Source organism: Vreelandella sp. V005 (assembly GCF_052645115.1).
Window position 1 is genome coordinate 1 of record NZ_JBQXYA010000002.1, and the last position, 110226, is coordinate 110226.

The 110226-nt window shown below is 55.3% G+C and carries 125 protein-coding genes, 3 tRNA genes and 1 rRNA gene (1 of these 129 only partly in view); 47 read left to right on the forward strand and 82 right to left on the reverse strand.

Features of this window, described 5'->3' with window-relative positions; translation table 11 throughout:
- Positions 1-71 (forward strand): 5S ribosomal RNA (gene rrf / locus ACUN8H_RS05135); the annotation flags it as partial.
- 112 nt (positions 72-183) lie between these two features.
- Here the strand turns inward: rrf and hisC are convergent.
- Positions 184-1245 carry a histidinol-phosphate transaminase gene (gene hisC, locus ACUN8H_RS05140; protein ID WP_445531086.1) on the reverse strand — a complete coding sequence of 354 codons (1062 nt, stop codon included), beginning with the start codon at positions 1243-1245 and terminating at the stop codon, positions 184-186.
- A 166-nt stretch (positions 1246-1411) separates the two neighbouring features.
- Here hisC and ACUN8H_RS05145 point away from each other — a divergent pair, with 166 nt between their 5' ends.
- From ACUN8H_RS05145 to mnmH, 4 genes are all read left to right on the forward strand, one after another.
- Positions 1412-1858, forward strand: a complete 447-nt coding sequence (locus tag ACUN8H_RS05145; protein WP_290694753.1) for a copper resistance protein NlpE N-terminal domain-containing protein — start codon at positions 1412-1414, stop codon at positions 1856-1858.
- A 157-nt stretch (positions 1859-2015) separates the two neighbouring features.
- The gene (gene radA / locus ACUN8H_RS05150) at positions 2016-3386 is read left to right on the forward strand and encodes a DNA repair protein RadA (protein WP_445531087.1); all 1371 of its coding nucleotides are present in this window, start codon (positions 2016-2018) and stop codon (positions 3384-3386) included.
- A 56-nt stretch (positions 3387-3442) separates the two neighbouring features.
- Complete coding sequence (gene selD, locus ACUN8H_RS05155) at positions 3443-4480, forward strand: selenide, water dikinase SelD (protein ID WP_445531088.1); 1038 nt, start codon at positions 3443-3445, stop codon at positions 4478-4480.
- Positions 4477-5577 (forward strand): tRNA 2-selenouridine(34) synthase MnmH, encoded by a 1101-nt coding sequence (mnmH, locus tag ACUN8H_RS05160; RefSeq protein ID WP_445531089.1) that lies wholly within the window; start codon positions 4477-4479, stop codon positions 5575-5577. The genes selD and mnmH overlap by 4 nt, the downstream gene beginning before the upstream one ends.
- Positions 5578-5593: 16 nt before the next feature.
- On the opposite strand, the gene ACUN8H_RS05165 is transcribed toward mnmH, so the two are convergent.
- Positions 5594-6283, reverse strand: a complete 690-nt coding sequence (locus tag ACUN8H_RS05165) for a type 1 glutamine amidotransferase (RefSeq protein ID WP_445531090.1) — start codon at positions 6281-6283, stop codon at positions 5594-5596.
- Positions 6284-6406: 123 nt separating this feature from the next.
- On the opposite strand from ACUN8H_RS05165, the gene ACUN8H_RS05170 reads away from it, so the two are divergent.
- Positions 6407-7009, forward strand: coding sequence for a YjaG family protein (locus tag ACUN8H_RS05170; protein WP_445531091.1), 603 nt, complete (start codon positions 6407-6409; stop codon positions 7007-7009).
- Positions 7010-7036: 27 nt separating this feature from the next.
- Here ACUN8H_RS05170 and hisF read toward each other — a convergent pair whose 3' ends face one another.
- From hisF to hisB, 4 genes are read right to left on the reverse strand one after another with little or no spacing between them, the layout of a single operon-like run.
- Positions 7037-7810 (reverse strand): imidazole glycerol phosphate synthase subunit HisF, encoded by a 774-nt coding sequence (gene hisF, locus ACUN8H_RS05175; protein ID WP_445531092.1) that lies wholly within the window; start codon positions 7808-7810, stop codon positions 7037-7039.
- A complete protein-coding gene (gene hisA, locus ACUN8H_RS05180; RefSeq protein WP_445531093.1) occupies positions 7807-8553 on the reverse strand; it encodes a 1-(5-phosphoribosyl)-5-[(5-phosphoribosylamino)methylideneamino]imidazole-4-carboxamide isomerase in 747 nt (248 codons plus the stop codon). Before hisA ends, hisF begins: the two co-directional genes overlap by 4 nt.
- An 11-nt stretch (positions 8554-8564) precedes the next feature.
- On the reverse strand, positions 8565-9206 hold the full coding sequence (hisH, locus tag ACUN8H_RS05185; RefSeq protein ID WP_445531094.1) for an imidazole glycerol phosphate synthase subunit HisH: 642 nt from the start codon (positions 9204-9206) through the stop codon (positions 8565-8567).
- 52 nt (positions 9207-9258) lie between these two features.
- Positions 9259-9852: an imidazoleglycerol-phosphate dehydratase HisB gene (gene hisB, locus ACUN8H_RS05190; RefSeq protein WP_445531095.1), complete on the reverse strand. Its 594-nt coding sequence runs from the start codon at positions 9850-9852 to the stop codon at positions 9259-9261.
- A gap of 229 nt (positions 9853-10081) precedes the next feature.
- On the opposite strand from hisB, the gene ACUN8H_RS05195 reads away from it, so the two are divergent.
- The 7 genes from ACUN8H_RS05195 (at position 10082) to ACUN8H_RS05225 (ending at position 14943) form a co-directional block, all read left to right on the forward strand.
- On the forward strand, positions 10082-10564 hold the full coding sequence (locus ACUN8H_RS05195) for a GNAT family N-acetyltransferase (RefSeq protein ID WP_445531096.1): 483 nt from the start codon (positions 10082-10084) through the stop codon (positions 10562-10564).
- Positions 10564-12903 carry an AsmA family protein gene (locus ACUN8H_RS05200; RefSeq protein WP_445531097.1) on the forward strand — a complete coding sequence of 780 codons (2340 nt, stop codon included), beginning with the start codon at positions 10564-10566 and terminating at the stop codon, positions 12901-12903. The genes ACUN8H_RS05195 and ACUN8H_RS05200 overlap by 1 nt, the downstream gene beginning before the upstream one ends.
- Before the next feature lie 104 nt (positions 12904-13007).
- Positions 13008-14102, forward strand: coding sequence for an A/G-specific adenine glycosylase (gene mutY, locus ACUN8H_RS05205; RefSeq protein ID WP_445531098.1), 1095 nt, complete (start codon positions 13008-13010; stop codon positions 14100-14102).
- Positions 14103-14150: 48 nt separating this feature from the next.
- Positions 14151-14426, forward strand: a complete 276-nt coding sequence (locus ACUN8H_RS05210) for an oxidative damage protection protein (protein ID WP_445531099.1) — start codon at positions 14151-14153, stop codon at positions 14424-14426.
- A gap of 212 nt (positions 14427-14638) precedes the next feature.
- Positions 14639-14714: transfer RNA gene (locus ACUN8H_RS05215), tRNA-Phe, on the forward strand.
- A gap of 6 nt (positions 14715-14720) precedes the next feature.
- A tRNA-Gln gene (locus ACUN8H_RS05220) sits at positions 14721-14795 on the forward strand.
- Positions 14796-14867: 72 nt separating this feature from the next.
- Positions 14868-14943: transfer RNA gene (locus ACUN8H_RS05225), tRNA-Thr, on the forward strand.
- 132 nt (positions 14944-15075) lie between these two features.
- Here the strand turns inward: ACUN8H_RS05225 and ACUN8H_RS05230 are convergent.
- The 16 genes from ACUN8H_RS05230 to ACUN8H_RS05305 form a co-directional block, all read right to left on the reverse strand.
- Positions 15076-15624 (reverse strand): hypothetical protein, encoded by a 549-nt coding sequence (locus ACUN8H_RS05230; RefSeq protein ID WP_445531100.1) that lies wholly within the window; start codon positions 15622-15624, stop codon positions 15076-15078.
- A 162-nt stretch (positions 15625-15786) separates the two neighbouring features.
- Entirely contained in the window at positions 15787-16935 is a 1149-nt protein-coding gene (locus ACUN8H_RS05235) for a site-specific integrase (protein WP_445531101.1), read from the reverse strand.
- Positions 16932-17141, reverse strand: coding sequence for a hypothetical protein (locus ACUN8H_RS05240; RefSeq protein WP_445531102.1), 210 nt, complete (start codon positions 17139-17141; stop codon positions 16932-16934). Before ACUN8H_RS05240 ends, ACUN8H_RS05235 begins: the two co-directional genes overlap by 4 nt.
- Entirely contained in the window at positions 17138-17455 is a 318-nt protein-coding gene (locus ACUN8H_RS05245; RefSeq protein ID WP_445531103.1) for a hypothetical protein, read from the reverse strand. Before ACUN8H_RS05245 ends, ACUN8H_RS05240 begins: the two co-directional genes overlap by 4 nt.
- Positions 17452-18078: a hypothetical protein gene (locus ACUN8H_RS05250; RefSeq protein WP_445531104.1), complete on the reverse strand. Its 627-nt coding sequence runs from the start codon at positions 18076-18078 to the stop codon at positions 17452-17454. Before ACUN8H_RS05250 ends, ACUN8H_RS05245 begins: the two co-directional genes overlap by 4 nt.
- Complete coding sequence (locus tag ACUN8H_RS05255) at positions 18078-18737, reverse strand: hypothetical protein (protein ID WP_445531105.1); 660 nt, start codon at positions 18735-18737, stop codon at positions 18078-18080. Before ACUN8H_RS05255 ends, ACUN8H_RS05250 begins: the two co-directional genes overlap by 1 nt.
- A gap of 178 nt (positions 18738-18915) precedes the next feature.
- Positions 18916-19038, reverse strand: coding sequence for a hypothetical protein (locus ACUN8H_RS05260; RefSeq protein ID WP_445531106.1), 123 nt, complete (start codon positions 19036-19038; stop codon positions 18916-18918).
- Positions 19031-19330 carry a hypothetical protein gene (locus tag ACUN8H_RS05265; RefSeq protein ID WP_445531107.1) on the reverse strand — a complete coding sequence of 100 codons (300 nt, stop codon included), beginning with the start codon at positions 19328-19330 and terminating at the stop codon, positions 19031-19033. Before ACUN8H_RS05265 ends, ACUN8H_RS05260 begins: the two co-directional genes overlap by 8 nt.
- Before the next feature lie 23 nt (positions 19331-19353).
- The gene (locus tag ACUN8H_RS05270) at positions 19354-21657 is read right to left on the reverse strand and encodes a replication endonuclease (RefSeq protein ID WP_445531108.1); all 2304 of its coding nucleotides are present in this window, start codon (positions 21655-21657) and stop codon (positions 19354-19356) included.
- Positions 21654-22013: a hypothetical protein gene (locus ACUN8H_RS05275; protein ID WP_445531109.1), complete on the reverse strand. Its 360-nt coding sequence runs from the start codon at positions 22011-22013 to the stop codon at positions 21654-21656. Before ACUN8H_RS05275 ends, ACUN8H_RS05270 begins: the two co-directional genes overlap by 4 nt.
- On the reverse strand, positions 22010-22420 hold the full coding sequence (locus tag ACUN8H_RS05280) for a hypothetical protein (RefSeq protein WP_445531110.1): 411 nt from the start codon (positions 22418-22420) through the stop codon (positions 22010-22012). Before ACUN8H_RS05280 ends, ACUN8H_RS05275 begins: the two co-directional genes overlap by 4 nt.
- Positions 22421-22430: 10 nt before the next feature.
- Positions 22431-22817: a hypothetical protein gene (locus tag ACUN8H_RS05285; RefSeq protein WP_445531111.1), complete on the reverse strand. Its 387-nt coding sequence runs from the start codon at positions 22815-22817 to the stop codon at positions 22431-22433.
- Between the two features lie 5 nt (positions 22818-22822).
- The gene (locus tag ACUN8H_RS05290; protein ID WP_445531112.1) at positions 22823-23146 is read right to left on the reverse strand and encodes an ogr/Delta-like zinc finger family protein; all 324 of its coding nucleotides are present in this window, start codon (positions 23144-23146) and stop codon (positions 22823-22825) included.
- Positions 23139-23330 (reverse strand): hypothetical protein, encoded by a 192-nt coding sequence (locus ACUN8H_RS05295; RefSeq protein WP_445531113.1) that lies wholly within the window; start codon positions 23328-23330, stop codon positions 23139-23141. Before ACUN8H_RS05295 ends, ACUN8H_RS05290 begins: the two co-directional genes overlap by 8 nt.
- A gap of 34 nt (positions 23331-23364) precedes the next feature.
- Complete coding sequence (locus tag ACUN8H_RS05300) at positions 23365-23562, reverse strand: hypothetical protein (RefSeq protein WP_445531114.1); 198 nt, start codon at positions 23560-23562, stop codon at positions 23365-23367.
- A gap of 36 nt (positions 23563-23598) precedes the next feature.
- Positions 23599-23808 carry a hypothetical protein gene (locus tag ACUN8H_RS05305; RefSeq protein WP_445531115.1) on the reverse strand — a complete coding sequence of 70 codons (210 nt, stop codon included), beginning with the start codon at positions 23806-23808 and terminating at the stop codon, positions 23599-23601.
- 92 nt (positions 23809-23900) lie between these two features.
- On the opposite strand from ACUN8H_RS05305, the gene ACUN8H_RS05310 reads away from it, so the two are divergent.
- Genes ACUN8H_RS05310 through ACUN8H_RS05335 form a run of 6 tightly spaced genes read left to right on the forward strand, consistent with a single transcriptional unit; the run spans position 23901 to position 26350 of the window.
- On the forward strand, positions 23901-24620 hold the full coding sequence (locus tag ACUN8H_RS05310) for an XRE family transcriptional regulator (RefSeq protein ID WP_445531116.1): 720 nt from the start codon (positions 23901-23903) through the stop codon (positions 24618-24620).
- 51 nt (positions 24621-24671) lie between these two features.
- Positions 24672-25343, forward strand: coding sequence for a DUF7424 family protein (locus ACUN8H_RS05315; protein WP_445531117.1), 672 nt, complete (start codon positions 24672-24674; stop codon positions 25341-25343).
- A 1-nt stretch (position 25344) separates the two neighbouring features.
- Positions 25345-25704, forward strand: a complete 360-nt coding sequence (locus tag ACUN8H_RS05320) for a hypothetical protein (protein ID WP_445531118.1) — start codon at positions 25345-25347, stop codon at positions 25702-25704.
- Entirely contained in the window at positions 25701-25841 is a 141-nt protein-coding gene (locus ACUN8H_RS05325; RefSeq protein ID WP_445531119.1) for a hypothetical protein, read from the forward strand. The genes ACUN8H_RS05320 and ACUN8H_RS05325 overlap by 4 nt, the downstream gene beginning before the upstream one ends.
- Complete coding sequence (locus ACUN8H_RS05330) at positions 25825-26133, forward strand: hypothetical protein (protein ID WP_445531120.1); 309 nt, start codon at positions 25825-25827, stop codon at positions 26131-26133. The genes ACUN8H_RS05325 and ACUN8H_RS05330 overlap by 17 nt, the downstream gene beginning before the upstream one ends.
- A 46-nt stretch (positions 26134-26179) precedes the next feature.
- A complete protein-coding gene (locus ACUN8H_RS05335) occupies positions 26180-26350 on the forward strand; it encodes a hypothetical protein (protein WP_445531121.1) in 171 nt (56 codons plus the stop codon).
- Positions 26351-26407: 57 nt separating this feature from the next.
- Here the strand turns inward: ACUN8H_RS05335 and ACUN8H_RS05340 are convergent, their stop codons facing one another.
- From ACUN8H_RS05340 to ACUN8H_RS05465, 26 genes are all read right to left on the reverse strand, one after another.
- Entirely contained in the window at positions 26408-27409 is a 1002-nt protein-coding gene (locus tag ACUN8H_RS05340; RefSeq protein WP_445531122.1) for a phage late control D family protein, read from the reverse strand.
- On the reverse strand, positions 27406-27849 hold the full coding sequence (locus tag ACUN8H_RS05345; protein ID WP_445531123.1) for a phage tail protein: 444 nt from the start codon (positions 27847-27849) through the stop codon (positions 27406-27408). Before ACUN8H_RS05345 ends, ACUN8H_RS05340 begins: the two co-directional genes overlap by 4 nt.
- Before the next feature lie 11 nt (positions 27850-27860).
- Positions 27861-30941: a phage tail tape measure protein gene (locus tag ACUN8H_RS05350; RefSeq protein WP_445531124.1), complete on the reverse strand. Its 3081-nt coding sequence runs from the start codon at positions 30939-30941 to the stop codon at positions 27861-27863.
- 22 nt (positions 30942-30963) lie between these two features.
- Positions 30964-31101 (reverse strand): GpE family phage tail protein, encoded by a 138-nt coding sequence (locus ACUN8H_RS05355; protein WP_445531125.1) that lies wholly within the window; start codon positions 31099-31101, stop codon positions 30964-30966.
- 26 nt (positions 31102-31127) lie between these two features.
- Complete coding sequence (locus ACUN8H_RS05360) at positions 31128-31493, reverse strand: phage tail assembly protein (RefSeq protein WP_445531126.1); 366 nt, start codon at positions 31491-31493, stop codon at positions 31128-31130.
- 61 nt (positions 31494-31554) lie between these two features.
- Positions 31555-32067, reverse strand: a complete 513-nt coding sequence (locus ACUN8H_RS05365) for a phage major tail tube protein (RefSeq protein WP_445531127.1) — start codon at positions 32065-32067, stop codon at positions 31555-31557.
- Positions 32068-32104: 37 nt separating this feature from the next.
- Complete coding sequence (locus ACUN8H_RS05370; protein ID WP_445531128.1) at positions 32105-33613, reverse strand: phage tail sheath protein; 1509 nt, start codon at positions 33611-33613, stop codon at positions 32105-32107.
- A 626-nt stretch (positions 33614-34239) separates the two neighbouring features.
- Complete coding sequence (locus ACUN8H_RS05375; RefSeq protein ID WP_445531717.1) at positions 34240-34584, reverse strand: alkaline phosphatase PhoX; 345 nt, start codon at positions 34582-34584, stop codon at positions 34240-34242.
- Positions 34585-34758: 174 nt separating this feature from the next.
- Complete coding sequence (locus ACUN8H_RS05380; protein ID WP_445531129.1) at positions 34759-35178, reverse strand: DUF4376 domain-containing protein; 420 nt, start codon at positions 35176-35178, stop codon at positions 34759-34761.
- Between the two features lie 145 nt (positions 35179-35323).
- Positions 35324-36364 carry a phage tail protein gene (locus ACUN8H_RS05385; RefSeq protein ID WP_445531130.1) on the reverse strand — a complete coding sequence of 347 codons (1041 nt, stop codon included), beginning with the start codon at positions 36362-36364 and terminating at the stop codon, positions 35324-35326.
- Positions 36357-36977, reverse strand: coding sequence for a phage tail protein I (locus tag ACUN8H_RS05390; protein WP_445531131.1), 621 nt, complete (start codon positions 36975-36977; stop codon positions 36357-36359). Before ACUN8H_RS05390 ends, ACUN8H_RS05385 begins: the two co-directional genes overlap by 8 nt.
- Positions 36970-37881: a baseplate assembly protein gene (locus tag ACUN8H_RS05395; protein ID WP_445531132.1), complete on the reverse strand. Its 912-nt coding sequence runs from the start codon at positions 37879-37881 to the stop codon at positions 36970-36972. The genes ACUN8H_RS05390 and ACUN8H_RS05395 overlap by 8 nt, the downstream gene beginning before the upstream one ends.
- The gene (locus ACUN8H_RS05400) at positions 37878-38216 is read right to left on the reverse strand and encodes a GPW/gp25 family protein (protein WP_445531133.1); all 339 of its coding nucleotides are present in this window, start codon (positions 38214-38216) and stop codon (positions 37878-37880) included. The genes ACUN8H_RS05395 and ACUN8H_RS05400 overlap by 4 nt, the downstream gene beginning before the upstream one ends.
- Positions 38216-38785 carry a phage baseplate assembly protein V gene (locus ACUN8H_RS05405; RefSeq protein WP_445531134.1) on the reverse strand — a complete coding sequence of 190 codons (570 nt, stop codon included), beginning with the start codon at positions 38783-38785 and terminating at the stop codon, positions 38216-38218. Before ACUN8H_RS05405 ends, ACUN8H_RS05400 begins: the two co-directional genes overlap by 1 nt.
- Before the next feature lie 90 nt (positions 38786-38875).
- Positions 38876-39331 carry a phage virion morphogenesis protein gene (locus ACUN8H_RS05410; protein ID WP_445531135.1) on the reverse strand — a complete coding sequence of 152 codons (456 nt, stop codon included), beginning with the start codon at positions 39329-39331 and terminating at the stop codon, positions 38876-38878.
- Positions 39328-39813 carry a phage tail protein gene (locus tag ACUN8H_RS05415; RefSeq protein ID WP_445531136.1) on the reverse strand — a complete coding sequence of 162 codons (486 nt, stop codon included), beginning with the start codon at positions 39811-39813 and terminating at the stop codon, positions 39328-39330. Before ACUN8H_RS05415 ends, ACUN8H_RS05410 begins: the two co-directional genes overlap by 4 nt.
- Positions 39810-39947: a hypothetical protein gene (locus ACUN8H_RS05420; RefSeq protein ID WP_445531137.1), complete on the reverse strand. Its 138-nt coding sequence runs from the start codon at positions 39945-39947 to the stop codon at positions 39810-39812. Before ACUN8H_RS05420 ends, ACUN8H_RS05415 begins: the two co-directional genes overlap by 4 nt.
- Positions 39931-40281 carry a hypothetical protein gene (locus ACUN8H_RS05425; protein ID WP_445531138.1) on the reverse strand — a complete coding sequence of 117 codons (351 nt, stop codon included), beginning with the start codon at positions 40279-40281 and terminating at the stop codon, positions 39931-39933. The genes ACUN8H_RS05420 and ACUN8H_RS05425 overlap by 17 nt, the downstream gene beginning before the upstream one ends.
- On the reverse strand, positions 40278-41090 hold the full coding sequence (locus ACUN8H_RS05430) for an N-acetylmuramidase domain-containing protein (RefSeq protein WP_445531139.1): 813 nt from the start codon (positions 41088-41090) through the stop codon (positions 40278-40280). Before ACUN8H_RS05430 ends, ACUN8H_RS05425 begins: the two co-directional genes overlap by 4 nt.
- A gap of 1 nt (position 41091) precedes the next feature.
- The gene (locus ACUN8H_RS05435) at positions 41092-41364 is read right to left on the reverse strand and encodes a phage holin family protein (protein ID WP_445531140.1); all 273 of its coding nucleotides are present in this window, start codon (positions 41362-41364) and stop codon (positions 41092-41094) included.
- Positions 41364-41705, reverse strand: a complete 342-nt coding sequence (locus ACUN8H_RS05440; protein ID WP_445531141.1) for a putative holin — start codon at positions 41703-41705, stop codon at positions 41364-41366. Before ACUN8H_RS05440 ends, ACUN8H_RS05435 begins: the two co-directional genes overlap by 1 nt.
- 22 nt (positions 41706-41727) lie before the next feature.
- Complete coding sequence (locus ACUN8H_RS05445; protein ID WP_445531142.1) at positions 41728-41943, reverse strand: tail protein X; 216 nt, start codon at positions 41941-41943, stop codon at positions 41728-41730.
- Entirely contained in the window at positions 41940-42401 is a 462-nt protein-coding gene (locus ACUN8H_RS05450; RefSeq protein WP_445531143.1) for a head completion/stabilization protein, read from the reverse strand. Before ACUN8H_RS05450 ends, ACUN8H_RS05445 begins: the two co-directional genes overlap by 4 nt.
- Positions 42402-42505: 104 nt before the next feature.
- The gene (gpM, locus tag ACUN8H_RS05455) at positions 42506-43186 is read right to left on the reverse strand and encodes a phage terminase small subunit (RefSeq protein ID WP_445531144.1); all 681 of its coding nucleotides are present in this window, start codon (positions 43184-43186) and stop codon (positions 42506-42508) included.
- A gap of 37 nt (positions 43187-43223) precedes the next feature.
- A complete protein-coding gene (locus tag ACUN8H_RS05460) occupies positions 43224-44237 on the reverse strand; it encodes a phage major capsid protein, P2 family (RefSeq protein ID WP_445531145.1) in 1014 nt (337 codons plus the stop codon).
- 56 nt (positions 44238-44293) lie between these two features.
- Positions 44294-45106: a GPO family capsid scaffolding protein gene (locus tag ACUN8H_RS05465; protein WP_445531146.1), complete on the reverse strand. Its 813-nt coding sequence runs from the start codon at positions 45104-45106 to the stop codon at positions 44294-44296.
- A 112-nt stretch (positions 45107-45218) separates the two neighbouring features.
- Between ACUN8H_RS05465 and ACUN8H_RS05470 the strand changes: the two genes are divergently transcribed.
- Both ACUN8H_RS05470 and ACUN8H_RS05475 read left to right on the forward strand, forming a co-directional pair.
- The gene (locus ACUN8H_RS05470) at positions 45219-47042 is read left to right on the forward strand and encodes a terminase large subunit domain-containing protein (protein ID WP_445531147.1); all 1824 of its coding nucleotides are present in this window, start codon (positions 45219-45221) and stop codon (positions 47040-47042) included.
- Positions 47039-48109, forward strand: a complete 1071-nt coding sequence (locus ACUN8H_RS05475) for a phage portal protein (RefSeq protein ID WP_445531148.1) — start codon at positions 47039-47041, stop codon at positions 48107-48109. The genes ACUN8H_RS05470 and ACUN8H_RS05475 overlap by 4 nt, the downstream gene beginning before the upstream one ends.
- Positions 48110-48483: 374 nt before the next feature.
- On the opposite strand, the gene ACUN8H_RS05480 is transcribed toward ACUN8H_RS05475, so the two are convergent.
- The 10 genes from ACUN8H_RS05480 to ACUN8H_RS05525 all read right to left on the reverse strand — a co-directional run bounded on the left by ACUN8H_RS05480 (position 48484) and on the right by ACUN8H_RS05525 (position 57447).
- The gene (locus ACUN8H_RS05480; protein ID WP_445531149.1) at positions 48484-48735 is read right to left on the reverse strand and encodes a hypothetical protein; all 252 of its coding nucleotides are present in this window, start codon (positions 48733-48735) and stop codon (positions 48484-48486) included.
- A gap of 399 nt (positions 48736-49134) precedes the next feature.
- On the reverse strand, positions 49135-49593 hold the full coding sequence (locus ACUN8H_RS05485; RefSeq protein ID WP_445531150.1) for an META domain-containing protein: 459 nt from the start codon (positions 49591-49593) through the stop codon (positions 49135-49137).
- A 34-nt stretch (positions 49594-49627) separates the two neighbouring features.
- Complete coding sequence (locus ACUN8H_RS05490; protein ID WP_445531151.1) at positions 49628-50653, reverse strand: potassium channel family protein; 1026 nt, start codon at positions 50651-50653, stop codon at positions 49628-49630.
- Positions 50654-50696: 43 nt separating this feature from the next.
- On the reverse strand, positions 50697-51731 hold the full coding sequence (locus tag ACUN8H_RS05495; RefSeq protein ID WP_445531152.1) for a sodium:calcium antiporter: 1035 nt from the start codon (positions 51729-51731) through the stop codon (positions 50697-50699).
- 51 nt (positions 51732-51782) lie between these two features.
- Positions 51783-52748, reverse strand: a complete 966-nt coding sequence (locus ACUN8H_RS05500; protein WP_445531153.1) for a cation transporter — start codon at positions 52746-52748, stop codon at positions 51783-51785.
- On the reverse strand, positions 52745-53482 hold the full coding sequence (locus ACUN8H_RS05505; protein ID WP_445531154.1) for a substrate-binding periplasmic protein: 738 nt from the start codon (positions 53480-53482) through the stop codon (positions 52745-52747). The genes ACUN8H_RS05500 and ACUN8H_RS05505 overlap by 4 nt, the downstream gene beginning before the upstream one ends.
- A gap of 139 nt (positions 53483-53621) precedes the next feature.
- Entirely contained in the window at positions 53622-53909 is a 288-nt protein-coding gene (locus tag ACUN8H_RS05510; protein WP_445531155.1) for a hypothetical protein, read from the reverse strand.
- A 70-nt stretch (positions 53910-53979) separates the two neighbouring features.
- A complete protein-coding gene (locus ACUN8H_RS05515; protein WP_445531156.1) occupies positions 53980-54285 on the reverse strand; it encodes a hypothetical protein in 306 nt (101 codons plus the stop codon).
- Positions 54286-54346: 61 nt separating this feature from the next.
- The gene (locus tag ACUN8H_RS05520; RefSeq protein ID WP_445531157.1) at positions 54347-55642 is read right to left on the reverse strand and encodes a cytochrome P450; all 1296 of its coding nucleotides are present in this window, start codon (positions 55640-55642) and stop codon (positions 54347-54349) included.
- Entirely contained in the window at positions 55642-57447 is a 1806-nt protein-coding gene (locus tag ACUN8H_RS05525) for a thiamine pyrophosphate-requiring protein (protein WP_445531158.1), read from the reverse strand. Before ACUN8H_RS05525 ends, ACUN8H_RS05520 begins: the two co-directional genes overlap by 1 nt.
- Positions 57448-57944: 497 nt before the next feature.
- Between ACUN8H_RS05525 and ACUN8H_RS05530 the strand changes: the two genes are divergently transcribed.
- The 5 genes from ACUN8H_RS05530 to ACUN8H_RS05550 all read left to right on the forward strand — a co-directional run bounded on the left by ACUN8H_RS05530 (position 57945) and on the right by ACUN8H_RS05550 (position 61485).
- Positions 57945-58412, forward strand: a complete 468-nt coding sequence (locus ACUN8H_RS05530; RefSeq protein WP_445531159.1) for a DUF2243 domain-containing protein — start codon at positions 57945-57947, stop codon at positions 58410-58412.
- Positions 58409-59161, forward strand: a complete 753-nt coding sequence (locus tag ACUN8H_RS05535) for a cytochrome c oxidase assembly protein (protein WP_445531160.1) — start codon at positions 58409-58411, stop codon at positions 59159-59161. Before ACUN8H_RS05530 ends, ACUN8H_RS05535 begins: the two co-directional genes overlap by 4 nt.
- Positions 59162-59417: 256 nt before the next feature.
- Complete coding sequence (locus tag ACUN8H_RS05540) at positions 59418-59756, forward strand: general stress protein (protein ID WP_445531161.1); 339 nt, start codon at positions 59418-59420, stop codon at positions 59754-59756.
- Positions 59757-60095: 339 nt separating this feature from the next.
- Entirely contained in the window at positions 60096-60920 is an 825-nt protein-coding gene (locus ACUN8H_RS05545) for a manganese catalase family protein (protein ID WP_335597020.1), read from the forward strand.
- Positions 60921-60981: 61 nt separating this feature from the next.
- Positions 60982-61485, forward strand: a complete 504-nt coding sequence (locus ACUN8H_RS05550) for a ferritin-like domain-containing protein (protein WP_445531162.1) — start codon at positions 60982-60984, stop codon at positions 61483-61485.
- Between the two features lie 133 nt (positions 61486-61618).
- On the opposite strand, the gene ACUN8H_RS05555 is transcribed toward ACUN8H_RS05550, so the two are convergent.
- Both ACUN8H_RS05555 and ACUN8H_RS05560 read right to left on the reverse strand, forming a co-directional pair.
- Positions 61619-62203, reverse strand: a complete 585-nt coding sequence (locus ACUN8H_RS05555; protein ID WP_445531163.1) for an SCO family protein — start codon at positions 62201-62203, stop codon at positions 61619-61621.
- A 4-nt stretch (positions 62204-62207) separates the two neighbouring features.
- Positions 62208-63047, reverse strand: coding sequence for a cytochrome c oxidase assembly protein (locus ACUN8H_RS05560; protein WP_445531164.1), 840 nt, complete (start codon positions 63045-63047; stop codon positions 62208-62210).
- 181 nt (positions 63048-63228) lie between these two features.
- Between ACUN8H_RS05560 and coxB the strand changes: the two genes are divergently transcribed.
- The 6 genes from coxB to ACUN8H_RS05590 are packed head-to-tail and all read left to right on the forward strand — an operon-like array spanning position 63229 to position 68331.
- Entirely contained in the window at positions 63229-64245 is a 1017-nt protein-coding gene (coxB, locus tag ACUN8H_RS05565; protein ID WP_445531165.1) for a cytochrome c oxidase subunit II, read from the forward strand.
- The gene (gene ctaD / locus ACUN8H_RS05570; RefSeq protein ID WP_445531166.1) at positions 64242-66158 is read left to right on the forward strand and encodes a cytochrome c oxidase subunit I; all 1917 of its coding nucleotides are present in this window, start codon (positions 64242-64244) and stop codon (positions 66156-66158) included. The genes coxB and ctaD overlap by 4 nt, the downstream gene beginning before the upstream one ends.
- Positions 66149-66757, forward strand: coding sequence for a cytochrome c oxidase subunit 3 (locus tag ACUN8H_RS05575; RefSeq protein WP_445531167.1), 609 nt, complete (start codon positions 66149-66151; stop codon positions 66755-66757). Before ctaD ends, ACUN8H_RS05575 begins: the two co-directional genes overlap by 10 nt.
- Positions 66747-67106, forward strand: a complete 360-nt coding sequence (locus ACUN8H_RS05580; RefSeq protein ID WP_445531168.1) for a hypothetical protein — start codon at positions 66747-66749, stop codon at positions 67104-67106. The genes ACUN8H_RS05575 and ACUN8H_RS05580 overlap by 11 nt, the downstream gene beginning before the upstream one ends.
- Positions 67103-67462 (forward strand): c-type cytochrome, encoded by a 360-nt coding sequence (locus ACUN8H_RS05585; RefSeq protein ID WP_445531169.1) that lies wholly within the window; start codon positions 67103-67105, stop codon positions 67460-67462. The genes ACUN8H_RS05580 and ACUN8H_RS05585 overlap by 4 nt, the downstream gene beginning before the upstream one ends.
- Positions 67463-67464: 2 nt before the next feature.
- Entirely contained in the window at positions 67465-68331 is an 867-nt protein-coding gene (locus ACUN8H_RS05590) for a c-type cytochrome (protein ID WP_445531170.1), read from the forward strand.
- A gap of 99 nt (positions 68332-68430) precedes the next feature.
- On the opposite strand, the gene ACUN8H_RS05595 is transcribed toward ACUN8H_RS05590, so the two are convergent.
- Together ACUN8H_RS05595 and ACUN8H_RS05600 are read right to left on the reverse strand one after the other, a co-directional pair.
- Positions 68431-70473, reverse strand: coding sequence for a CocE/NonD family hydrolase (locus tag ACUN8H_RS05595; protein ID WP_445531171.1), 2043 nt, complete (start codon positions 70471-70473; stop codon positions 68431-68433).
- 17 nt (positions 70474-70490) lie between these two features.
- On the reverse strand, positions 70491-71732 hold the full coding sequence (locus ACUN8H_RS05600) for an ATP-grasp domain-containing protein (RefSeq protein ID WP_445531172.1): 1242 nt from the start codon (positions 71730-71732) through the stop codon (positions 70491-70493).
- A gap of 453 nt (positions 71733-72185) precedes the next feature.
- Here ACUN8H_RS05600 and ACUN8H_RS05605 point away from each other — a divergent pair, with 453 nt between their 5' ends.
- The 3 genes from ACUN8H_RS05605 (at position 72186) to ACUN8H_RS05615 (ending at position 75624) form a co-directional block, all read left to right on the forward strand.
- Entirely contained in the window at positions 72186-72995 is an 810-nt protein-coding gene (locus ACUN8H_RS05605; protein ID WP_445531173.1) for a Crp/Fnr family transcriptional regulator, read from the forward strand.
- 861 nt (positions 72996-73856) lie between these two features.
- Entirely contained in the window at positions 73857-74840 is a 984-nt protein-coding gene (gene thpD / locus ACUN8H_RS05610; RefSeq protein WP_445531174.1) for an ectoine hydroxylase, read from the forward strand.
- A gap of 118 nt (positions 74841-74958) precedes the next feature.
- Positions 74959-75624, forward strand: a complete 666-nt coding sequence (locus tag ACUN8H_RS05615) for a fumarylacetoacetate hydrolase family protein (RefSeq protein ID WP_445531175.1) — start codon at positions 74959-74961, stop codon at positions 75622-75624.
- Between the two features lie 152 nt (positions 75625-75776).
- On the opposite strand, the gene speA is transcribed toward ACUN8H_RS05615, so the two are convergent.
- Both speA and ACUN8H_RS05625 read right to left on the reverse strand, forming a co-directional pair.
- Entirely contained in the window at positions 75777-77696 is a 1920-nt protein-coding gene (gene speA / locus ACUN8H_RS05620; RefSeq protein ID WP_445531176.1) for a biosynthetic arginine decarboxylase, read from the reverse strand.
- Positions 77693-78652 (reverse strand): homoserine kinase, encoded by a 960-nt coding sequence (locus ACUN8H_RS05625; protein WP_445531177.1) that lies wholly within the window; start codon positions 78650-78652, stop codon positions 77693-77695. Before ACUN8H_RS05625 ends, speA begins: the two co-directional genes overlap by 4 nt.
- A gap of 195 nt (positions 78653-78847) precedes the next feature.
- On the opposite strand from ACUN8H_RS05625, the gene polA reads away from it, so the two are divergent.
- Positions 78848-81637 carry a DNA polymerase I gene (gene polA, locus ACUN8H_RS05630; RefSeq protein WP_445531178.1) on the forward strand — a complete coding sequence of 930 codons (2790 nt, stop codon included), beginning with the start codon at positions 78848-78850 and terminating at the stop codon, positions 81635-81637.
- An 82-nt stretch (positions 81638-81719) separates the two neighbouring features.
- On the opposite strand, the gene ACUN8H_RS05635 is transcribed toward polA, so the two are convergent.
- Entirely contained in the window at positions 81720-82745 is a 1026-nt protein-coding gene (locus ACUN8H_RS05635) for a Fe(3+) ABC transporter substrate-binding protein (protein WP_445531179.1), read from the reverse strand.
- A 239-nt stretch (positions 82746-82984) separates the two neighbouring features.
- Between ACUN8H_RS05635 and ACUN8H_RS05640 the strand changes: the two genes are divergently transcribed.
- The gene (locus tag ACUN8H_RS05640; RefSeq protein ID WP_445531180.1) at positions 82985-84088 is read left to right on the forward strand and encodes an ABC transporter ATP-binding protein; all 1104 of its coding nucleotides are present in this window, start codon (positions 82985-82987) and stop codon (positions 84086-84088) included.
- A 7-nt stretch (positions 84089-84095) separates the two neighbouring features.
- Here the strand turns inward: ACUN8H_RS05640 and ACUN8H_RS05645 are convergent, their stop codons facing one another.
- The 3 genes from ACUN8H_RS05645 to hisD form a co-directional block, all read right to left on the reverse strand.
- Positions 84096-85703 carry an ABC transporter permease gene (locus ACUN8H_RS05645; RefSeq protein WP_445531718.1) on the reverse strand — a complete coding sequence of 536 codons (1608 nt, stop codon included), beginning with the start codon at positions 85701-85703 and terminating at the stop codon, positions 84096-84098.
- 205 nt (positions 85704-85908) lie between these two features.
- Positions 85909-86661, reverse strand: a complete 753-nt coding sequence (locus tag ACUN8H_RS05650; protein WP_445531181.1) for an SDR family NAD(P)-dependent oxidoreductase — start codon at positions 86659-86661, stop codon at positions 85909-85911.
- The gene (gene hisD / locus ACUN8H_RS05655; RefSeq protein ID WP_445531182.1) at positions 86658-87968 is read right to left on the reverse strand and encodes a histidinol dehydrogenase; all 1311 of its coding nucleotides are present in this window, start codon (positions 87966-87968) and stop codon (positions 86658-86660) included. The genes ACUN8H_RS05650 and hisD overlap by 4 nt, the downstream gene beginning before the upstream one ends.
- A 208-nt stretch (positions 87969-88176) precedes the next feature.
- On the opposite strand from hisD, the gene ACUN8H_RS05660 reads away from it, so the two are divergent.
- Together ACUN8H_RS05660 and ACUN8H_RS05665 are read left to right on the forward strand one after the other, a co-directional pair.
- Positions 88177-89109, forward strand: coding sequence for a 3-hydroxyacyl-CoA dehydrogenase (locus tag ACUN8H_RS05660; protein ID WP_445531183.1), 933 nt, complete (start codon positions 88177-88179; stop codon positions 89107-89109).
- Positions 89110-89186: 77 nt separating this feature from the next.
- On the forward strand, positions 89187-90185 hold the full coding sequence (locus ACUN8H_RS05665; protein WP_445531184.1) for a LacI family DNA-binding transcriptional regulator: 999 nt from the start codon (positions 89187-89189) through the stop codon (positions 90183-90185).
- Between the two features lie 72 nt (positions 90186-90257).
- Here the strand turns inward: ACUN8H_RS05665 and ACUN8H_RS05670 are convergent, their stop codons facing one another.
- The 3 genes from ACUN8H_RS05670 to dctP all read right to left on the reverse strand — a co-directional run bounded on the left by ACUN8H_RS05670 (position 90258) and on the right by dctP (position 93260).
- Positions 90258-91592 carry a TRAP transporter large permease gene (locus ACUN8H_RS05670; protein WP_445531185.1) on the reverse strand — a complete coding sequence of 445 codons (1335 nt, stop codon included), beginning with the start codon at positions 91590-91592 and terminating at the stop codon, positions 90258-90260.
- Entirely contained in the window at positions 91589-92092 is a 504-nt protein-coding gene (locus tag ACUN8H_RS05675) for a TRAP transporter small permease subunit (protein WP_445531186.1), read from the reverse strand. Before ACUN8H_RS05675 ends, ACUN8H_RS05670 begins: the two co-directional genes overlap by 4 nt.
- 64 nt (positions 92093-92156) lie before the next feature.
- Positions 92157-93260, reverse strand: coding sequence for a TRAP transporter substrate-binding protein DctP (gene dctP, locus ACUN8H_RS05680; protein ID WP_445531187.1), 1104 nt, complete (start codon positions 93258-93260; stop codon positions 92157-92159).
- Between the two features lie 353 nt (positions 93261-93613).
- Between dctP and ACUN8H_RS05685 the strand changes: the two genes are divergently transcribed.
- Positions 93614-95773 carry a tRNA(Met) cytidine acetyltransferase TmcA gene (locus tag ACUN8H_RS05685; RefSeq protein ID WP_445531188.1) on the forward strand — a complete coding sequence of 720 codons (2160 nt, stop codon included), beginning with the start codon at positions 93614-93616 and terminating at the stop codon, positions 95771-95773.
- A 59-nt stretch (positions 95774-95832) separates the two neighbouring features.
- The gene (locus ACUN8H_RS05690; RefSeq protein ID WP_445531189.1) at positions 95833-97299 is read left to right on the forward strand and encodes an aminoacyl-histidine dipeptidase; all 1467 of its coding nucleotides are present in this window, start codon (positions 95833-95835) and stop codon (positions 97297-97299) included.
- A 78-nt stretch (positions 97300-97377) separates the two neighbouring features.
- On the opposite strand, the gene ACUN8H_RS05695 is transcribed toward ACUN8H_RS05690, so the two are convergent.
- Together ACUN8H_RS05695 and ACUN8H_RS05700 are read right to left on the reverse strand one after the other, a co-directional pair.
- Complete coding sequence (locus ACUN8H_RS05695; protein ID WP_290696591.1) at positions 97378-97854, reverse strand: Dps family protein; 477 nt, start codon at positions 97852-97854, stop codon at positions 97378-97380.
- A gap of 181 nt (positions 97855-98035) precedes the next feature.
- On the reverse strand, positions 98036-99169 hold the full coding sequence (locus ACUN8H_RS05700; protein ID WP_445531190.1) for a glycerate kinase: 1134 nt from the start codon (positions 99167-99169) through the stop codon (positions 98036-98038).
- A gap of 165 nt (positions 99170-99334) precedes the next feature.
- Between ACUN8H_RS05700 and ACUN8H_RS05705 the strand changes: the two genes are divergently transcribed.
- The 4 genes from ACUN8H_RS05705 to ACUN8H_RS05720 all read left to right on the forward strand — a co-directional run bounded on the left by ACUN8H_RS05705 (position 99335) and on the right by ACUN8H_RS05720 (position 102011).
- Positions 99335-99892 carry a hypothetical protein gene (locus ACUN8H_RS05705; RefSeq protein ID WP_445531191.1) on the forward strand — a complete coding sequence of 186 codons (558 nt, stop codon included), beginning with the start codon at positions 99335-99337 and terminating at the stop codon, positions 99890-99892.
- On the forward strand, positions 99889-100248 hold the full coding sequence (locus ACUN8H_RS05710) for a hypothetical protein (protein WP_445531192.1): 360 nt from the start codon (positions 99889-99891) through the stop codon (positions 100246-100248). The genes ACUN8H_RS05705 and ACUN8H_RS05710 overlap by 4 nt, the downstream gene beginning before the upstream one ends.
- Positions 100245-100904, forward strand: a complete 660-nt coding sequence (locus tag ACUN8H_RS05715; protein ID WP_445531193.1) for a DUF1007 family protein — start codon at positions 100245-100247, stop codon at positions 100902-100904. Before ACUN8H_RS05710 ends, ACUN8H_RS05715 begins: the two co-directional genes overlap by 4 nt.
- A gap of 105 nt (positions 100905-101009) precedes the next feature.
- Positions 101010-102011 (forward strand): nickel/cobalt transporter, encoded by a 1002-nt coding sequence (locus ACUN8H_RS05720; protein WP_445531194.1) that lies wholly within the window; start codon positions 101010-101012, stop codon positions 102009-102011.
- Positions 102012-102019: 8 nt separating this feature from the next.
- On the opposite strand, the gene ACUN8H_RS05725 is transcribed toward ACUN8H_RS05720, so the two are convergent.
- Complete coding sequence (locus tag ACUN8H_RS05725) at positions 102020-102439, reverse strand: HIT domain-containing protein (RefSeq protein WP_445531195.1); 420 nt, start codon at positions 102437-102439, stop codon at positions 102020-102022.
- A 172-nt stretch (positions 102440-102611) separates the two neighbouring features.
- On the opposite strand from ACUN8H_RS05725, the gene ACUN8H_RS05730 reads away from it, so the two are divergent.
- Both ACUN8H_RS05730 and ACUN8H_RS05735 read left to right on the forward strand, forming a co-directional pair.
- On the forward strand, positions 102612-102743 hold the full coding sequence (locus ACUN8H_RS05730) for an entericidin A/B family lipoprotein (RefSeq protein WP_445531196.1): 132 nt from the start codon (positions 102612-102614) through the stop codon (positions 102741-102743).
- 183 nt (positions 102744-102926) lie between these two features.
- On the forward strand, positions 102927-103217 hold the full coding sequence (locus ACUN8H_RS05735; RefSeq protein WP_445531197.1) for an I78 family peptidase inhibitor: 291 nt from the start codon (positions 102927-102929) through the stop codon (positions 103215-103217).
- Positions 103218-103222: 5 nt separating this feature from the next.
- Here ACUN8H_RS05735 and ACUN8H_RS05740 read toward each other — a convergent pair whose 3' ends face one another.
- The 8 genes from ACUN8H_RS05740 to ACUN8H_RS05775 all read right to left on the reverse strand — a co-directional run.
- A complete protein-coding gene (locus ACUN8H_RS05740) occupies positions 103223-103828 on the reverse strand; it encodes a LysE family translocator (RefSeq protein ID WP_445531198.1) in 606 nt (201 codons plus the stop codon).
- Positions 103829-103903: 75 nt separating this feature from the next.
- A complete protein-coding gene (locus ACUN8H_RS05745) occupies positions 103904-104908 on the reverse strand; it encodes an ion transporter (protein ID WP_445531199.1) in 1005 nt (334 codons plus the stop codon).
- 34 nt (positions 104909-104942) lie between these two features.
- Positions 104943-105482 carry an acyl-CoA thioesterase gene (locus ACUN8H_RS05750; RefSeq protein WP_445531200.1) on the reverse strand — a complete coding sequence of 180 codons (540 nt, stop codon included), beginning with the start codon at positions 105480-105482 and terminating at the stop codon, positions 104943-104945.
- 74 nt (positions 105483-105556) lie between these two features.
- A complete protein-coding gene (locus ACUN8H_RS05755; protein ID WP_445531201.1) occupies positions 105557-106867 on the reverse strand; it encodes a short-chain fatty acid transporter in 1311 nt (436 codons plus the stop codon).
- 175 nt (positions 106868-107042) lie between these two features.
- On the reverse strand, positions 107043-108332 hold the full coding sequence (locus tag ACUN8H_RS05760) for an MATE family efflux transporter (protein ID WP_445531202.1): 1290 nt from the start codon (positions 108330-108332) through the stop codon (positions 107043-107045).
- 5 nt (positions 108333-108337) lie between these two features.
- Positions 108338-108586 (reverse strand): YfhL family 4Fe-4S dicluster ferredoxin, encoded by a 249-nt coding sequence (locus ACUN8H_RS05765; RefSeq protein ID WP_008957577.1) that lies wholly within the window; start codon positions 108584-108586, stop codon positions 108338-108340.
- A 79-nt stretch (positions 108587-108665) separates the two neighbouring features.
- The gene (gene coaD / locus ACUN8H_RS05770; protein WP_445531203.1) at positions 108666-109160 is read right to left on the reverse strand and encodes a pantetheine-phosphate adenylyltransferase; all 495 of its coding nucleotides are present in this window, start codon (positions 109158-109160) and stop codon (positions 108666-108668) included.
- Positions 109160-110226, reverse strand: the 3' portion of a protein-coding gene (locus tag ACUN8H_RS05775; protein ID WP_445531204.1) for a beta-ketoacyl synthase. 841 nt of this gene lie beyond the right edge of the window; only the last 1067 of its 1908 coding nucleotides appear in the window; the start codon falls outside the window, past its right edge — the gene reads right to left on this strand; the stop codon is at positions 109160-109162. Before ACUN8H_RS05775 ends, coaD begins: the two co-directional genes overlap by 1 nt.

Here is a 110226-nt window from a genome sequence, read left to right on the forward strand (position 1 = left end):
TCAGAAGTGAAACCGCTTAGCGCCGATGGTAGTGTGGGGTCTCCCCATGCGAGAGTAGGTCATCGTCAGGCACTTATACCGCAGAAAACCCAGCCAACCGGCTGGGTTTTTTGTTGCCGGGAAGAAATATTCGATAAAAAAGGCGGCTTGCGCCGCCCAGATGACCGTTTTTCAATGAAAAGATTAACCGCAGATTGTCTCTAACGCTTCAATCAGGCTATCCATTTCATCATCAGTGCCGATGGTAATACGGAGGAAATTGTTGAGTTCCGGCGTATTAAAATGGCGCACCAAGATACCGCGCTCACGTAGGCCAGCAAAGAGTTGCGCGCCTTCGTAATCTGCGTGTTGGGCAAGCACAAAATTCGCTTTAGAGGGCAGCACCTCAAACCCCAGCGTTTCAAGGCGCTGACGGGTACGCTCACGCGTGGTAATCACATGCTCACGACAGGCTTCAAAATGCTCGACATCTTTCAGTGCGGCGATGCCGACGATACTGGCGAGGCTATCCACCGGGTAGGAGTTAAAGGAGTCTTTGACACGCTGGAGCCCATCAATGAGTTCCTCAGAGCCTACCGCGTAGCCAAGACGCAACCCTGCCAAGCTTCGTGACTTGGAAAAGGTGCCGGTCACCAGCAGGTTGGGGTAGCGGTCAATTAACGAGACGGCGCTTTCTGCACCAAAATCCACGTACGCCTCATCCACCAATACCACGCGGTCGGTCACCCGCTTAAGTAGCGCTTCTATTGTCACCAGTGAATGCGCATGGCCGGTGGGTGCATTGGGATTGGCGAAAATAATACCGCTACGCTGACTGTTGGCCGCTAACGCATCAATATCCACTTCCCAGTGCTTATTGAGTGGATGCTTGCGCAGCGCTACCCCGTAGAGATTGGCGTACACGGGATAAAAGCTATAGGTAATAGCGGGTACGTCCAGCGGTGCCGCATGGCAAAAGAAAGCCTGAAAAGCGAACGCCAGCACTTCATCGGAGCCATTGCCGACAAACACCTGGCGACTGGCCACGTCAAAGGTCGCTGCCAGTGCTTCTCGTAGTGCCGCAGACGTTGGGTCGGGATAGAGACGTAGATGGTCGGTCGCGTAATCGCGCAGCGCCACACCGACACCTGGAGCCGGTGGGTAGGGGTTTTCATTCGTATTGAGCTTAACAAGTTGCTCGCGTGGCTGTTCACCGGGCACGTAAGGCGTTAGTTCGCGAACGGCCGGACTCCAGTATTGGCTCATGAGGGTAACCTGATTATCCTAGCAAGGTATGCCATGGTCGCTTGAAGGCTAACTCAGCGCAAGCATTCGCATCGCTAGGGGTGTGCGTCGCACCTTCTAGCGGTTATGCTGTCACAAGTGCGCGTAAATTAATGTGATGTCCAACACGAGATGAAGGAGACACTCTATGCAACTTAAGAGTTTGCTAGCCGGTTCGGCTATGTTGGCACTGCTGGCTGGCTGCGCAAGTGGTCCGATGGAACAGCAGCAAGAAGAAGCTGCGACCGCACAGGCTAACTATCAGGGCTCGTTACCCTGCCGCAACTGCGACGGTATCGATCTGGATGTCACGATGATGGGCGAAGAGATGAGCGCGGCGGAAGAGCGCACTTTCACGCTGAACGCTACCTATCGGAATCATCCCCAAACGCCCCCTGATGAAAATTATGCGGGTAATTGGGAAGTGCTGACCGGTACACCGTCTGATCCCGATGCGACTGTCTACGAGCTGACGCCGGATGGCGATGGTCAGATCTATTACTTCATGCGTATTGATGAAAGCACGCTGGAGCTGATTGACCCAGAACGTCGTCGCTTCGAGAACGGTGAAATGCTGCAGCTAACGCGCCAGTAACGCATTAGTAAGTAGTATAAAAGGCGGCCACTGGCCGCCTTTTGTGTTTTGCCGAGGCGGGGCAGTAGTGGGCGGCAATGATCAGCGGTTTTGAAGGCAGGCGGTCGCATCGTCAGAATCTTTAAACCGCGATAGCAACAGTAGGAGTGTCATAGCAGTGGCGAAGGCTAAAAGCGCTTTTGTATGTACCGAGTGCGGCGCTGAATATCGCAAATGGCAAGGGCAGTGCAGCAGTTGCCAAGAGTGGAATACCCTTAGTGAGGTGCGTTTAGAGAGCGCGCGACCCGGTGGCGGCGCTGCCGCAAGTCGTTCAGGCTACGCAGGCGACCTTTCTCGGGAAGTGATCGACCTTGGCAAGGTTGATCTCAGTGAAGTGCCGCGCATGAGCTCCACGTTTGCAGAGTTCGATCGCGTCCTGGGTGGCGGTTTAGTGCCCGGCTCGGCTGTTCTACTGGGCGGTAATCCTGGCGCGGGCAAGTCTACACTGCTGCTCCAAACGGCCTGTAAGCTAGCTCAGCAGCGGCGCATTCTTTATGTGACAGGTGAAGAGTCGCTTTCCCAGGTAGCCATGCGTGCCCATCGCCTCCAACTCCCTACCAATGGTTTGAAAATGCTGGCTGAAACCAGTGTGGAAACCATTCTGGCGGTGTCTGAGCGTGAGAAGCCTGAAATCCTTGTGATTGACTCCATCCAGACCATGCACTTGGAGGATATTAGCTCGGCGCCAGGGGGCGTTGCCCAGGTGCGCGAGTCTGCCGCGGCGCTCACTCGCTTTGCCAAAAAAACCAACACGGTCTTATTGCTGGTGGGGCATGTCACCAAAGACGGCACGTTGGCAGGACCTAAAGTGCTCGAACATATGATCGATGCCTCGCTGTTATTAGAGGGGGGCGCCGACTCGCGCTTTCGCACGCTACGTGGTCAGAAAAACCGCTTTGGCGCCGTCAACGAGCTAGGCGTGTTTGCCATGCTGGAACAGGGCCTTAAAGAGGTCAAAAACCCCAGTGCCATCTTCCTTTCTCGCCAAGAGGAGCAGGCCCCGGGCAGTCTCGTCATGGTGGTGTGGGAAGGCACGCGGCCGATTCTGGTCGAAGTGCAGGCATTGGTGGATGAGTCTGCACTGGGCAATCCCCGCCGTGTGGCCGTCGGCGTCGATCAAAACCGGTTGGCCATGCTGCTTGCGGTACTTAATCGCCACGGTGGTCTGTTTACAGGCGACCAGGATGTGTTCTTGAACGTCGTCGGCGGCGTCAAAGTGCTAGAAACCAGCGCCGACCTGGCGGTGCTTCTAGCGGTGGTGTCGAGTCTTCAAAACCGCGCACTGCCTAAAGAGTTAGTAGTGTTTGGTGAGGTAGGGCTTTCCGGCGAAATACGCCCGGTACCCAGCGGGCAAGAGCGTATCAGTGAGGCGGCCAAACATGGTTTTCTGCGTGCAATCGTGCCGCGCGCTAACGCACCCAAGCAGGCGCCTAAGGGCATGGAAGTCATTGCGGTGGATAAGCTTAGCGATGCGCTCGACGCCCTGTAGCTTGAACCAAGCTGCGCTAAACTGATTATATTCCCCAAGTGCCAAGGAGAGACACGATGAGTTCGATTCGCTTGACCCAATATAGCCACGGCGCAGGCTGCGGCTGCAAAATTGCGCCGGACGTACTGGATGGCATTCTAGCCAAGTCAGGTCCAGCGGCAGGCCATAAGCAACTTATTGTCGGCAATCAAGGGCGCGAAGATGCGGCCGTTTATGATTTGGGCGATGGTCGCGGCATGATCGCCACCACCGATTTCTTCATGCCTATTGTCGATGATCCCTTCGATTTTGGGCGTATCGCGGCGACCAATGCCATCAGCGATGTTTACGCTATGGGCGGCACACCGGTAATGGCTTTAGGTATTTTAGGTTGGCCATTGGACAAACTTAGCGCTGAAGTGGCCGGTGATGTTATGGCAGGAGCCCAGGCGGTATGCCGCGAATTAGGCGTTGCCCTGGCGGGCGGTCATTCCATTGATGCGCCCGAGCCGATTTTTGGGCTCGCGGTAAACGGCTTGGTGGACCTAGAGAAGCTAAAGCTAAACAGCACCGCCAAGCCTGGCGATTTGCTTTTCTTAACCAAACCGTTAGGCGTGGGTATGCTCACCACGGCAGAAAAACGTGGTTTGCTGGAAATGGGCCACCACGGGCTTGCCCGAGAAACGATGTTGAAGCCCAATAACATTGGTGTGAAGTTTGCCGATGTGAAAGGCGTGAATGCGATGACCGATGTCACCGGTTTTGGCTTGGCGGGCCACCTGACGGAAATGTGCCAAGCCAGTAACGTGATGGCACAAATTGATTTCCGTAAGCTACCGCGCTTAGCCGAAGCCGAGTCTTACCGTCGCCAAGGCGCCGTGCCGGGTGGCACGCTGCGCAATCGTGATGCCCTTGGCGAGCGCTTTCCGGCGATGGATGAGGCCCACTGGCAGTGGCTATGCGACCCGCAGACTTCGGGCGGCCTGCTGCTAAGCGTTGACCCTGCCTGGGAAGACGATGTGGAGCGAATTAGCCGCGAGTTTGGTCTGTCGCTGCAATCCTTTGGCGTCATGAAGAAGCGCCAAGGCAACGCCGCCATCGAGGTGGTCGGGTGACGCTAGCCACGACACCCGCCACCACCCCGGCGGCTTTGAGCTTAATCAGAGAGGGGCGGCCGCTGATAGACGTGCGTGCCCCGATCGAATTTGCCCAGGGTGCACTGCCGGGGGCCGTCAATCTGCCGCTAATGGTTGATGAGGAGCGTCACCAGGTTGGCATTGCGTATACGCGGCAGGGGCAAGCTGCCGCCATCGAACTGGGTGAGCGGCTGGTCAGTGGCGCGCTCAAGCAAGCCAGAGTGGAGGCGTGGAAGGCGTACTTAGCCGAGCATCCTGATGCGGTGATTTATTGCTTTCGTGGTGGGTTACGCTCGCAAATAGCCCAGCAGTGGTTGGAGGAAGTCGACCTACCCCGGCCGCGCCTAGCAGGTGGTTGGAAGGCCATGCGCCAAGCGCTGTGCGAACGCATTGAACAGGCGGCGCGTCAGCCGATGCTAGTGGTGGCGGGGCTGACCGGATGCGCAAAAACGGCACTGATCAATCAGCTCCATAATGGCGTCGACCTGGAAGCCTACGCGCATCATAAAGGCTCTGCCTTCGGCCGTAGGCCCGAAGAGCCCGCCACCCAAATCGATTTTGAGCATGCGTTGGCCAAACGGCTGCTCGGGCTGACCGAAGGCTTGGTCATTGAGGATGAGTCTCGCCAGATTGGCAACGCCAATATTCCACTTGAGTTCTGGCGGGCGCTGCAGCAAGCACCTCGGATGCGTATCGAAATGCCGCTGGACTGGCGCCTTGCCCAGATCCAGCAGGACTATATTATCGATTTAGAGCAGGCTTACGCTGCTCGTTTCGGTGCATATCAAGGCTGGCAGCTAATGCAGGCACAATTGAGCAATGCGCTTATTCGTTTAGCCAAGCGGTTGGGAAATGCACGCCTGCAGCGTTTACAGCGGCTCCAGACGCTGGCATTCAACGAACATGCGCATGGCAACCCCCAGGCGCATGAGGCGTGGCTTGCACCACTACTCACCGAATACTACGACCCGCTTTATCGCTACCATTTGGAAAAACGGCGCGAGACGGCACCGCCGGAAGTACATGTCGGTGATTGGGATAGCTGCCTGGCGGTCGCCAAGCAATGGAACGGCTAACGGCGGCGTCTCGCTGTTAGCGTGTGCTTAACCACTGTGTCATCAGCCGATCAAGTAGCGGCGCTAAATGAATAAAGCGGTTGGTATCCTCGATGATTTGCGCATCGTCCTGAACATAGCGGGCGGCGGCAGGCGAAGCACTGGGCCGATCGGCATTGCTCAGTAGGTGGTTAACGCTGACGGGGGTGGCTTCCAAATGGCACAGCAGGCTGATCACGCGGCCTCTATCCCAGGTAAAGCCTTGCAGCGGTGCGGCTTCACTGCCACCCAGAGGAAAAGCTTCATCGGGCAAGCTGAAAACATAGCGATGCCACATAAAAGCGCTAAACGACTCGGGCAAATCCAAAGAGCTTTCCGGCGCTAGGGTCACCGTATGCCAGCCTGTTTCTGCATAGGTGCCGGGGGCTACCACCGCACCGAGCGACTGCGCTATCCAGTGAGCACCAAGGCCAATACCCAACAGCGGTTTTTGGCCATCCAGGTAGCGGTTGATCAACTTATCTTCCGCTTTAAACCACGCTGGTGGTTGGATGAGTAGCGCCTCAGGTCCATCAAGTACAATCAGTGCATCAGCTTCGTTGGGTCGTGGCGTTAACTCGCCAGCATAGAGATGAAAAACGGTGTAACTATGGCCCATACTGGTCAACCAGTCGGTTAAACGGGCGGGGCCATGGTCAGGGCCGTGCTGTAGCAGATGAATATGCATGGTAATCTCCTCGCCGGCCGTACAATCATCAAAGCGTTAGGGGATCGCCCCAAGCGCATAGAGACGATAACGTAACCGCTACGTTTCACCAATATCCCACGTCAAGCGATCCAGGAAATCAGTATGGTGTCGAAACCCCAGGGCTTTTACCAACGGCTGCAAGAACTGCCATTACCCGCTCAGCAGGCTTTTATGGCGGCACTGTGCGAGCGTTTGCTGCCTAATTACATGCTCTATGAGCAAACCACCGCCCAGGGAGACAGCCATACGCTGTGTACCGTGTTGAGCTTGGTATGGGAACGGCTGACGGTGCCCAACGCCAATATCGACTTTGCCCGCCAGGCGGAAAAACTCGCCGAGTGCGAGCCGCCCGAAGCGGATGATAGCTTTGGCGCCCGGCGCGCGCTGGATGCAGTGGTATCGGTTTCTGCGCTGCTGGATACTCTGCAAGGCGACGCTCCAGAGGCCGTATTGGATGTTAGCCGCACCTCACGGGCGGGCGTACGCGCTTTTATAGAGCTCACAGAAGGGGAGGATGACGCCCAGAAACTGGCGCTGATTATTCGTGACCACCCGCTAATGGCCGATGAGAACGACTTTCAGGACGCGGTATTGGAGATGGTCAGCGAACCGCTGGATAAAGCTGCTTTGAAAGAAGTGCGCACGTTAGGCCGTAACGGTGGGATTAGTAACCTTGGCCTATCGCTTGAAGATACCGGGGCGTAACGCCCCGGCAGGCCTACTACGTAGCGCTTATAAGCGCATCTCGATCCCACGTTCTGCCATGTAGCGTTTTGCTTCAGGGATCGTGTATTCGCCAAAGTGGAAGATACTGGCGGCCAGCACCGCATCGGCGCCGCCTTTCAGTACACCATCCACCAAGTGATCCAGGTTGCCCACACCGCCAGAGGCAATGACTGGCACGCTCACCGCTTCGGAAATCGCGTGAGTTACGCCCAAGTCGAAACCGATCTTGGTGCCATCGCGGTCCATGCTGGTCAGCAGTAGCTCACCGGCGCCGAATGCCACCATCTTCTTTGCCCACTCAACGGCATCTAACCCTGTCGGGCGACGGCCGCCGTGAGTGAAAATCTCCCAGCGGGGCGTTTCGCCCTCTTCAGAAACCCGTTTGGCATCAATCGCCACCACGATGCACTGACTGCCAAAACGTTCAGCGGCTTCACGTACGAACTCGGGGTTAGTCACGGCGGCAGTGTTGATCGAAACCTTATCAGCGCCCGCATTCAGCATGGTGCGAATATCGTCGCAGCTGCGAATGCCGCCGCCGACGGTGAGCGGAATAAACACTTCACCCGCGATACGCTCGACCATTTCTACTGTGGTATCGCGGTCTTCGTGGCTGGCGGTAATGTCGAGAAAGGTGATCTCATCGGCGCCCTGTTGATTGTAGCGCTGGGCAATTTCTACCGGGTCGCCAGCATCGCGAATACCCACGAAGTTGACGCCTTTGACCACTCGCCCGGCGTCTACGTCCAGGCAGGGAATAATACGTTTGGTAAGGCTCATGAGCCGCCTCCCGTTAGCTGATCGCTCAATCGCTGCGCTTCGGCCACATCCAGGCTGCCTTCGTAAATTGCCCGGCCGGTAATCGCACCCAAAATGCCGCTGCCAGAGACTGCGCACAGAGCCTTGATGTCGTCCAGGTTGGTGACGCCGCCGGAAGCAATCACCGGTAAGCCGCCTTCGCGGGCAAGGGCAGCGGTGGCTTCGACGTTGACGCCTTGCATCATGCCATCGCGGGCAATGTCGGTGTAGACGATGCTGGAGACACCATCGTTGGCGAAGCGCTTGGCCAACTCAGTCGCCTTAACCGTCGATACTTCAGCCCAGCCGTCGGTGGCGACATAGCCATCTTTGGCATCGAGCCCCACAATCACGTGGCCGGGGAAGGCGCGGCACATTTCACCCACGAAAGCCGGCTCTTTCACCGCTTTGGTACCGATAATCACATAGGAAACACCGGCGCTTAAATAATGCTCGATGGTTTCCGCACTGCGAATGCCGCCGCCAATTTGAATCGGCAGATTCGGATAGGCGCGGGCAATGGCGGTGACAGCGTCGCCGTTCACCGGCTTGCCTTCAAAGGCACCGTTCAAATCGACTAAATGAAGGCGGCGAGCGCCAGCCTCTACCCAGCGCGCCGCCATGGCCACCGGATCATCGCCGTAGGAGGTCGCGTCTTCCATACGACCCTGCTTCAATCGCACACACTGGCCGTCTTTGAGATCAATAGCGGGAATTACCAACATACAAAATCCTCTCAGGGCGTCCAGGTGACAAAGTTTTCTAGCAGGCGAAGGCCCGCGCGGGAGCTTTTTTCTGGGTGAAACTGAACGGCGAAAGTAGAGTCACGACCAATCGCGACATGGGCGCTGACTTTGCCGTATTGGGTCGTACCAAACACCTGGGCATCGTTATCCGCATTGACGTAATAGCTGTGCACGAAGTAAAAGTGTTCACGGTTATCAATCCCCGCCCATAGCGGGTGGTCATGATTCTGTTCGACCACATTCCAGCCCATGTGCGGTACTTTTAAACGCTGCTCGTGGGCGTCGCGCATGTCACCGGGAAAGCGGTCAACACTGCCTTTGAAAAAGCCCAGGCACTCTACACCGCCATTCTCTTCGCTGCGCTCCAGTAGCATTTGTTGCCCGACGCAGATCCCCAGCAGCGGTTTAGCCTGGCGGGTTAAAATATCGTCCACCAGTCCGCGTAATTCGGTACGCTCGAGTTCGCCGACGCAGTCACGAATGGCCCCTTGGCCGGGCAGGACGAGACGAGTCGCGCCAAGAATACGACGCGGATCACGAGTAATGACTACATTCTCATGCGTCACATGCTCCAGCGCTTTGGCCACGGAATGCAGGTTACCCATTCCATAGTCGATCACAGCAATGGTCATGAAGCGCTCCTTGTGGAGAGAGAGGAAAAGTCGTTGAAGTCGCAGCGTCGCATCACAAGCTTCCCTTCGTGGAAGGCATTTGACCTACCATGCGAGGGTCTTCCGCCACGGCCATCCGCAGTGCTCGGCCAAAGGCTTTAAAAATCGTTTCCGCTTGGTGGTGAGCATTAAAGCCTTTGATGTTGTCGATATGTAGCGACACGCGGGCATGATTGACGAAACCCTGGAAAAACTCCCAGAACAGCTGGGTATCCAAGCTGCCAATGGTATCGCGGGTGAACTCAACGTTCATGTAAAGCCCCGGTCGACCGGAAAAATCGATCACCACCCGAGACAGCGCTTCATCAAGGGGGACGTAGGCATGCCCGTAACGATAAATGCCGCGCTTATCGCCAATGGCCTCTAAAAAAGCTTGGCCTAGGGTAATTCCCAAGTCTTCTACGGTATGGTGGTCGTCAATATGCAGGTCTCCGGCGGCATTGATCTCGAGGTCGATCATCCCGTGGCGGGCAACTTGATCAAGCATATGGTCCAAAAACGGAACGCCGGTTTGGCAGCTAAGACGGCCTTCGCCGTCGAGGTTGACGCTGACCTTGATCTGGGTTTCGTTGGTGTCACGGCTAACCGTGGCAATACGCGCTGACATGTTGCATCTCCTGCGCTAAGGCGCACTCTGAGGGATGGCCCTGAGGAATGATCCTGAGAAATGGCCGGTGGCAATGCATCAACTTACCACCGTTTGATCAGGGCATAACCTGTGGTGAGCGACCATTATAGTGAATCGGCGCCCTCATCCGCTACAATGCGCGAAATGTAGCCGTAATCAATTGCGGCAGAAATAGCAGCCAGACTGCTTTGGCGAAGAGGATTTCACCATGCCGGTGACACTGCACCATGTCGACCAGGCCCGTTGGGAAGCCGATGAACAAGTGCGCCTTGATTTAGTGCGCATCTACGAAGATGCGCCCCAAGAGCGTATGCCTACCCCGACGATTGAGCCATTTATTGAACAACATTTTGCTGGCCAGCACTTTTTTGCCTGCGCCCTATTTAATGACCGACTGCTAGGCGCCGTTGCCGTGCAGGAGCGCGAAGACCGGGCATGGTGGCTTTCAGAACTCTGCGTACGCAAAACGACGCGCCGCCGTGGTGTTGGTTCGCGCTTGATGGCACTGCTTGGCGAACAGGCCAAACAGGAAGGCCGCGTCTTGCGAATTGAAACGTCCACCTTGCCGCTAGCCGACCGTGTGCTGCTTTCCAAATTAGGCTACCGGCCCATGGCCAATCCAGAAACGCCGTCGGCGGGCAGGCCTGCCACCAGCGATTTTGTAGAGTTAGACCCACAAGGAAAAGGGTAATGAAACAGCTATTACGTATTTTGCTAGCCGCGGTCGGTATTCTTGCCATCGTCGCCGTCGCCGCCGTGGTGTATGTCACCACTTTCCTGGATCCAGAAGATTTCAAACCGCGCTTAACAGCCGTTGTAGAAGAGCAAACCGGGCTTAATCTTGCCCTGGAAGGCCCGATCACCTGGTCATTCTACCCCCGTATTGGCGTGAGTGTGGAACAGGCCCGCGCCTGGCTGCCCGAACAAGCGGAAGAGAGCGCCGCCTTCGCCGCCATTGATCGTGCCGAAGTCAGCGTTGCATTCGGCCCGCTACTGCGGGGCGAAATTGCCGTCGATGGCCTAACGCTTGACGGTATGCGTCTTAACCTGGAGCGCGATGCCCAAGGCGAAGGTAATTGGGAACCCTTGCTAGAGCGGCTCTCCGAACATAATGAAAGCACCGCTGAAACGGTGCTGGCGCCTGCCAGTGCGGGACCCAGTGCCGATGCAGGTAGCTTAGCGGTGGTGCTAAGTATTGCTAGCGTCGAAGTGAAGAACGCCGATATTCGCTTCCGGGACGCACAAACCGAAGCCTTATGGCGCATGCAGCAACTCAATATCTCAGGCAGTAACGTCAACCCGGTGCGCCCCTTCCCGCTTAAGGCAATGTTTACGCTGACCAAGCATAATCGGCTGGATGCCGAAGTACTCGAGCGCGCGCCTGACCTATCAAGTGAAATCAATCTTGAAACCCGCGTAAGGCTTGGTTTGGCCGATGAGCTTTTCGTGCTGGAAAACATGGCACTCACCACGCGAACCACACAAGGGGCGGAGAGTGAGCCTCAGCAGCTCAGCTTGAAAGCAGCCGAGCTGGTTGCCCGAATGGGCGAGCAGCAGCTTTCGGTCACAGAAGGGCTGCTCGAAGCTGGTCTTCGCAATGCCGACAACTGGCAGGGCAGCCTGGCGCTGTCACTGGCGTTTGGTCTGGAGAGCGATTGGCAGGCACAAACGGCACAGTTTAAAGAGCTACAGCTCACCGGGCCCGACGGTTTAAAAGTCAGTGGCCATCTTAATGTAGAGCAGTTGCGCGATGCGCCACGCTATCGCGGTCAGCTAACCGCCGCGCCGTTTACGCTGCGCCCCTGGCTTGCCCGTGCTGGCGTTACGCTCACGACAGCGGGCGAAGCTGCACTCAGCGATGTCGCCATGACCAGCCCTATCGAAGGTGACAGGGAGCAGCTAACACTGCCCAGCCTGTCGCTGGTGGTGGACGACAGCACCTTTACCGGTGAACTGACCGCCGCGCTGGATGGTTCACGTTTAGCGTTCGATTTGGCCGGTGATCAACTCGACCTGGACCGTTATCTACCCGGTGCCGCTACCGCCAAACAGGCTAGCCGTGGCCTGCTGCGCAAAGCCTTTGCCCAGGAAACCAGCACATTAGTGCCGCAATCGCTTCTCACTGGGCTTTCGATAGAGGGCGATCTCAGTATCGATAACCTCGTGCTAGCCGGGTTAACGTTCAACAACCCCCGCCTACAGTTGCGTGGCGACGATGGCATTCATCGTCTAACGGCCTTTGAGTCGGGTTTCTATGAAGGTGAACTCAGTGCCACCGGTCAAATCGATGCCACAGACACTATTTTGGAATGGGCGCTTTCGCCCTCCGTTAACAACGTTCAGGTGGCGCCACTGATTGAAGCCCTTAGCGAAGACCAAAAACCGTCGCCTCTGCGGGGTCGCTTTAACCTCTCTGGTGACCTCACGAGTCAAGGCAATACCCGCGAGGCGCTGGCCAGCAATCTCAACGGGGCATTGACGGCACGCCTGAACGATGGGGCGATCTTAAATACCAACATCTCTCAGCAAATGTGTGAGTTGGTCGCCCAGCTAGAAGGCGAAGGCACGCTACGCGAATGGCACACTGATACCCGCTTTGAGCGTTTCGATGCCACCTTCCAAATCAGCAATGGGTTAGTCGAGAGCGACGATCTGCTGATCACTCTGCCCGGCATTGATGTTCAAGGGGAAGGTGAACTCAACCTCGCCAGTATGAATTTCAACACCCAAGCCAATGCCCGCTTAGTGGATACCGCCGATGCGGCCTGTGAGGTCAATCCACGGTTGGAACAACTGCCGCTGCCCGTGCGTTGTGAAGGGCAGTTGGGTGGCGAGCGCACCGAGTGGTGCCGCTTTGACCGTGAAGCGTTCCAGGTGGCGGTCGTTGACCTGCTGCGTAATGAAGCAGGTGATCGTGTCAATGAAGAGCTGGAGGAGCGTTTAGGCGATAAGCTGGATCAGTTGGATGAGCAATTAGGCGAAGGCGCTGGGAAGGAATTGCGTGATGGTCTGCGCAGCTTGTTTAACTAAGCCGTTTCACCACGTATGAGCTGAATCGATAAGTGCTGCGCCGGCCTAACCGCCGGCGCTTTTTTATTAGCCCCTTGGTTCCCCTTTCTGTTTTAGGAGCAAGCATGGCAGATATGCCCAGGCCGCGGCTGGCGGCGGATCAATTTCAACAGCGCCTACTGACCTGGTTTGACCGCTATGGCCGTCACGACCTGCCCTGGCAGTCGCCGCGAAGTGCCTATCGCGTATGGATATCCGAAATTATGCTGCAGCAAACACAAGTGACGACTGTCATTCCCTATTTTGAGCGCTTTATGGCGCGCTTTCCTACCCTGGAAAGCCTCGCCAATGCGCCCCAGGATGAAGTGTTGCACCTCTGGACAGGGCTGGGCTATTACGCCCGTGCACGCAACATGCATAAAGCCGCCCAGGTTGCGTTAGCAGAGTATGAGGGCGAACTGCCAACCGACAGCATCGATGCTTTAGTGGCACTGCCCGGTATTGGCCGTTCTACCGCGGGTGCCATCATTGCGCAAAGCACTGGGAAACGGGCTGCCATTCTCGATGGCAATGTAAAGCGCTCGCTCACTCGCCTGCATGCGCTCCCTGGCTGGCCGGGTAAACCCGCGGTCGAGCGGCAGTTATGGGCGCTTGCCGAGCACTACACGCCCTCCACGCGGCTGGCGGATTACACCCAGGCGATCATGGATTTTGGCGCCACGCTCTGCAAACGCAGCAAACCAGACTGTCCAAGTTGCCCGTTCAACGATGTCTGTTTGGCCTATGCGCAAGGCGAGACCCAACGTTACCCGGAATCCAAACCGAAAAAGGCGTTACCCACCCGGCATACCATCATGCTGATGCTGCGTGACCCAGAAGGGCGGGTATGGCTGGAAAAGCGCCCACCCAGCGGACTTTGGGGAGGTTTATGGGGGTTGCCACAGTTTGAGCGGCACAGCGAGCTCAACGACTGGTTGGAAACGAATACCGTTAACCCTTCGCGGGAGCCCGCGGCACCCAGCTTTCACCATACGTTCAGCCATTTTCGCCTAGACATTACCCCGCAGCCCGTGACCTGCGATAGGCTGGAGGGTGTTCGCGAAAGTGGCGTATGGTACGACATTGACCATCCGCCCGCGCTGGGCTTGGCAGCCCCGGTTAAAGCTCTGCTCAGCCAGTTGGTGCCTTTTACGCTCAATCCCACCCCAGGCCACGCCTAAGCGTTCTCTGGGGCCATCATGTAAGCATTACTTCACCAGGAGTACGTTATGAGCAACACCGTTTTTTGCCGCAAGTACCAAAAAGAATTGGAAGCGCTGCCCTTTCCGCCCTTGCCGGGTAAGCAGGGTAAAGAGATTCAGGCCACCGTTTCCAAGCCCGCCTGGGAAGCGTGGCAGTCGCTGCAAACGCGTTTGATCAATGAAAAGCACCTCAACATGCTCGACCCTGAATCGCGGGCCTACCTGATGGAACAGATGCAACGCTTCCTGGACAACCAGGAAACCGACCAGGCCGAAGGCTACGTGCCGCCCACCCAGGCATAAAATGAAAATGGCTCGTTGTGGATGGCGGGCGCTTTGATCGAGCAACTGATTTGTAATCAGTAGGGCTTGGCTTGGGGGTGCGGCCTTAAGTGCATACTCTTCAGCGCTCAATGAGTAGCTGAGAAAACCTCTAAGCACCGGTATCGCAAGAAAGTTTCACAAAGGTATTGACGGAAAGCAGCGTTTTTAGTTTAATACGCACCGTTGGCAGCGGCCAGATAGCTCAGTTGGTAGAGCAGGGGATTGAAAATCCCCGTGTCGGCGGTTCGATTCCGTCTCTGGCCACCACACTGCTGGGGTATCGCCAAGTGGTAAGGCACCGCTTTTTGGTAGCGGCATTCCCAGGTTCGAATCCTGGTACCCCAGCCATTGCCAACAAAATTTCTTGTTGATTGCGAAGCCTAACAGCGAAGCAGTCATGTTCTCAAGAAAACGTGAAGCGCCGACATAGCTCAGTTGGTAGAGCAACTGACTTGTAATCAGTAGGTCCCGGGTTCGACTCCTGGTGTCGGCACCACTAAAAGTGGTTATAAAGCAAAGCGTTAGAGAATTCAAAAGGCCACCTTTATAGGTGGCTTTTTTCGTTTACGTAGAACTCTGCATAGATCTTAGCTTAGCCATGCGCCATAACTGGTCAGAAATTAGGCTATTACAATAATTTTGTGCCGTGGATCTCTACAAATTCATCAGTCAGATGAAGGACTGTTTCCAGGAATTCTATGTCCTGTAGAAATGCATCTCTACCACCCATACCACTAGCTAATACTCCCCCTGGAATTACGTCTTGTATGACGCTCTCCAGAAGGTTGTAGCAATAAATAATACTCGCTGCTTCTTTTGGATTTAACAACCCAAGCTTAGTGACGCTTGACTTATAAACTCTTGCATAATCAGCAGGTACATTGAGTGCTAGTTCGACTATATGCTCATGTTCAGCGCACTGCTTCATAGTTTCGATATACCCTCTCTTACGAATAATTTGTGAGATTGCAAACATTTCAGCGGCTAGTGCGGAACGTAGAATTTTTGACTCATGTCGTCTACGACTACACTCCATGATCGCATTTGGCACCAAAGCTGCTAAGAAGGCCACCACAGCTGTCAGAAGAGTTTGCCACCACTTTGTCCCCTGGCTATCAACCGCTGCTTTTAGCTCGTTAATCTGATTAATTAAATTCGATATTAATTCTTCTTCCACAATTAAATCCTTTTGAACTAAAATTTATTGATCCGCATATAATCATCCACTCTATTATAGTCTTTGCATTTTTTTAATGTTTGTAAGATTTTAAAAGCCCTTGCTTTAGCATTTGAATAGCATACTCGCTGACCTTGCAGTATTTTAATCCACACCATATTTTTATTCTTTGCCTGGATGATAAACCAGTGGCACGCTTAGGTCGTAGGTATCCATCATTGAGGCCGAGCGGTGGCCGCTGGCTTCTTGTTTTTCGTGGCGGGTGCCTTTGGTGTCGGTGATGCCTCTACGTTTCAGGTCGTGAAGGCCGTAGCGTTGCTCTTCTGTAATCACTCCCTCATCGATAGCCAGCTTGATCAACCGCTGCCAGGCGGTGTCTAGGCTCGACTTTCTTAAATCGCTGCCGTCGGCCGCCACTATCAAGGGCCGTGCTTCCGGGTGCATGGGGACCGGTTTTCCTTTGGCCTTCCAGATTCCCGCGCGGCGCTCGGTGGCGGCTGTCCAGGCGGCGGTTAATCGTGGGTACCAACGAACGACATTATCCCGCGATCCCTTGCGGCGGTTGGTCATCACGCCGTCGGCTGTGCTGTTAGCATCGCTGAGCGTTATCACCTCGATACCGCGCAGCCGACAAATATAGGCTAGCTCCATGACGATCCACAAGTAAGGCGCACATGCGCCTTTCTCGCCGCGCGTGCGTTGGCCACGCTGGCGGGCAAACTCGGTTAGTTGGGCAATCGTGGTTAGCTCGGGTAAGCGGCGCTGTTTGCGCTCTTTTGCTGACTCAACGCCTTGGGCTGGGTTGCTATCGCAGTAACCGCGGTTAATACCCCAGCGGAACAGGCGACGCAGGTAACGTAACAGGTGATTAGCTTTTGACGGCGTTCCCTCGGCGGCGATCTTGTCGACTAAACGCTGCACCAATGCGGGGGAAAACTGGGTCGTGGGTAGGTCCCCCAAGGGCTTGCCTAGCTTTGTGGGCATTTCCAGTAGAGCGTTCCTGCAGTATTCATAATCTTGCTGGGTTTTAAGTGCCAGCTCTTTGAGCTGTGCGGATTCGTGGAACTGCTTGGCCAGGTAGCGCAGTGTGCGACGGTCAATGCCGCTGCGCTGTTCCATGATTCGATGCAGTTCTGACAGCGTCGCATCGGCCCCGGCGATCCGCTCGCTTTTTAGCTTGCCCGCTTCATCGCGATATTGAACATACCAACGGCCACGGCCGCGCTTGTCGTAATAAACCCCGTTCGGGAGCTTTGACTGGTTAATGTGCGCGGGTATGTCCGGGCTATGTTTTCGCGGGCGTGTCTTCATAGTATGTCGCTAGGGCTCAGCTCTTTTCCGCCGGCGGTTTCAATTCCGCCCGCTTTATTGATTAGGTCGATAGTGGTCCAGGGGCCACGACGGCCATTAAACACGGTTACCCCTTGCTCGCGCAGGCAGCGGGCCGCATCGGCGGGCCGCTGGTAACCAGTGATAGCTTTCAGCTCATCCGAGTTTATTACGTTTTGTAGGCTCATGGCTTGTCCCTTGCCCGCCAACGGTTGAAGCGGTTGCGAATCATACGAAACGTTTGGCACGCGGCTGGGTTGCTATCCAGCTCGGCGCGGCTGTTGATTTTGCAGGCTGCGATTAACCAATCGCGCGCATCCTGCTCGATATGGGTGCCGTCGGGTAACTGGCTTTCGCTTAGGTTGTGCTTATACCGGCGTCGGCGATCCAGGTAGAGGCAAAACGCTTTATCTTGGCAAAGCATCGCGGCTTGGCGGGCGTAGGCGCCGCCTTTGGGTGGCGGCGGTGTTCTCGCCGGCGGGGTGTGTTTATTATCGATCATGCTGCGCGCCCTCCCTTTAAACGATCCGTATTGACCTCACACCTTCTCGCCAGATTGACCAGCCATTCAGCTAGCAACGGAGGCGTATGCTCCCGCTCTGCTTTTGAAATTTCCGGCCGCCAACCATCGTCACCCATTTTTAGCCGTTTACCGTCTTTTCGCCGGCCGCTGGTACCCACCAAACAGGGGGCATCGCCGAGCACAATGGGCATATCTGGAATGTCCGATGGCTCACAGCCAACAATGTAAAGTCGCGTCGCCTTTTCGGCGCGGTGCCCCCACCAATGCTGATTGATTGGCAGCGTCCATCCACCGAACTTATCGCGTTCGCCTGGTTCTGGTAGTCCGGCTACTGGCCAAAGCGTTGATTTTTTTGGGTGCTCCAACACTCCTCCAAACTCTCTCACCCATTTAACCGCTAGTAAGGCCAGCTCCTTTTCACCTGGTGCAGCTTTAGCCATAGCCCGAAGCTGCCCCCATGCCCGGCAGGGAGGATGCACAATCACTGGGCAGCCGCCGGGCCAACGCCTGGCGTCTCTCTCTGCATCCCATACGTCGACACAATCAAATTCTTTGTAATTACTATCGCGCCGACAAAATAGCGCTGCGATATTAGCTATCATCACGCACCCCCTTCGGCTTTGCGGCGGAGTTCGCTGCACTTGAGCTGTAGCACCGCTCGCGCTTTTTCAGCCGTGAATTGCTGGCCAGCTTCATGAGCTTTCAGCGCTTCTGAGGTAAAGGCTCCAATGCACTCACTTAAAATATCTGCCTGCTTACTATCGATTAGGCGTGAAACGCTATCGGTTGGTACCTTGTGCTCTTGAGCGGCGATCACATCTTTCAATAGTCGATTTAAGTGCTTTCTTTTCCAGTCGCCCTCATCATTGTCGGGCAGCTCACTCATTGCATCACGCAGGTGCTGTGCGTATCCCTTTAAATGCCCACCGATATCTACAACATGAGCAGCCAAAAGCCTTACCCTTGCTTGGCTTTTTTCCCTCAACGCAATTTGCGCCTCTTCGGCGGCTCGGTATTGGTCGCGCTGCTCGATCAGGTCAACGACTTCGTTATGGTGCTTTACTTGCAGTTCATTCAGCGCCTCGCCGAGTGCTTCCAGCTCAGGGCTTGATGACAGCATAGCCAGCTCTGGCCAGCTTCCATCACGAACAAACGAAGTCATTATCTGGATATCGGTGTTCACTTTAGCGTTACCAATGACGTCCATTTGGCGTGCGGCTTCTTCGGGGTTTTCGCGTACCCAATTAGAATCAATGGCCATCTCTCACCCCCTTGGCTTGACGCCTTTCGGCGCTTGTTGTACTTCGTTTCGGATCTCGATAACGTCCACGCGCGGCAACAGGTGGCTAGCAAGGCTTGCTCCAATCTGCACACCAGCCCCCAGCGCGATTCCCCAAACTAAAAGCTTCAATATGAAAAGGTGTTGTTTGGTTATTGGGTTACGCATCGTCGCGGTACTCCTCTTTAAATTCTTCGGGGTAGTTGCCGCCGCGCACGATGGCCACGGCGATGAAAGTGCATAGGGTGGCCAGTGCCATCAGGGCGAATACGTAACTAACCATTGGCTTCACCTTCCTTTGCCTCTTCCGGCGCCGCGCGCTCTCCGCAATGCGGGCAGAAGGTCGACAGCACCTGGGTCTTTTCTTTTTTAGTGGCCATACCGCCGCCGCGCTTTTTAGGCGCCTGATATTCAATCTCGACCGGTACCGCATAACGGTAATCAAGGCCGGTCTCAGTGAAGGGAAAAACGTAGTGACCAACGGTCACTTCAAGCCCTTCATAGCCTTCCGGAAGCTGCTCGATGATGCGTTTCATTAGCTTTTCTTTGACGGTATCGCTGCATTTGCACTGCATGGGTTGCTCCTTTTTGGTTTGGACTAGCAAAGCTCGGGCGGGAAGAATTCTTCCTGCTCGCTATACGGTGATTTGGTGGGCGGGGCGAAGAGTCGCCGGGCCGCCTCGCGGGCATTTTTGGCGTCTTGGCGCTCTGCTTCGCGGTCGGCTCTATAAAAATCGGAGCTCTGCCACGCTTTGAAGCGTTCGAGCTGGGCTTTTAGCTCCGCTGGTGAAGGCTCTCGGGGCTCGATATCTGGCCCCTGCGTACAGTTAGTGACACGAGTCCAAGGGCTTTCGGCTTCGCCTACAGCCTGAAAATCAACCCCAACACCGGCGCCTTTCGCGCGCACTTGCCACTTGTAAACGCGGGTCATGTACTCGCTGGAAAAGCCCGGGCGGCCGGTGGCCACCAAGCCGAACGTGACTTTCTGCTCTTCGCCGTAGCGGCCTTTGGCGACCATCGCCTCAGAGCCGTAGTACTCGCCGGTGGCGTGGCTGAACGTCTCGATGTTCGCGCCCATGTTCATCTTGGTTTCTACCCATGGTTTTATCGGCTGGTCTTTGCGCTTGGTCATCGGGCCACCCATGAGCCTCAAGAACTGATCCCACTGGCCAGCGTTGGCGGCCTTTCGGATTTGAGCGAAGCGCATAGCCGCGCAAGGGTGCGGGCTGGTCGCCGCTTCCCAGTCTTTAAGCATCTGATCTTGCTTCTCGGTAAGGCGGCGCACTTCACGCCACACCGTGACCGACGGCAGGCCTAAGAACTGAAACTGGCGGATGCCCCACACGCTGGCCCACGCTTCAATGCGTGGCGCGCTCTCATTCATTGAGTGGTCGTATTTGTCGGCGTCCATGAACTGTTCGCCGTTAATGTTTTTGCTGATGTACTTGGCGACGTAACCGGCAGCGGTGCCCTTGCTGTAGTCGATGCGCTTAGCGTCAAAGCGGGCGGTGGTTTTTCGGCCACGACTGAACAGCTCTTCTTGCTGGGATTCCTCGGCGTACTCGCGCATTGTTTCGGTGACGGTCGTTTCGTCTTCCGGCTTCATCCACAGCAATAGGTGCCAATGAGGCGTGCCGTCGTGGTGAGGCTCTACCACGCGGATGCCGTAAACGCCGATATCATCGCGGGCTAACTTCGCGCGGATCTTCGCCCACAAGCCTTGCAAATACTGTTGCGCCTGGCGTGGCGTGTCGCCCTGGTACTTGCGGTTGCGCACGCAGTTATTAGCAATCACCGCGTGAAATTTTGACGGTGTGGTCATGGTGTAAAACATGCCCGTGTGCCCCAAGCGGCGCGCCTCGGCTTCGGTGTCGCTGATGCGCAGCATGAGTTCAGCGCGGCGGTGGTCGGGGTTGGCCAATCCCTTCTCAGCCAGCTCAGCCAGCGTGAACACCTGCCCCTCTTGATTGATAGCCTCCAGTGTTTCCAGCAGGGCGTTATTGCGGAATTTCTGAGTGCGGCGACGCTCGACCGTGAAGTCGCTGCAGTAGATGCCCGCCTGTTTATGCACCCGGTGCGCTTCGCGCATCACTTGCTCAACGGTGCGCCCGCAAGCAGTGCGCAGCTTTTTACGCCACCACAGTGAACAGCTCAGGCGGGCGAGCTGGGTTTTGGCCGGTAGCTTGTGGCTGGGCGGGGCGATCCCATGAAGTGCGCAGCGGTGGCGGCCTTGCTCGATAGCCGTGGCGCGCACCACAGAAATGCAAAGCGGGCGGAGATACTGCCAGCGCTGAAAGCGGAAATTGCCAATCACTGGCGGCGGCGTGAACTGGTTACGCGCCCGGGCGCAAGCGTCTTGATAGTCGCGGAATTGCTCAGACAATGGCTTGCCTTTAATGGCCACCATGGTCGGCTTCGGCGGCGGGAAAATGCCCAGCCGCTGCAGCCGGTTTGCTTTAGCAATATCGCCTATCAAGAGACTCGCGCCCTTATCAATCGCCCCTGCCTGGGCTTGGGCGTAATTGACCAATGCGTCGTCATCGTGGGTGGCGTTCAGGCTGCCGATAACCAGGCGCTTTTCAACACTGTCGATCCACTCGCTAGCCGCGTGCAGGCCTTCTATTGTTGTGGAGCCCCGATTGACCAGCGCATTCATTGCCCGCGTAAGCGCACCGCGAATGGGCAGGAAGCGGCCGAGGATGAACGACGGCTCTACCAGCCCTTGCGTGTTGCGGCGTAACCAGCGGTTGGCCGCTGCGTGGCCGTGCTGCTTGGACACGTAGATATAGCCGTCGGCCAGCTGGTCGGCGAATGAGGGCAGCGGCGCGAACTTATCCTGCAAGAACAGGTAGCAATCTTTCGTGCCCGAGCTGAAGGCAAAGGCTTTTTCGAGTGCGCTCACCGCTTCACCCCGCTTTTAGCCAAATGCATTTGCCTGCCAAACTCGTACTCTTCTTGAGCTAGGTCGTGCTCGCGTTGAGCCTCACGTTCCATTTCGCTCAGCCGCCCAACCATGGCTACTAGCTCGCGAGCCATGTCCATGTGGCCAGCCGATCGAATACGGGCATAGGCATGCTCTTCATTAGCCTCACCCTTGCGACGCTCCATCACGCAATCGGCGGCAAGATCCGTCATCAAGTCGGCGAACCGTCTTAGCTGCCGAACGTTTGCATTCCAAGCAGCCATTTCAGCGAAGTCGTTCTCGCCGTGGTGCAGCTTGTTATCCAGGCTCATCGGAATGATTGGCTCGTTATTCACGCGACACCCCCTTCAATCATGGATAGCCAGTGGTGCGCAGCTTGGGCGTTGCCTTCCTTCAACGCGGCGATTGCGTGGCTGGCCAGCTCGCGGCTGGGGTGCGGGCGGCTGCCGTGCAGGCGGCCTTTTAGCTGGTTGGCGTAGTTGCTCATGCGGTGGATGGCACCGCGCAAGGCGTCGCGCTCTCGCTTGTTGAGCTGGTTGATTTGCAGCGTTGAGTCTTGCTGCAGATCGGCAGACTTGAGCAGCAAGCGGCGCTCTTTATGAGGCAGCTCTGCCCATAGCTCGACGAGGTCGAGATCATCCGAGCGTTTGTGCAGCTCGGCGCGGAGTTCGCCGAACCCAGCGCGGTCGACCTGAACGCGGGGCGGGGCTTGGCGGGCGGGGAGTGGAGTGACATTAGCCATGGGTATTACCTCAATGCTCGGCTGTTTGAAGTACAACGGGGCGGCGAGTATCGGCATCGACCACTTGAGCCATGCCTGCATCGCGGGCTTGCTGGATCATGCGGTCCAGGTCGCGGGCGGTGAGCATCACTGGCTTGCCGCTGGCATCGCGGAAGATGACGCAATGTGACGTGGTGGCGTCCACGTCGATGCGGGCGATTAGATTGACGCTATCGAGATCGGCGAAGGCTTGAATGCTGGCGACTTCGGCAGTGGCTTCACTGATGCCGTAGTCGTTGACCAGCGTGCCGATGGTGATGCGGAGCGCTTCGGCGCGGCTATCCCAGCGGTGCTGCCACAGAATTTCGGTGGCAAGGTCGAACGGGGCTTTTGTGGAGCTAATCGGTAATACGTTCATCGTTTCTATTCCTTCTTGGGTGGCTTGAAATCGCCGAGGCTTATTTGCCCTTGAGCCTCTAAGGCCAGCTTTTGAAGCAGCCAGTTAGAGGGGCGGATACTGACGTCTGGGTTAGGGCAATGGCTGGGGACCAACGTCTCATCGATGCTGACGTGGCCCTTGCAGCGGTAGCCGCATTTCCATTCGTTGATGCAGTACAGATACAGCTCGCGGTATTCCGGCAAGTGCGTCTTCGAAGTTCGCACTCTTAGGTGGCTACCGCAGTGAGGGCAGTCGATTCGGAGGCGACTGACCTCTTGCATATCGGCCTCTTCGGTTGGCTCAGTCACTTGGCCCCCTTACGTCGTAGAGCGCTCGGCCTCGGCCGGTTAGGCCATTCACCCCTTTACGCAACCGTCGGCGGGCTAGCCACTCGGCGGCTTGGTCGAGCGTGTCGAGGCCTTGCTGCACGCGCACGGCTTCGAGCTTGGCTTCCAGCTCTTCATCCAGTGCGATGCGGTTTTGTTCGGCCATAAGTACTCCTTAAGTGCCTTTTTTGTGCCTGCCTTTATCCGGCACGCTGGCCCACACTGACGATGTCGCCGACGCCCAGGGTTTCCAGGGCTTCCTTGAGAATCAGTTGGCGTAGCAGCGTGGCTTTCGACATACCGGTGTAATCCACCAGGGCGTCGATTAACTTGGCCTCGTAGTCGTCGAGGTTGACGGCGGCGTAGCGCGAACGGATGCGACGAGTGTCTTGATGCATTTCTTGGTTCCTTATGCGGACGTCACAAACAGGGGGTTAATCGGCGATGAGGGATTCGGTTTTGTACTGGCTGATGCCGCGCTGGATCATGATTCGCGTGGCACCAGAAAGAGAGCGCTGCTCAAGCTCGGCAATGCTTTCCAGCTCGGCACGCTCGGCTGGGGTCATCTTTACGAGAACTTGGCTAACTTTTTTCCCGCAGGAATTACCCGCATGAGTAGGCTGGATGGCTTTAACTGTATGCATGGTTTAACCTTCTCTATATATGGTTATTTATTTGTTACTCGAATGGATAATAGTTATCTGATCGAGCAACTGTCAAGTCGAGGATTAGTCTTTTGAGTAATTTTCCAGATAGGCTCAAGGAAGAAAGGGTTCGCCTTGGCATGTCTCAAGAGGCATTTGGCGAGGTGGGAGGCGTTCAAAAGGGGGCGCAGCACAACTATGAGCACGGACGCCGCAAGCCGGACTCCGAGTATCTAGAGAAGATCCAAAAAATCGGCGTCGATATCGGATACCTTTTTTGCGGCATTCGGAATAGAAGCTCTCAAACGAGTAGTTTTGAGCCCGATATGGATTCAAATACCTCAATTGAGGAGCAAACAGCCGGTTATTCCAGAAGCCAATTAGATGACCCCGAAATTGCTTCTATACCTTTGTACGACGTTGAATGCGCGGCAGGGTCTGGGCGGAACTTTGAAGGGGAAGAAATTCTTGCCTACATGCACATGGATCGAGAGATTTTTAAACAGCTTTATAAATCCTCACCGGATAGCACTATTGGCATTCGTGTGCGTGGCGACAGCATGGCGGGCACGCTTGAGGATGGCGACTGGGTCTTTGTTGACCTTAGTGAACGCGACCCTAGCAGAGAGGGCGTCTACTTAATTCTGATGGATGGCGAACGCAGGGTTAAAAGAATGCAGCGCGTGGCAGGCGGTGGTTGGCTGTTGATCAGCGACAACCCACGCTATGACAAAGAGCTTATCGCGCCGGACAAGAAACAGTTTGTAGAAATACTAGGGCGCTGCTTAGTTAACATGGGGCAACTTCTTTAATTAATTTGTAGAAAAATATTTATTATTATCTAGAAAAATAAGGGGAATTGAATGAAGGTATTTAAATTAGCTGCTATTACAGCCGCGTTCGTTACGTTAGCAGGATGCAAAACCGAGTTTGCCGCCGACCTACCGTTAAGCGCTTTACAAGATACCGAAGTGGCCACGCTGCCCGGCACCGTGCGCCTGGAAGTGCCGAGCTGTAACCATTATGAGGACAGTCGCCAGCCCTCAGATTCGGTTGTTAAGGCTCAGGAAATGATGCCCCGCATCTTCCCCGATGCTGAATTTGTCGAATGCTATTCACAGAATATGGATAGCTGGGCCGAATTCAATATCCAGTTCCCCATTGATCGCAGTGGTGACACAGATACCTATGCTTCTGATAGTTCTTTTAACATCACCACTTCCGAGAATCTACACTTTGGCATTTCAGCACCACCGGCATTAATCGAACGCTTGGAGCAAGCGCGCCGAGCTGAAATGATGATGCCCGATTTTGAATACGCCTTTGCTTTTAATGTTATAAACGACACTGAAGAACCTTTCCCCACCACCGTTATCGCTTCATGGATCGATGACCACCCCTCAACCATTCAGGGGATAGAGGTTCCAGCAGGCGAGCAATTCACACTGCGTTTGTCGGATGTCTTGATTGATCGGGCAGTGACCACTGGCGCTGCATCGATCATGGTTGATTTTGAAGCATTAACCAGTAAGTAATATGCGCTTAACATACCTTGGCCCAATGGCAATGGGCATTGACCACCCCGCGCTTGAGGGCGTTGATTGCGCGGGGTATTCGCCAAGCTGCTTTGCGGTGGAAGTGACGACCGAGGCGGGCGTGCATGGGGCGGTGATCGAGGGTGATGTGCTGTTGGTGGATGAGTCGCGCGGCCTGGGTCACGATGATTATGTGGTGGTGGAAATGGACGAGGCATTGCACCTTTACAAAACCTTTCGCATCGGCCCGCGATTTCGTTTGTTGCCGCCCAACGGCGGTACCGGCCTTATGGCTACTGGCCGCATGGTGCGCGGTGTGGTGGTGCACCAGGCGCGGTGCCAACTTGACGAGGCGTTATGATTCATATTCGCGCAATCCGCTGGTTGGGGCGTCACCCCAAAGTAGGCAATGTGATTTTAGGCTTGGTGGCCATAGTGCTTTTGTTTGGTATCGGGCGGTTTTTATATATGGCGGTGAGCAATGATCAGCTTAGTTAATCGTGTTAACGGCAGCGTGCTTAAAGACTTTTTAGATGCCAAGGGCGTTTCCAACACTTGCCCGATGTGCACCACTGGTGAAATGAGCATCTCTATTTTTGACCCCGAGGGTTATTTGGTGGGCACCGGTGAAGCACCGGCGGTGAGGGTGATTCATGAGTTACCCGACGGTACCCACCGGGGTTACGGTGAATTTCTGCGCGTTTGCCTTAACTGTGGATTCATCCATTACATTCGGGATTCAGAGGTATTGGATTTTCTTGACGAAGGGGGAGACAATGGCTCGAAATAACGTTCGTAATTTAAGGCCGTCTGACGGCGGCGGGGAGCCACCCGACATGTTGCAACGCCTACAACACCTTGAGCAGGAAGTGGCCGTTATCAAAGAAACGATGGCAACCAAAGAAAGCCTGGCCAAGATGGAAACCAATATTATCAAATGGAACGTTGGCACCATTGTCGCCGTAGCCGCCTTGGTATTTGCCATTATTCGCTTTGCCGGTGCCTAACGACATCGCTTAACGCTAACAAAGAGCCCCGCTTGTTGCGGGGCTTTTTTGTGGGCGTTAGTTAGGAGCGACGTGTTCGCCGTTGCGGGTTTCGAGCTGTAGGGCGGTGGTGTAGCTGGATTCAGTGAGGTTGTGAGTGACTTCGGTAATGATCCACGGCGTTGCGTCTATTTGTGGTTTCCAGCCGATGCACCATACCGGCGTCTCCGGGTAGATCTCGGGCTCGCCGACTGCCTGGGTAATTGAGAAATAGGCGGTCCCGCGTTGGAGGCGTTGCCATTCTGCCTGGGCGGCGTCGAGTGCTTCGGCTTCACTGGCGTAGGTGTGGCGGATCTGCTGGGCATTTTCCGGGTCGCCTACGGTGACGGCTTCGCGGGTGGCGTGGGCGGTGTTATTCCATAGGGCGGTCACGCCGGTGTAGGCGTCTCGCTCGGCCATTAGGTAGCGGTGCTGGTCGCCCGCTTGGCGGCGCAGTATGAACGGCGGGATCTCTAACCCGCTGGCCGTCGTTGCCTGCCCCATGGGTACGAATATCAAGTTGCCGCTTTTGACGGTGGCCACGGCGTCGAAGCGTTCCGCCAAGCGCGTTAGGAAGTGAAGATCGCTTTCATCAGTTTGATCAATATGAACAACGCGAACGCCCGCCAGGGTGGCACCGACGCTGGGGGTGAGGTCATGTCGTTTGGCAATCGTGGTGATGATGTCGCGCACGGTCACTTCATCCCAGCTCTGGGTACGTTTGCCGGGTAGGCCTTGGCGCATATCCGCACTTGAGGCGCGGATGCTGAGCGTGTCCGGGGCGCCGCTGTGTTCGACTTCATCGACGGTAAACGTACCGCGCTCGGTTAGCGCTTGGCCTTTCCAGCCGATAGCCAGGGTGATCTCGGCGCCGGTGGGCGGTATATCGAGCATGCCGTCGTCGTCGGTTAGCGTGATGTCGAGTTGGTCGGCTTGCATGCCGCGCCGGTCGTGTAGCGTGAGCGAGGCAAGGCGGGCGCGAAACTCGGGGCTAATGGTTTGGCCCTGTAGGGTGACTCGATAGTCAGGTTGCATGCTCATGCCAGCGCCCCGGTGAGTGCGCGTAGGGCGCTGCTTTCGAGCACACCAAGCAGCTCGGTTCTGCCTTCGTCGATGCGGGTTAGTTTCAGATCAAAATCGATTTGCTTGGCAGCACCGTCGCGGAAAAATTCGCTTTTGCGCTCCTGTAGATCGGTAATCGCAAACATGCCGTAGTAGGTGCCGGTGCCTTCGATCAACGGCCATGCTTTGCCCTGGTCGGCCAGGGCGCGGAGCATGTCGAGGTTTTGCTGGCCACCGGTGAACATGGGCAGTAGCTGGCCGGTTAGTCGAATGGTGTCGTCGCCGGGGCCAAGAAATTGATGGGTAGGCCGCGCGTTAACGCGGCTTTGGCTGGCGTGGCGCCAAGTGGTTTGCCGCTGCAGCTCTTGGTAGGCGGCGGTGGAGAGCCCAAACACAAACATGCCGTAGCTCATCATCATGACTAATACCCTCAATCGTTATCGTGGAAGTTGCGGCGACTGGCGGCGGCGGCTTGCTGCTGGGCTTGCTGCAGGGCGCGTTGTACCTGCTCATTGACCAGCCGCGCTAACGCTTGCTCATCCATGCCCGGCGCGGCCTGTACGCTGATATTGATACCGCCATGGATATGCAGCCCGCCGCTTGATTGGCTGGTGTGGCTTTGCAGGGGCGGGCGGGCGTCGATTTGTAGGCTGCCGGTGTCGACGTTGGCGGCGGCGCCGGTGGAGAGCCCCGCGCCGAGGATGAGACCACCGGCGGCGTTGCGTAGGTTGTTAGATAAGGCTCTTACTTTTTCAAGTGGGCCGTCTGAGTCGCCTTCGATACCGTTGGCTAGACCCTGCATGGTGTAGCTGCCTAGCTGCGCCCATACGCGGCTTGGGCTGTGGATCTCTTGATCCCGTTTGAAAATTCCGGTGATGAAGTCGCCTACGCCGGTTACCTTGTCGCGTAGCGCCTGCACTTTGGAATCTATGCCCGACATGATGCCGTCCATGATTGAAGATCCCAATTCGCTAAAGCTTTGAGGTAAGTCGACTAGCAATTGACGTATGCCATCACGAAATACACCGCCGATGAGCGCGCCCGGCGACCAATCACGAATCAACTCCATGACTGCCACTAAGCCGGCTCCAACCCCTTGAAGCACTGACGAACTGAATTCAATCAGAATACGGCTCAACTCTGCGACAAACCGCAATGCGTTACCCAATGCTTCACCAAAGGCGAACCCAGCACTGGTTGCCTCTTCAAATTGCTCACTTGTTAACTGAACCGGCGCAATCAGCTCTGTGAACCACCCCCATAAACTTTTAACGGTATCGACAATGCCCGTTAATACCGGCGCAAATGGCGTAAAAATATCCAGCACCGCGGAGAAAGCGGCGCTCATCTCGGCGGCCACTGGCCCCATGGACTCTCGCAAGCCCTGCCAAAAGCCAATGAAAAACGCTTTTATAGGCTGCCAGTATTTGTAGATGGCCAAGCCCGCCGCCGCTAATGCGGTGATCCCTGCAATTATCCAGCCGATAGGTGTGAACATGATGGCGATGGCCAGCCACTTGAAGGCGGCGACCGCTGGGGCTATAACGGCTTTCATCCCACTCATCACGGCCCCCATGACGCTAAAGCCCTGAGTCATAATTCCTAGCCGAATACCTAAATTGGCCATTGCGAAGCGGGTAAACAGCAGCGGGCCGAGAATGCTGGCCATCATCATGGTCACGGCACCGCCGACGGTGGCCAGGGCGATCAAGCCCGCCGTGACTTTGGCGATGGTACCGGTTAGCTCTGGGTTGGCTTTTATCCAATCGCCGACGCCGCGCGTGATACTGGTGATGTTCTGGATTAGTTCGCGTAAGGGGCCGTCGTTAGTATCGGTGATGCTGATGCCGACCTCTTCCCAGGCGCTGCGCAGGTTTTTCAGGTCACCGCCGACGTTATCGGCCATGACTTCCGCCATACGGGCGTTTTCACCGGCGTTGTGCTGCAGGGCGTTAATCAGTTCATCCAGCATTCCATCGGACATGCCATTGACCAACTCGGTCATACCGGAACCGGCTTCCGCGCCGAATATTTTTGACAGCATGGCGCGGCGCTCGACGTTGCCGAGGTCGCGGGTGGCGTTGTTGAGGTCGCGGAGAATATCGGGCATGGCGCGCATATTGCCGCTGGTGTCGGCGACCTGCAGCCCTAGCGCTTCCATGGCTTCGCGGCCTTCCTTGGCGGGATCGGTTAGGCGGTTGGCCATGGCGCGCATGGCGGTACCGGCCATGCTTCCTTGAATACCGATGTTACCCATCAAGCCCGCCATGGCGGCGGCTTGCTCCATGGTGAGGTCGAGATCTTCCGAGCCACCCAGATATTTCATCGTGTCGCCGAGCATTTCCAGGCTGACGTTGGCGCGGCTGGCGGTACCGGAGAGGATGTCACCCACGCGCGCCATGGCGCCTTCGGCTTCCATGTCGATCTTGAAGGTACCGGCGATATTGGAGGCGATGTCCGCCGCGCGGGCTAGCTCGGTATTGTTGGCCAACGCCAAGTTCAAGACGTCGCGCATGGATGATTGAATCGCCTCGGCACTCATGCCGGCGCGCAGCAGGAACTCTTGCCCGCCGCCGACTTCGGTCGCGCTGAATGCGGTGGAGCCGCCTAGGTCGCGGGATTGCTGGCGTAGCGCTTGATAGCGTTCATCGTCGGCACCGAAGCGGCCGACGGCCTGTAGGGTGCTCATCTGTTCGCCCCAGGCGATGCCTGGGGTGAGCAGGCGGCTGGCGGCGTAACCTTGGGCGATGCCGGTACCGAACATTCCCATGCCGACGCCTTGGGCGCGGGCGACGTTGCCCATGCCGTTTTGGTAGCGGTCGCGGGCTTGGGTGAGGCGGCGTTGGCGGTCGGCGACTTCGGCGAGGTGGCGTTTTTGTTCCTGCAGCGAGGTGTTTAGCCGTTCCTCTTTTGTGCGCAGCTCGCGGGCGCTGCGACCGAGGTTGTCGGTGCTGATGCCCGCTTCGTCCAGGCGCGTTTTTAGGCCGCGGATGCGCTCGGTTTGGGTGGCGTGGTTCTGGGTGAGTTTTTTGACCTCTTCGCCTGCATTGCGGGTGCGGTTGCGGTATTCACGCATCGCGCGGGCGGAGCGGTCGAACTCGGTTTGTTGGCCGTGCAGGCGCACGCGGGCGCGTTCTAGCGAGGCGCTTAGCTGGTCGCTGGGCTGTTTCGTGCGCAGCAGTTCTTTAGCTAGTCGGTCGTATTCGCGGCGGGCGACGGTTAGCCCTGACTTGATACCTGCATGGGCTTCGCGTTGCTGGTCGAGCGCTTGGGTGTACTGGCGGTTGCGTTCGCGGGCGTCATGCATCGCGCGGGTATTAGTGCGTAGGGCGGCGTTGGCTTTGCGGTAGCTGGTGACGTCGCTTTGCTGACGCTGCAGCTCTTTTAATTGGTCGCGGGTTTCGCGCATGGCTTGGCCGGTTTTGCCGGTGCTTTCGCGCATGCGTTTTAGTGGGCCGGTGACACGGTCCACGGCGTTGAGCATTACCTGCAGTCGTAGATTACGTGCCATCGGCTTTCCTATTTGCTACGTGTTATTTGCCCTGCTTACCTTTGGGCTTGTTGCCTTCGTGGCGTTTTCGGGCGCGCTCGCGCCATTCCATTAGCTCGTCCAGTTCCATGCCGTCCATGGCTTGGGGTCCCCAGTGGAACACCATGGCGAGATCCGCCATGGCGTCTTCGACGAACTCGGGAATGCCTAGGCTTCGACTTCCTTGTACTTTTTTGGGGTTAAAAAACCGTTCAGCGCCGTGCCTAACTGGATGAGGTCGACGATGTCCATGGTTTTCAGCTCGCCTTCGGTGAGGGCGGGCGAGGTGATGCGGGGCAGCACTTTGGAGAGGGCGGCAACGTCCAGGTTCATGACGTCCACGACGCTGACGCCACGCAGGCCACCGGCCATGGGCTTACGAATAGTGATTTCATTTACCAGCGTTTTGCCTCGCTGCAGCGGGGTTTCCAGCTCGACCACTTCGGTGGCTACGCCTGGGGCGGTGGCTGGGGTTTCAGTGGCTTGCTCTTCGGCTTGGGCTTCAGTGCTTTGGCTTTCGGTCTTGTCAGTCATTGCTGTGGCTTCCTATGGATTGGGTTTGGCCGCCGGGGCGGCCGTGGTGGTTGAGTGAGGGTTAAAGACCGAGCGCGCGGCGGCGTTCGGCTAGGCGATCAACGCCGCGGACGGTGAACACGTAGCCGGGGACGTCGATCTCGACGATGACTTCGCCGTCTACCGTGAGCTTGTAGTAGCTGCAGGTGGTGGTAACGCTTTGCGTGTTGTTGTCGCCTTTGCTGGCATCGCCCATGCCAATAGTTTTATGTCGGCCGCGTGTGACGACCTCGACCGGGATAACGCCGCCGTCTTCGTCGGATTCGTAAGAGCCGGTGAAGCGGAGCAGGGCGGCGTCGTGGACGGGGCTGCCGAAGCTGTCGAAGAGGCCGTCGATGATGAGGCCGCCGGGCGTCCACTCAAACGTGATGAGCTCATGGCCGTGGTCGACCTCAATCGGGCCGCCCATGCCGCCGCCTTCGTACTCGACCATGCGGAGTGCTAGTTCGGGCAGCGTTAGTTCGGGGATTTGGCCTTGCCAGTTGTTGCCGTCGCCGAACAAATTAAAGTCTTTAAGAATGCTAGGTAATGCCATGTTGGCTTGCTCCTGTTAGTGCGCTCGCTAGCGGCGGTTAAGCGGCGACGCTTTGGGCGAATTCGGCGAGGTAACGGTCGGTGATGCGCTGCTGGAACATTAGGTTTTCTAGCGGCGGTACCGGTGTGTAGTCGTAGTCGATGTAGAGCTTGCCGCTTTTCAATACCTCTTCGCTGTTTAGCTCAGGATCGAACCAGGCGGAGCCGCCCAGCAGATAACCTTGGCGTATCCATTCGCGGAACTTGGCGTTGATGCCTTCGATAATGTCGCGGACCAAGCTGGGGTGCATGGGCATATCCACCGCCCACAGGTGCGCTTCGGCGATGGTGTCGGCGATGACTTGGGCGGAGCGCGTGTAGTTCTCGAACGCAAACAACGGGTCGGCGCTGCAAGTGCGTGATCCCCAGTAACGAAACCCTGACTTGTTGATGAGCGTGGTGACGTCGGCCGCGTTGAGGTAGCCCGCGTCGGTCGCTGGATCTTGCAGATCCCAGAACACTTCCTTGGTGATACCGGTCACGCCATTTACCGGACGGTTGGAGAGCGTCTTGTGCCAGCCGAATTCGTTATCCAGCCGGGCGCGGAGGCCAAGGGCTTTGGCGACCGCGGAAAGCGGGCGGGTGGCTTCGGCGTCCACGTCGAAGGATTGCCAGTTGGGCCAGATCACCGTGGTTTCTCGGGCGCCAAAATTTTCTCGGTACATGACCGCTTCTTCTTTGGTGTTGCAGCCGTGGGCGGAAACGTAGACGAAGGCGCGGAGCTTCTGGGCGATGCCGATTAACTCGCTAGCGACGCTTTCGTTGTCGAGTTCAGGAACGCCGAGAATGCGTGGCTTAACGCCAAAGCGTTGTTCAGCCGCCAGTAGCGCTTGCATGCCGGTTTTCTTGCCGGAGGCTTCCACACCGCCGATGACGTTGGCGGTAGTTTCTGCATCGTCCATGCCTTCCGCCACGCGCACGATTACGCAGAGCGCGCGGGTTTCTGCGACGATGGCACGCAGCGAGCGGGCCAAGGTGCCACTGGTACCAGCATCGCCAATGGCGCTATAAATATCGGTGACCAATACCGGGGTATTGAGCGGGAAGCGCGGATCGACGCCACCGGCGAGCGATACGAAAGGCTGAGCGTTGACGATGCCCGCGCCGGTCGCGCCTTCCTCAGCAGCGGCGACCAGGGCGGCGGCTTCGGTGCTGGCATTGACGGCGGTGACGATCTCGGCGGCGGTGCTGGTAATTGCGCTATCGATATCGGTGGCGAGGCTAACGGTGATGTCGTTATCGGTTACCGTGACGGCCAGGGCGGCGGAGGCGGTCGCCGGATCGATGTAGCGCACGCGAATAGCGTTGGCTTCGGCGCCGTTGGTGGTGGCTGTATAGATAACGCCAGAATCAGCGGCGGCAAAGCTGATGGTTGCCTGGGCGGCGGTGCCGTCGTCGGCATTGGGGGCGGTTGCCACAAGCCCGATGACCGCTGTGGCAACGGTGCGAATCGGTCGGGTGCCTTCGTTAATTTCAATGACGCGAACGCCGTGATGATAATCGGCCATGGGTGCTTGTCTCCTGCAGGCTCAAGCGGGGTGAGGTTGCGGTGCTAGTGGAGACATGGTGTGTGGCTTACGCGCGAGAGGGTAGCGGCGGGCGTTGTGCGAGGGGGGCTGGACAGGTTCTTGTGACACGGGCAAAAAAAAGCCCGCCGAGGCGGGCTTATGTGGGACTGGCTTACAAAAGAGTTGTCCAGTAGGGCCACATAGTTAACGTCATATCGAGCAGTCCTGAAAAAATATTTAACAAAACCACCATGACGTCTAAATACTTCATTTTACACTCCTAACGCTGACGCGTAGGTAGTGGGGCTAAGCTAGACGCTCAAAATGACCCTTGAAATGTGAGTCACGATTGAGCTATCTTTGGCCCGTTGATAGTAAAGCACTGCTTAACCCCAGTTGTTTTCTAATTAAAAGCCCTTTGTCTTAGCCGGACGGGGCTTTTTCGTATGTCCTGACCGTGCCGTCAGGACATTTCGCATACTATATATAGACCATTAGAAAATCAATTCGCGCATATGTGGTATTTTTCATCCACAGGTTATTGACAGCTAATACCCAATGTTGTCTCTGAAAATGAAAAACCGCCCCCATAAAGTAGACGGTTGTTTTAGTGGCATAAAAGCGTATTAAACGGCGATTTTTCCACCATCCAACTTCTGAATCACTACGGTAGAAGCACGAGGACGTACTGTTCCCGTGGTATTAATAGTAGCGTCTTGATCGTTCTGGTTCTGGTTCGGGTCGGCGGGCCAGTTACCAGGGTGCTGGATATTGATGAACATCGCCGTCTTGTCCGGCGTTGCGAACACACCCGTCACTTCACAGCCATTGGTGCCGACTAAAAAGCGCTTGATTCTACTAGCCTTTTTTCTATTTTTACTTGTAGGCCTGTAATTTATAGACTCCTCTTTGGTGGCTGAATTAACATCATACGCGTTGCGTAGGGATTGTATAACGCTTGCCTCTACTATCTATAACGTGTTTAAAAAAAATAATGAATACCCATTTAATATCAGTGCCTTACTCTTTTTCTGGTCGCCGCACGCTATAGACCATCTGTTTTGGTCAATTAGCTATTGGCATAGCGCGTGCCCCAGAATGCAGAAAGCCCGCCAAAATTTGGCGGGCTTTTTGTTGGTTGGTGACTACCAGGTTATGGCTTCGAGGGTTTCGCGGTCTTCGGATTCGAGTGCCGCCTCGATCTCTGCTTTTCTTTGCCAGCTTTTGGCGTATTGCTGGCTGACGTGGGCTTGGGCGGCGTCGGCGAGGGCGAGCATTTCGCTGGCCGTTAACTCATAGGTGGCGTTGCTTTGGGCGCGGAAGTGGAAAACTTCATCGGTGTGGCGTTGGGCCGATACGGCTAGGCCGGTGAGGTTTTCACGGTCGCGCTGGCGGGTTTGGACGATGTCGTCGGTTTCGCCGAAGGTGTGGGTAAAGCCTTCGTTAATGGCGGCATCGCGTGCGCTGTCGAGTTCGGCGCGCTTGCGGGCGGCGAGGTCGGCGAGGTTGGCCGGAGGGATTGGCACCCACGTAGGACGGCCGTTCTCATCTGCGCCTCGCTGCATGCCCACGGGCGGCTGTCCCTGCCCGTATGTTTTCCATTCTTCGGTTGTAGTTTTTACGGCATCGGCGGGCCATGACCCACTACGCTCGTAATCCTTTTTTGCAGCTGAATTTAAAAATGTGTTTAACGATGCGCTGTAGTGCATATCAATACCCTAGGTGTATGAGGAATAAGGGAGAATTCGAAAAAGCGCCATTTTGATTAACTGTCGCAAAATTAAACGACGTCAGGGTGTTTGCTTCTACTTTGACGTTAGCCGTATCTATTCCCGAAAACCCTCCGAAGAACGTGCCTACAGAACCGAAATACTGATTTGGAAACGCAACGGGAAAATTCCCAGGGATTTTACCCACTGAGCTAGATGTATATTTCCCCCACTGCATCACAAAACCGCCCATCCAGCTCGGTAGAAATATGTAGCCGACTTGACCGAAGGAATAAGAGAACCCCCATCGCAACTTCTTAGGCGTGACTGCCGTGGTGTCATCCTCCCCCGCATCGACCTGTGCTTGCGTCGCCACTTTGAGCATGCCCGCGACGGTCTCAGTCGCTTGCTTGACCCATTGCGTTGCCCAGGCTTTGAGCTTTTTCGGTGTGACAAAGCGGACATCGTTTGCGCCGGTATTGACCATGGTCTGATCTGCGACGCGGGCCATGCCCTGTTCGGCTTCTGTCGCCTCGGGATGGTTGCGGCTTGCTTCGTGCTCAGTGCGCTGGGTGTCGACGTATTCGCGTGTAGCGAGCACCACGCTGGGGTCGATCTTGAGCTGCACATTGGCGGTGTTGCTGAGGATGAGGTGCATACGCACCACTTGGTTACGACCGGAGCCTTGCGCGAGCAGGGGCTTGTAACTGGGGGGGCAGTTGGCTACGGCGACAAAGTCGCCATCCACATCTTCAATACCTAGCTCGCGTATCCACCAGCCGCCGATATCAGGCGGCAGCACCACTTCCGCCACCAGTATGGCGGGGTTATCCGGGTCGACGGATAACTGATTGATGGCGGCACGGTGCACCTGGTTAACCAATTGGGCTTGGCCAGGGGCCGGCACTGGGTCGTTGCCGTTGGCATCGCCCAATAGCAGGTGGGTTAGCTTCCAGGGAATTTGCAGTGCATTGGCGTTGGATTGCTTGGCCTCACCAATGGTGGTGAGAAAGCCGCCGAAAGTAGAGTTTTCGTCAATCATAGAGATATACATCCAGCGTGTCGTTGAACAAGGGGGTTAGCGCGTGGGCGGTGAGGCACTGCACGTGTAAGTCGGGTGTTTGCCAGGGCAGCACTTCGAGGGTGTCACCATCAAACATGCCCACGCCCACATAGCTGGTAACGCGGGTGCTTAGTGTTATATCCAGGCCTGTGATGTGGCGGGTCAGCGGTTTGGCGTCGTCGATCAGCCTTTCCAGCTCTTGGTACATTTCATCGCTGATACCGGCATCGAGCACACCGATTCTTAGGGAGAAGGTGCCCGGCTCGCCTTCGGGCTCGGTCTGCCACCATTCTTCTATATCGAGCAGGTAGCCGAGCGGCTCGACGACGCGGCGTAATGCGGCGATGGTGCCTTTTTTCCTATGCACGTAAAACGATTTGGCGATGACGTCGCGCTTTGCTTCGGTGCTCCAGGCTGGGTCCCAGCGATCCACGGAAAACGCCCAGGCGAGATAGGGCAATAGACGCGCTTCGCAGGTGTAGGGGTTCCATAGCTGACGCAGCAGCACCGGCACGCGCTGAATATCGGCGAGGGCTTCGGCGGCGGCGCGTTCCAGGCGGCTGGCGTTGCCGGGTAAGAGGTGTTTATTCATCGCTGCCACCTATGGCGATGCTGGTGGCGGTGCAGTGGGCGGCCTGGGTGTCGTCGATGATGACATCGGTGGCGGGCTGGCTGAGTTCTACACGCTGGACGCCTTCGACGTGTAGCGCGGCGTGGATGGCTGAGATACGAATATCTCGACCAATGCGGCGCTGGGCAATGATGTAGCGCTGTAATGAGGCGGCGGCGGCATCGTGTATTGGTTCTTGCTCTGGTCCTGGGTAGAGGTAGAGCGTGGCGGCTATTTCATAGCTGATGATGGCGGCGGTTTGCACGGTGAGGCGGTCGCCCACCGGCCTGATATCTTCGGCGGATAGCGCCTTGTTGACGATGTCGAGCAGCGCCTGGCTTGCGGTGCCGTCGCCTTCGGTGGATAGCACGGTGACGACAGCCACGGCGGGACTTGGGCTGATGGCGGCGGCATCGGCGACGCGACCATCGGCAGATAGGGCGTGGAATTTGTAGGCACCGCGCGGCCCCGCGACGCTGAGCCCTTCCCAGGCACGCTGGGCGCGTAGGCGTAGATTGGTGTCGTCCTCAAACGTGGGCGGTACCGGCGGTGTGGCGTTGGGGTCGCCGGGGCTTACCGTTAGGCGATGTACTTCGAAATTGGCGACGAGATTGTCGAGGTCTTCTTGGCTGGAAAACGGGATCATGACGGCGTGGGCGGCCTCGTTGAGGCGCTGACGCCAGACGAGTTCGCGGTAGGCGTTCTCTTGTAGCAACTTGGTGAGCGGTTCGCTTTCGAGCTGCAGGGTTTGCTCGACCGCGTCGCGCTGCTCGCTGCTGACGAGTGCGAGCAGCGCCGCTTTGCGCTCGGCGAAGATGGCCTCAAAATCGAGGCTTTCGATTACGTTGGGCGCGGGGAGCTGGGAGAGGTCGATGGTGGTACTCATGCTATTGGCACTCCCGCGGTGAGGGGCTGGCCGTCGGCGGTTTCACCGATTAATTCCATGATGGCGGCACCGGGGTTTTCGGTGCTGACGATGCGGCGGGTACCGGTGATTTTGATACGCGGCTCCCACTGGCTAACGGCGATGACCGTGGCGGCGTAGACCTGCATTAATAGGGCGTCGCTCATGGGCATATCGAGCAGCTCGGGCACTAGGCTGCCGTAGTCGCGGCGCATGACGCGGGAGCCGATGGGCGTGGTGATGATGTCCGCGATTGATTGGCGGATATGTTCGATGCCGTCCAGCTGTTTTCCGGTGTTGACGTTCATGCCTGCCATTAGATTGGCCCCTGGGTGTTGCCATTGCCGGTGGCTACGCCGCTGTGCTTGTGGTCGCTGCCGACGTTTTTGCCGTTATGGGTTTTTGTGCCGCCGGTTTGTGTGTCGCTGCCGTCGCGCTGCATGTCGCCCTGGTGGTTGATGTTGCCGACCCATTGGGTGCCGCCGGGGGCGTGGATCTCGATAGAGCCCGGCAGGTTGATGCGTAGCACGCTGTTGGCGTGGTCGTATTCAAAAAGACCGCCATCTGGAAACTGGCGGGCGATTTTGCCGGGGTCGTTGCTGGGTGGTTGGGCGCTGAGCTGGAATAGGCTGGGCATGGCGACGCCGTTGGCCAAGTCGCCGCCGGGGGAAAGAATCATTACCTGTTCGCCGACGGTGGGCGGGTTCCAATCGCGGGTCGTTCCCGCGCGGCCACTGGCCCAGGGTAGCCAGCCGGTGAGTAGGGCGCCGGATCTCACGCGCACGGCGGGTAGGCGCTCATTGGGCACGCCGTGATCCACTTCGGCGATGGCACCAAAGCGGATCAGGTTTTGAATTAGGCGGAGTAGTTCGGCGATATTGTTCATGCCGCCAATGCTGCGGCGGTTACGCGCGAGAGGGTAGCGGCTAGCGTTGTGCCAGCCGCTTTGTACAAGGTGCGGGACAAGCGGCGGTGTTTAGTTGGGCGGGGTGAGGTGGTTTAGAACGCTATCGGCGATGCGGTCGGCGTCTTTGGCGGTGATGCCGATTAGCTCGCGACGGGCGTATTGGTGCTGGGGGCCGCCGGGTTCGACGCGATCCCTTAGCCCATAGTGGTGAACGCGTGCGATGCGGGCGACGCGACCGAGAAAACCCATTTCGGCGGTATCGGCCGTGGTTTTAATGCGTAGGTATTTGGCGGTGCGGATCTTCGTGAACATGGCTTTGCGGCGGATGCGGCCACTTCGCCCGCGTAGCTCTGTGCGTGGCTCGTACGGGGTGCCGTCGGGGTTGGTTTGGGCTTTGATGCGGTCGCGGTTTGCGATGCGTAGGTCGCGGGCGACTTCGCGGGCTAATACCCGGCGCTCTTTGGGTGACAGCTTATTGATAAGTGGCGTTAACCACTCTTCGAGCTGCTGCAGTTCGTCGCTCATTGCGGGCTATCCCATGCCGCTTCCTGGGTGAATTCGTCGGACCCTGGGTGCTTGACGTTGAGCTGCCAGCTTTTGGCCGGGCAGGCGTCGGCGGGGTATTCGGGCATGCGGTGATGGGCGTCGATGCTGCCGGTTTCACAGTTGACCAGGGCGACGACGCGTTCGGTTAGGCGCACGGTTAGGGCTAGATCCCAATGGGTGTTGCTTAGGATCTCGGCTTCTATTTGGACGGCTTCGGCTGGCACTAAATCTGGCTCGTAACTGTTGAGCCATTGCAGCAGCGGGATCATGACCGTGTCGAGACTGCCGGTGTAGTCGGTGATGATGATTTGGGCATCGACTGTGTATTGGTGGCTTAGGTTGGTACCGCGCGAAAACATGACCTTGCCGTCGTTGACGAAAGTGTGTAGCTGCTCGGGGTTGCGCTTTAGCTCGGGCACTGAGGCGAGCAGGTGTTGGCGTAGTGATTGGAGCTTGATCATTCGAGGGTGTCCACTAGTCCGTTATGCCTGGTTGCGCAGGCGTGGTATTGGCTGGCCCATTCGCGCATCGTTAGGGTGACGTCTTCGCCGGTGCCGGTGGTGAGTAGGGGCAGCACGCTAGGGCAGCGCTGCATTAGGTTCTGTTGAATCGGGCGCGGTTCCGGCGGCGGCGTGGTTGAGCAGGCTGATAGCGTCAGGGCCAAGGCAAACGCGCTGATAAATCGGTTTTTGAATTTCACGGATTATTCCCCTATCGATTACCCGCTCGTTGGCTTGGAGTTCGCCCAGGCGCTGCTCGATGTGGGCGGCGATCTCTGATTCGCGGTTCATGGCCGCGTCGATGGCTTGTTGGGCGGCGCGCTCGGCTGTCAGGGCGTGGCTGTCGTTTTGCCAGTGGGCGACTTGGTAGCCTGCGGCGAAGGTGCCGGCCAGCGCGGCGGCGCTGGCCAGGAAGGTGAGTTTGTTCATGCTGCCAGCCTCATGCTCTGATCGTGGCGGCGGTAGGCGGCGGCTAGCTTGGTGTCGTAGTCGTTGGCGGCGTAGTTGGGGCCGTTGTAGCGGCTGGCGAAGCCTGCCCAATCGTGACGGCGCAGCGCGGCATGAATGCCTTTGTCTTTTTCGACGAAGCGGACGAAGGCGTCGAGCTGGTTGGCTTCGTTGATGGCCATATCGGCGGCGTAGTTTTCAGCGGATTCGTAGCCCAGGCGCTTCCAGTGGAACCCCATAATTTGAAAGAGCCCCCAGCTTGCGGATTCAATCGACGCGCCGGTGTGGATCTCGCCCGCGCGTTCGCGCCGGTTGTGTTCGCGGTGGCCACCGACATAACCGCCGGGACTGGCGTTGACGATATCGGGCTTGGCGCGCTGGTACGGCAGGGGGTTAATGCCGTGGTGCTGTAACTGGCGGCGCATGATGTGGCGTTCAAAGAGGATGATCGGCACGCCATTACGCGGGCCGCCTATGTGGAACCCTTTACCACGGCTTTCGACTTCGTTTACGGCCATCACGGCGGCTAGCTCTACGCCGAGACGCTCGGCGGCGTTGACGAGGTCTATCTGGCGTAAAAAGCGACCTTCTTTGACGCCATGAAGTAGCGCGCGGGTTTTCGGGCCTGCGATGCCGTCGGTGACTAAGCCTTGTGCACGCTGGTAGCTGCGGACGGCTTGCTCGGTTTTCGGGCCAAAGTGACCGTCGACGCTTGCTGGGTAACCGGCGGCGGATAATTCGCGTTGCAATGCGGTGACACTTGGGCCTATCGAGCCTTGGCGTAGCAACATGTTATTGTCTCCGAAGCGGGCGAATGAGGTGGGCGACGTTGCCGCCGGTGCGGATTAGGCCGACGGCTAACGCCACCATGGCGGCGGCGATGATCAAGCGGCCGTTTTCGTTGGTCGGGGGGCCAAAAATCACGGCGCAGGTGGTGACGACGATGATTAACCATGCGGCGAGCGCGATGCCTGGGCGGTAGCGACCGGCGCGGCGGCGGAATGTGAGCAGCCGGGCAATGACGACGAGCGCGGCGGCGATGGTGATTAAATAGGTGATGCTCATTAGCGACCCCCTAGCCATTTTTTAAGGTCGAGCGTTTTTACTCCTTCAATCGCTCTTAACCCTGCGGTGACGGATACGGCAGCGGCGATAAACGCAGCGACGGCAGTGTGTTCCAGCATGCCGCCGAGGGTAGCGGGGCCGCCGAGGTAGCCGATGCAGAATGAAATAAACAGGTAAACAAGACGCTCGATCAGCCCTAGCTCTTTAGCGCTCATTACAAATAACGTGGCGCCGCAAAATGCGCCTACCACTGCGTTGGCGTCGATGCCGGGTAGCGAGCCAATCACCACGGCGGCGAGGCTTGCTGTTCCGGCGGCTGCCATGGTGCTTGGTTCGGCCATGTGATCCCCTTTTATGATTCGATCAGCTCCAAAGCTGAATTTTTGGCTTTTTGGTTTCGCGGGTTTCCGGTGGCGGCGGTAGCGTGACCGGTGTTCCCTCTTTGAGCACCGGGCCTTGCTCTGCCAGGTGCGGGTTTAGCTGCAGCGTTTGCTCGGTAATCGCGGCGGTTTTGCCGTAGACGCGGTAGAGCAGGGCGTCCAAGGTTTCGCCTTGATGGGCGCGCACCGTGCGTTTCATATCAGCTCTACGGTGGTGTGGTTGCGGCCGGTGAGTTCGGCGATTGCCCAGCGGGCATCGGCGCGGTAGTCGTCGGCGGCGAGGTCTTTGGCTTCGCCGCGTTCGTCGCCTTCGCCGGTCGCTGAGGCGTCGCGGTAGCGCTCTAAAAGATCCGCTTGAGCCTGGGCATAGACGGCGCGGTTATAGAGCAAATGGAGGTCGCCGGGGGTTTGCCAGGGTTCGACCGGTACTTCGTCGATAGTCGCGCGTCCGCTTTCTTGCTGTTCGGCTTGGTATTCCGCCAACTGTCGGTTTATGTCTGCTATTGCGGCGCGCAGTGATGTCTTTAAGCGTTTTGGCGTGACGTTGTGGACGCGCTCTTCTTCGCTGAATTCGTTGGGGTCGATCTCGGGCCAAAAGCCGTTGTTGGCTATAGGGTCTAGCGGCGGGCTTGTTGGGTTGGTGCCGTGGGCGATCATGCTGGCCACCTGTTAAAAAAGAAGGGGGTGGATCACTTCGCGCGAGGCTGAAAGCCCTTGCTTAGCGATGCCCCCTTGCCGTCGGGGTGCGACTCGGTTGGCGGTCAGGCGTTGGCCTGTTCGCCCTGTTTTTTGATTGCGCTTTCTAAGCGCTGGATATCCTGCTTGACGCCGATTTTGTCGTTTAGCTCTAAAGCGCGTTTGAGCTGCGCCAGGGCGCCTTCGTTATCTTCGGCGGCGCGGAGGGCGTAGCCGTAGTATTTGTGCACTTTGGCTTTGATCTCATCGTGCATATCCGCATCACCGATGATAGCCACGGCGCGAGCCATGACGTTGGCGAGGGCGTCGGCGTCGGCATCTTCTTTTGCCAGCTGGATCTTGACGCCTTCGGCGATCTCTTCGGCCAACACGCTAACGGTATTGCGGGCGTAGCGGTCGGGCGTATCGAGGTTGTGTTTCACGGCGTAGGCACCAATTTGAAGGGCTTTTTCGTAATCGCCGGTGTCAATGCACCAGATCATGAGCGTCATCAAGACATCGTCTTTTGCGCCTTTGCCTTCGCCTAACACGCCATCGACATAGGGCATGAAGTCGGGCAATAGCTCGCGCTTCTTCTCGACCTTGTGCTCAATCGACTTTATGTCTTTTAGGGAGCGAGTTGCTTCATAAAGCGCGCGGTTGTAAAGCTCGTATTGCTCGCCTTGTTGCTGCTCGCCTGGGGTCGCGGTGCCCGCCGCTTTCGCGGCGGATACCTGCTCAAAGTGTTTACGGGCTGGGCTTTTCATCTAACCCCCTTTTTCAGCTAGCTGGTGGCTTTGCCGCTTATTCAGCGAATTCGATGTTTTCTACGAGGCAGCCGAAGCCGTAGTCTTCAACGACATAGGCGTCGTTGGAGCTTTCGTAGTTTTCGATGCGCTTACGCTTGGGGTTGTCCAGCACGTAGCGGCGGCGGCTGCCTAACTGCCAGTAGAGCGAGAGGTTAGATAGCGAGGTGATCAGGATGGAGCCATCCGGCACGAACGGGGCGCGCACTGCCTGCAGGCCACCGACACGCTTTTGACTGATGATCAGATCCAAGGCGCGGGCTTCGGTAGGCGTTTCGGCGTTTTGCTGGATTAGCGGGAAGTATTTATCCGCTAGCATTTTACGGCCCATGATTGCGACGAGGCCGGTGTCTTCGCGGTACCAGGGTTCGATCATTTCGTTGACGGCGTCGAATACCAGGGCGTCTAGGTTGGCGTAGTCGCTCGCGGCGCCGACCGTTACTTTTCCTGATGCGGCGACGACTTCACTAAGCACGCGCGCGGGTGCATCTTCGCGGTACTTTTGCAGCCAGCCTTTATTGACGTCTTGCAACATCGGGTTAGCGGTGCGGTCGGTTTCGGCGGCGACGCTTACACCGTTAAAGCCGACCATGATGCGGTCGAGTGCTTGGCGGCGAAGGATGGCGTTACGTACGCGGGCTTGGAAGTCTGGGAAGCGCGCCCAGGCGTCGAGCGATGCCCACGGAAGATGGGTATCAAATTCGGTGCTAAAGCATTCGTAAGTGTTGGCAGTCAGCGAGGCGAGATTACGGGTTTCGCGCTCATTGGCATCTACGTTGGTGCGACCGGCGATGGGGCCGGATACGCCGACGCCTACTTTTTGCCCTTTGATCTCATCGACGCCGACCATGTTGATGCGGCCAAGGAATTCGCTGGATTCCTGCATGGTCGATTCAAGCGTTTGCTGAACGCTGGGTTCGACGTTGAATTGCTCGCTCGCGCTTTTTACGCCGCTTAGGCTGGCTAACCGATCCCGGTACTGGTTGAACTTGATACGTGTATCGTTGCGCATTGGTGTTATCCCTAGAATTTAGTGGCTCTGGCGGCTGGCTTTTGGTTGGCCAGGGCTTAGCAGTCGGTTAGCTGTTCACCGCCGCCGGTGGCGGGGGCGCGATGCTTGGTGTCTGGTGTGTTGTCGAGCTTGGTGTACAGCTCATCGAAGCTTTTCTGCAGGGCGTCGTGATCGGTTTGCAGCTTGCTGAACTGGGCGGCGGTGGGGCGGGTTTCCAGTTCGTCGGCCAGCGAGTTGTAGTGCTCGGCGACAACCTCAAGCGTGCCTTCCAGCTCGGTGCGGAACGCTTCAAAGCCCTGCGTAGTTTTGGTGTCGTGGCGTTTGAACAAGCTGGCGATTTTAGCTTTCAAGCCTTCGGAGGCCGGCGGCTTCTCCTCGGAAAAATCCATCTCGACTTCGACGGCTTCGGTGAAGAGGTTGCCAGCGTGTTGCTTGCGGCTTGCCAGCGGTGATGCGGCGCCTTTTTCACGACTGAATGCGAGCATTTCAGTACCCAGCGAGGCCGGGGAATCCGTTACCGCTAGGCCTTCAAGGTAGGCTTCGCCAGAATCTGCAAACTCTGGGTTGACTTCGATGCTGGTGTAGACCTTTTGGCGGCGCTTGTTGATTTCCTTTAGCTGCTCGGTTGGCTCGATTTCAGCAAACAGCGCGAGCTTACCGTCTTCTACCTCTTTGGCTTCTAGCGAGATTACGTCACCCAGGGCATTGAAAACGCTATCCGCTGTCATGCCGCGTAGGTGCTCCATCCAAATGCGGGCGCCGTATTTTTTGGGGTCGTAGTTGGCGGCCATCTGCTCAATCCACTTACGTAAGATCGTGCGGCCATCGGTGGTTGCGCCTTCGGTAGCAACGCGGAATTTTTTCTTCATGCTGGGCATCCTGAGCGGGTTGGCTGATCAATAGCGCTCAGGTTCCGCGCGTACGCCTTTCGGCTCAACGTTTGCGCGTTGTGCGAGGTTTGCATGACAAAGCGGGGCAGGCGTGGGCATCGCGCGCGACGGGTACGCTGGCGGCATGACGACGACAGCCCCCGACCCGATCCCCAGCGCTACTGACTCCCCGCGCATGATTGCCCGCCACCTCTACTGGCAGGGGTGGCGGGTTGCGCGTATTGCCGAGCATATTGGCGAGAAAGCACCGACGGTTCACAGTTGGAAAGCCCGCGACCGTTGGGAGGATTCAACGCCGACCGAGCGCGTTGATTGCACGCTTGAAGCGCGCATGTGCCAGTTGATATGGAAGGCGAAAAAAGAGCCCGGCGACTTTAAAGAGATAGACTTGCTCGGGCGACAGATTGAGCGGCTGGCCAGGGTCCGTAAGTATGACGAAACCGGCAACGAGGCGGATCTAAACCCTAATATCGAGGCACGCAACGCGGGGCCGAAGAAGAAGCCGAAGCGTAACGCCCTGGATGAAGAACAGACCGAGGCACTGGAAGAGGCGTTTCTCGACTCGCTATTTGAGTATCAAGCGGTTTGGAATGAGGCGGGGCAAAAGCACCGCATTCGTAACATTCTCAAGTCTCGCCAGATTGGCGCTACTTGGTACTTTGCCCGCGAGGCTATCGTCGATGCGTTCAAGCATGGGCGGAATAAGATTTTCCTTTCTGCATCACGCGCCCAGGCGCATATCTTCCGCAATTACATTATTCAGTTCGTCAAAGAGGTTTGTGATGTCGAGCTGAAAGGCGACCCGATTGTTTTGGATAACGGCGCCGAACTGCATTTTCTGGGCACCAACTCCAAAACCGCCCAGGGCTACCACGGTGACGTTTATCTCGATGAGTATTTCTGGATTCATCGCTTTGCTGAGTTCCGGAAAGTCACCAGCGGCATGGCCATGCACAAAAAATGGCGGCAAACGTATTTTTCGACGCCGTCGAGTGTTGGTCATGAAGGGTACCCGTTCTGGAATGGTGAGCTGTTCAACAAGCGGCGTAAGAAGTCGGAGCGGGTCGAGTTTGATGTCAGTCACGATGCGCTGAAAGACGGCAAGCTCTGCCCCGATGGCCATTGGCGTCAGATCGTGACGGTGATGGATGCTATCGCGGGCGGCTGTGACCTTTTCGATCTCGATCAGCTAAGACTTGAATACTCGCCGGATGAGTTCGACAACCTGCTTATGTGTGGGTTTGTCGATGATAGCCAGAGTGCTTTCCCGCTGGCGGCAATGAAGAGCTGCATGGTCGATAGCTGGGAGGTTTGGGACGACTTCCGGCCGTTTGCGCCGCGCCCGGTGGGTGATCGGGAGGTGTGGATCGGTTACGACCCCACCGGCCAAGGCGAGGATGGCGACGGCGCTGGGCTGGTGGTGGTGTTGCCCGCGCGCAGCAGTGAGGAAAAACACCGCGTGCTGGAACGGCATCGGCTCAAAGGCCAGGACTATGAAAAGCAGGCCGATTTCATCAAGGCGTTCAGGGACAAATACAACATCGGGCATATCGGCATCGACACCACCGGCATCGGTGGGGCTGTCGCTGAGTATGTCGAAAAGTGGTTCCCAACGGTTATCCGGTACCGGTACGACGTTGCGCTAAAAACTCAAATGGTGCTGCAGGCTCAGCAGATCATCCGCAAAGAACGGCTTGAGTTCGATGCCGGCTGGTCGGATCTCGCCGCCTCGTTTATGTCGATCAAGAAAGAACTGACCAAGGGCGGGCAGCAATTCACTTACAAGAGCGGGCGCAACAAGGCGACCGGTCACGCGGATTTAGCGTGGGCGACGATGCACGCCCTGCAGTTCGAACCTATCGACGGCCCGGCAAATGAAGGCGTTGGCCAATCCTTAATGGAGATTTACGAATGACGACAACGACCGCTGCGGCAAAACCCCGCCATCGTGTTTATGCCTATGAGACTTCGACCGAAGCAAGCGTCCCAGCGGTGGCCGCCGATAGCAAGCGGATGGAGGCTTTTACGTTTGGCGACCCCGAGCCAGTTACCAGCATGCGTGACGTTTGGTATGAGGGTGTTTGGCTTACGCCAGATGAGTGGTATGAACCGCCGATCCCGTTGAGCGTGCTGGCCAAGAGCTACCGGGCAACACCTCACCATGGCAGCGCAATGCAGGTTAAGCGAAATATTCTACTGAAAACCTTTGTGCCCAATCAGCTGCTAAGCCGCCGCGATTTCAGCGCGTTGGCCCTTGATTATCTGGTGTTCGGTAATGGGTATTTGGAAGAGGTGAAAGGGCGGCTAGGACGGCGGCTGGCGTTGAAGCATCGCGCGGCTAAGTACATGCGTCGGGGCGATGACGACCGCTACTGGTGGATACCGAACTACATGGAGCGAGTAGAAATTCCCGATGGGCGGACCATCCACCTACTTGAACCCGACATCGATCAAAGCATTTATGGCGTGCCGGACTACATTGGTTCATTGCAAAGCGCCTGGTTAAACGAGAGCGCCACGCTGTTTCGTCGGCGGTACTACCTGAATGGCAGCCACGCAGGTTTTATCATGTACGTGAACGATGCCGCCCACGATCAGAAAGACATCGATAATATGCGGCAAGCTCTGAAAGACAGTAAGGGGCCGGGCAATTTCCGAAACCTGTTCCTCTACTCCCCCAGGGGTAAGAAGGATGGCGTTCAGATCATTCCGGTGTCGGAGGTGGCGGCTAAAGACGAGTTCTACAACATCAAGAACATCACGCGCGACGACCAGCTCGCAGGGCATCGCATCCCGCCCCAGTTGATGGGCATCATTCCACAGAATACCGGTGGATTTGGTGACATCGAGAAGGCAGCGCGGGTATTCGTTGCCAACGAGCTGGAACCACTGCAGGCGACCATGAGAGAGATCAATGAGCATGTGGGCGAAGAGGTCGTGAAATTCGACCCTTATACGCTGGACGATCCCAACGCCGAGTAAACCAACCCACCAATCGACGCCGCCCACCTGGGCGGCTTTTTTGTGCGCGCACACATAAAGCCAATTTTTAAATGAGACGCTTTAGTTCTCTTATTAGCTCTACGATTCGTTTTAAGCGCTCCTATTCTGGCCCCATCCCGACCACTCGCAACATTAGAACGCGCCTTACGCGAGCTGTACGGCCTGCCTACCCACCCACGGCGGCGACCCGCGCCGCGCTATCGTCACCCCGCCCCGCCCGCGCGCTAAATGTAGTGGTTTTTATGCACTATTACGGCATGCACTCAAGCCGCGCCACTGCTGGGCGGAAGGGCGGTTATAAGGGGTAATATTTTTATGCGTTTTCATGCGCAATTATGCAGTTTTTGCGGTGGTCAGTGGCAAGGCGTGAGGTAGTGGTCGGCAAGCATGGCCAGTATGGTTTTCCGGTGGCCTTCCCATGTTCGTTCGTCGACCACATCAGCGACGACGGTTGGCATTTCAGCGTAGGTAATCCATAGCTCGACAGTATCGGCAGGTGTTAGGCCGATCTTTGCGCGGTGGTTCTGGGCACGAATATCAAACTGAACGTAGTGGCCAGCATCGGTGGATTGGCGGAGGGAGTAGGTAAAACGCTTTAATTTCATGTGGCAACCCGGGCTCTATTTTCTACGTAGTACATTACCCTAAGCCAATGATTTGCAAAGCAGCTATTATCGGTTTTTACATAGATCATTTTCTTTTAATTTACTGTTTTATATATTTAATTGTTATATCTTGTAATCAGTAGGTCCCGGGTTCGACTCCTGGTGTCGGCACCACTGAAAAGTGGTTAAAAGTTAAGCGTTGGAGAATTAAATTAAGCCGTCCGAAAGGGCGGCTTTTTCGTATGTGTCTACAAAGTGCCAATGCGTAGTTTATCCACATCCTCTGCTTTAAACAGAGTGTGGATAACGCGCTATGCAGTGGGGGTGTTTCCGTCAGGGTACGTGCCTGTTAGCTGCCGTAAGATTTCATAACAACGCTTGAGCTTCGCATTTCTTTCTTTAATAAAGATGCACCGCTTCAAAGCTAGCCAGCGGTGCATCGTTATCATCCAGCAACTGAAGCCTTGCGCCTTCCAGGTGCCATGCGTTCGCCTGTTTGAGGGCGGTCAGGAAGTCCTGCTCAGTTTTCATCGGGGCAGCCGGGCAGGCCATTTTGGTGGTGGCGACCTGGTTGAACGCGATGCGCGCGTTCTCCACTTGGTAGCGGCCCGTTAGCGTATTGCAGCCGGTGGAGCCCGCTAAGCGAGAAGCATCTAGATGTAGCACCATGTGGGCTTCACGAACGTTTTCTTGCGCGGTGACCGGCGCGCCATCAACGTTGATCAGCTTCCAGTAAGTATTGACCAGCGATTCATCCGGGTACTTTGCTGCTTGGTGGCGATCAACCTCCGTTGACGAGCAGCCAGCGGCCACCAGAGTGATACTGGTCAATACGCAAAACATGAGTTGCCGAATCAATGTATTACTCCTCATTTAGGTATCGCCGCCATTGCTAAGTGTGGCTGTTATTCGTTGATTGCCATACATCCTGCCACTGCCAGCCATCTTTATGAACATAGGCTACCAATAACGTTTGGTAGGGTAGCGAGGCTAAATAGTCGTGTATCTCAGTGTTCGATTTCCCAATGCGGGGCAGGTCGGCATAACCATTGAGCACAGGAATGTCAGGCAGCTGTTGGCTTGGGTTGATAAAGGCACTGTCGAGCGTATCCAGAAATTGCTCAATGGTTTTGCGTGTGATTAACAACTGTTCCAGCGAAGTATCCTCCAGTTGTGTGCTAGCAAAGCATGCCACATTGATGGCTTGATACAGGGTCGCGATCGCGAGCGAAAACGCTTTGCTACGCGCCTCGCTGTGATAGTAGTGCAGGATTGGGTAGGCTAAATGTTGCTGCCCCAAGGTCGTGATCGATGATTGTAGTGTCTGTAGTTGGCTTATTAGCGTCGTATATTCCCCGCCGCTGTGAGTGGCCGCAAGAATCTGCTGAGGATCTTCGCCCATCGCGCTGATAGTCAGCGATGCTTGGCGTTTTTGAATGACGTTGGTAATGATATTCAGCACATAGGTAATCGATAGGGTAAACAGGAAAAAGCCGTTTGCGGCCGCCAGCACCGGCGGAAGGCGCCACGTGTCATTGCCTGCCACGAAATCACCGTAGCCCAGCGTGGTGAGGGTATATCCGGTGTAGTAGGCCCGCTCCATTACGCTGGCGGTCGCCTTCGAAGTGGACACTACGACGGCTTGCGGTGAACTACAAAAAAGTAAAAACCAACCCAGCCAGGCGACGAAAAACCACGTCAGCAGTAGCGTTACCGTTATCCAGGGGCCGACAGAAGAGAGCATGGCGTGGCTTTTACGCCGGCGGTGAATATTGAGCAGTAAAAACCACAGCCCACTGACCAATCGGTTGGTGAGAGGGCCGCCTGAGCTCGAGACCGATAGGGTGGTTCGAATGGCGTCGTAAATGACCAGTAAAATCAGCAGGGCACCGATGATCCCCACTAGCGTGCTTCCCATCACAATGAGTACTCCTTTGAAATATTTACCGCTGACGTAAGCGCTAGTTCACCATTAGCGTGGCAATGCCCGCTACATAGAGGCCGATGATGACTAGGCTTTCAAAACCAATACGGCCAGGCCCCTGCTCTTGGCGATGCAGCAGGCCTAGCATTAATACGCCTGTCATTAACACGGCCAGGGCAACCCATAGCATGACCTGATCAGGTATGACGTGATAAATCGAGCCACCGCGATAAGCGATATCTGACGCCGCAGCAAACAGGGTATCAAATGCATTGCCGCCAATAATGCCCGCCACGGCGAGCGTTAGCGCTCCACGTCTTACCGCTGCGACGGTGGTGACCAGCTCAGGCAACGACGTGGCCACCGAGGTCAGTAGCACCCCAACCGCCGCTTGGCTAAGGCCTGTTTCCGTTGCAATCACCGTAGCGCTGCGCTCGAGTAGCCAGCCCGTCAGGCCTATGGCAAGGGCAAGGCCCAAAAATAGTAGCCAGAGACGCATTAGCGTTAGTTTTCCCGGCGACTCATCGGGCTGGTCTTCATGGGTTTCACGCGTTCGGGTGGGCGCCCACATCGGGCGAGTTTGGGCATTTTTAACCAGCTTCAGCCCAAACAGATAAGCGATAAACAGCAGGGGAGTGACAGGGTGTATCTGCCACAACGTCCACTCAGGCGTAAAGCGACCTAACAGCAACAGGCATAGCAGGCACAGCAGTAACGCGCCCTGAATCAAATTGCCCAGGGAGGCCGCCGCGTGTTCGAGATTCGCACGTCGATACGCCATATCGGCGATGGTTAAAAATAACGTCTGAACAGCGATGCCGCCCAAGGCGTTACTCATTGCCAGTTCGGGTTTGCCGGTCCAAGCCGAAGACACTGACACCACAATGCCGGATAGCGACGTCGCCATTCCCAGCAGTACAGCGCCGGCAATGGCTTCGCCTATCCCGGTGCGGTCAGCGAGGTCGTCGACAATCCGTGCAAGCCGGGTACCCACGATGCCAATGATGGCGGCGCAAGCGCTGAACAGGGTAAAAGCGGCGGTTAATGACATATCACTGAGCAGTGTGAGCATAAATGACCCCGGCCAGGGTAGGTTCTTGAGATGTCGATAAGCGTGAAACGCCTACAGCATCGGTGATTCGATGGTGGTGTCACTGGGCCAAGCCGTGACCACGACTTCATAAATACGCCAGTCGTAGTGGTTTAAAAACTGCGCGGCCTCGCGTAAGTGGTGCGCCAAATTCTCGTCGCTATGGGGAACCACAAATGCTTCGCCGCTAAAGATATGGCCCTCCTCACGTAAGCGTACGGCAGCACTGGCGACCCACTCCATGTTACATAATTGTGCCTCTAACGCTTCAGCAAGATGTTCTGGCTCTGCTTTAGAGGTAAAACGGGGGCGCCTGTCGAGGAGGTCACCCACTGCCTCTTTCAGGTTCGTCACGCCATCCTTGGTGACATCGAGCGCAATAAGCGCACCTGCCAGCGCATCCGCCCACCATAGGCCAGCGCCAACGCCGAGTATCCCCGCAATCGCGGCAAGCCCCGTCATCCAATCCGCCTTACTCATCTTGCCATCCACAAACACCGTTTTTTCATGTACTTTTTTAGCGGCTTTCATCTGTAAATGGCCGATGATGACCGGTGGAATGACGCTGTAAATCAGCGCACCAATCATTAACCACCCCATCCAAAAAGTAGTGCCGAAGAGCTCGACGGCGCCAATGCTGGGATGCTCCATTTTGGCGAGCTTCAGTAGCGAATCAAGCAGCAGGATACTGCCGAGCAGCGCTAACGCCGTGGCTGCACAGAGAAAAGCGATACTGGTAGCTCGCTGATAGCCATAGGGAAAGATTTCATTAGGCGCTCGGTTGCGATAACGCATGGCGACTAGAAAAGCGATAGGAGGAATTAAAGAGAGCATGTCTTCAAACCAGGCCACTCGCATGGCCTGACTACTGCCTAGCACTAAAGCCAGTACGCTGACGATGGAGATGCGAAACCCCAGGTTCCACCATTCAAGCCGCACTAGGTAATCAAGGTCTTTCTGTTTATCAGGCGGTAGTTGATACGCTTGCCTTACTTTCATTGCGCCGCCTCCAACTGCTGCAGCCGCTGCTCAATATTTGAGTAGCCATTGAGGTGGCGTTGCAATGTCAGCATCCACGCGTTCTCGCCTTTAGGCAGCGCCATTACCTGTTTGTCGGTAATGATCTCCCAGGGGCCAGCTACCAACCCGTGCGCCGATAACCACCAAGTAGGCCCGGCGACGGGCCCCTCAATACGAGTAATGTTGGCAACTTTGATTGGCTTGGCATTTTTTTCTTTAAGTGCTGCATGCATATGATTAACAGGAGGAATAGCGACTTCAAGACCCTCTAACGAAGTGGGGAATGGCGCCCCCGACGGAAAACCGACGGTATAGCGGTTTTGATAATAGGGGCGGGTCAGCGCCGCCTGCTGGCCCAGGCGGGAGCGATTCGTTAACCCCCCTATTACCACATCAAGTTGACGATGCTGCAGCGCGGCTAGCAACCTATCTTCACTGCCCCAGTGCCAGCGGATTTCTGAATTAAGCCGTTCCGCCAATGAGCGGATGATGTCCGGTTCCAGTCCAGCAGGGCCCTCTTCACGGCGGATCACCCAAGGCGGGTTTTCAGTCAATCCGACTTCCAGCACACCTCCTTGGAGTCGTTCCATCGTATGTTCTATGTCTTGGGGATAGCGGCATCCGGGTAGGGCCAGCGCTGACAATAGGCTTAATACAACGAATAAAAGTGCGCGCTGAGACCCAAAAAAGCCTTTCCCTTTTTTGGTTTTCATAGCGAACTCCTGTTAACAATGGCGCTGCCCAGCAATAGCGGCTAGGCAGCGTCAATGCCTTAATGATAACTAATATTTGATTGACTCGGCTAAGGCAAGTGCCCGCTAGCCGTTAATCCCAACTGATGGGGCATCTCTGTTAATTAGGGTCATTCTTCCCGAGCGTAAAATCCGGCGGATCGCTGGCAGGGAAGCTTTCATCGCTCATTTCATCGACATGTTCCTGTTGCTTGCGAAAAGCATTGAGCTTTACAAATTCACTCAATGGCTTTGCCAGCACCCAGTGCTCATCTTGGCGGGTTAATTCCTGGTTAGGCACGCTATAGGTATTGCCATCGCTGGCTTCAAGCGCTACCCGCTTTAGGTATTTATCTTGAACAAAATGGCCTATAAGCTGTTGCTTATCATCATAAACTGGATTTTTCACGGTCACTGCCTCGTCAATTAAACGTAATCATAGCGATCAAGAAAGGCTCAATGCTCGACTGAGATCAAGGCTATTCACTGCTCTTTGGATCGGCCTCATCTGTTTTTTGATCAATATTGTCTTTATGCGCTTTTTTTTCCTTCGCCAGCTGTGCGCCAGAAAAAGGAGCCGCCTCAAGAGAGGTGTTATGGTCTGGTGAGGAAGAGTTTTTATCAGCTTTCTGATTATCGACGTTTTCGTCGGGTCGAAAGGGCTGGGGCTCTTCTTTATGGGAGCCTTCACGCCCAGCTTGCTGATCGTCATTAGGCATGTCTTTATCTAGCAATTGCTTGGCCTTCTGACTTTCTTCGCGCTTATCAGTGGATTGACGATTCATGATTTCCCTCCTGGATAATGTCGCCGTAAGGTTTATATCAATGGTCTTAAAAAAATGCCGACTAGCCGTTTTCTTCAGTGGTGACAGAAAGAGGATCGATAGGGCGAACATTGGTGATGATTAGTCCGCTGCGAGGCCGAGCCGGTACCACATTGAGATCGATCGTTAAGTCTTGCGGGGGTAGGTCATAGCGCACCTGCTGGGCGAATTTTTCGATGGCCCAGTTGATGAGCGCCACAGTAATCCACTCTCCCGGGCAGCGATGCTGTGTCGCATGCTCGCTACCGCCTTGGGGGATCATCGCAAAGCGATGAAATGCCTGGGGCTCGTTTTCGAATCGTTCCGGGTAAAACTGATCCGGTGACGCCCAGCGTTGGGCGTCATGGTTAGTGCCGTAAAGATCAAGAATGGCTTGCCTGCCGCGCTTGAAGCGATAGCCTTGCCACGTAAAGTCAGTTTTGACGCGCGCCGCTAGGAATGGAAAAAACGGATAGTAGCGCCGCACTTCTTGAATAAAATGTTGGCGATAGCGGCCTGCCCCAGGGTGTTTGAGCTTATCAAGGCAGTGCGGGTACTCATGCAGCGCCATCACCGCAAACACCATATACCTTGCTACCGCCACGATGGGTCGGATGACATTGATTAACTCGACGGCAACAGTATGGCTGGGTAAAACCTTGCCATTCGCCTCTTGAAAGTCGGCAAACGCGGCCAGGGGCAGTGATGGGTCAATGTCATGGCGCCCTTGCCTGTATTGGCTCACTAACGCTTGTAGCGCATTTTCGGCTTGACGGCGTGCGCGTCGGCTTGCCCAATGCTTTGGACCTATGGCGGCCCCGCCTTCTACCATTAGCACCAGCTTGTTCGTCATGTCGGGCACCTCTGCTTGGTGCAGGGGAATACCGCACCAAGCGCAGGCTGCACGGCATAACAGTTGGTGAAACTCGTCGAGCAGCGTGATCGATGCTTGCGGCTGCCAAAGCGTTAGATGCGATTGCCAGTATTGCTCGACCCACTGCATAAGCGCATCAATGCGCGGCTGAGACATTAATGAAAGAAACAGCGCTTTGCGCTGACGATGCGCCTGTCCATCAAGGCCTTGGACGGCACCTTCACCAAACAGGGTTTTTTTTAGCCGCCTGGGGGCGGCGTTCACTCGGGTGAAACGCGCCTCATCGTAAAACAGCGCCGCCGCTTCTTCGCCTCTCATAAACAACGTTTTTTTAAGCAGTAAGCGGGAGCTAAAAAGATTGCTCCCTAACCGGTCGCATTGCGCTGAGATATAAGGGTAACCACAGCGCATTATCGGATACGTGCTCTCCCAACTTGCCATCGGCGGCTCAGCATGGTGGCCCATTAATGCCTCCTAAGATGAGGCGCTTTAGCAATAAAGCTCTTCGAGAACTGTTTTAAAGACGCTTTGATCGTCTCCAGAGCATCTGGATCTCCATGCAGCATGGCCGACATGTAGGCCTTGGCCTGCTGTTTGGAAATATGCGGTGGGATAGGGGGAATGTCAGGGTCCGTATGAAAATCAAGCACGGTGGGGCAGTGATTGGCAATTGCCTGATCCCAGGCACTACCAATCTGTTCTGGATCGGTCACTTCAATGCCTTTCAAACCAATCATTTCGGCATACTGCGCATAGGAAAACGCTGGTACATCCTGTGACGCTTCATACTTGGGATCGCCATCTTGTACACGCATTTCCCACGTGACCTGATTGAGGTCGCGATTATTCAGAACGACGACAATCAGCCGCGGATCTTGCCAAGTCGACCAATATTTACAGATAGTCAGCAGCTCAGCATTGCCGTTCATTTGCATGGCACCGTCGCCCACAAAGGCGATCGAAACACGCTCAGGGTAAGCAAATTTGGCTGCGATGGCGTAGGGTACCGCGTTGCCCATGGTGGCCAGACCGCCAGAAACCGAGCCGCGCATACCGGCACGAAGCTTAAGATCGCGCGCATACCAATTGGTAGCCGAGCCGGAGTCACAGCTGAGCAGGCATCGGTCGGGCAAGCGCTGTGAGGCTTCCCAAAACACGCGTTGTGGGTTGATGGGATGTGCCTCACCCATTGCGCGTTCACGGAGTAACTCCCACCAATCGGCGACATCGGCTTCAATCGCCTGCTGCCAATCGCGATTACTTTTATGCGTCAAAAGAGGGATCAGGGCCTGGAGTGTCAGGCGAGTATCGCCGGTGAGGTTAACGTCCATGGGATAACGCATGCTCAACATGCGGGGTTCTATGTCAATCTGCACGCCACTTGCTTGGCCCTCGGGCGGTAAAAACTCCGAATAGGGAAAACTAGAGCCAATCATCAATAACGTGTCGCACTCTGCCATGAGTGTCCAACTGGGGTTGGTGCCTAACAATCCAATCGAGCCGGTAACGTAGGGAAGATCATCAGGCAGTACATCCCGCCCCAGCAAGGCTTTAGCAACACCGGCGCCGAGGCGGGTGGCGACTTCCTCTACTTCTCTCTCGGCACCCCTAGCCCCCGCGCCGACTAAAATAGCTACCCGCTCACCGGCGTTGAGTATGTCTGCCGCATGGGCCAGAGAGTGCTCGTCGGGTATCACGTTGGCGGACGTATAACCCACGCCAGAATGAACGGTGCCATGGGCATGGGCGGGCGTCTCAACCGCTTTTTGAGACTGTAAGTCGTTGGGTACCACAATGGCGGTAACGGTACGTTCACCGGAGGCGATGCGCATGGCGCGATCAATCAGATGACGAACCTGCCCAGGGGTAGTAGCAAGGTGGACGAAATCACCCGCTACATCCTTGAATAGCGAAACCAAATCCACTTCTTGCTGATACTCGCCACCCAGCGCTGTACGTGCCTGCTGGCCGACAATAGCGACAACAGGTACGTGGTCTTTTTTTGCGTCGTAAAGACCGTTGAGCAGATGGATTGCCCCTGGGCCTGAGGTCGCCATGCAAACACCTACCTTGCCCGTGTATTTTGCATAACCACAAGCCATGAACGCCGCCATTTCTTCGTGCCGAGGCTGGACAAAGGTAATCGACTCATTGGCACGGTTGAGCGCGCCCATCAAGCCATTATTACCATCTCCGGAATAGCCGAAAATATGCGATACCTGCCACTGCTTCAGCCTATCAATGATGAAGTCGCTAACCTGTTGTGTCATCCGTGACCTCCCAGCGGTCTGCTGTGTTCAACTATCCTAAGAACTCCCTAAGAACCCCCTAACAACATGCTAAAAACCATTTACAGGTGTTTGTCTGCTAAGCAGTTATTTCTTATATGCTAGAAGTATTGCATGGTCGGGGCGTTACCACCTTGCTGAATCAAGCCCGAGGCTAGTGTTTAACCAATATTAAATAAAGGCTTGAGTGATTATGTTTAAATCTTTCGGCGCGTTTTTTGGAAACGCTGCTAATGCTTTAGCTGCGCGAAAGCATTATGCGCATTTGCTAACGCCTGCGTATGCTTTAATTACTGTAGAGCGCAGCGGTTGCGGCGTCCAGTGAGTGGGTATGGGGTGTCTGATTTTTAACTTAAGTAGAAGAAATTTTGCGATTTTACTGCTAAAGGCTGCTTGTAAAAATATTAAGCTTAACGACAGCATAACAAGTTATAAACTACGGTAGATGGACTTTTATAAGAGGAAAAGGAGGCCAGGCAATGAAGGAGAGTGTGGGGCAGAAAAAGAGCCAGCTTACGTTGCTTGCTACCATTTTATTGGGTTTAGGGAGCATGGCCGCGATCGACGAAATCATTTTTCATCAGCTATTGGGTTGGCATCATTTCGTAGACGTAAACAGTTCGGCGCTGGCGCTAGCTTCAGATGGGCTCTTACATACGCTGGAATTGATACTACTAATCGGTGGGGGCGTGCTGTTGCTGCATCTATACGAACAAAAGCTATATGCCAAAGGCTATCAAAGCGCCGGTTTTTTGTTGGGAATGGGTGGTTTTCAGCTATTTGATGGCATTGTCACGCACAAAATTTTAGGGCTCCACCAAGTCCGCTATGTCGATAATCTACTGCTTTATGATCTAGGCTGGAATGCTTCAGGTCTGTTGCTGCTATTGATAGGCTTTGGGCTGTTGCGACGTGCCAAGCGGGGCTTAGCAGCTAGCGCTTCATGAACGCATTTGGCTTCATCTTCAGCTTATTGGCCGTTCTCTATTGGGCGGGGTATTGCCATGTGCGTCGGCGTGGTCAGCATTGGCCATTCTGGCGGTTAGGGATATTTAATCTCGCCGCCATTGCAGTGGTCATCGTGCTTTCGCCGCCACTGATGCACTGGGCGCACCATGATTTTCGCGCTCATATGATGGTGCACTTGATAGCGGGCATGGTGGCGCCGCTGGGCCTGGTAATGGCATCACCGATCAGCTTGGCGCTTAAATGCGTACCTAAATCCTGGGGGCGCTTCTGGGTGTGTTTGGTCGCTAGGCCATTGGTACGGTTGGTGAGCCATCCCATTACGGCCACCCTGCTTAATGTCGGTGCGATGTATGCGCTTTATATGACCGATGTGTATGCCTGGATGTTTGAGACACCATGGCTTGCAGCCTGGCTACACTGGCATTTCGTTATAGCTGGCTGTCTCTTTACATGGGCAATTGCGGGTCCTGATCCTGCGCCTCGACGGCCTAGCTTAGGCCTTCGTTTCGGCACACTCTTTGTCGCCATGGTGGCACACGCCACGCTTGCAAAGTGGATGTACTACTTTCACCTCCCTTCGGCCGTTCCACTAAAGGAGTTGCAGCAAGGAACTGAGTTAATGTTTTATCTCGGTGAGTTAACCGAGGCCTTCTTGGCTTATTGGCTAATGCGGCAGTGGGTGAGAAGTACTTCTCTGAGAGATTTAAATAAAGTAACAACCTATTGATCCTATTGTTAAAGCGACTTGTTGTTAATGTATATTATTAATAATAATTAACTTTCCTGACCTTCTTTGCGTTGATAGAAAGTTGGTGGAGCGTTTGCTTTTTTAATGAGCGTCATTGACAAAGATTAAAAAAGGCTTTTTAAACGGCGCTTTCCTTGAAGTGCTCATCTTGGTGACTATTCTGCATAGTGCTCGGTTAGTAAAAGCGAGTAATTAAGACGACGGGTTTTAATTGTTCCACTAAAGGAGTTTTATCATGGTTGATAAACGTAAAGACCAAGGAATGTCTCGTGAGGAAGCAGGCCAAAAAGGCGGCGAAGCTACCTCAGCAAGTCACGGTAAAGAATTCTATGAAGATATTGGTCATAAAGGTGGCCAAGAAAGTAGCGGCAACTTTGCCAATGATCCTAAACGTGCTTCTGAAGCAGGTAAAAAAGGCGGCGAAGCCACAGCAGATTCTCATGGTAAGGATTTTTATGAGGATATTGGTCATAAAGGTGGCCAAGAGAGTGGCGGTAACTTCGCAAATGATCCAGAACGCGCTTCAGAAGCAGGTAAGAAAGGCGGTCAAAATAGCCATGGCGGTAATCGGTAAAACTAACAGCTTTCCTTTAATGGAGAGAGTTGGCTAACCCGCAATACTGACCAAGATGCCAAGGCGTTTTGATCAAGTAGCACGCCAGTACGATGATATTGCTCAGGAAGCAAAAACGGTGCTTAGAGATAAGCGTTAAGTTGAGTGCCAAGGAAGGCGTTTCCTAGCAGCCCAAGCAAAGGATGCAATGATTGCTCAGGGACGAGCGGAAGTTCCCCATAAGGGAAGGAACCCTTAATGGTTATCGCATTGGAAGCTACCAACATACTTAAGGAAGAGCCTTAAGCATACTGTCAGGGAAAGGAATTCCTGACAGTCTACCTACAAGGAGTGCAACCTATGTTTCATCATTCCGCAAAATTGCAATATCCGGTAAAAGTCGATAAGCCTAACCCTGAGTTTGCGATGCTGCTTCAGCAAGCCATTGGTGGTATCGAAGGCGAAATCCGCGTTGCGATGCAGTATTTTTTCCAGGCAATGGGCGCGCGTGGCGATGACCGTATTCGCGACATGCTGATGTCGACAGCGACAGAAGAGTTATCGCATATCGAAATGTTGGGGCACGCGGTTGCGCTCAATCTGGAAGGGGCACCGGTTTCCTATCAGGAAGCCACGGCGAAAGACCCAGTCATGAATGCCATTCTAGGCGGTGCCAATCCACGTCACTTGTTATCCTCTGGCTTATCCGCCATGCCGGTCAATGCCAATGGCGTGCCGTTTGATATGAGCCATGTTTATGCAACCGGTAATATCGGCGCTGATATGTTGGCAAACGCCACCGCGGAAGCTGGCGGCCGGGTTCTGGCCTCGCGTTTATATAACTGGACTGACGACCACGGCATGAAAGATTTCTTATCTTTCCTCATTGCCCGTGATACTTATCATCAGCAGCAGTGGTTAGCGGTCATCGAAGAGATGGGGGGTATGAAGTCGCAGTTGCCTATTCCCAACTCCACGCCAGAAGATCATGAGAATATGCAACACTCCTACTACTACCTGAATACGCTGCTCGATAAAGAAGCACCGAAAGGCCGGTGGGCTGAAGGCCCCTCGTTAGATGGTAAGAGTGAGTACTCAGTCGTCAATCAACCTGCACCTGAAGGTCAGGAGCCTACTCTCGGTAATGCTAAGCCAGGCTCGGGCGCTCAAAAAGAGCAAATCTGAGTTTAGTCAGCAAAACGAAAGTGGGTGTAGGAAAGTGTTGGTGTAAAAAGGAGAGTCTGCAATGGAAAGCAAGCACTTGTTAGATTGGCTTCGGGATGCGCACGCAATGGAAAAGCAAGCGGAAAAAATGCTGCAATCCCAAGCACATCGCTTAGAGCATTATCCGCAATTGCAAAAGCGTATTGAAGAGCACATTGAAGAAACCAAGAACCAGTCTAAAAAGCTTGAACACTGTTTAACGCTTGTGGGCGCTGATACGTCTACGTTCAAAGATATGGGTGCTGAATTAACCGCCTTTGGCCAAGCAGTGGGCGGCATGATGGCTGAAGATGAGGTAGTGAAAGGCAGTATTGCGAGTTACGCGTTCGAAAATTTTGAAATCGCGAGTTATAAAGCCATTATTAAAGCCGCCGATATGGCATCGCAACCCGAGGTATCTCAGGTGTGTAAAGAGATTCTTCAGGAAGAAATTGCCATGGCTGACTGGCTGAGTAAACATCTGGATGAAACGACGCAGCAATTTTTAGAGCGTGATAGTGATGATGATTTGCGCGCTAAGACCTAGCGGTTAATACGGATATAGAAACACCGTTTTATTTGCTCTTACTCCCATCAGAGCAAAGCCCTTTCCCAGCCTCCCCGGCTGGGTTTTTTGTAGGTCGTCTCCCTGGTGAGCTTCTTTGCTTACGCCAAGTCTTTCAATGAGTCATTAGGCGGTTAAGGTCGGCAACGATAGCCTCGTTAGTGTCGTCCTCGCGAATTAATAACTGAGCATCGCCATCGCGGTCAAAAACGAAGACAGCGTTCGAGTGCGACACGTCATAATGGCCATTATCATCTTTCTCGCCATAGCCGTACGTGACTCGATATCGGCGCGTTAATGCCTGTAAGTCCTCTTGGCCACCGGTCAAGCCGATAAACTCAGGGCCGAACGCTTCCGTATAAGCGCTTAGCGTTGCCGGGTTATCGCGGGCAGGATCGACAGAGACAAACAGCACGCGCAGATCATCCCGCGTCTCTTCCCCTAGCGCCTGTGAGACCGCTGCCAGATTCGCGAGGGTAGTAGGACAGATATGCGGACAGTGGGTAAAGCCAAAAAAGAGCAGAATGACATCACCGGCGTAATCGGCTTCACTGACCGGTTGGTCTCGTTCATTGGTCAGTTCGAATGCCAGCGGTGGCATGAGGCCAGAGATATCCTTGGTTTGCCAGCTTGGGTCCGAGCAGCCAGCGAGCCAAAGTACTCCTGAAAGCAGCACCGTCTTGCTTTTTGTCATAAGCATAGTGTTACCCATAGCGATATGAGGTCGAACGTTGACCGAGCAGACGTCCAATAATGATCAGCACTGCTAGCACACTCATCATGGTGGCTGGAATCCAGGTGATCAGACCTCCGAGTCGTTGGTCGGTTAATGGTGCCAGTGGCCAAGCTCGGCCGCAAACGGCATAGACGTCAAATACGATGTTATGACTAAAGGTGAGATAGGCGCCTAGCAGCATCTGCGGCGGCACCACCGCCAGTAGAAGCGTTATTCTAATACCATAGCTTAGCCCGCCTTGTGTAGGCGAAGGCGAAGCGAGTATTAGCCACCAGAAGAGCAGCCCATCAAGCAGCATGCTCCAGTTCATTAACTGGTAGAGGCGCTGACTGAGCATCGCGTCGAAATGCACATGGGGAATTAGCCAAAAATAAATCAGGCCGACAAACAGCAGCGCAGCGATAACCGGCTGCTGCAATAGCCGATACCCCGGCCTTAGCGCCTGCGCCACCATAGTAATGCCAGAAAAGTTTCTTATTCGATGTGGTGTGCCTGCAATGAGTAGCGGCAACGGGGCGGACAAGGCGATCAGAAACGGCGCTAAATGATGCAGCACTAGATGCTGGCCACGATGAACGAAAAACATGTATTGCGCTAAATAATCGAAATGGGTCTGAGATACCGTGTAAATAGCTGCAATACCGAGCAGAAAGCTGAAAGGTCGCCAAAACCCCGCCTGCTGACCACTGCGCCTAAAACGTACCAAGCCGCGTATATATAGCCCTGCACTGATTAGGCAGAAAAGTGCCCAGGCAGGCGAGAATTCCCAGGGCTGCAGATAACTAAGGCTCTGTTCGATCACGCCCATGGCGGCTCCGGTGTAACAATAAAGCGAATAAGGGTGGCATTGGCAGCAAAAAATACCTGGTTAAGCGTGGCCAGTCCGCTATTTTTGGCTAGGCTTATAGAGGTAGATGACGTGTCGTTAACGCCTTCTAGGAAGGTAGCACACGTCGTTGCGTATTTTTTAAAATGAAAATTGAGAAGTCATGGCCTCACGGAAGAGTTCCTGGCTGCCAGTCGTTTTTGGCTTGCCTTCAATCTCACTGCTTACCGCCTGTTCCGGTGTGCAATCGTCCCTCGATCCTGCTGGCGCAGCCGCTCAGCTCATTGCTGATCTCTGGTGGCCGATGTTGGTGGTTGCCACCCTGGTGACGGCGCTGGTTCTTATCCTCTTATTGATCGGTATTTTTCGGGCATATAGACACCGTTCTGCTCGACCTTTAAGCAGTCGTCAAAGCCGTAACCTTGTCATCGCAGGAGGAATCATCCTACCCCTCTCGGTGACGATTCCGTTTGCACTGTCCAGCTTTTCCATTGGCCGCACGCTCTATGCGCCACCGCCGGATAATGCCTTGGCCATTGAAGTGATTGGTAAGCGGTGGTGGTGGGAAATACATTATTTGGATAAAAGTGGTGACCGGATTGCCACCACCGCCAATGAGCTCCACGTCCCGGTGGGGGAGCCGATCAAGCTGCTGCTCAAGTCGGATAACGTTATTCATAGCTTCTGGGTGCCCAATATTCAGGGCAAAACAGACATGATGCCGGGGCAAGTCAACGTCACTTCGCTGGTGGCGGATGAGCCGGGTGTCTACCGAGGGCAATGTGCGGAGTATTGCGGTGCCCAACACGCGCTAATGGCTTTCCTGTTCGTCGCTGAATCCGAAGAAGATTTCAATGCCTGGCTGGAACAGCAAGCCCAGCCCGCCCTGATGCCGGAAACGGCTCAGGCAGCGCAGGGGCGTGAGGTGTTTTTTGATGCTGGCTGCGCTAGCTGCCACAGCATTCGCGGCTCGCGTGCACAAGGTGATAAGGGGCCAGACCTGACGCACTTGGCTGGCCGCCGTACGCTCGCAGCGGCCACCGTACCTAATCGTATCGGCCACTTGGGGGGCTGGATTACTGACCCGCAACACATCAAGCCAGAAAGTCTGATGCCGCCCACTGAAATGCCACCGGATGATTTAAAGGCTCTGCTCAGCTATTTGGAGGGCCTGGAATGACACATCCAACCCCCCGATTGCACGAGCTCCATGACAATCCCCAAGAGACCGAACAACTAACACGTACTTGGCACTCCCCGCGTGGCTTTCCCGGTTGGTTTACCCAGGTTAACCAACGAATGATTGGTAGGCGCTTCATTATTACCGGTTTTATTTTCTTTTTGTTGGCTGGCGTATTGGGTTTATTGATTAGGGCGCAGCTAGCAGGCCCCGAACAGCACTTCTTGGCCCCAGATCTTTATAATCAGTTTTTCACCATGCATGGCACGGTAATGATGTTCTTCTTCGCCATTCCCGTCATGGAAGGGTTTGCCATCTATGTAGTGCCATTGATGTTAGGCACACGCGACATGGCCTTCCCACGCCTCAATGCCTTCGGTTATTACATTTATCTAATTGGCGGGATCGTGCTATTCGGCTCGCTTTTAGTAGGCATGGCGCCGGATGCCGGGTGGTTCAACTATGTGCCATTGGCGGGTAAGACGTATTCGCCTGGCTATGGGGTCGATATTTGGACCACCATGATTACCTTTATCGAAGTATCAGCGCTGACCGCGGCGGTAGAGCTGATCGTGACCATTCTTCGGCTGCGGGCGCCAGGCATGAGCTTAAACCGGATGCCGCCGTTTGTTTGGGCGGCGTTGGTGATGTCGTTCATGATCGTCTTCGCCATGCCCGCCGTTATCGTCAGTAGTACTCTGCTAATTCTCGACCGATTGGTGGACACGCAGTTTTTTCTCGTTGAAAGCGGCGGGCAGCCGCTACTTTGGCAGCATCTTTTCTGGTACTTCGGTCATCCCGAGGTGTACATCATCCTGGTGCCAGCGCTTGGCATGATTTCAACCATTATCATCACGTTTACCGGACGGCCTATCTTTGGCTATACGGCACTGGTGCTGTCGGTCGTGTCAATCGGTTTTGTTAGCTTCGGGCTGTGGGTGCACCATATGTTCACCACGGGCTTACCACAGTTGGGTATGAGCTTCTTCACCGCCGCCAGTGTCACCATTGCCATTCCGAGCGGCGTACAAATATTTTGCTGGATCGCCTCGCTATGGGGCGCCAAAATCCGCTTCGCCACCCCCATGCTATGGGTGCTTGGGTTCTTTGCCATTTTCGTCATTGGCGGCCTCACCGGAGTCATGATTGCCTCAATCCCCTTTGACACCCAAGTGCACGATACCTTCTTTTTGGTGGCCCACTTCCATTACGTCCTGATCGGTGGCGCTGTTTTTCCGCTCATCGGTGCTCTGTACTACTGGTGGCCCAAGTTCACTGGCCGCTTGATGAGTGAAACGGCTGGAAAGTGGAGCTTCTGGCTGGCATTCATCGGTTTTAACGTGACCTTCTTTCCCATGCACCAGTTGGGTCTGGAAGGCATGCCGAGGCGCGTTTATACCTACACCGCAGAGATGGGGTGGGGCGACTTGAATTTGTTGTCGACACTAGGTTCCTTCGTGTTGGCGGCTGGTTTTTTGGTCACGCTGATCAACGCGTTGTGGAGCCTTTATCGCGGCCAGCCGTCAGGAGCGAACCCCTGGAATGCGCCCACTCTGGAGTGGGCGACCGAGTCACCGTCCGCTGCTTACAATTTTCGTCATATCCCGATAGTAGAAAGCCAGTGGCCTTTGTGGGACTGGCAGCAGCGGGGTGAACGCTCGGTGGTGACCGGTTTGAGCCACCGGCAACGTGAGGTTGTGATTACCAGCATGCTAGATGCCGATCCGGTCGGCGTCCAGATACTGCCCTCTCCCACGATCTGGCCCTTCACCGCTGCGGTGGCTGCCTCTTCAGGCTTTATCGGGCTCATCTTTCATCCCGTCTTTTTTGTGATGGGATTCTTTCTGGTTTTCTTCACGCTGGTCGGCTGGTTTTGGCCCAGGCGCCCATGGAAGGAGGATGCATGCGAGTGATTAACGGCATCGACGTCACCGATATGCCTCGCTTACACCCCGATCAGCGGGCACCATTATGGTGGGGGATTCTGGGGTTGATCACCATTGAGTCGGCCGTCGTACTGGCATTTTGTGTTAGCTATTTATATTTGGCCGCGCATGCTGAGGTGTGGCCGCCCTCTGGCACGGCGCCACCGCTGCTTTGGCCCAGCATCAATTTAGGGCTGTTATTGCTTAGCTGTATGACCATGTATGCGGCTGGCCAGGGGATTAATCGCGGTAACAAACGGTGGTTGGCGATGGGGGTCACGGCCAGCGTGCTGCTAGCTTCTGTTGTGCTCGTGCTGCGTGCAAAAGAGCTGATGGCCTATGACTTCGGTTGGCAAGATCATGCCTATGGCTCCATCGTCTGGACCATCTCCGGTTTTCATTATGTGCATGTCACATCAATGGTGTTAGGTAGTACCGTGATCGCCATCTTGGCATGGCGTGGCTATTTCACTCGTGAGCGCCAGATTGGCGTGGTGGTCGATACCAATTATTGGTATTTCGTATGCATTGCCTGGGTGCCGTTTTATCTTTTGCTTTACTGGGGGCCCCGGCTGTATGGCAACTAAGGTGGGTTATCGGCAAACGTTGCCATTATGGGCCAGTTGGGTGCTCGGCCCGATAGCGTGGGCGCTCCACTTGCTCGGCAGCTATATGCTCGTCCCGTGGGTGTGTGAAACCGGCCATCACTGGGCGCTACACATCTCTACCTTACTCACCTTGGTGGTGAGCCTTTTAGGCGTATGGCTTGCATGGCGGCAGTGGGGCAAGGCTGGTCGACACTGGCCGGGAGGCAGTCATCGCCGAACTTCCCGGTTAAGGTTCATGGCGGTGGGCGGCATCATTCTTAGCGCATTATCTGCCCTGCTCATCATGGCCGAAGGCATACCCAACTTCTACCTGGGGGCATGCTTATGAACAGAAAATTGCTTGTTTGCATGGCACCGCTATTACTTATTGCTGGCTGTGGGGGCGAAGAAACGCCTGATCTGCCGGGCGACCCTGTTAAAGGGAAATTGGCGATTACGGCGTATGGCTGCGGCAGTTGCCATGTAATACCCGAGATACCAGGCGCGAACGGTCATACCGGTCCGTCCTTGGCCCGTATCGCCAAACGCACTTATTTAGCAGGAGTGCTTCCTAATACGCCTGAAGAAATGGTGCGTTGGATTCGCGCTCCCGAAATGGTCGATCCGCGTACGGCTATGCCTAATATGGCGGTTAGCGTTGGCGATGCCCATGATATCACTGCTTACTTGTATACCTTGAGATGACTATGCGACCCCGTCAACGTTTAATAGAGCGCATTCGCAAGCGCCTACTGATACGCCTAGCGGTTGGACTTACAGGCGTAGTGCTCGCCATGGCCGCGGGCGCGGCGATCTTTGTCTTCTGGGGTGTCTATAATGTTTCTGCTTTACAGCAGCATACCGAGCCAGTTTATACAGTACTTACCACGGCATTGGATCGCTCGATCAGCCAACGAGCCGAGGAAATTGACGTGCCACCGCTTGACCAACCAGACATGCAAGCGCGTGGGCTAAGCCATTATCGCGACCAGTGCGTTCAATGCCATGGTGCGCCCGGCGTTGCGCGTCACGATGTCGGTAAGGGAATGACACCGGTGCCGCCCAATCTGGCGCATACCGCGCGTAATCGCACCTCCGCTGAGATCTTTTGGGCCATCAAACACGGTATTAAGATGACCGGTATGCCAAGCTGGCAGTTTATTTTCAAGGACGAAGAAATCTGGGACATTGTCGCTTTTATGCGTCAGATGGCGGTCTTGTCACCAGCGGATTACCAGGCAATGGCCGCGAGTGTTAATGATCAACCAGAAGAGGCGGAGGCTTCTCGCCGCTTTCCCAATGCTGACCGTGGGCGTCTGGCGATGTATGGCTACGCTTGTATTGCCTGCCATCGGGTGCCTGGGTTAGTGGGCCCCCAAGCCGATGTCGGCCCACCTCTGGCAGGCATTGGGTCGCGCCGCTACATTGCGGGGGTGCTTTCTAATAACAGCGATAATATGGTGCGCTGGCTGCGTGATCCTACCCAAGTGGACCCACTCACCGCGATGCCAGACCTGAACGTGACGGAGCAGGATGCTAACGACATCGCAGCTTATCTTGAAACGCTGAAATAAACGCCGCCAAGAGTATTCAGGGCGGCAGGCGGGGCAGGTTGGTCGCTATACAAGCGGCCTAAACATTGTCACCTAAACACTGTCACCTAGACATGATCACTAGACATGGTCACGGGGAATGACGCTTTCCCAGTTCTTCGAAAACACACGATGCTCGTTTTCGTAGGCATCCAGCTGGGCATGCACTATGAAATTATCCGTCGTGCAACTGAGTGTTGTCCGCGTATACACTTCGGTATGCCAATCGTCCCGCTTGAAACAGGACTCAGTGATGGTTTCCCCACGGGCAGAGGTGAAATCGTCATCCACCGTGCGGTAATACTCCCGCGCGCTGCGATGAATTTCAGTACCGATATCGTTGATCCGAAACCGCCCCTGGTCGTTGATGACTTCAAGCGTCGACGCTTTGGTGGCCAAGTCGCGATGCAGCAGCCAGTTGTGCTCGCTGCGCTCCAAGAGCGTGGTATCCAGAGGCGGCGCCGATTGCGGCGTGTCAAAAGGGCTCAGGTCGGCATCGCTTGCCTGGGGCGTTCTGACCGGAAGCTTTAGGCGACAGCTACCGAAATGGACATCCACCTGAGCAGGCTCGGGCGGTAGCCAAGCCAATGGCCAATAAGAGGTGGAAATAGACACCCTTAGTTGGTGCCCCGCAGGAAATTGTTGAGCGATACCGTTTAGTGGAACGTTAACGCGGTAGCGCTTATGCGGCTCTAAAGGAGCGGGTCGGGAATCACCATTTCGATGGGTAAGGTTCAATAACCCATAGGAAACCCGTGTTGCTTTGCCATCGGGGGCCACATCGGCAAGGCGCACCGCCACCATTGCCTGGGGCTTATCGCTTGAAACCTCAAGTTCCAATTCAGGCATCCCGAAGATGCAGAGCGGCTCGGTTAAGCTGGGGCTACTAAAAATCAGCGAGCCGCCATCCTCTTCACGCTGGTCGCCAGGGAGGTCCGGCGTCGCTGCATACGAGCACCACTTGCCCGCCTCCAGCCCCACACTTAATGGCGACTGTAACCCCATAGAGGTACTCTCATCCGTCGAACCGCTGGCGGATTGATCCTTGCTTTCTTCCACCAACTGATAAGGCCGTAGCGCGAAGCGGCGCTCCTTAACATTGTCAGTTGGCCATTGGCGCTCACCAATCCAGCGGCCAGGTCTATCCGCATAGGAATTGTCGGGGGGTACGCTATCTTGTTGCCAAGCTCGTAACATCGGCTCTTCCATGATGCCGTTTGGCTCATCCTTCAGCCAGTGATCCCACCAGCGTAGCGCTTCCTGCAAAAAGCCTATCGCCGGGCCGGGTAACCCCTGATGCGGATATTTATGCCCCCAGGGGCCGATAAGCCCTTTGCGCGGCACGTCAAGGTGCTCCATTAACCTAAACACCGTATTGGTAAACCCATCGGCCCACCCCCCAATGGCGTAAACCGGGCACTTGATAGCAGAGTAATACTCACACACCGAGCTGGTCGACCAGTAGGCGTCCCGGCGCTGGTGCCTTAACCACTGGTCAATCCATAAGCCACTCTTTTCCATGCGTTCAAACCACATGTTTCGCCAGCTATCGCCGACGATCTCAGGGTCGGGTGGCAGCGCATTGAAGGCAAACATAACGGTCGCTTCGGATAAATTATCGCCCAGCAAGCAACCGCCCATGTAGTGCATATTGTCAGCGTAAAGGTCATCACTGGCACAAAGGCTGATAATGGCTTTAAGGGCGGGGGGTTGTTTGGCCGCTACTTGAAGGCTATTAAATCCGCCCCAGGAAATACCCATCATGCCAACTTTGCCATTACACCACGCTTGTTTAGCGATCCACTCAATGGCGTCAACGGCATCTTGCTGTTCCTGCTGAGTATACTCATCCGTCAGCACGCCGTCTGAATCACCACTGCCACGCATATCAACGCGTACACAGACGTAACCATTGCCCGCTAAATAGGCGTGGTTGGTCGCGTCTCTTGCTCGTGTGATATCCCGCTTTCGGTAGGGGATATATTCCATGATGGCAGGTAGCGGCGAAGACTCCGCTTCAACAGGCAGCCAGATGCGGGCGGCTAAACATTTCCCATCCCGCATCGGGATAAAGACATTCTCGATTTCTCGAACGGTATAGGGGAAGGAATCGACTATTTGCATGATCGCCTCTTATTTGCTCATTCGTCTACGTGCTCGATGTCAAATTTGAGTGCTTTCAAGCAGTACTCAAACTGCTCCTCAATTTGGTCGTGATTATCGGCGGCTAAATAAAGCGTACCTAACCGATAGCAAAAGTTGTCTTGGTGCATTAAGTCGCTTAATCGCTGCCCCTCACATACGTCTATTTTCACCTCTGTATGAGGAAACAGAGATTTAAGATCATTAATTTCTGCTTCGCTGGGAATCTTTCGGACAATGCCATCCTTGTGTTCATAAGGGATAAAACACTTGGCCGCCACCGGCGCGATACCTTGCCGATTAAGGAGAGAGGGGCGTTGGCCAAGGGCGATATCAACGGCCACTTCATGGTTCGACATTCCATCGACCATCACGAATATTTCGCTATGTGACTGAGAAATACGCGTATTGAATTCGACCAGCCAGAGCTTATCTTCTGCTTCGTTCCACATAAATTCGGCATTGAAGCAGCCATTGTTATAACCAATATGCTCAAGGAATTTTTTGGAGACCTCGATCATTTTATGGTGCACATGCTCAGGCAAGTTGCTGGGGTACTCTAATCGATCAAATAGCGTTTCCGTGAGTTCCGATTTTGGTTGGGAAATGATGCCATGCACATTGAATTCGCCTTCAAAGATGGTGCCTTCAGGCGCGCCTTGTACCCCGCTGATAATTTCTTCGGCAATACAGGCGTTACCGCCTAGCTGCTTAATCTCATCTGGCGTAGTGGCATATTCCAATGCTTCATTAAACGGATCACCTAACTGGTTAATATTCGCTCTTATTTCTTCAATTGCCGCTTCAAACTGCTCGAAATTCTCAATTTTAAAACCGAGATGAGACGAAAACGCTTTGACGGGCTTAATCCAAAAGGGATAGTTCAAGGTGACTTGGTCAAACGGTGAATCGGCGAAGGGGTCGATGCCGCAAAATCGTGGGACGACTTCTGGAATCACCTTTTGTTGCTCTAGTCGGCTCCAAAGCTTGTGCTCACATTTTAAAACACTGGTCACCGAAGGAGAGGGTATTCCATACTCTTTGCATAGCAGCGGGACTAAAACGCTGGTAGGAAAGTCCCATTGAGCAACAATGGCGTCGATGGTGCCTGGAAAGCTAGCCAGTGACGCTTTAGCATCCGCTAAAATTTTATTAAAAGAGAACTGTTTTGCTTCGACAGCCGTGTCAACCGTTAGCAGGCTGTGTATCTCTAGCTGTTTGGACTCGCGAAGCGTTTCCAATATGGCTTTTTGTTTCTCTTCTAATGCGACTATGAAAATATTCCTTTTTATGACGGCGTCCTTGTCGATTAAAAATAGCTATTAATAACTATATTGCTAAACACTTATTAGTCCTAATGAGCGCATGAGCAATCGTAAATTTTCAAGATCATTTCTTTTTTCATCAATAACATAAGTTATAACGGATATTTAGGTTTTAAGATTTAATAAACATCAAAAACTACTTTGGTAACTAGAGGTAGCCCTAAATTACTAATTTCACAGCGAACTAAGTTTACGAGCATCGGTTGTTAACATTTGTTAAGAAATAGGTGTCAAAGTGGCCGATCTAGCTTGTGGAATTACTATGGGTTAACTATCATTCTGCTTCTAGATGTATTTTTGTATATACACCATAATTGTAAGGGTAAATGATTAGGTAAAATATTTGTCTAACTGCAAAGGAGTGTAGAAATGACGAGTAATGCAGTTGATATCCATAGTGAAATATTTAAAGGAAGCGATCGTTATGCTCAGCTGCCCAACGTGATGAGCTCGCAACCCAAGGAAATAACTCTTGGGAATATATTCAGCCATTATGCAGAGGTTGGCGATGAGTCTTTAGATCGTTTGTCTGAAGTAGATATAAAGAGTATGGAGTTAAAGAGAAATCAAAAGCTCTACTCTTTATGCCAGGGTAGGGCAGAGATTTTTGTCGTACAAAAAGGTTGGGTAAGTCTGTGTCACTCCTTTAAAAGCCGTAGTCAAGATATATGTAATGTCTATATGCCGGGCGATATCGTAGGGTTACGTGAAAGCTTTTTCGATAATCACGATATTACAATAGTGGGATTGCAAAACTGCCAGTTAGGAAAAGTATCTGTTAACGAAATACATGATCTTTTTAAAGACAATGCCGATATTAAAAGAGCCATCGTTTCTTATATTATGGTTAATGATAATATAACAATTGAAAGGCTTCGGAGCTGTACTCATCATAGAGCGGAAGAGCGCGTTGCCCATTTTTTAATCGAAATATACGCTCGATATAATTTTAAAAAACTGATTGATTCTAATGTATTCGCTTTTCCAATTACCCAGGAAGTGGTTGGAGAGTTGCTTGGCATTACCAGTGTGCACGTAAGTCGGTGCATGACGGCTCTAGAACAAAAAAAATTAATTAGAAAAAGCCGAAACTCTATTAAATTATTAGAGCCAGAGCTGTTGGAAGAATATACTGGTTTTGATGAAAATATCATTTATGGCCATGTTCGCTTAGGGTGATTGTAAGTTTCTGGAAGGCATAAAGCGCTTTCTTATAGGCTGCTTTTGCTTTTTACAGAGGATGGCGGCACTACTATGCTTGAGCAGAATTACCAAGTAATAATGGCCTTTGTCGAAGTGGGCACTTTGCTAATATGGGTTGTGTTTGCTCAGCTGTTTTTTCTCACCATGAAGCGTCAACGACGGACTCGATTTCTTATTCATACTGAAGGGGTTGATTGTCACAGTATGAAAATTGTTTTTACGAATATGGCGGCTGAGCCCGTTTTCGTAAGAAATATTTTTTTAGTGTTGAGGGCGATGACGGCAAGGAAATTTATAATCTTGATGATTTACATGGAGAAAAGCTTTTTAAGAAAGAAGTGTATGGGCGGAATAAATGGGAATATCAAGGCTCTATCCTCCCCGGCACCCGTGTCAAACTAGAGGTAGGGGGTATATTCGTTCCTTGTCTTTTAAAACGCGATAAAAAGGCAAGGAACGATGCTGTTCATATCGAGCCGAATGACATCATCAATATATTCGTTGTTTTTTTTCATGGCGCGGATAAGAGGCTGTTAGGCGCGTCTAGGCACTTTAAGTTTTTTCAATCCGCTAACGGCGATTATTTTAGTGCCTTAAGCTGGAAGACGGATTTATGGGCAACGGGACGTGAGCGTAAAAAGCTAATGCAGGCTTTAAAGCAGGACAGAAAAGATTATCCAGGGTTTCATTAAAATGAGGTAAAGAAACGTTAAAATTTTTTCTCATAACTCACGTTATGAAAAGCTTTTTTAGCCCTTGCATGCTGATTTTGTTTGTCTACGCTATCCCATGCAACATCGTTCGATCTGAAACCTAATCATACAAGGAGTGGATTAGATGACAGTCAAAAGTACACCGCTAAATTCTGTAAATGCCCATAAGCAATATAGCGAAATGGCCGATACACCTAATGTGCAGAGCACACAGGCTCAGGATGCCTACCCGTCGCGTTTGGCCGATGCTCCTGAAAAAACCTGGCTGCCGCGCCAAGATGCGGTCGTTAAAGGTCGCCGGTTGTCTGGCCCTTTAAGCCAGGCACAGCTTGATGAGTTCGAGCGCAAAGGGTTTTTATTTATCCCCAACCTGATTGAAGGCGCTGAGCTTGATGAGTTGCGTCAAGAAATGAAGGCGCTGATGAGCAATGATGCATATCGCAATAAAGAATTCAGCGTAACGGAACCGGAGAGTCAGGAAATCCGTTCGCTATTTGCCGTGCATTTTCTTTCCGAGCGCTTGGGTAACCTCGCCAGCGATGAGCGTGTGGCGGGCGCTGCGCGGCAAATTATTGGTGACGACCCGTATGTGCATCAGTCACGGATTAATTATAAGCCTGGGTTTGCCGGTAAGGGCTTTAACTGGCACTCCGACTTTGAAACGTGGCATGCAGAAGACGGTATGCCGGCAATGCACGCGGTCAGTGCTTCCCTGATCTTGACCGACAATCATGAGTTCAACGGGCCGCTAATGTTGATCCCTGGTTCACACAATAAGTTTGTACCGTGCCTGGGTGAAACCCCAGAGGAGAACCACAAAAGCTCGTTAAAAGCGCAGGAAGTGGGCGTACCCAGCCCTGAAGCGCTCACTGAGCTTGTGGCCGAACACGGTATTGACGCGCCGAAAGGTAAGGCTGGCGGCTTGCTGTTGTTTGATTGCAATACGCTACACGCATCGAACGCCAATCTGTCGCCCGACCCACGTAGTAACGTGTTCTTCGTGTTCAACCGTCGGGATAATCGTTGTGATGAACCCTATGGGGCAGCGAAACAGCGCCCAGACTTCTTGGCGCACAGCCCTGACCAGCAGGCGATGCAGTATCGCTAATCAAAGGTGGGGAAACAAATTGATGGCACAAGGTTGTGGAACCTTCGTCTAGGTGGGGTAAACTGTTGCGCCTGTCGTAGCGAATACGGCACGCATAATGAGAAGGAGAATACCCGCCATGCGTTTTGTTCTAAAGTTTACCGATGGCCAGGAGTTTCCCCACGCGCTGGGCAAGGTTATCTGCATCGGCCGTAACTATGCCGACCATGCGAAAGAGCTGGATAATCCGGTTCCTACAGAACCGTTATTGTTTATCAAACCGGCCACTAGTGTCGTGGATCTAAGCAAGCCCTTAGATCCGCCCTTCGCTCGCGGCGATGTGCACTATGAAGCGGAGCTTGCTCTGTTAGTGGGTGAAACGTTAACCCATGCCACGCCAGATGAAGCTGAACGCGCGATTGCAGGTATCGGGTTGGCGTTGGATTTAACCCTGCGCGATGTTCAGACCCAGTTAAAAGAGAAAGGGCACCCTTGGGAAATCGCTAAAGCCTTTGATGGTGCCTGCCCGCTTTCGTCGTTTTTGCCGCTAAGCCGTGTCCCCAATTGGAATGCGCTGGCTTTCACGCTTGAAATTGATGGTGAAGAGCGCCAACACGGCGAGGGAGCAGATATGATTTTTGCCATCCCCTCGTTGGTTGCCGAAATGAGTCGCCACTTCACTCTCGAACCGGGTGATGTCATCTTGACCGGTACGCCTTCAGGGGTCGGTGAACTCGTTCGGGGCTCATCACTGCGCTTAACGCTGACCGGTGGTTTGGAAGTCGACACCAGCGTGGTCGAGTGATCAAGCACATGAGCCGCTAAACAGGCGAGCCATCAGCTGTGTCGAAGCACCCATAGTAGTTACCGTAACGACCACACAGAAACGCCACCCGTGTAAACAAGGGTGGCGTTTCTTGTTGTGGTGTACGACGCCGTTCCGGTGTCGTCGAGGGTTTATTCGAGGTAGGTGTAGCCTTCCAAGCCTTCGCTTAAGCTGGCCGCAAAGCGGGCCTGCTCATCGGCAGAGAAACCGCTGGCGGCGAGTTGATCGGTGAGCTTTTGCTTGAGCACGTTGGCATTAAAGTTGACATAGGCAAGCACTTGCGCCACCGAGTCACCCGCCAGCGGATTGGAGAGCGTCCATTCGCCGTCGGCATTCAGCGCGGCGTCCACCGAGTCGGTGTCGCCGAACAGATTGTGCAGATCACCTAGAATCTCCTGATAGGCGCCGACCAAAAAGAAGCCTAGCCAGCGCTCATCTTCAGAGGGCCACTCAGGGAGTGGCAAGGTGCTCTCTACCCCCTGGCCGTCGACGTAACTGTCGATACGGCCATCGGAGTCGCAGGTAATATCCTGAATGACCGCTCGCCGGGTCGGTGCTTGGTCCAGCCCGCTGAGCGGCAGTACTGGGAAAATCTGCTCGATACCCCAAACGTCCGGCACCGATTGGAACAGCGAGAAGTTGACGAACAGCTTATCGGCCAGCTTTTCGGCTAACTCGTCCATGATCTCACGGTGGGCACGGTTGCGGGTGTCGAGCTGCATGCGCAGTCGCGCGCAGGCGGCCATATAGACCCGCTCGCCTTCCGCACGGGCGGTAATGTCACTCAGGCCCATCACAAAGCGATCCTGAAGCTCGCTCACCGCTTGCAGCAGATCGTGCCAGGCTTCAACCAGCACCCGTGGCTCTTGGGTATCGGCCAATTGGTCGAACACGCGCCACAGCTCTTCTACCTGCGAGTCCTGATCCTGGGTAACGCGCTCAGGCGGCGTGTCGTTGACGCGCTCCTCACCAATCACATTGGTAATCAGCACCGCATGGTGGGCGGTCAGCGAGCGGCCCGATTCGCTGATGAGATGTGGTTGGGGCAGGTCGGCTTCCTGGCAAAGCTGGGAGAAAGCGCTGACCACGTTACGGGCGTACTCCTGCATGGAGTAGTTCGCCGAACAATAGCTGCGCGAGCGGGTGCCTTCGTAATCGATCCCCAAGCCGCCGCCTACGTCCACGGTATCGATCGGCGCGCCCAGTTGCATCAGGTTTTGATAGAACCGGGCGCATTCGCGCAGGCCACGCTGGATATCGCGAATGTTGGCGATCTGGGAGCCTAAGTGGAAGTGCACTAACTGCAGGCTTTCCAGCGCGTCTTCGTGACGTAGCGTTTCGACCACGTCAAGAATCTGACTGGCGGTCAGACCGAACTTGGATTTTTCACCGCCGGTATTCTGCCATTTGCCTTTGCCCACCGAGGCAAGGCGGGCACGCAAGCCAATGCGCGGGGTAACGTCGAGTTCCCGTGCCTCTTCCAAAATCAGTTGGAGCTCGGAGAGCTTCTCGACCACCAAATAGACCTTGTGACCGAGCTTTTCCCCCAGCAGGGCCAAGCGCACGTACTCGCGGTCTTTGTAGCCATTGCAAACGATCAACGAGGAGCCGCCATCGGAAAGTGCCAGCACGGCCAACAACTCTGGCTTGCTGCCCGCTTCTAATCCCACGCGGCCGCTACCGCGCTCAGCAGTCGCCAGAATTTCTTCGACCACGCGGCGCTGCTGGTTCACTTTGATAGGGTAAACGGCGGTGTAGCCACCCTGGTAATCGCAGTCGTTCATGGCGGCATCAAAGGCGCCGCACAGTTGTTCCACCCGGTCGTGGAGAATATCGCTAAAGCGTACCAGTACCGGCAGGCGTAAACCGGCACTCTGCAGTTGGCGCACCAGCCCACTCAGCGGCAGCGCCGGGCCTTCTGCATCGCTGCCTAGTGGGCGAACCAGGGCTTGTCCGTGGTCATCGACATCGAAATAGCCGCTGCCCCATTGATCGATATTCCAGGTGCGCCGAGCGCGTAGCGCCGGGCTAGTGGTGGCCGTCACACTCATGCAGTTACCTCTGGCAGTGGCAGCGCACCGTGGGCAATGCGCGCCATTAAAATGGTCCGGAAACGTTCGGGGTCGTGGGGCGTTAAATCGTGCGCGGGCGGGTCGACATAGACCACCAGCAGGCGCGATAACCAGTAGCGCAGCGCTGTCATGCGCAGCATGGTAGGCCACAGCTCACGCTCAGTTGAGGTTAACGGGCGGCGCAATTGGTAGGCGTTAAATAGCGCGTGGTAGCGCTCTGAGTTGAGCGTACCGTCATCATTGGAAGCCCAGTCGTTGACCACAATCGCCAAGTCAAACAGCAGATCGCCGGTGCAGCCGTTATAAAAATCGATAATGCCCCCCAACTGGTCACCATCGAACAGCGTATTATCGCGAAACAGATCGCCGTGCAGCGCACCCTGAGGCAGCGCTTCGTGCTGGCTGAAAGCGCTTTCAAAATCGTCGACTTCGTCTTTCATCAACGTTTGATCCGCTGGGCTTAGATAGCTCAACACTTTATGGTGCATCACATGCAGCCAGTTGAGATCCCGCGGGTTCGGGCGATGGCCGGGGAAACGCCTGGACACCACATGCAAACGGCCTAAGGTATCGCCCAGGGCGTGGCACTGAGCCAGGTTAGGCGACTCTGGGTGGCGACCCGGCAGGCGCGGGAACAGCAACGCCGGCTTGCCCTCCAGGCTGTGCAGGGCAACGCCTTCGCGGTCATGCACCGTGCCGGGTACCGGCAGGCGGTGTTCATCCAAATAGTCCAGCAGCTCGACAAAGAAAGGCAGCTCCGCGTGCTCGCCCTGTTCGAACAGCGTCAACACCAGCTCCCGACGGTCAGTGGTCACAAAAAATGTCGAATTTTCAGTGCCGCCCGCCACTCCCTGCAGGGAAACGAAGCTGCCGACATCAAATTTTTCTAAAAACGCGGCGACCTGTGCGTCGCTAAGCGGGGTGAATACAGCCATGAAAGTCTCGCCCAGGTTGCTAAGCCCCTTATTGTAGCGGCTTGGCAGCTCAGTTGGCAGCGTTGTTGTTGGTGTAAATGGGCCAAAAACCGTTTCGTCCTGCAGGAAAGCCGCGCAACGCGTATTATGTGAGCAACTATTTTCAATACTATTTTCGACACTCTTTTCAGCACTTTTTAACAATGGAACTTGGTTATGGCTCGCGCTCCGATCGTTCTCGTCGATGGCTCCTCCTATCTTTACCGTGCGTTTCACGCGCTGCCGCCGCTAACGACCTCCAATGGTCAACCTACCGGCGCGGTGAAAGGCGTGCTGAACATGCTCAAGCGCCTGATCAAGGATTACCCGCAAAGCCCGATGGCGGTGGTGTTCGATGCGCCCGGTAAAACCTTCCGCGATGACATGTACAGCGACTACAAATCACATCGCCCGCCAATGCCCGATGACCTGCGCAGTCAAATCGCACCGTTGCACGCCTGTGTTAAGGCGCTGGGCCTGCCGTTGCTATGCGTTGAAGGCGTCGAGGCGGACGATGTCATTGGCACCCTGGCGCACCATGCCACCCAGGCCGGGCGGGACGCGGTGATCTCTACCGGCGACAAGGACATGGCGCAATTGGTCAATGCCCACATCACGCTGGTCAACACCATGAAGGACGAAACGCTGGACGAAGCGGGCGTGGAAGAGAAATTTGGCCTGCCGCCGTCGCTGATCATCGATTTCCTCGCCCTGATGGGGGACAAGGTCGATAACATCCCCGGCGTCCCCGGCGTGGGTGAAAAGACCGCCATTGGCCTGCTGCAAGGAATGGGCGGCGGGCTGGATACCATTTATGACGACTTAGAGCGGGTGAAAACGCTGACCTTCCGCGGGGCGAAAACGCTGCCCAAGAAGCTTGAAGAGCATCGCGATCAGGCGTTTCTCTCCTATCAACTGGCGACCATCAAAGTCGACTGCGACCTGCCGGTAGGCCTGGATGACCTGGATATTGCCCACCCGGATCGCGAAGCGCTCGTCACACTGTATAAGGAAATGGAGTTTCGCCAGTGGCTGGGTGAGCTGCTGGAAGGTAAAGACGAAGGCGTGGATGACGTTAAAGGCGGCGCGCCAGCCCCTGCCAGCGCTGACACTACCGAGGGTTCACCTGATCATTCGAGCACTGCTGAAACGGGGGCTGCCCGTGAAGATCACGTCATTCTCGACCAAGCCGAACTCGACCGTTGGCTGGAACGGCTGCAGAGCGCCGAGCGCTTCTGTTTCGATCTTGAAACCACCAGCCTCAACTACATGGATGCAGAAATCGTCGGCATCGGCGTATCGCTGGAAGCCGGTGAGGCCGCCTATATTCCAGTTGCTCACGATTACCTTGATGCCCCCCAGCAGCTTGAGCGCAAAGCCGTCTTGGCGGCGCTAAAGCCGATGTTGGAAAACCCGCAAAAAACCAAGATTGGCCAAAACCTCAAGTACGATATTTCGGTGCTGGCGAACTATGACATTGCCGTTGTCGGCCCCTTTGCCGACACCATGCTGGCGTCCTATGTGCTCAACTCCACCGCCACGCGCCATGATATGGATTCGCTGGCGCTGAAGTATCTGGGCGAAAAGACTATCTCCTTTGAAGACATCGCTGGCAAGGGCGCCAAGCAACTGACATTTAATCAGATTGCCCTGGAACAAGCGGCGCCTTACGCCTGTGAAGATGTCGATATCACGCTGCGGCTGCAGGAAGCGCTGCGCCCCCAGGTAGAAAACGAAGGACGATTGGCCGACGTGCTGGATCATATCGAGCTGCCGCTGATCAAGGTGCTCTCGCGTATCGAGCGCAACGGCGTTGCCGTGGATGCCGAGCGCTTACACGCGCAGAGCCAGCAGCTAGATCAACGTATTCGTGAACTCGAACGCGAGGCCTTTGAACTCGCCGGGCGTGAATTCAACTTGGGCTCGCCCAAGCAGTTGGGTCAGATCCTGTTTGAAGAGCAGAAGATTCCAGTGCTCAAGAAAACCCCGAAAGGGGCGCCCTCCACGGCGGAAGGGGTGCTTGAAGAACTGGCGCTGGACTACCCGCTGCCCAAGGTCATCATGCAGCATCGCGGCCTTGCCAAGCTGAAGTCCACCTACACCGATAAACTGCCCCGGCTGCTCAACAAAGCCACGGGCCGGGTGCATACCAGCTACCATCAGGCGGTGACCGCCACTGGGCGCTTGTCGTCATCGGACCCGAACCTACAGAACATCCCTATTCGTACCGAAGAGGGGCGCAAAATTCGCCAGGCGTTTATCGCCCGTCCCGGCTACCGCATTGTCGCCGCCGACTACTCGCAAATCGAGCTACGTATCATGGCGCACCTTTCCGAAGATAAAGGGCTGCTGGAAGCGTTTGCCGAAGGGCGCGATATTCACACGGCCACGGCGGCGGAAGTATTTGGCACCTCGCTAGAGAAGGTCTCTGGCGACCAACGGCGCAGCGCCAAAGCGATCAACTTCGGCTTGATCTATGGCATGAGCGCCTGGGGGCTGTCGCGCCAACTGCACATTGATCGCAACCAGGCCCAAACTTACATTGACCGTTACTTTGACCGCTACCCCGGCGTGGCGCGCTATATGGAGCGTATCCGCTCCCAGGCGGCAGAGGATGGCTTTGTTGAAACGGTGCTGGGTCGGCGGCTTTATCTGCCGGAGATTCAGTCGCAGAACCGCAACCGCCGCCAAGGCGCCGAGCGTACCGCGATCAACGCGCCGATGCAGGGCACGGCGGCCGACATCATCAAACAGGCGATGATCGACGTGGATGCGTGGCTGGAAGAGGGCGAGTTCGATGCGCTGATGGTCATGCAGGTGCACGATGAGCTGGTATTCGAAGTGGCCGAAAAACAGGTCGACGCGTTTATTGAGCAGGTGCAAAAACGCATGCAGGGTGCGGCTGCGCTAAAAGTGCCGCTGATAGTAGAAGCCGAATGTGGCGACAACTGGGACGAGGCGCACTGACGACGCCCCCACCATTGCTTGATCATAAATGAAAACCCCGCCGCCCTCAGGCGGCGGGGTTTCTTCAAGTGAAGGGTTACGCTTAACGCCAGCCGACGCGATCAAAAATGCGGATCGCTTCAGGGTTGTTTTCACCCAACACGCTGATGTTCACGTCATCTGTTTTGAAGTTGCCCCAGGACTCCAGTACCGGGTCTTTTTTGATGCCTTCCACGACGGGGAACTCATTGTTGCCCGAAGCAAAGATCTCCTGAGCGGTGTCTGAGGCTAGATACTCAAGGAAGCGGACGGCATTTTCACGATTAGGCGCCCCTTCCACGACACCGGCGCCACCCACGTTGACGTGAGTGCCGCGATCATTCTGGTTGGGGAAAATGATGCCGACTTTACGGGCCGCTTCGCGTTCGGCATCGTCGTCTGATTTTAGCAGGCGCACGTAGTAGTAGTGATTGGCCACGGCAATATCACACTCGCCGCTGGCCACGCCAAGAATCTGGTCGGTATCGCCACCTTCCGGATCGCGTGCCATGTTATTGACCACGCCCTGAGCCCACTCTTCGGCACCCGCTTCGCCGTGATGCTCAATCATCGCCGCCAGCAGCGACTGGTTATAGATATTGTTGGAAGAGCGAATGCATACCTTGCCCTCAAACTGTGGGTCGGCGAGGTCTTCGTAGCTTTCGATCTGGCTCGGGTCGAAGTTTTCACGGTTATAGTAAATTGCCCGGGCACGCTGACTGAAGCCGAACCACAGGCCGTCAGGGTGGCGCATGGATTCAGGTAGACGCTCGTTGAGAACCTCCGATTCGACGCTTTGGAAAATGCCTTCTTCTTCTGCGCGCCACAGGCGGCCGGCGTCTACTGTCAACATGATATCGGCGGGGCTTGCCACGCCTTCGCGCTGAATGCGCTCAATCAGCTGGTCGGAATCACCCTCGAGGATGTTGACTTCGATACCAGTCTCCTCGGTGAACGCATCATAAAGGCGTTCGTCAGAGTCGTAATGGCGCGCAGAGTAAAGGTTTAGCTCATCAGCCATGCCGGTACCTGCAACAGCTGAGCCTGCCATAATGGCGGCGATTGATAGCGTTAGGCGTGCCTTATTCATAACCGTCAACTCCGTCGTTATTTGATAATAATTTACATTTAAAGGTTTAGCATTCAAGCGTGTCTCAGCGTTGAGGTCAAGTTGAATGCTAACCAGACGCATTCAACGAAACTATCTAAGCGTGCATCTCTACGCGATAAAAAATAGAATGCAAACAACTTTCAAATGTATTCGATCCGCGTTTGGGTATCCATGACATTGTCCATGGAATAGTTTGCTCAACTGCACAGTGGTGATTTATGACAGCTACCCTCAAGGTTGCCCCGGTGGCGTCCAGCGCTACGGCGTTGACGCTTAACAGTGTGTGCCATGCCTATGATGGCCATTCGGTCGTGAAAGGAGTGGACTTAAGCGTTGCTCCAGGTGAGGTCGTTTGTTTGCTGGGCCCCTCTGGATGTGGCAAAACCACGCTATTACGTATCGCTGCGGGGCTGGAAGTGCTGCAAGAGGGCAGCGTCACGCTCGAAGATGTCTATATTGCCGCGCCAGACCAGCGGCATGTGCCGCCGGAAAAGCGCAACGTAGGGCTAGCATTTCAAGACTCGGCGCTATTTCCGCACCTTACCGTGCTGGAAAACGTGACCTTTGGTCTCAAACACCTGACGGCTGGCCAGCGCCGTGAGCGGGCCAAGCAACTGCTAGAACAACTGGGTATGGCTGGTTATGTCGATGTCTACCCCCACATGCTCTCGGGCGGCCAGCAGCAGCGGGTGGCTCTGGCGCGTGCGCTGGCGCCGTCACCGCGTTTAATGCTGTTGGATGAACCCTTCTCGAGCCTGGACGCGCGCCTTCGTGACCGCATCCGTGACGATACCCTGCATGTATTGAAAAAGGTCGGAGCGGCCACGCTGTTAGTCACCCACGATCCGGAGGAAGCCATGTTTATGGCGGATCGCATCGCGCTGATGCGCGATGGGCGAATCGTGCAGACAGGAACGCCGCGCGAGCTATACTGCGCGCCCCAAGACCCCTTTGTGGTGACCTTTTTCGGCGATGTGAATGAGCTGCAAGGCAAGGTGCACAACGGCATGGTGAGCACGGCGGTCGGGAAAGTGCCTGCGAAGGGGCTTGCTGAGGGCAGTGATGCCCAGGTAATGATCCGGCCCGAGGCACTGAGGATTGTTGAACGTAATCTTCCTGCGGATGAGCACCGTCATAGCCATGTGGTCATGGCGAAGCTGCTGGGGCGCACCAGCTTGCTGCACCTGTGTGCCCATGGAGAGAACGGCTTGGAGGCGCACCTGCACGCCCGGATGCCTGGGGTGTTTTTACCCGCAGAAGGGCAACCGGTGGATATCCACCTCGACCTTTCCCAGGTGTTTGTTTTTCCGCTCTCGTCCTAGAGTTTCCTCACGACTTAGCGCCGGGGCGCGAGCGGCGCATGGCCATGCTGAGCAGAATCACCGGCAGGATGCCAACGACGACAATAGCCAGTGATGACGTCGAGGCCTCGGCCAGCCGCTCGTCAGACGCCAAGTTGTGCGCCCGCACCGCCAGCGTATCGAAGTTGAAAGGGCGCAGAATGATCGTGGCGGGCAGCTCTTTCATCACATCGACAAAGACCAAAATGCCCGCCGCAAGTAGGCTGCTACGCATCATCGGCGTATGAATATGACGCAGCGTGCCGCCTGCGGTTTGGCCCAGGGTGCGCGAGGCGGCATCCATGCTAGGCGTCACCTTGCCTAAGCTGGCTTCTACCGCATTGAACGAGACAGCCAAAAAGCGCACCACGTAGGCATACAGCAGAATAAATGCCGAACCGCTGAACACCAGGCCGATAATGTAGCCATAGTGATTATTCAGCCAGGTATTCAGGGCGTTATCCAGCCAGGTAAACGGAATCAGAATTCCCACGGCGACCACCGAGCCTGGAATCGCATAGCCCATGGCAGCGACCCGGGAAGCGACCCTCGCAAACGCCGTATCGTGCATGCGCACGCCATAGCTCAGCACGACCGCCAGCCCCACGGCAATCAGCGCCGCCACTGTCGCTAGTCCTAGGCTGTTCCAGGCGTAGCCGATAAAGCGCGCGCCCCACAGTGAATCGCCCCCTTGCAGCGCTAAATTGAGCAGAATGCCACTAGGCAGTAAAAAGCCCACCAGCACCGGTAAAAGACAAGACAGCGTCGCCGCGGCGGCACGCCAGCCGTGCAGCGCGTACTCAGGCAGTTGCTGATAGCGATTGGTGGTATGGAAGTAGCGACGTTTGCCCCGCGACCAGCGCTCTAGTAATACCAGCACGATCACGAAGGTGAGCAGGCAGGCGGCCAGTTGCGCCGCTGCGACCTGTTCGCCCATGCCAAACCAAGTGCGATAGATCCCGGTGGTAAAGGTGTCGACGCCAAAGAATTGAACCGCGCCAAACTCGTTCAGCGTCTCCATCAATACCAGCGATACCCCGCCCACCAATGCTGGGCGCGCCAAGGGGACGGCGACGCTGGCGAACAGCCGCCAGGGGCCGCGCCCCAGCGTGCGGCCCACATCCAGCACACACACCGACTGCTCAAGAAAGGAGGCCCGGGCCAGCAGGTAGACATAGGGGTAAAGCACCAGGGTAATCACCGTGGCCGCGCCGCCGAGGGAGCGAATATTGGGAAAATAGTAGTCGCCGTATGCCCAGTTAAACGTCTCGCGAAGCAGGCTTTGTAGCGGACCGGCGAATTGCAGGAAGTCGGTATAGGCGTAGGCGATAACATAGGTAGGCACCGCCAACGGCAGCAGCAGCGCCCACTCAAACAGCCGTTTGCCGGGGAAGCGGCACATTACCACCAGCCAAGCGGTGCCGGTGCCGATGACCAGTGTGCCGAGGCCGACGATCACTACCAGCCAGAAAGTGTTGTTCAGGTAGCGTCCCAGTACCGTGCTGGCTAGATGTTGCCATACGCCATCGGTGGGCATGGCGATATGGGCCAACACGACCAATACCGGCAAGGCAACAATGAAGGCTACCGCCGTCATGGCTATCGACCAGGGGCTAGCGCGACGGCCAAGCGAAGTGGTGGCGGCGAATAGCCCGCGATAGCCGGGTCTCAACAAGCGAACACTCCTTGCAGCAACAACGATAGGGCAGCCAACGTCTAATGCGAATCACTGGCGGGCGTGAATAATAGCATTGGCTGTCAGTGACTGCATCGCTGAAGGAGCTGTAACGCATTCAGAAGCGCTAGTGGGCGGTCCACCCGCCATCCACCATCAGTGCGCTGCCGGTTACCAATCCCGCTGCAGGTGAGGCCAAAAACACCACGGGGCCCATAATGTCCTCAATTTGGCCCAGCCGTCCGAGTGGGATCTTGGCTAATACGCTTTCACGGAAACCTGGCTCAGCAAAATAGGGTTGGGTCATCGGCGTTTCAATAAACGTAGGGCAAACAGAGTTGACTCTTATGCCGCGGGGCCCAAGCTCTACCGCCAGGGCTCGAGTCATTCCCTCTACCGCTGATTTTGACGCGCAGTAAAGGCTGCGGTTAACGGCACCCACGTGACCCATCTGTGAGGAGATATTAATCACGCTAGCGCCAGCGGACATTTTGGCCACGACGGTTTGCGTCAAAAAGTAGCTAGCGCGCACGTTAAGATCCATCACTGCGGCATAGTCATCGGCGGTAACATCCCTCAGCGGTTTAGGTCGATTAGTCCCCGCATTGTTGACTAGAATATCAAATGCTTGATCAGTAAGGTGCCGCTCGATCGCTGTTTGATCATTAACATCCATCACCAGCGATTGGGCGTCATGGCCTGCGTTTCGCAAAGCGGAGACGACATCGTTCAGCGTGCTTTCACTACGAGCTATCAGCGTTACTGCTGCGCCCGCCTGCGCTAATGCGCAGGCAGCGGCAAGGCCAATGCCCTGGCTCGCGCCGGTTATCAGCGCCCGCTTGCCGTCCAGACGCTGGTTTGGCGTTTGCGGCAGCTTCATGCATCCACCGCGGATGCATAAGGCACATCGCGGTGGCCATAGCGACGCACTCGCTCGTTGGCCTGTTCACCGTGGCCAGCAAAGCCTTCCAGTGCACACAAACGTGAACAGTAGCTGCCAATTTCTGCTGATGCTTCGTCAGTGAGCACACGTTGATAGGTGCAAGTTTTAAGAAATTTACCTACCCATAAGCCACCGGTGTAGCGGGCAGCTTTTTTGGTCGGCAAAGTGTGGTTGGTGCCGATCACTTTATCGCCAAACGCCACATTGGTACGTGGACCAAGGAACAGGGCCCCGTAGTTGGTCATATTTTCCAGGTAAAATTCAGGGTCTTCGGTCATTACCTGAACATGTTCGTAGGCCATCTCATTAGCGACTTGCAGCATCTCTTCATGGCTATCGCAAACAATCACCTCACCGTGGGTTTCCCAGGCTTGGCGGGCAATCTCGGCAGTGGGCAGTTTCTGAAGCAGTTCCTCAATCGCCGTCAGGGTGTCGTTGGCGAGCTTTTCTGAATTGGTCAACAGCGCCGCTGGCGAGGTGGGGCCATGCTCTGCCTGGCCCAGCAGGTCGGTGGCGCAAAGCAGGCCATCAACACTTTCATCGGCAATCACCAGCGTTTCTGTCGGGCCTGCAAAGAGATCAATACCGACGCGGCCAAACAGTTGACGCTTGGCTTCTGCCACAAAAGCGTTGCCGGGGCCGACCAGCATATCGACGGGTTCAATAGTGTCAGTGCCGATTGCCATGGCGCCCACTGCCTGTACGCCGCCGAGTACCAGAATTTCATCGGCACCGGCTAAATGCATGGCAGCGACTATCGCTGGGTGTGGTTTGCCTTTATAGGGTGGGGCGGCGGCAATGACGCGCTTAACGCCAGCCACTTTGGCGGTGAGTACACTCATGTGTGCTGACGCCACCATGGGGTAGGCGCCGCCAGGGATATAACAGCCAACTGAGTTGATAGGCAGGTGTTTATGGCCCAGTACAACGCCAGGGCGGGTCTCTATTTCTACCGGCTGCATTGAGGCGAGTTGAGCTTCCGCAAAGCGGCGAATTTGAGCTTGGGCAAAGCGGATATCATCAAGGTCACGCTCAGACACTTCACTCATCGCCTGGGCGATGTCAGCGTCACTGAGGCGAAAAGACGTAGGTGACCAGTTATCAAATTTTTCCGATAGCTCACGTACCGCTTTATCACCGTTAGCATCAATATCGGCAAGCGTCTTTTCGACGGTTTCACGTACTTGTCGGTCAGCTTCTGCGCGGGTTTCTAGGGAGGCGCCTGTCTTAAGGTGGCGAATCATATAAAGCTCCTTGTTAGCGTTATAGTGTTGTTATTTTCAGGAAAAATTTGTTGTTAGGGATCAGAGGTGTTTTTACTCATGTGAGAGTAAGGCTAGGCGTTATTGCATACGAATGCAAATGGTTTGTGTGAGTGCTATATCTAGGGCTAGATAACGCATTTTCACGGGTAACATATCCGCAATAACACTAATAAACAGGAGCAGTATGATGGCCACTCAGGTAGCTGTGGTAGGCGCTGGGCTAATTGGACGTGCTTGGGCGATTGTGTTTGCCCGGGCGGGGGTGCGGGTACGTCTATACGATGTTAATACCCTGCAACTAAACCAAGTGATCAGCCGCATAGATGAATCGCTTCAAGATCTTCATCAGGTAGGGCTGGTAGACGATCCAGCGGCTATTTTGGCGCGTATTGAGGTGACGGAAAACCTAGTTACAGCGCTTGCGGGTGCCAGCTATGTGCAGGAGTGCGGGCCAGAAAACGTTGCTGCTAAACAGGCTATTTATACCCAGCTGGAAGCGGCTTGCGCATCAGGTACAATTCTTGCCAGCTCAACATCCGGTATTGTGGCCTCACTCTTTACCGGGCATTTACGTCATCCAGAGCGGTGTTTGGTGGCTCATCCAGTTAATCCACCCTACCTCATACCCCTGATTGAAGTTGTTCCCTCTTCAGAGACCAGCCCGTTGGTAGTAGAGCGCACTCTGGCATTAATGCGCCAAGTTTCTCAAGAGCCAATTCTGGTCAAGAAGGAGATACAGGGTTTTATTTTAAATCGCTTACAAGGAGCGTTGCTTAATGAGGCGCTGCGGCTTTTTCGCGATGGCTACGTATCGGCGGAAGACTTGGATAAGACGGTGAAGCACGGCTTAGGTTTGCGGTGGGCATTGATGGGTCCATTTGAAACGATCGATCTTAATGCTCCCGAAGGTGTGGTTGACTATGCTGGGCGCTATGGTCCGCTCTATCGCGATGTCGATACCCAGCGTAGCGGAGATAACCCCTGGGCGATTGAAACGCTGCAGCAGCTTGATAGCGAGCGACGTATGGTGCTGCCCAGCAGCCAACTAGCTGAGCGCCAAGCGTGGCGTGACCGGCGCTTAATGGCATTAATAGCGCACAAGCAGAAGTCGGACGGGTGATTGAAGCTGGCTTTGGATAGCGCGGTTCGGTGTAATTAAATAGAAGCGATGACGCTTGTTTTTATAACGAGGTGTAAATGAAGAAACGGCCGGTGACATCGCAACAAGTGGCTGCGCTAGCAGGTGTGTCGCAGTCGGCGGTGAGCCGCTGCTTTTCACCCAACGCTAGCATCGCCCCGAAAACCCGCGAAAAGGTGTTAGCGGCGGCGAAGCAGCTAGGTTACCGTCCCAATGCCATTGCGCGATCGTTGATTACCCGGTCTTCACGCACTATCGCGGTGGTAATGTCTCAGCTTGATAATCCTTTCTATGCACAGATGCTTGATCACGCTGCGCGCCATTTTCAGCAGCACGGCTACCACTTGCTACTCTTTATGGGCAGTGACGAGGCGCCGACAGCCAGCGTTATGGCAGATATTCTGCAAAGTCAGGCGGACGGTATCTTAATGCTGGCTGCCATGCTCTCCTCCTCATTCGCTGAAGAGTGCGTTGGGCGGGGTATCCCGGTGGTAATGATTAACCGCACGGTAGCCTTTGAAGGCGTTAGCCAAGTTGCCAGCGATAACTATAACGGCGGTTATTGGGTTGGGGAACTGCTTGCTCAACGAGGTTATGAGCGCATCGCGTTTATTGCTGGCCTACCTGAGTCATCTACCAGTAGCCAACGCCGCCAAGGTTTTTTAGCGGCGTTGGCCGCCCACGGCCGTCACTGTTGGGCGGAAGCACAGGGCGATTATCAGTTTGCCTCAGCCCAGGCTGCTACCCGCACACTCTTTGCGGGCACACCCTATCCAGACGCAGTTTTTGCGGCCAATGACCATATGGCAGTGGCCGTCATTGATACGCTCAAAGCCGAAATGGGACTACGTGTTCCTGAGGATGTGGGCGTGGTTGGCTTTGATAATATGCCAATTGCCGCTTGGCCGAGTTATCAGCTCACCACGGTTCAGCAGCCACTGCAGGAGATGGTGACGGAGGCTGCGGCACTCTTATTGACGCAGATTAATACGGGGCAAGTGGCTGGCGAAAGCAAAGTGTTGCCTGTGGTGCCGGTTATTCGTCACAGTACGCGATAAGCAACTAAAAACGCCCCGCCTGGCGATAGCAAGGTGGGGCGTTGGTTGGGCGGAGTGGCTAGTGCCTAATGACTAGTATCCCATCATCATGCTAGGCAGGCCGGTGATTAGCCAGGGGAAGAAGGCCATCAACGTGCAGGCTAACAAAATCAATGCGACGAAGGGCACGACTGCCTTGTACAGATCGACGATTTCAACCCCAGGCGGTGCGACGCCTTTTAAGTAAAATAGCGCATAGCCAAAGGGTGGGGTCAGGAACGAGGTCTGCAGTACCACTGCCACCATTACCACGAACCACAGCATATCCACGCCCATGGTTTCAACAATCGGCAGCATGATCGGGAAGCTCAGCAGTACGATGCCGGTCCAATCCAAGAACATGCCTAAAATAAACACCAGGAATAGCATGAGAATGAGTGCGCCCACCGTGCCACCGGGCATGGCTAGTACCAGGTCGCTAATCACGGTCATACCGCCACCGCGTGAGAACACGCCAGTAAAGGCAGTGGCGCCCACCAGTACGAGCATTACCATGGTGGTGGTTTTGCCCGCTTCAATCATAGTCCAGAAGCAAGTGCTTATTTTACGGTCGCCAAAAATCATAAACAGGATAAAGGCGATAAATACGCCGATAGCCGAGGCTTCTGTGGCGGTGGCAATACCCGTAAATAGCGCGCCCAATACCCCTAGAATCAACGACATTGGGGGTACCACATACTTCGCTAGCATGATCAGCAGTTGTTTCGTGCTAACCTCTGCCCGCTCCGCCGCGGGTACTTTCGGGCCGTAACTGGGTTTGATGTAGCAGATGATCAATACGTAGAGGGCGTACATAACGCCTAGTAGAAGGCCAGGGATCAGTGCGCCCGCAAACAGTGCGCCGACGGAGACCGGTGAGTAGCTAGCCATGAGGATCAGCATGATGCTAGGCGGAATCAAAATACCCAGGCAACCGCTTGCCATAATAACGCCCGCGCTAAGCTCTTTGTTGTAGCCATACTTGAGCATCGGCACCAGCGCGATCATGCCCATCACCGCAATCGAAGCGCCGACAATGCCTGTGGTCGCTGCCAAAAGGACTGACACAATGACCACGGTCAGAGCCAAACCACCGCGCAGATTAGCCAGTAGTAAGCGCATAGCGTCAAACATCTTTTCAGTCACGCCTGAGTCGTTTAAAAACCTCGCCATCAATATGAACAGAGGTATCGCCACCAGCACGTAGTTGTCCATGGCGTTACCGAAAATATTATTGATCAGGGTGCCGAGTATGCGCTCACCGGGGCCTAAAAAGGCACCGATAACCGCTACGCCGCCAAGCACGAACGCTAGCGGGTGGCCCATAAAAAGGCCGACGAGTAGACCGCCGAACATCACCAGCGTGAGTAATTCAGGACTCATATTCATGCTGATTTCTCCTCACGCAGCAGCATAATGGCACGCAGTACGATGGCAATTGCCTGCAGCAGAATCAGCACTGAGGCGACCACAATCACCCCTTTAATTGGGTAGACCGGGATAGCAACCATGCCATAGGTGGTTTCAGCTCGGCTCCAGGAGCGCTCAAAGAAACTCCAGCCTAGGGTGATTAACATCCAGATAAACGGCACAAAGAAAATCAGATAACCGAGTACTTCAAGCACGGCTTGCTTCTTGCGCGACAGCAAGCGCTTAAGTACGTCGACTTCCACATGAGCGTGGTGGCGTAAGCCATAGGCGGCCATCAGCATAAAGTGAGCGCCAAACAGCATTTTGGTAACGTCGAATGCCCAGTCGCTAGGGCGACCAAACAGAAAACGTGACGCAATGTCGTAAAGAACAATAAGAGTAATGATGGCAATCAATGGGGCGATAATTCGCCCAAAGGCTTCGTTGATTGCATCGATCGCCTTGGCAATCGCATTCATGGAAGATCTCCGCGGTCAGCACAAAAAAACCGCCCCGGTAAAACCGAGGCGGCACAGAAGCGCCTTACAGGCAGGCTTCGATCTCTTCCAATGAGGGCAAGGTATCCATTGTGCGACTCATGTTGAACGGCACTGAGACATCTCTCCAGCTGGCATAATCTTCTAAGTAAGTGACCATAGAGTGGTAGACCTTGGCGTGATCAGGATCTTCACAGGCACCACGAACAATCACTTCGTTAGTAATTTCCTGAATGCGTGCTAAATCTTCTTCAGAGAATTGGTTGATAGTCACGCCAGCGTCAATGAATTTATTAGTACCCTCAGTAGACTCATGCTCAGACCAGGCAAGCGACCAAGCCATCGTTGCGTCGGCGGCGATGCGAAGTTTTTGTTGGGTTTCTTCAGACAGTGCGTTCCAGGCATCAAGGTTAATCATCACGCCAAATACGCTGGCAGATTGGTGCCAGCCTGGGGTTGCCCAGTAGTCGGCCACTTCGGCAAAGCCAGCGTTGAAGTCAACGCCAGGTGTTGAAAATTCGCCTGCATCAATAACACCGCGTTCAATAGCTTGGTAGACTTCTCCACCCGCGAGGGTCACCTGCGACCCACCCAGCTCTTCCAGCACGCGACCTTGGTCGCGACCAGAAAGGCGTAGGCGTTTGCCTTCCAGGTCAGCGATGCTTTCGATCGGCGTACGGCCCATAAAGCCAGATTCATTATTGAGTGCCGCATAGGGCAGGTACATCATATTGAACTTGCCGTAGATCTCTTCGTAGAGTTCACGACCGCCCCATTGTTGAATCCAGTTGATGTAGTCAACGGCATTGAACAAGCTAGTAGTAGTGGCCAGGGGAGAGAAGGCAGGGTTCAAGCCCGCCCAGTAGCCTGGCCAGTCACCAGCGGCTTCAATACTGCCCGTTTCGGCGGCATCGAATACTTCGGTGCCGGGCATAAGGGTACCGCCTGAACGAAAGTTAATTTGCAATTCGTCGCCAGCTAACTGGTTTACTAATTCAGCCCAATGTTGATCAATCTTAATTAAATCAAGGTTATCCGGCCAAGTGGAAGTCATCGTCCACTCTTCTTGTGCTTGGGCAGTGGTGGTTAATGCAGCAAAAGCAATACCCGCTGCGAGACCGGAGAGAGCGAATTTGGTCATTTTTTTCATGTTGTATTTCCTGGTTTGGCGTGTGGCGTTATTAGTGTTGGGACCTGAATGCAGGAAAGTGCAGTGTTACAAGATTACGTTTACGTAAACATGGGTTTTGGACACTGCAGAGCTAAACTAGCACACCAACCCTGATGCAGCGCAATATCAGTAATGTAAGGTGTTATCGCTTAGGTTTGCATGAGAAAGCCCGCTATTTTATTTATAAACAATGATTTACAGATTTTTTAAAGGTCGGCTGGTGTGGGTTTGCTAGTCCATAAACGTTGAAAGTAGTTAAATCATTAAACCAAAGTTGTAAGTTAACGGATGGCTATCAGCAATAGAGACACTGAAATGCATATTGAGATGAGATGATGGGAAACGACCAGGCAGCCGTAGCAGCGTTAATACATCATGCCAAGCGTCTCAAGCGCCGTGGTTGGCGCCAATTGGTGTGGCTAGCGGGCGATGCCGAGTCGTGTCGATCAACCGCGCAGGCGCTATGGCAGGTCAATGATTGGCAGGCGCCTGTGTGGGTCGCTAACGAGAGCACCGCGTTAGCGTTTTCCGCGGCTGCTCTCTCTCCACGCAAGGCACGTACCCGCCTCGGGGCTGAACACCAGCTGGTCGTCATCGATACCCACAGCACCGGCCTGGACCCTGAAGCGCTGGGCGCGCTCGCGGGGACGGTGACGGCGGGCGGGTTGCTGATATTGCTGACACCGCCGTCGTTAGGCGACGCCCCCGATCCGGATTATGCCCGTTTGGCTGACTATCCTTGGCCTTGGCAGGCACTCTCCGCCCATTACTTGGCGCGTTTAGCCCGCCAGTTGCAGACCTCAACTGACGTCATCCGCTGGCGCGCTGGGCAAACATTGCACTTGTCCCATCTTCCCGTGCGCCCACCAGCGGCTAACGTGCGTGATGGCGTCTGCTTAAGTGCCGACCAGGGACAGGCAGTGCGCCAATTGGTGGGGTTAAAGCGCCGCCGACCGCTGGTCATAACCGCCGACCGCGGGCGCGGCAAAAGTGCTGCACTGGGTATCGCCTGTGCTCAGCTGTTAATGCATAAAACCCAGCGAGTAGTGCTTACTGCGCCACGTTTAAGCGCCGTAGAGAGTGTTTTTGAGCGGGTCGCTGCGCTTTGTCCGGACGGCCGTCGGGTGGCGCAAAATCGGTTTGAGTTGGCCCAGGGCAGCGAACTGCTGTTTATCCTGCCGGATAGCTTAACGGAGCAAATCACCGCCCAGCAGCAGGGTGGTGATGGTAGCTACTTAATGGTTGATGAGGCTGCGGCGATCCCCGCTGACTTGTTGGGGCAATGGCTGAGCGCCTTTCCCCGCATTGCGTTTGCCACCACCGTCCATGGCTATGAGGGCTCAGGGCGGGGGTTTGCACTGCGCTTTCGCGACACGCTGGACCGGTTGGCGCCCCAGTGGAAAGCGCTGACGCTTGAGACACCCATTCGCTGGAGCCTTGGTGACCCTCTGGAAGCTGTGGTCAATCAGCTGCTGCTGTTAAAAGCAGCGCAGCCCCTCGCCCAACCCATTAGCCGTTCTTTGGCAACAAACGTGGTAGAGCGTGCCTGGCTTGCCGAGCATGAGGCGGCGCTGGAAAAACTGTTTGGTCTGCTGGTGCAGTCGCACTACCGCACATCACCCAACGACCTGCGCCAATTGCTTGATGGCCCCGGCACTGCATTGCGCGTGATCGAGCAGGCGGGCGAACCCCAGGCCGTGCTGGTGACTCGGGAAGAGGGTGGTTTTGAGGCCACGCTTGCCCATCAAGTCGCCCGCGGCGAGCGCCGCCCGCAGGGGCACTTATTAGCGCAGTCGTTGGCAACGCACGCCGGGAGCCGCGAGGCGCTAACGGCACGCTGGCGGCGGGTGGCACGTATCGCAACGCATCCAGAGCGTAGGCGCCAGGGGTTGGGGCAAGCGCTGCTGCGTGATGACATGGCCGCCGCGCAGCAGCAGGACATTGCGCTCTATGGCGCCACCTTTGGCGCCGAGGCGTCGCTGTTACGGTTTTGGCTGGCGCAAGGATTCTCGCCGGTACGTTTAGGCATCACCCGCGAAGCCTCAACCGGTGAGTTTGCGGTGATGGTAGCGAAGGCGCTAAATACCCAGGGTGAGGCGGTGCTCGCCGACCTTGAAGAGCGCTTTGAAGCGGCATTCGTTGGCCTATTGGCCTTTGAATTGAAAGCGTTGCCCGCTGCGGTCGTTGTGCTCTTGCTCGGCCAACTGCCGGGCATTTCGCTGAGCGGGCGCGATTGGCAGGACATCGAAGATGTGGCCACGGGTTACCGCGACCCAGTGCTGGCTCGCCCGGCCTTACAAGCCTTGGCGCGTGAAGCCAGCCGCTGTTCTTTAAGCGAATCACAGCATCAGTCACTGCGACAACTGGCGGCCTGGGCGTTGCAAAATTTATCCCTGGCGAGCGCCCACGCTGAAGCGGTGCAGGCACTGCGTCTCGCCGTGAATGAATTAATCGAACCGGTGAAAGGTACCCACGGTGCTGTTGCGGTTTAGCTTTTGCCGAATAGCGCTGACCGGTAAAGTAGTCCCGTTGCCGATAATGAAGAGTCCTTATGAACGAACATTTAGAAGCGCTGGCCCCCAGCTTGGTATGGCGCCACTTTCGTACCCTTTGCAATACGCCGCGCCCTTCGGGGCATGAAGCGGCGCTCGTTGCCATCCTCGAAGCGTGGGCGGATGAACAGGGCTTGACCCACGACCGCGATACCTTCGGCAATTTACGCCTTCGTAAACCGGCCTCTCCCGGCTGTGAACAAGCTCCAGCCTTAGTGCTTCAGGGCCACCTGGACATGGTGGCCCAGGCCAATAGCGATCACGCGCATGACTTTACTCGCGACCCGATCAGCACCTATGTCGCCGACGGTTGGCTGCACGCCGAAGGTACCACCTTAGGCGCTGATAATGGATTGGGTGTGGCGGCCATTCTCGCCGTATTGGAAGATCCCTATCTTCGCCACGGGCCGTTGGAGGCGCTGTTTACCCTGGAAGAAGAGACCTCCATGGGCGGTGCGCTGAACCTGGCTGAGAACTGGCTAGAAGGTTCGCTGCTGCTCAATTTAGACAGTGAGGACCGGGGACAGGTCTATATCGGCTGCGCAGGCGGGGCCGATGTGGAAGTCAATGCGCAACTGCCGAGCGCCGCGGCGGGTGAGCACGAGCGCGTTATCGAAATTGCCTTGACGGGATTGAAGGGTGGCCACTCAGGCATCGATATTCATAAGCCACTGGGCAACGCCAATCGCTTGCTGATAAGAGTGTTGAGGTCTTTAGAAGCCTTTGACGCGCGCTTGATTAGCTATCACGGCGGCACGTTACGCAACGCGATACCCCGCGAGGCATTTGCCCAGGTAGCACTGCCTGAAGATGAGCTGGACGCCGCGCTGGTGGCGATTGCCGGGCTGGAAACGATTCTGCTGAGAGAGCTGGGCAGTGGCGATAGCGGCCTTAAAATCAGCGCACAACGTATCACGCAAGTATCTGACGCCGAACCGCTCACGCTGGATGCCAGTGTGATGTTGCTGGCCGCTCTACACGCTGCCCCCTGCGGGGTCGAGCGGATGAGCGCCGATGTGCCGGGCGTGGTGGAAACCTCCAATAACCTGGGGGTGCTAAGCCTGGAAAAAGGGCGGCTACACCTCTGCGCGCTGGTGCGTTCGCTGCACGATAGTGCGGTAGTGGCTTTGGCGGATCGCTTCCAAGCACTGTTTGGCCTGATTGGCGCAAGGGTAAAAGTCGAGAACGGCTACCCCGGCTGGGCACCCAATCCCAATGGTGCTTTACTGGCGACCTTCAAGGCGCGGCATGCGTCACTGCTGGGTCGTGAACCCGAAGTGAAGGTGATTCATGCCGGGCTGGAGTGCGGTATTTTAGGCAGCAAGTACCCGCAGCTGGATATGATTTCATTTGGGCCGCTAATTCGTGGCGCCCACTCGCCGGATGAAAGGGTGGAACTCGCCTCGGTCGAGGAGTTTTGGTTGATGCTGCGGGCATTGATCGAGGATCTTGCTGAGCAGGGCTAAGCTTGATGCTTAGGCTCCGCGCATAAAAAAAACGGCACCAGCGGTGCCGTTTTCGCGTTGCTAACTCTAACCCTGGGCTTACTTGCTTAAGTAGGCGTTGAGCATCCAGATGGTTTTTTCCTGCTCGCGAATGTAGTCACCGGCTTGAGCCGCGGTGCCTTCATCGTCTGCATCAGAGGCGAGTGCCAGCAGCTCGCGCTGAAGCTCGATAATGGTCTGGTACCCGGTCAATACACCTTTAACGCAGGTGGTACCGTCATGGACGTCTTTGTCTTCCTGGATACGCGATAGGGTGACATAGTCGCTATACGCGTGAACCGGTTTGTGGCCCAGTGTCAGGATGCGCTCAGCCACTTCATCCACTTTCGTCAGCAGATCGGTGTAGAACTCTTCGAACTTGGCGTGCAGTTCGAAAAAGTCGCTCCCGCGCACATTCCAGTGGTAGCCGCGCACGTTCATGTAAAAAATTTGGTAGTTGGCTAGCAGGTGGTTGAGCTTCTCGGCGAGTTGACTAGCGCTACCTTCGTGTAAGCCAATGCTATTGGTATCTGTCATAACCTGCTCCCTTTTGGTGGCCGCCTGGGCGGCCGTTAATGCCTATAAACAGCGTGGGTATTAGCCTAGAGCGCTATGAGTGCGGTGCAAAACAAGTTTTTTGCATCGCTGCCATAGTGTTATCGCATCATCCCTCTGTCGTATGCGTATGATCTCTATATGCTGGCAGCGGATATTTTTTTCAAGGCCTGTTTAGCCACAGCCTAAGCAGGCTTTCACAGCGCGCTTCAAGGAGCTCGGCGGTGCGCGGAAGTGCCTCTTGCAGCGTCATTGGGCCATCGGCTAAGGCAAATGCCGCAGTGACGCCTTGGTCAAAGCAGGCTTGCCAGCCATCGCCCAGGCTGCCAGCCAGCACGATCACTGGCTTATTGAGGCGCTGAGCCGCACGCGAAACGCCAATCGGCGTTTTCCCCGCCAGGCTCTGCCCATCCAGGCGGCCTTCGCCGGTGATCACTAGGTCGGTACGCGCCAACAGGGTCGCCATGTCGGCTTGCTGCATAATCATCTCGATGCCGGGTTTTAAGCTGGCATTTAAAAAGGCTTTGGCTGCAAACCCCATGCCGCCTGCCGCCCCAGCGCCGGGTAGCATTCGGTAGTCGTTGCCGAGTACTGCCGCGCTCATATCGGCGAAGTGGCTAAGCGCGCGATCTAGCTGTTCAACTTCATCAGGTGAGGCGCCTTTTTGCGGGCCAAATACCGCGCTGGCGCCACGCGCGCCCAAGAGGGGGTTATCAACATCGACCGCGGCTTCCACGGTAAGCCCTGCTAAGCGCGGGTCTAACCCCTCCAGCGTTAAGTTGGCCAGTTGGCTAAGCGCCGCGCCGCCAGGCGGCAGCGGCTCGCCGTTGTGATCCAATAAACGCGCGCCGAGAGCCTGTAGCATACCGGCGCCGCCATCATTGGTGGCGCTACCGCCGAGCAGTAAAAGCGCTTTTTCAGCGCCCTGGTCCAGCGCTGCCAGCAGTAGTTCACCGACGCCAAACGTCGAGGTATGCAAGGCATTCCGCTCTTCGGTGCTAAGGTGCTGCAAACCACTGGCTTCTGCCAGCTCAATAAACGCGGTACGCTGATCGCCAAGCCAGCCCCAGGTGGCTTTTCTTGGGCGCCCCAGGGCATCCTGAGCGTTCAACTGACGCCGTTCGGCGCCGGTCGCTGCGATCAGTGCGTCTAAGCTGCCTTCGCCGCCATCAGCCAAAGGACAGGCCTGCACCTGAGCACTGGGTAGTGCGCGCTGCACGCCTCTTGCCATGGCGGCAGCCGCTTCCTGGGCGCTGAGTGCATCTTTAAAGCTGTCGGGGCAAAGCAGTACATTCATTAGCACGATCTCCGCAAAAAAACAGTCGCATCAACTGATGGTGGTTAAAAACATTCGCTTCAACGTGCTGTCTTAAGCACATTGTTATTAGATGTGAGCACCGTTGGCGAGCTTAGCGCGCTAACCTGCGTCAAACCAGCGGCCTCGTCCGTTAGAGGATCTAACATGAAGTCGATACCCATAAGCCTAACCTGTCTATTAGCGCTTGCTGGCTGCCAAGTCACGCCGGATCGCCTGCCTCAGGCCGAGCCAGCGCCTTCCGCCGCCTGCTATTTTCCTACCGCGGATGAGCAAGCGCTTGAAACCAGCGTCGATATCCTGACCGAATGGGGGTTTACGCTTACTTCTACCGATACCACATTGGGATTAATTAGTGCTAGTCGTGAACGTGAACTGCACGGCTACTATGACCCATACGATAATGCGTATGGCTATGGGCGTGGAATGCGTATGTTTGGTGGGTTGGGTATTGGGGGAAGTTCGGGCATCGGGTTTGGATTCGGCGGGGTAGGCTTTGGCGGTGGAATAGGCCAGCAGCCGGTGGAGGTGGAGCGTGTCTCGTTGTTCATCAATGAAGCGCATATACGTATTTCCCGGGATATTCGTCGCTTCGATCACCTAGGGGATTTACGCGAATCGTATAGCGCCAGCAATGACGATTTCTGCCAGCGCTTTCAAGCCACGTTCGAACAGCGTGCACCCGCCACTGGGAGGCCATTATGAAACTTCGTCACTGGTTAGTGGTAGGCCTACTGGCGGGATTGACAGGCTGTGCCACCCCCACGCCCTTGGAGCCGCGAGAGCTGGCTTACGCAACGCCCGCCGATAAGACGTTTCGAGAAGCGGTGGACTTAATGGTGGAACAGGGCTACGTGGTGAGCCATGCGGATATTGCCTTGGGCCGTGCAGAAGCATCGCTTGCCCGCTGGCCGGGGTATCGGCTGCAACTGCAAGTCAGTGAAGAGGGCAGCGGTAGCCGGGTGCGCGTGTCGGCATTGAGTGGTAATCAACCGCTGGAACCCTATTTGCTCGACCCGTGGCTGGTCGCCCTGCAGCATAAGCTGGGGGTCGCACCATGAAGGGAACTGTGGCCGCAGTGGCATTTGTCTTGGCAGCCAGTAGTGCGCTCGTCAGCCCTCACGCCTATGCTCATCCTCATGGCTGGATCGACTTGAGTGTTCGCCTCATCACCAATGACGAGGGCATGGTAAGCGGTTTGCATCAAACGTGGCGGATGGACCCCTTTTACAGCCTGGTCGTCTTCGAAGAACTGCAACAGGTTGAAAATGCCAGCCTTGAACAGGGGCTTGATCAGTTGGGTAAAGAGATACGCGATAACCTTGCCGGTCAGCACTATTTAACCGAAGTACGTATCGACGATGAGCCCCAGGCGCTGGGCGACGTGAGTGAATATACTGCCTTGGAGCGCGATGGGCGGCTAACTTTCATGTTCATTCTGCCGCTGGAAACGCCGCAACCGTTGGCGGGTTCTCTGCTTAGCTATCAAGTCTTTGATCCTACCTATTACATCGAAGTGGTGCACGAGGAGCAGGACGGTCAGCCCCGTGACGATGCGCTCATTCTTCACGGTGAGCTTGGCTGCGCGCTCTCGATACTCGCCGCTGATCCCGATCCTGAGCGGGTGATGCAAGCCGCACTGCTGGATAAAGATGAAAGTGGTGAACCCGGTTTGGGGCGCTTTTTTGCCGAGACTGGCCAAGCCGATTGCCGTTAAGGGCTATGACTGGGGGTATTAAGTGCGCGTACTTGCCAAGCGTCGTCTATCGAATTTAGGCGTCTTTATGTTATTTTGTAACAATTGTAGCGCTGGAGCGGTGAGATGTTCATACCACGACCCTTTTCCCGCCATCTAGGGCTAATGATGGCGCTACTGCTGGTCGCAGTGGTGCTTATCGTTGTTTGGCAAGGTGGGTTTCAAAGCATGAGTTATCAGTTGCTTGGCTGGCAGCGCGACCTGCATCGCTCACTGACACTGGCGATTACCGAGCTTTCCCGCACTCCCACCATGGCGACATGGGTGACTCTGCTGAGTGTTAGCTTTGCCTACGGCGTTTTTCATGCCGCCGGGCCGGGGCATGGCAAGGCGGTATTGGCGACCTATTTAGCCACCCACGGTGGTGCACTCAAGCGCGCCCTGGGGCTTTCGTTTGCCGCTTCCCTACTGCAGGGAGTGACCGCCATCACGTTAGTGGTGGTGTTGGTATACGGCCTGGGCTGGATAACTCGGCAAGCGATGGGCAGTGTCGTTTGGGTGGAACAAGCCAGTTTTCTGCTAGTAGCGGCATTAGGAGGTTGGCTGTGTTGGCGGGCAATCAAGCAACTGCGCGCCGCCTATCAGACCCACAGTAATGACCACAGCCACAGCCACAGCCACAGCCATGATCATAGCCACTGCTGCGGCGGTGCACATCATATTGAACCGCAGCAGGCGCTAGATTGGCGGACGGCGCTCATGACGGTCGGCGCCATTGGCATGCGCCCCTGTAGCGGGGCGGTGTTAATGCTGGGGGCGGCCAGCCTGCTGGGCCAGTTCGAGGTGGGGGTGGCGTCTGTCGTGGCGATGTCGCTGGGTACGGGCATTACCGTTTCAGCGCTCGCACTGGCCAGTATATTAGCCCGCAACTGGGCACAACGGCGTTTGACCAAACAGCAGTCCAGCCAGCGGAGTGTGCAAAAGGCCACCGGCTGGCTGGCCTTTGCCGGTGGTGCAATGATTGTCTTCGTCGGCATTTCCCTTTGCGTGGCGGGCGCCGTACAGCCTCCAAGTGGGCCACTATTGAATGAGCCACCTACCCGACAAAGCCATCCTTTAACCGGGTAGCGGCTAGGCTACACTTCCAGTCCGTTGACGAGCGCCAGAAGCTGATCGTGTAAGGCCGCCTGGCTAGCAGGGTTATAGGGCTCGGCTGAGCCGTTACCCCATACCGGAGCAGGCCAAGTGGCGTCTGTGTGCCGCCGCAAAATGACATGAACATGCAGTTGGCTTACCACATTGCCCAATGCGGCAATGTTGATTTTGTCGCCCCCCAGCGCTGTTTTCATGGCGCCGCCGAGCTGCGAGGCCTCACGCCAAAGCTGCTGCTGGTCGGCGGCCGGAAGCTCAAACACTTCGCTGATAGCGGTATAGCGGGGAACCAGAATGACCCACAGGTAGCGTGCATCATTCATCAGCAGCACGCGGCTGAGGGGGAGTTCGGCGATGGGGAATGTGTCGGCCGCTAAGCGTTCATCAAGGGTGAAATCGTTCAAATGAGGGCTCCAGTCTGATAGATAGGCGTTTGATAGCATAGCAATTGCAATGCAATGTAGGGAAAGCGGGCACAATCAACAAAACGCTGTTACCCTAAAAAAGCTCCCAAGCGGCAATGAGAGTTGTCAGGGGAGTTTCCCGATGTTGAATGACTCGTTAAGGAGAACGTAAATGAAAAAATTATTAGCCATGAGCTTTGTGCTACTGATGACGGCGGGTGTTCTTACTGGTTGTAACACCATTTCTGGTGCAGGCCAGGATGTTGAAGAGGGCGGCCAAGCTGTCCAGGATGCGGCTAGTTAAGCTGCATTAGCACGTTAATATTCTCCATCGGGCCAGGTAAATACCTGGCCCGATGGTGAGTAGTGTTGGTATTTTCCTGTTCTGTTATTTGGAGACTCAAGGATGAAGCCCCGTACCACTCTGGCTAAATTCGCTTTAATAAGCACCTGCGCAATGCTGTTAACGGCATGCGTCAGTTCCCAAATGCCCATTTCCCCCGCCAATGACGATGTCGACGCAGCCCCACCGCCACCCACGGTAGCACCGGGCGCGGCCAACGATGAGCAGTCGGCTACCTGTGATTTAGCGGCTATCCAATACGCGGTAGGCGAGTCATTCGACGAAGCGAAAGTGACACAACTGCAAAGTGAGAGCAGTGCCCGTCAAGTACGCGTACTTCGCCCTGGCGACGCGGCGACGATGGATCATCGCCCGGATCGTTTGAATATTCATCTTGATGAACAAGAAGTGATTGAAGAATTGCGCTGCGGCTAACTAGCCTAGCGTAAAATCAGGATGACGCAGGCGGCGGTTAATATCCCCATGGTGATATTGAACGCTCTCCATGCGCCATCGCTTTTGATCCACTGGCCAATTGCAGTGCCAAAGGCCGCCCATAAAGCGATACACGGCAGTGCCACCATCTCAGCAAAACCCGCCAATACCAGCGCATTGACGACCGGCTGGCCGCTTTCAGGCAAGAAGCCAGCCATCAACGCAAGCCCCATCACCCACGCTTTCGGGTTAGCAAACTGAAACGCAGCCGCCTGCCAGAACGTTAACGGGACGCTATGTTCTCGTGCCTTTAAATTAGGAGGTGGCGCGCTGGCAATTTTCCAGGCCAAGTAGAGTAAATAAGCACTGCCTACCCAGCGTAGCGCCGTTTGAACAGCAGGATAACGCTCAAATAACACGCCTAAACCGAGAGCAATTGCCGCAAACAGTAAAAAGCAGCCGCCTAGGATTCCCCACATATGCGGTAGCGTGCGCTTAAAGCCGAAGTTGGCCCCAGAGGCGGTCAACATAATGTTGTTTGGCCCAGGCGTGAGTGTCATCGACATCATATAGAGCGCGGCAGGGCCCAGGATTAACCATTCGCTGTTCATTTAATTGTATCCTGCGATGTAAAGGTGCTGGGTTGTGCTGTATTTGAATAGCTAATGAATGAGCAATACTAATCACTAATCATAGCGATCTTTCCAACGTTGACGATTGACCTGCTCTTTGAGCATTTCGAGGATGTCGTACAGCATTTGTTCGGTCACCCGGTTGCTGCCTTCGTCCACGGTGAGCCAGGTATCGAAGCCGCTGTCGGCGGTGCGCTCCACTAAATTCTTAAACTCATCGGAGTGGATGCCAAGCAGTAGCTCATCCACCAGCCGCTGAGCAATACCGCTCAATGATGCCTCCATCGCACTGCTGGCCTGTTGCCCCATGGGCAGTCGGCGAAGACGCTGTATTTCAGGGCTTTCCCGCAGCGTTCGGCTGACTAAGTCATTAATCGCCGTCATGATAGCGTGGCGGTTGTGCTGGTAGGCCTTACCAATCGTGCTCTCCAGCCGCTGGGCGATCTCTTCAATCAACTGCGCTTTGCGGGGCATGATCACTCGGTCGATGACTCGCTCGGTCAGCGAGTCACTGGCGCAGATCTGCTGCTGAACATTGCCCAAGAGCTTTAAGGCGATACGGTCGGAAAGCTCTTCGAGCAAAATGTCATAATACTTGGCAAAAAAGAGAAACGTCTCCCAGCGGGTAACATCAATCATGCCCAACCGGTGAAGGCGATGGAGAAGCGATACGACACGCAGAATGCGCAGCAGACGGAAGCCCGAGAGGGGAATGCAGCCCAGCACGTCGTACCAGTGCACGAAAGGGTAGAAGAACCAGCGGTGGTAACGCCGTTCGGCAATTGCAATGGACCACCCTAGCAACACATCGGCAATAAAAAAGCTCACAAACACTAAGTCGATGGCAATAAAACGGCTATGAATGGTGTCATCGTAAAAGGAGTAGAAACCTGGCGCGATGCTGGCAATGCCTTGGTTGATTGGACCTAGTAAAAACAGCGAATCAAACAGCAGCAGCGCGAGGTTCACCACCACGAGCGTCAAAATAAAAAAATCCCAACCGATATGGGCGTATTCGACCGCTTTAGGCAGGTGCGGGTAGCGTTCCCTGACAGGCATGCGAACTCCTTGTGGAGGGATCATTCAATGGTCGTTAACGAGCCTGCGACTGATGCTGCTGCTGGGTCAATAGCTCTTCTCGCTCTGCCTGTTTACGTAACTTTTTGCGCAAAGCAGCTTTTTCAAAACGCAGCTTTTGCAGCGGTGTTGCCAAACTGAGTGGCGGTACGCTGGCGGGCTTGCCATCAGCATCCACCGCGACCATGGTGAGGTAACAGCTGTTGGTATGGCGTATCAATTTATTGCGGATATCTTCGGCGACCACCTTAATGCCAACTTCCATCGACGAACGCCCAACATGATTGACGCTGGCTAAAAAAGTGACCAGTTCACCTACATGAATCGGCTGTTTGAACAGTACCTGATCGACCGATAGCGTCACCACATAGTGACCCGAGTAGCGACTGGCGCAGGCAAACGCGACTTCATCCAGCTTTTTAAGAATAGCCCCGCCGTGCACTTTGCCGCTGAAATTCGCCATATCAGGGGTCATTAAGACAGTCATTGATAGTTCATGCTGCCCAGGCAAGGCAGTACTGACTGCGGCGCTGGTGATGCTTTCCGTTTCGGACATGCGGTCTTCCCTCTACTAACACTGCCTGCCGCCAAGCAGGGGAAGCCAAGCGGCAGGCAGCGATTAGGTGTTTTTTAAAACCAGACTAGGCCGACTGAAATGATAATGCCGGTGATAAAGAGCTGGATTAGGCAGAAACCCATAATATCTTTCGCCTTCAGCCCCGCAATCGCAAGTACCGGCAGTGCCCAGAAGGGTTGCAGCAGGTTGGTCCAGGCATCGCCCCAAGCGACCGCCATGGCCACCCGCGAGATATCGGCACCCAAGGCTTGCGCAGCAGGCAGCATCACCGGTGCTTGAACCGCCCATTGTCCACCCCCGGAAGGTACAAACAGGTTCACAATCCCAGCGCTGATAAATGACCAGAAGGGGAGCGACGTAGCGGTGGCAAACGATACCAGCCATTCAGACATGCTTTCCGCCAAGCCTGATTGCACCATGATGGCCATGATGCCAGCGTAAAACGGGAACTGAATAACAATGCCCGCACCGCCTTTGATCGCTTCGTTCAAACTCTTAAGCAGGTTACGTGGTGTACGATGAAGCACGATGGCTAAAAACAGAAACAGGAAATTGACGACGTTAAGGTTCAGGCCGCCACCGCGTAACAGGAAGTGGTCAAGCAGAAATAGCAGCCCTGGTACACCGACCAATAAAGACAGCGTTAAGCTGTTTTCTAAACGTTCTGCCGGGCGAGTAATGCGGCCCACTGGCTCAGGCTCATCATCAAGTAGGCTAGGGTCGACGTAGACGCTATCTTTCTCATCCGGCAGCATCATGCGGTTGACCAGCGGGATGGCAATAAACAGACAAGCCACAATAGCGAGGTTAAAAAAGGCAAAAATCGTTGAGCCGGTGCTGATGACCCCAATCTGATCGGCGGAAAAGTGCCCTTCAGTGGCAATGGTGAGCGGTATCGAGCCTGCCAAACCGCCGTGCCATACGACAAAGCCCGAATAGGCACTGGCAACTAACAAGCGATAGTCAACGCGAATCAGGCGGGCCAACTCTTTCGCAAACAGCGCGCCGACCACGAGACCGAACCCCCAGTTAATCCAGCTGGCAGCCAAAGAAACCAGGGTCACCAGAATAATGGCGCCACCGGGCGATTTAGCAGTACCGGCAATTTTTTGCAGAATGCGCTTTACCGGTGGCGAGCTGGCCAGCATAAAGCCGGTCACCAGTACCAACAGCATTTGCATTGAGAAGGTTAATAACCCCCAGAAGCCATCTCCCCAGAAGCGCAGCACCGCCAATGGTGTTTGACGCTCGATGGCAATCGCCGCCACTGAGGCGATTAACGTCAGTAGTAGAACGAAAATATAGGGGTCGGGCAGATAGCGCTCCACCAGCTTTACAGCCGGTTTTGAGATCATTTTAAGCATAGGATGCTCTCTTTATTCATTATTAGTAAGTACCTAGTCAGTGTCTTGCTAGTCAATGTCCTGCTAGTCAGTGTCTAGGAAGTGCATGGCTAATATACGGGGGAGCGCGCTGTTTTTCACGTTGAAGCTGCCCGATGCACCTCACGTTAACGCAGTTACCGGTGTCGCGCCCGTTCTAGCGCCAGTAGGTGCGACGATAACGGCGATAATAGTGAATCAAGACCGCCGAGCGAACCAGTGTAAAGAGCATGAACGCAAACCAAAGGCCATGATTGCCAAGCCCTTGGGTCATCCACCAAGCGGGGAGGTAAGCGGCGAGGCCAACAAAGATGCTATTACGCATTTCACGCACGGCGGTGGTGCCAATGAACACCCCATCCAGTAAATAGCTCCATACCGCAATCAGCGGCATCATGACCATCCAAGGCAAATAGTGCGCGGCGGTCGCGCGCACCTCTTCAAGGCTGGTGAGTAGCGCGATTAAGCCATTGCCGCCTAGCGCAAACAGCACCCCAGCGGCGACCGCGGTCCAGAACGAGAAACCTGCGGCGGCGCGCACGGTGGCGGCAAATTCATGCCAATCCTGGCGCCCATAGGCACGCCCGATCAAGGATTCAGCGGCGTGGGCAAACCCATCCAGAGCGTAGCTGGTCAGCATAATGAACTGCAGTAGCACGGCGTTGGCCGCCAGCACCGTATCGCCTTGGCGTGCGCCCTGGGCGGTAAAGAACGCCATGGCGAAGAGCAGGCCTAGCGTGCGCACGAAGAGGTTGGCATTAACGTTGAACAGCGCGCTATAAGCGGCCAGCGCGAACAAGCGCTCGCGCAAAAAGTGCCCATCAAGTAGCGTTAGCTGACGCAGTACCAGATAGCTGCCAAAGGCCAGTGCGCTGTAGTCGGCGATAACGCTAGCCCAGGCCACGCCGTTGCTGGTCATATCAAGGCCTACGACGAACCATAGGTCGAGTACGATATTGACGCTATTGGTGAGCAGCAGAATCATCAGCGTGACGCGGGAATTTTGCTGGCCCAAAAACCAGCCCAGAATGGCGTAGTTGGCGAGTACTGCAGGCGCCGACCAGAGCCTTATATGGGCGTACTCGCGCGCTAAGTCGGTCGCCACCTCGCTGCCGTCCAGCAGCCATAGTCCTAAAGAAACCAGCGGGGAGGCAAAGACAATCAGCAGCGCGCCAATCACCAGTGCCATTATCAGGGATTGCCCCAGCAGGTTGCGCACATCGGTGTCGCTTGCGCGGCCCATGGCTTGCGCGACTAACCCGGTGGTGCCCATGCGCAAAAAACCAAAGCCCCAATAGAGAAAGCTGAACAGGGTCGCACCCAGGGTAACGCCCGCCAGATAGCGAGAGTCGGGCAGGTGTCCGACCACAGCGGTATCCACCAAACCGAGTAACGGAACGGTGATATTAGAAAGAATGATTGGCCAAGCGAGGGTCCAAATCCGCATGTGGCTTAAGCAGCCGTGATGATGCGGTACTTCTTCATCAGCTGTTCTTGGCTTTCGTGGCGTTCTGGGTCGAGGGGGATACAGTCCACCGGGCAAACCTGCTGGCATTGAGGCTCGTCATAGTGGCCCACGCACTCGGTGCATAGGTTAGGATCGATGACATAGATCTCCTCGCCTGGGGAGATCGCATCATTGGGGCATTCGGGCTCGCAGACGTCGCAATTAATGCACTCGTCAGTAATCATCAGGGCCATGGGCATACCTCGCAGATGGCATTTACACGCGGGCTATTATAACGCAATACCCGAGTGTTTTACTCAACAATAGCGTTGGCTAGCTAGTGTAGTGCTTACGCAGCGCTTCGGCGACCTGTGGATGCACCAAGCGAGAAACATCGCCACCTAATTTGGCAATTTCACGCACGATGGTGGAAGAAATATACGAATTTTCCACCGCTGGGGTTAAAAAAACGCTTTCAAGCTCCGGATTTTGCGCCCGGTTCATGTTGGCAAGCTGCAGCTCGTACTCAAAATCAGAAACCGCGCGCAAGCCACGCAGAATGATGGTCGCGCCTTGCTCGTGCATCATCGTGGTCAGTAGGGTGGAAAAGCCGATAACCTCTACGTTGGGTAACGACGCACACACCTTTTTTACCAGTGCCATGCGCGTCTCCAGATCAAGATTGGGGCTTTTGCCGGGGCTTGCCGCTACTGCGATGACCACTTTGTCGAACATGCGCGCACCGCGCTCAATCAGGTCGAAGTGGCCATTGGTGATCGGGTCGAAGGTGCCTGGGTAGACGGCGATATTGACTTTGCCGCTGCTCATCACGATGTCTCCTCGTCCAGACGGCCAAACGGGTTGTCACTGGTGAGCGACACCGCGTGGTCGTAACCGGGAATGTGAATCCGGTCGGCATGAATAGCCAACTCCGGCCCTTCCAATACCGCTTCACCAAACTGATAGCGTGGCGCATAGTGGCCATGGTCGGCTTGAGCAAGATAGCTCGCTGCCGCTTCGCGCGTAGCCTCACGACGCTCTTTCCAGGCACTGATCGCCGCGGCACCGTGGCGCTGGGCTAGTAAACGCTCGGTCACCGCAGGCGAGAGCACGACGCCAGTGGCGTTGTTGCCGCCGAAGCCTTTGGCATTGATAAAGGCAGCGTCTGCGCGAAATGTTTGTGCCGTTTGCGAAAAACGCAACCGCTCGGCATAGACATCGTCGGCGACCGCATCAAGCGTGGGAATGCCTGGCAAGAGGTCGTGAGCAAAGCTGCCCAAAGCGCTCGCGAGCTGATCCCCCGCCGCCGATCCCTGCGAATGGCCGATAAACGCTTTGATTGCCACGACTGGCCAGTCTCTGATCCCGTTAGCACGCGCAATTTCATCGAACACGTGGGATTCGGTAATGCGATTTTTTGGTGTGCTGGTGCCGTGAGCGTGCAAAAAGCTGCGCTCTTTAAGGGCTTTTTCGCCGAGCATATCGTGCACCAGCGCGGCCGCCTTGCCGAGCGTGATGTAGTTGCCGATGCCCGGTGCCGAGATCGAGCGCTTATAACCGTCTGCGTTGACGAACACCTCTGGCACCGCGCCCAGAATATCCGCACCCACCTCTAAGGCGAGGGAATCATCCATCAGCAGCACAAACTGGCTGGCTTCTGCCATGGTAAAGCCACAGTTGCGCGCAAACGGGCGACAGGCGCGCTGGTAATCGCTATCAGTAAGCAGCTCAAGCGCGTCAAGCGCTTTTAACCCAGCATCGTCGGCGAGTGCGCCCATCGCCCGGAAGCCTTCGATGATTTCCGGAGTGATCGGCGCATCCGCCGTGCCTACCATCACCACGCGGCGCCGCCCGGCGCGAATGTCATCAATGCCCAGGCGTAGGTTATAGAGAA

Bases quoted from the DNA above. Each gene is read 5' to 3' on its own strand.
- hisC (WP_445531086.1), bottom strand. From the start codon at position 1,245: ATGAGCCAATACTGGAGTCCGGCCGTTCGCGAACTAACGCCTTACGTG.
- ACUN8H_RS05145 (WP_290694753.1), top strand. From the start codon at position 1,412: ATGCAACTTAAGAGTTTGCTAGCCGGTTCGGCTATGTTGGCACTGCTG.
- selD (WP_445531088.1), top strand. From the start codon at position 3,443: ATGAGTTCGATTCGCTTGACCCAATATAGCCACGGCGCAGGCTGCGGC.
- ACUN8H_RS05165 (WP_445531090.1), bottom strand. From the start codon at position 6,283: ATGCATATTCATCTGCTACAGCACGGCCCTGACCATGGCCCCGCCCGT.
- ACUN8H_RS05170 (WP_445531091.1), top strand. From the start codon at position 6,407: ATGGTGTCGAAACCCCAGGGCTTTTACCAACGGCTGCAAGAACTGCCA.
- hisF (WP_445531092.1), bottom strand. From the start codon at position 7,810: ATGAGCCTTACCAAACGTATTATTCCCTGCCTGGACGTAGACGCCGGG.
- hisA (WP_445531093.1), bottom strand. From the start codon at position 8,553: ATGTTGGTAATTCCCGCTATTGATCTCAAAGACGGCCAGTGTGTGCGA.
- hisH (WP_445531094.1), bottom strand. From the start codon at position 9,206: ATGACCATTGCTGTGATCGACTATGGAATGGGTAACCTGCATTCCGTG.
- hisB (WP_445531095.1), bottom strand. From the start codon at position 9,852: ATGTCAGCGCGTATTGCCACGGTTAGCCGTGACACCAACGAAACCCAG.
- ACUN8H_RS05195 (WP_445531096.1), top strand. From the start codon at position 10,082: ATGCCGGTGACACTGCACCATGTCGACCAGGCCCGTTGGGAAGCCGAT.
- ACUN8H_RS05200 (WP_445531097.1), top strand. From the start codon at position 10,564: ATGAAACAGCTATTACGTATTTTGCTAGCCGCGGTCGGTATTCTTGCC.
- mutY (WP_445531098.1), top strand. From the start codon at position 13,008: ATGGCAGATATGCCCAGGCCGCGGCTGGCGGCGGATCAATTTCAACAG.
- ACUN8H_RS05210 (WP_445531099.1), top strand. From the start codon at position 14,151: ATGAGCAACACCGTTTTTTGCCGCAAGTACCAAAAAGAATTGGAAGCG.
- ACUN8H_RS05235 (WP_445531101.1), bottom strand. From the start codon at position 16,935: ATGAAGACACGCCCGCGAAAACATAGCCCGGACATACCCGCGCACATT.
- ACUN8H_RS05240 (WP_445531102.1), bottom strand. From the start codon at position 17,141: ATGAGCCTACAAAACGTAATAAACTCGGATGAGCTGAAAGCTATCACT.
- ACUN8H_RS05245 (WP_445531103.1), bottom strand. From the start codon at position 17,455: ATGATCGATAATAAACACACCCCGCCGGCGAGAACACCGCCGCCACCC.
- ACUN8H_RS05250 (WP_445531104.1), bottom strand. From the start codon at position 18,078: ATGATAGCTAATATCGCAGCGCTATTTTGTCGGCGCGATAGTAATTAC.
- ACUN8H_RS05255 (WP_445531105.1), bottom strand. From the start codon at position 18,737: ATGGCCATTGATTCTAATTGGGTACGCGAAAACCCCGAAGAAGCCGCA.
- ACUN8H_RS05260 (WP_445531106.1), bottom strand. From the start codon at position 19,038: ATGGTTAGTTACGTATTCGCCCTGATGGCACTGGCCACCCTATGCACT.
- ACUN8H_RS05265 (WP_445531107.1), bottom strand. From the start codon at position 19,330: ATGCAGTGCAAATGCAGCGATACCGTCAAAGAAAAGCTAATGAAACGC.
- ACUN8H_RS05280 (WP_445531110.1), bottom strand. From the start codon at position 22,420: ATGGCTAATGTCACTCCACTCCCCGCCCGCCAAGCCCCGCCCCGCGTT.
- ACUN8H_RS05285 (WP_445531111.1), bottom strand. From the start codon at position 22,817: ATGAACGTATTACCGATTAGCTCCACAAAAGCCCCGTTCGACCTTGCC.
- ACUN8H_RS05295 (WP_445531113.1), bottom strand. From the start codon at position 23,330: ATGGCCGAACAAAACCGCATCGCACTGGATGAAGAGCTGGAAGCCAAG.
- ACUN8H_RS05300 (WP_445531114.1), bottom strand. From the start codon at position 23,562: ATGCATCAAGACACTCGTCGCATCCGTTCGCGCTACGCCGCCGTCAAC.
- ACUN8H_RS05305 (WP_445531115.1), bottom strand. From the start codon at position 23,808: ATGCATACAGTTAAAGCCATCCAGCCTACTCATGCGGGTAATTCCTGC.
- ACUN8H_RS05315 (WP_445531117.1), top strand. From the start codon at position 24,672: ATGAAGGTATTTAAATTAGCTGCTATTACAGCCGCGTTCGTTACGTTA.
- ACUN8H_RS05320 (WP_445531118.1), top strand. From the start codon at position 25,345: ATGCGCTTAACATACCTTGGCCCAATGGCAATGGGCATTGACCACCCC.
- ACUN8H_RS05325 (WP_445531119.1), top strand. From the start codon at position 25,701: ATGATTCATATTCGCGCAATCCGCTGGTTGGGGCGTCACCCCAAAGTA.
- ACUN8H_RS05330 (WP_445531120.1), top strand. From the start codon at position 25,825: ATGATCAGCTTAGTTAATCGTGTTAACGGCAGCGTGCTTAAAGACTTT.
- ACUN8H_RS05335 (WP_445531121.1), top strand. From the start codon at position 26,180: ATGTTGCAACGCCTACAACACCTTGAGCAGGAAGTGGCCGTTATCAAA.
- ACUN8H_RS05340 (WP_445531122.1), bottom strand. From the start codon at position 27,409: ATGAGCATGCAACCTGACTATCGAGTCACCCTACAGGGCCAAACCATT.
- ACUN8H_RS05345 (WP_445531123.1), bottom strand. From the start codon at position 27,849: ATGATGATGAGCTACGGCATGTTTGTGTTTGGGCTCTCCACCGCCGCC.
- ACUN8H_RS05350 (WP_445531124.1), bottom strand. From the start codon at position 30,941: ATGGCACGTAATCTACGACTGCAGGTAATGCTCAACGCCGTGGACCGT.
- ACUN8H_RS05355 (WP_445531125.1), bottom strand. From the start codon at position 31,101: ATGGCGGATCTCGCCATGGTGTTCCACTGGGGACCCCAAGCCATGGAC.
- ACUN8H_RS05360 (WP_445531126.1), bottom strand. From the start codon at position 31,493: ATGACTGACAAGACCGAAAGCCAAAGCACTGAAGCCCAAGCCGAAGAG.
- ACUN8H_RS05365 (WP_445531127.1), bottom strand. From the start codon at position 32,067: ATGGCATTACCTAGCATTCTTAAAGACTTTAATTTGTTCGGCGACGGC.
- ACUN8H_RS05370 (WP_445531128.1), bottom strand. From the start codon at position 33,613: ATGGCCGATTATCATCACGGCGTTCGCGTCATTGAAATTAACGAAGGC.
- ACUN8H_RS05380 (WP_445531129.1), bottom strand. From the start codon at position 35,178: ATGCAGCGAGGCGCAGATGAGAACGGCCGTCCTACGTGGGTGCCAATC.
- ACUN8H_RS05385 (WP_445531130.1), bottom strand. From the start codon at position 36,364: ATGATTGACGAAAACTCTACTTTCGGCGGCTTTCTCACCACCATTGGT.
- ACUN8H_RS05390 (WP_445531131.1), bottom strand. From the start codon at position 36,977: ATGAATAAACACCTCTTACCCGGCAACGCCAGCCGCCTGGAACGCGCC.
- ACUN8H_RS05395 (WP_445531132.1), bottom strand. From the start codon at position 37,881: ATGAGTACCACCATCGACCTCTCCCAGCTCCCCGCGCCCAACGTAATC.
- ACUN8H_RS05400 (WP_445531133.1), bottom strand. From the start codon at position 38,216: ATGGCAGGCATGAACGTCAACACCGGAAAACAGCTGGACGGCATCGAA.
- ACUN8H_RS05405 (WP_445531134.1), bottom strand. From the start codon at position 38,785: ATGAACAATATCGCCGAACTACTCCGCCTAATTCAAAACCTGATCCGC.
- ACUN8H_RS05410 (WP_445531135.1), bottom strand. From the start codon at position 39,331: ATGAGCGACGAACTGCAGCAGCTCGAAGAGTGGTTAACGCCACTTATC.
- ACUN8H_RS05415 (WP_445531136.1), bottom strand. From the start codon at position 39,813: ATGATCAAGCTCCAATCACTACGCCAACACCTGCTCGCCTCAGTGCCC.
- ACUN8H_RS05420 (WP_445531137.1), bottom strand. From the start codon at position 39,947: ATGCAGCGCTGCCCTAGCGTGCTGCCCCTACTCACCACCGGCACCGGC.
- ACUN8H_RS05425 (WP_445531138.1), bottom strand. From the start codon at position 40,281: ATGAACAAACTCACCTTCCTGGCCAGCGCCGCCGCGCTGGCCGGCACC.
- ACUN8H_RS05430 (WP_445531139.1), bottom strand. From the start codon at position 41,090: ATGTTGCTACGCCAAGGCTCGATAGGCCCAAGTGTCACCGCATTGCAA.
- ACUN8H_RS05435 (WP_445531140.1), bottom strand. From the start codon at position 41,364: ATGAGCATCACCTATTTAATCACCATCGCCGCCGCGCTCGTCGTCATT.
- ACUN8H_RS05440 (WP_445531141.1), bottom strand. From the start codon at position 41,705: ATGGCCGAACCAAGCACCATGGCAGCCGCCGGAACAGCAAGCCTCGCC.
- ACUN8H_RS05445 (WP_445531142.1), bottom strand. From the start codon at position 41,943: ATGAAACGCACGGTGCGCGCCCATCAAGGCGAAACCTTGGACGCCCTG.
- ACUN8H_RS05450 (WP_445531143.1), bottom strand. From the start codon at position 42,401: ATGATCGCCCACGGCACCAACCCAACAAGCCCGCCGCTAGACCCTATA.
- gpM (WP_445531144.1), bottom strand. From the start codon at position 43,186: ATGAAAAGCCCAGCCCGTAAACACTTTGAGCAGGTATCCGCCGCGAAA.
- ACUN8H_RS05460 (WP_445531145.1), bottom strand. From the start codon at position 44,237: ATGCGCAACGATACACGTATCAAGTTCAACCAGTACCGGGATCGGTTA.
- ACUN8H_RS05465 (WP_445531146.1), bottom strand. From the start codon at position 45,106: ATGAAGAAAAAATTCCGCGTTGCTACCGAAGGCGCAACCACCGATGGC.
- ACUN8H_RS05475 (WP_445531148.1), top strand. From the start codon at position 47,039: ATGACGACAACGACCGCTGCGGCAAAACCCCGCCATCGTGTTTATGCC.
- ACUN8H_RS05480 (WP_445531149.1), bottom strand. From the start codon at position 48,735: ATGAAATTAAAGCGTTTTACCTACTCCCTCCGCCAATCCACCGATGCT.
- ACUN8H_RS05490 (WP_445531151.1), bottom strand. From the start codon at position 50,653: ATGGGAAGCACGCTAGTGGGGATCATCGGTGCCCTGCTGATTTTACTG.
- ACUN8H_RS05495 (WP_445531152.1), bottom strand. From the start codon at position 51,731: ATGCTCACACTGCTCAGTGATATGTCATTAACCGCCGCTTTTACCCTG.
- ACUN8H_RS05500 (WP_445531153.1), bottom strand. From the start codon at position 52,748: ATGAAAGTAAGGCAAGCGTATCAACTACCGCCTGATAAACAGAAAGAC.
- ACUN8H_RS05505 (WP_445531154.1), bottom strand. From the start codon at position 53,482: ATGAAAACCAAAAAAGGGAAAGGCTTTTTTGGGTCTCAGCGCGCACTT.
- ACUN8H_RS05515 (WP_445531156.1), bottom strand. From the start codon at position 54,285: ATGAATCGTCAATCCACTGATAAGCGCGAAGAAAGTCAGAAGGCCAAG.
- ACUN8H_RS05520 (WP_445531157.1), bottom strand. From the start codon at position 55,642: ATGGGCCACCATGCTGAGCCGCCGATGGCAAGTTGGGAGAGCACGTAT.
- ACUN8H_RS05525 (WP_445531158.1), bottom strand. From the start codon at position 57,447: ATGACACAACAGGTTAGCGACTTCATCATTGATAGGCTGAAGCAGTGG.
- ACUN8H_RS05530 (WP_445531159.1), top strand. From the start codon at position 57,945: ATGAAGGAGAGTGTGGGGCAGAAAAAGAGCCAGCTTACGTTGCTTGCT.
- ACUN8H_RS05535 (WP_445531160.1), top strand. From the start codon at position 58,409: ATGAACGCATTTGGCTTCATCTTCAGCTTATTGGCCGTTCTCTATTGG.
- ACUN8H_RS05540 (WP_445531161.1), top strand. From the start codon at position 59,418: ATGGTTGATAAACGTAAAGACCAAGGAATGTCTCGTGAGGAAGCAGGC.
- ACUN8H_RS05545 (WP_335597020.1), top strand. From the start codon at position 60,096: ATGTTTCATCATTCCGCAAAATTGCAATATCCGGTAAAAGTCGATAAG.
- ACUN8H_RS05550 (WP_445531162.1), top strand. From the start codon at position 60,982: ATGGAAAGCAAGCACTTGTTAGATTGGCTTCGGGATGCGCACGCAATG.
- ACUN8H_RS05555 (WP_445531163.1), bottom strand. From the start codon at position 62,203: ATGCTTATGACAAAAAGCAAGACGGTGCTGCTTTCAGGAGTACTTTGG.
- ACUN8H_RS05560 (WP_445531164.1), bottom strand. From the start codon at position 63,047: ATGGGCGTGATCGAACAGAGCCTTAGTTATCTGCAGCCCTGGGAATTC.
- coxB (WP_445531165.1), top strand. From the start codon at position 63,229: ATGGCCTCACGGAAGAGTTCCTGGCTGCCAGTCGTTTTTGGCTTGCCT.
- ctaD (WP_445531166.1), top strand. From the start codon at position 64,242: ATGACACATCCAACCCCCCGATTGCACGAGCTCCATGACAATCCCCAA.
- ACUN8H_RS05575 (WP_445531167.1), top strand. From the start codon at position 66,149: ATGCGAGTGATTAACGGCATCGACGTCACCGATATGCCTCGCTTACAC.
- ACUN8H_RS05580 (WP_445531168.1), top strand. From the start codon at position 66,747: ATGGCAACTAAGGTGGGTTATCGGCAAACGTTGCCATTATGGGCCAGT.
- ACUN8H_RS05585 (WP_445531169.1), top strand. From the start codon at position 67,103: ATGAACAGAAAATTGCTTGTTTGCATGGCACCGCTATTACTTATTGCT.
- ACUN8H_RS05590 (WP_445531170.1), top strand. From the start codon at position 67,465: ATGCGACCCCGTCAACGTTTAATAGAGCGCATTCGCAAGCGCCTACTG.
- ACUN8H_RS05595 (WP_445531171.1), bottom strand. From the start codon at position 70,473: ATGCAAATAGTCGATTCCTTCCCCTATACCGTTCGAGAAATCGAGAAT.
- ACUN8H_RS05605 (WP_445531173.1), top strand. From the start codon at position 72,186: ATGACGAGTAATGCAGTTGATATCCATAGTGAAATATTTAAAGGAAGC.
- thpD (WP_445531174.1), top strand. From the start codon at position 73,857: ATGACAGTCAAAAGTACACCGCTAAATTCTGTAAATGCCCATAAGCAA.
- ACUN8H_RS05615 (WP_445531175.1), top strand. From the start codon at position 74,959: ATGCGTTTTGTTCTAAAGTTTACCGATGGCCAGGAGTTTCCCCACGCG.
- speA (WP_445531176.1), bottom strand. From the start codon at position 77,696: ATGAGTGTGACGGCCACCACTAGCCCGGCGCTACGCGCTCGGCGCACC.
- ACUN8H_RS05625 (WP_445531177.1), bottom strand. From the start codon at position 78,652: ATGGCTGTATTCACCCCGCTTAGCGACGCACAGGTCGCCGCGTTTTTA.
- polA (WP_445531178.1), top strand. From the start codon at position 78,848: ATGGCTCGCGCTCCGATCGTTCTCGTCGATGGCTCCTCCTATCTTTAC.
- ACUN8H_RS05635 (WP_445531179.1), bottom strand. From the start codon at position 82,745: ATGAATAAGGCACGCCTAACGCTATCAATCGCCGCCATTATGGCAGGC.
- ACUN8H_RS05640 (WP_445531180.1), top strand. From the start codon at position 82,985: ATGACAGCTACCCTCAAGGTTGCCCCGGTGGCGTCCAGCGCTACGGCG.
- ACUN8H_RS05645 (WP_445531718.1), bottom strand. From the start codon at position 85,703: ATGACGGCGGTAGCCTTCATTGTTGCCTTGCCGGTATTGGTCGTGTTG.
- ACUN8H_RS05650 (WP_445531181.1), bottom strand. From the start codon at position 86,661: ATGAAGCTGCCGCAAACGCCAAACCAGCGTCTGGACGGCAAGCGGGCG.
- hisD (WP_445531182.1), bottom strand. From the start codon at position 87,968: ATGATTCGCCACCTTAAGACAGGCGCCTCCCTAGAAACCCGCGCAGAA.
- ACUN8H_RS05660 (WP_445531183.1), top strand. From the start codon at position 88,177: ATGGCCACTCAGGTAGCTGTGGTAGGCGCTGGGCTAATTGGACGTGCT.
- ACUN8H_RS05665 (WP_445531184.1), top strand. From the start codon at position 89,187: ATGAAGAAACGGCCGGTGACATCGCAACAAGTGGCTGCGCTAGCAGGT.
- ACUN8H_RS05670 (WP_445531185.1), bottom strand. From the start codon at position 91,592: ATGAATATGAGTCCTGAATTACTCACGCTGGTGATGTTCGGCGGTCTA.
- ACUN8H_RS05675 (WP_445531186.1), bottom strand. From the start codon at position 92,092: ATGAATGCGATTGCCAAGGCGATCGATGCAATCAACGAAGCCTTTGGG.
- dctP (WP_445531187.1), bottom strand. From the start codon at position 93,260: ATGAAAAAAATGACCAAATTCGCTCTCTCCGGTCTCGCAGCGGGTATT.
- ACUN8H_RS05685 (WP_445531188.1), top strand. From the start codon at position 93,614: ATGATGGGAAACGACCAGGCAGCCGTAGCAGCGTTAATACATCATGCC.
- ACUN8H_RS05690 (WP_445531189.1), top strand. From the start codon at position 95,833: ATGAACGAACATTTAGAAGCGCTGGCCCCCAGCTTGGTATGGCGCCAC.
- ACUN8H_RS05695 (WP_290696591.1), bottom strand. From the start codon at position 97,854: ATGACAGATACCAATAGCATTGGCTTACACGAAGGTAGCGCTAGTCAA.
- ACUN8H_RS05700 (WP_445531190.1), bottom strand. From the start codon at position 99,169: ATGAATGTACTGCTTTGCCCCGACAGCTTTAAAGATGCACTCAGCGCC.
- ACUN8H_RS05705 (WP_445531191.1), top strand. From the start codon at position 99,335: ATGAAGTCGATACCCATAAGCCTAACCTGTCTATTAGCGCTTGCTGGC.
- ACUN8H_RS05710 (WP_445531192.1), top strand. From the start codon at position 99,889: ATGAAACTTCGTCACTGGTTAGTGGTAGGCCTACTGGCGGGATTGACA.
- ACUN8H_RS05715 (WP_445531193.1), top strand. From the start codon at position 100,245: ATGAAGGGAACTGTGGCCGCAGTGGCATTTGTCTTGGCAGCCAGTAGT.
- ACUN8H_RS05720 (WP_445531194.1), top strand. From the start codon at position 101,010: ATGTTCATACCACGACCCTTTTCCCGCCATCTAGGGCTAATGATGGCG.
- ACUN8H_RS05730 (WP_445531196.1), top strand. From the start codon at position 102,612: ATGAAAAAATTATTAGCCATGAGCTTTGTGCTACTGATGACGGCGGGT.
- ACUN8H_RS05735 (WP_445531197.1), top strand. From the start codon at position 102,927: ATGCCCATTTCCCCCGCCAATGACGATGTCGACGCAGCCCCACCGCCA.
- ACUN8H_RS05740 (WP_445531198.1), bottom strand. From the start codon at position 103,828: ATGAACAGCGAATGGTTAATCCTGGGCCCTGCCGCGCTCTATATGATG.
- ACUN8H_RS05745 (WP_445531199.1), bottom strand. From the start codon at position 104,908: ATGCCTGTCAGGGAACGCTACCCGCACCTGCCTAAAGCGGTCGAATAC.
- ACUN8H_RS05750 (WP_445531200.1), bottom strand. From the start codon at position 105,482: ATGTCCGAAACGGAAAGCATCACCAGCGCCGCAGTCAGTACTGCCTTG.
- ACUN8H_RS05755 (WP_445531201.1), bottom strand. From the start codon at position 106,867: ATGCTTAAAATGATCTCAAAACCGGCTGTAAAGCTGGTGGAGCGCTAT.
- ACUN8H_RS05760 (WP_445531202.1), bottom strand. From the start codon at position 108,332: ATGCGGATTTGGACCCTCGCTTGGCCAATCATTCTTTCTAATATCACC.
- ACUN8H_RS05765 (WP_008957577.1), bottom strand. From the start codon at position 108,586: ATGGCCCTGATGATTACTGACGAGTGCATTAATTGCGACGTCTGCGAG.
- coaD (WP_445531203.1), bottom strand. From the start codon at position 109,160: ATGAGCAGCGGCAAAGTCAATATCGCCGTCTACCCAGGCACCTTCGAC.